The sequence below is a fragment of the Rothia sp. 88186D007BW genome (genome assembly GCF_053544215.1).
Genome location: NZ_JBPPTR010000010.1, coordinates 1 through 112,901 on the forward strand (window position 1 = coordinate 1; position 112,901 = coordinate 112,901).

Here is a 112,901-nt window from a genome sequence, read left to right on the forward strand (position 1 = left end):
GTCTAGGCCTTGTTCTTTGGCTTGGGTGATGAGGTTTTGGGCGAGTTGGTGTTCTGTTGTCATGGTGTTATTTTCTCCTGTTGGGGTTGGGAGGGTTTACACCGTTTTCCTGACAGTCCCTTCCCATGAGACTGACCCACTGTATGAATAGAAGTAGGTGTATGGAGTAACCACATATCATGAACCGCTGCCGCTGAAGAGTGGGACAAGACCGAGGTTTTGAGTCGGCTTCTGCCAAACCCAATAATCTGAGCCAGATACTGTTGACTAGGGTAAAGCTGAGAATAGAAGGTACTTTCTATGTAGCTTGCGTAGCCAAGCCGCCGGTACTGGCCACGAGCGACTGCACGGGCGAGGGCGTCTTTGTTCATGCCTCGTGCAGATAAATCCTCTGTAGTCTGCACAGCCATAGCAATTTCTTCCGGTGTTTTCATGTTCAGATTATTAGTAACATCAGATGAATACCACCAGGTAGGTGTCTCCTGTGGAGAGCGGTTTGCGCCTTGGGGTGTTGTGGATGCAGTAAAAGTGGTGAAGCTGCGGCGCAGTATGACGCAGCTGAACTGAGTGTCCACAAGAATCTTGCACCGCCCACCAGAGAGATAAGCACTCCGAGAGTCTGGTGGGCACTCAAAGACGCTAGCTGGCCCGATGCGCCGCTAAACTTGGGTGCAAGTATTACCAAGGAGAAGATGATGCCCCTCATTAACGTCTCGTACGCCTCGGCCCAGTCTGAGGAGAAAAAAGCAGAACTCATTGCTGAGCTCACCCGCACTTATGCCCGGGTGATGGGAACTAAAGAGAGTTCAGTGTGGGTGATGCTCAATGAGGTGCCGCGCACCGACTGGGGTGTGGGCGGGCAACCGTTAGCGGCCCTTGATGCGGTGACCGCTAGAGGTAACCAGGGGTAACTAGCGGTAAGGACGCCGGCCGCACCTGCCCAGGGCACAGCCCGGGGCGTGCCACAATGGTAACTATGCGTATTTTGTCTATTCAGTCTGCTGTTGCCTACGGCCACGTAGGTAATTCAGCCGCCGTTTTTCCCCTGCAGCGCCTTGGCCACGAGGTCATGCCCGTCAACACTGTTCTGTTCTCAAACCACACCGGCTACGGGGCCTGGCGTGGCCCACTCATCTCAGGCGATGACGTCCGTGAGATTGTCACCGGCATTGAAGAGCGGGGCGGCCTGACCGACACTGCCCTGGTCATTTCTGGCTACCAGGGTGGCTCATCGATTGGCGATGCCATCCTCGATGCCGTTGCCAAAGCCCGGGCGGCAAACCCCAAGGTCCTCTACTCCTGCGACCCGGTACTAGGTAACGCCACCAGCGGCTGCTTTGTCTCCCCAGAGGTGCAAGAGCTGATTCGTGACCGTGTGATTCAGCACGCCGACATCATCACCCCCAACCAGTTCGAACTAGGTTTTGTGACCGGCACCGACCCCAAGACCATGGATGAGGTACTCGACTCTGTGGCTGCCGCCCAGAAGATTGGCCCCCAGACCGTGCTGGTCACCAGCGTCAACACCCCTGAAACCCCTGAAGATTCCATTCAGATGCTAGCTGTTTCAGGTGATGAAGCCTGGCTGATTACTACACCGCGCCTGCCTATGAAAGCCAACGGCTCAGGGGACGTCACCCAGGCCCTCTTTGCCTCCCACTTCGCCTCAGGTAAGAGCCTGAAAGAGGCCCTGGAGCTGACCACCGCCAGCGTCTACGAGCTGCTGAAGAACACCCTGGCCTCAGGCCAGCGTGAACTGCAACTGGTTGAATCCCAGCAGGCCTACGTTGAACCGGCCCAGACCTTTGAGGCTGTAGCGGTTAAGCGCTAAGAGCTACTAGAGGGCTCAAGGGTTTTTACCCAGTGGACGGAGTTCTCCCGCTGACTGTAGTCAATCTGACCTGCATAAGAAATCTATCCGTGAGAGAATAGGCACCATGGCTGAAATCAACCAGGGCACAGACACGCCCGCAGAAAACACCGTAGAAATTACCGTCCCCACAAAGCCCGGCCTTGAAGGCCTCGAAAAGAAGTTCACCGAGAACTGGGCCGCCAACAAGACCTACGCTTTCGATACGAACACCACCCGCGAGCAGGTCTACTCCATCGATACCCCGCCGCCGACCGCGTCCGGCTCCCTGCACGTCGGTCACATGTTCTCCTACACCCAGACCGACGTCATCGCCCGCTACCAGCGCATGAAGGGTAAGAACGTCTTCTACCCCCTGGGTTGGGACGATAACGGCCTGCCCACCGAACGCCGCGTACAGAACTACTATGGGGTTCTCTGCGACCCCGCAATCCCCTACGACCCTGATTTCACAGCTCCTGAAAAGCCGGCCAAGAACCAGCGCGACTGGCCCCGCATTTCCCGCAGAAACTTCATCGAACTGTGTGAAATCCTGGCAGTAGAAGACGAAAAGGTCTTCGAAGAGCTCTTCACCACCCTGGGTCTTTCCGTTGACTGGTCGCACACCTACCGCACCATCGACGCCCACTCCCGCAAGGTCTCCCAGCTGGCCTTCCTCAACGACCTGGCAAGCGGGGATGCTTACATGGCAGAAGCACCCACCATGTGGGATGTCACCTTCCGCACCGCAGTTGCCCAGGCAGAACTTGAAGATAAGGAACGCCCCGGCGCCTACCACCGCATCTCCTTCCACCGAGAGAACGGCGAAAAGGTCTGGATCGAAACCACCCGCCCCGAACTTCTGCCCTCCTGTGTAGCCCTGGTTGCCCACCCCGATGATGAGCGCTACAAGCCCCTCTTTGGCACCAAGGTCACCTCGCCCCTCTTCGGTGTAGAAGTTGAGATCAAGGCCCACCCTCTGGCCCAGCCCGATAAGGGCGCCGGTATCGCCATGATTTGTACCTTCGGTGACACCACCGACGTCACCTGGTGGCGTGAACTGCAGCTACCCACTCGCGCCCTCATCGGCCGTGACGGTCGCTTCTCCGCCGACACCCCCGAGTGGATTACCTCTGCTGAGGGCCGCGAACGCTACGAGCGTATGGCTGGTACCACCGTCTTCACCGCCCAGAAGACCGTTATTGAAATGCTGGTTGAAGCCGGCGAAATGGACGGCGACCCCAAGCCCATCACCCACCCGGTCAAGTTCTACGAAAAGGGCGATAAGCCCCTGGAAATCGTGGCCTCCCGCCAGTGGTACATCCGTAACGGTGGCCGTGACGCCGAACGCCGTGAGGCCCTGATTGAACGCGGCCGCAACATCACCTGGCACCCGGCCTTCATGCGCTCTCGCTACGAGAACTGGGTTGAGGGCCTGAACGGCGACTGGCTCATTTCTCGTCAGCGCTTCTTCGGCGTGCCCTTCCCCATCTGGTACAAACTCGATGCCGATGGTGAACCCAACTACGATGAGCCCATCATCCCCAGCGAAGAGATGCTCCCTGTTGACCCTGCCGCAGAGCCTGCCCCCGGCTACACCGAAGAGCAGCGCGGCCTACCCGGTGGCTTCATCGCTGACCCCGACGTCCTGGATACCTGGGCCACCTCATCGCTGACCCCGCAGATTGCTACCGGTTGGGCCGTGGACGAGAACCTGCACAAGGTCACCTTCCCCATGGACCTGCGCCCCCAGGGTCATGACATTATCCGCACCTGGCTCTTCTCCACCGTGGTACGCTCCAACTCCCTGGAAAAGTCCGTGCCCTGGACCGACACCGCCCTTTCCGGCTGGATCCTGGACCCAGACCGCAAGAAGATGTCCAAGTCCAAGGGTAACGTCGTGGTACCCAACGAGGTTCTAGAAAAGTACGGTTCGGACGCCGTGCGCTACTGGGCTGCCAGCGCCAAGCTGGGTGCCGATACCGCCTACGATGAGGCCCAGATGAAGATTGGTCGCCGCCTGGCTATCAAGCTGCTCAACGCCTCTAAATTCGTACTCGGTTTAGGTGCTACCGCCAACTCGGTCATCACCGACCCGGCTGCCGCGGGCGTCCTCACCAATGAGCTGGACCGCTCCCTGCTAGCCCGTCTAGCTGCCCTAGTTGAAGAGGCCAGCGCCGCTTTTGAGAACTACGAGTACGCCCGTGCCCTGCAGATCTCTGAGACCTTCTTCTGGCACTTCACCGACGACTTTGTTGAACTCATCAAGGACCGTGCCTACGGTAACGTCGGCGAAGCAGAACAGGCCTCTGTTCTTGCGGCTCTGGCCACCACCTTGGACGCCATGCTGCGCCTTTTCGCCCCCTTCCTACCCTTCGTCACCGACGAGATTTGGTCCTGGTGGCGAGCAGGCTCGGTCCACCGCGCGCCCTGGCCCACCACCGATGGTTTTGCTACCGCCGTAGCGGACGCCGACCCGGCCGTCCTGCCCACCGTTGCCGCTGCTCTGGGTGGTCTGCGTAAGGCCAAGTCAGAGGCCCAGGTCAAGCAGCGCACAGAGGTTGAAACTGCAACCATCACCGGTTCAGCGGACGACCTTACCCGCATCCGCGGCGGTCTGGGTGACCTCAAGGCCGCAGGTAACGCCCGCGACCTCACCCTCACCGAAGCAGAGGGCGAGCTGGCTGTCACCGACGTTGTGCTCATTACTGAGGACTAAAACTAATGTTATGGGGCCTGCATACCCCCTAGGCTGCTAACCTTCTTGAGCTCGCGCTGGGGCGCTCGCTCAATTCATGCCAGCCCCAGCCAGCCGCCTGCGGGGGGTATACAGGCCCTGACGTAGTTGCGTCTCAAAAGATTAGGCCCGGTTCCAGCGCTTCTGGAACCGGGCCTTTCGTGTATTCAGTAACAGGGGTATAAAGCGCCGCCCGCTACTACTTTTCGGTGTTGAAAATCGGGCCAACAGTGCGGGGTCGCTTGAGCTCAAAGAAACCTGGGTAAGAGGCTAAAGCTACAGCACCGTCAAAAACTTTCCCAGCCTCTTCACCGGTAGGGGCCGGGGACATCACCGGCCCAAAGAAAGTAACACCATTGACGCTCATGAGGGGAACCCCAATGTCATCTCCCCCAGCGGCCTCAAGACCTGCCCGAGTAGAGGCCCGCATCTGCTCATCGTATTCCTCACTGAAAGCAAGCTGGGCAAGCTCTCCAGGCAGGCCAACCTCAGCCAGGGCAGCCTCAATGGCCTTCTCAAAGTAAGTGCCTTCCTTATTTCCCCCAGGGTGAATCTGCTCCCCGATGGCAGTATAGAATTCATCAACTTTTTCCTGACCGTACTTCTCAGCTACCGCAGTAGCCACCCGGGCCGGGCCCCAAGTATTCTCAATGTGCTTGCGGTAGTCAGGGTCAAGGTCGCGGCCCTCATTGAGGACGGCCAGGGAGAAGGGGTGCCAGGTGACCTTCACCTCGCGCTGGGTTTCAACCTCTTTAATCCAGCGGGAGGTCATCCAGCACCAGGGGCAGGTAGGGTCAAACCAAAAATCGATAGTATGTTCAGCCACGGGGTGTCCTTTCATTCAGGGTTCCATCATAAGAGCCCGCTGCCGGTCATCAGTCTACCGACAGCGGGGAATCTTTAAGCAGATTTTTTCTCAGAGGCTTCTAGCACCAGAATAGGGTCCTTCTCCCCTGCCACAACTGCCTCATCAATAATGACTGAGGTGACATCAGAGCGGCTAGGCACATCGAACATGACCGGCTGCAAGATTGACTCCATAATGGAACGCAAACCGCGGGCCCCGGTGTCCCGTTCAACAGCCTGGCGGGCGATAGCTGCCACGGCGGCGTCCTCAAAAATCAGTTCTACCCCATCAAGGGCAAACATGCGCTTATACTGCTTGACCAGGGCATTCTTAGGCTCAGTCAGAATCCGCTTGAGATCAGACTCAGTGAGCTTGCCCAAGGTAGCCAGCACTGGTAGACGGCCGATAAATTCAGGAATCAGACCAAACTTCAGTAGGTCTTCAGGCATGAGCTTAGTAAGAATATCGCTCTCTTGAGCAGCCCGGTCGATAGAAGCACCAAAGCCGATGCCCTTACGGCCCACACGGCCGCCCACAATCTCTTCAATACCGGCAAAAGCCCCGGCAACGATGAAAAGAATGTTGGCCGTATTGATCTTGATGAAATCCTGTTGAGGGTGCTTACGGCCACCCTGCGGGGGTACAGCAGCCTCAGTACCTTCAAGGATTTTCAGTAGGGCCTGCTGCACGCCCTCGCCCGATACATCTCGAGTGATAGAGGGGTTATCTGCCTTGCGGGAAATCTTGTCGATTTCATCAATGTAGATAATGCCGCGCTCAGCTTTTTCAATATCGCCATCTGCAGCTTGGATGAGCTTGAGCAGAATGTTTTCTACGTCCTCACCCACATAACCGGCCTCAGTTAGGCTGGTTGCATCGGCAACGGCGAAAGGCACGTTAAGTTTTTTGGCTAGAGTCTGAGCCAGGTAGGTTTTACCGGAGCCTGTGGGGCCCACCAAGAGGATGTTGGACTTAGCTATCTCTACGTCTTCACCCTCAGTAGCTAGTAGTTCCTTGGCTTCAAAGGCAGAGCTTTGCTGGGCCCGGATCCGCTTGTAGTGGTTGTAGACGGCAACAGCAAGTGCACGTTTGGCGGCCTCCTGGCCGATGACGTACTCCTGCATGTGGTCAAAGATTTCACGCGGGGTGGGTAGCTCTTCAACGGCACCCAAATCTTTTACATCTGCGAGTTCTTCTTCAAGAATCTCGTTGCACAGTTCGATGCACTCATCACAGATGTAAATATTGGGGCCGGCGATCAGTTTTCGAACCTGTCGCTGGTTCTTCCCGCAAAATGAGCATTTGGGAAGAGTGGTGCTATCGCCTAGCCGAGCCATAGACCTTACCTTTCCTTGGGTTCTTCTTCCTAATCTACCGTGAAAACCTGTCTATCCCAAGATATGACGATTTGGGCAAGGTTACGTCTTGATGACTTAACAGAAAAGCGAGGCGGGGTTATTCCCCTACCGGCCAATGAATAAGGGGATACGACGGACGCCGCCCCTGCCCTAACCTGCTACGGGGCAGGGGCGGCGGGGCGGCGTCCGCACCGATGAGGAGCCTAAGAGAACTTAGTCGTGCTTCTGGGCGGTGTTGAAGGAGGGCTTAACAGCCTTGCGTGATTCTAGTACCTGGTCAACGATGCCGTAGTCCAGGGCGTCCTTGGCAGTTAGGATGTTGTCACGCTCGATGGACTTATCGACCTCTTCAAAGGTTTTGCCGGAGTGCAGGGCCAGGGTCTGGGCGGTCCACTCGCGCATGCGCATCACCTCATTAGCGTGAATCTCAATGTCGGAGGCCTGGCCACCCTGCTGACCGGAAAGGGCCGGCTGGTGGATCAACACACGGGCGTTGGGCAGGGCAAGACGCTTACCGGGGGTACCGGCTGCCAGCAGGACGGCGGCAGCTGAGGCGGCCTGGCCCAGGCAGACGGTCTGAATCTCAGGGCGAATGTACTGCATGGTGTCGTAGATAGCGGTCATTGCGGTGAAAGAACCACCGGGTGAGTTGATGTAGAGGGTGATGTCACGGTCAGGGTCCTGCGATTCGAGCACTAGCAGCTGGGCCATGATGTCGTCTGCGGAGGCGTCATCGACCTGCACCCCCAAGAAGATGATGCGGTCTTCAAAGAGCTTGGCGTAAGGGTCCTGGCGCTTGTAACCGTAGGGGGTGCGTTCTTCGAAGTTGGGCAGCACGTAGCGGCTGGTGGGCATACCGGCAGGTGCGGTTGATGAAGGAAGGTGAATCATTCGTTTCTCCTGTTAAAAGTTCTGTGCCGGTTTACTTGTCGGTGGCGCTGGTGGCCGGGCCGATCTTATCGAGAATCTTGTCGAAGAAGCCGTAGGCTAGGCCTTCTTCGGCGGTGAACCAGTTATCGCGGTCATTATCTCGCAGAATGGTTTCAACAGTCTGGCCGGTGCGTTCTGCGGTGATTTCGCTCAGGCGCTTCTTCATATCAAGAATGAGCTGGGCCTGGGTGCGGATGTCGGAGGCAGTGCCGCCGATACCGCCGGAGGGCTGGTGCATGAGGATGCGGGCGTTAGGGGTGGCGTAGCGCTTGCCGGGGGCACCTGCGGTAAGCAGGAACTGGCCCATGGAGGCTGCCATGCCGGTCACTACAGTCACAACGTCGTTAGGGATGAGCTGCATGGTGTCGTAGATGGCCATGCCTGCGGTCACTGAGCCGCCGGGTGAGTTGATGTAGAGGTAGATATCTGCCTCGGGGTCTTCGGCTGAGAGCAGCAGCAGCTGGGAGCAGATACGGTTGGCGTTCGAGTCACGCACCTCAGAACCCAGCCAGATGATACGTTCTTTAAGCAGGCGGTTGTAGACGTAGTCGTCCTGGCTACCCATGGGGGTTTCCATGGCGGGGGCCTGGTGTGCTTCAGGGGTGAAGGACATGTGTTCCGCTCCTTGTGTCGGTTGCGGCACCCGCGCGGACGCCGGTGCTAAAGATTTGCTTGACACTTAGGTTATCGCTTTTGGGGTAGCAAAACGGGCCTTTTGCCCCTCAGTTCGCTGTTGGCATGTGCCCTATGACAGTGAAGAAGAGCCAACAGGTAGAGAGGTATTAGTGGTAGCAGGCAATAGGGCCGTTAGGGCCCTGGATGACCTGAACGGGGGTATTGAAAATATCAGTGAGCAGATCATCTTGCATAATCTCTTCAACGGTTCCAAAGCTGGCCAGTGTGCCATCTTTGATGGCGCAAATGTAGTCAGCGTAGCGGGCTGCAAAGTTAATATCGTGCAGTACAACAATAATGGTGCGCCCCAGGGTACGAGCAGCGTTGTGCAGGTGCTGCATCATCTGCACTGAATGGGAGATATCCAGGTTATTGAGAGGCTCATCTAGAAGCACGTAATCAGTTTCTTGGCAGAGCACCATAGCCACGTAGGCCCGCTGACGCTGGCCGCCAGAGAGTTCATCCAGGTAGCGGTTTTCCAAGGTGGTGAGGTTGAGGAAGTCGATGTAGCGGGTGATGATTTCTTCGTCCTCTGCGGTGAGCCGTCCACCGGTGTAGGGGAAGCGCCCAAAGCCTACCAGCTGGCGTACGGTGAGCTTAGTGACGAAGTGGTTTTCCTGCCGCAGGATGGAAACTACTTTGGCAAGGTCTTTAGATTTGGTGGTGGCTACGTTGAGGCCGCCAACTTCGATAGTTCCTGAGTCAATATCAAGTAGCCGCCCCATCATGGTCAGCAGGGTTGATTTACCTGCACCGTTGGGGCCTACCAGGGCAGTGATGCCGCCTGCTGGTAGGTGCACATCAACTGGGCCGATATTGGTTTGCCCGGAGTAGCTTTTAGCGACCTGGTGGAGGCTAATCATAGTTTGCCCTTTCGAAGAATCACAATCAGGAAGGTGAGGCCACCAATGAGTTCGATGATGATGCCTACCACTCCCTGGGCTGAGAAAATGTGGTTCATGATGAAGTAGGAGATTGCCAAAATAGCAAAGGAGAGCACCGTGGCCATGGGAAAGAGGTAGCGGTGGTCGTAGGTATCAGCGAACTGGTAGGTGAGGGTTGCTACCAAAAAACCCAGGAAGGTTAGGGGGCCAACCAGGGCAGTTGAAACAGCCATCATCACCGCAACAAGGATGAGCACGATAATAGATTCCCGGCGGTAGTTGACCCCCAAGTTAGTAGCTGCCGGTGCCCCCAGGGTGAGAGCATTGAGGGTGCGGGATTTTGCGTAGAGAACTAGGACGCTCAGAATCACCAGGGGCAGGGCTACCGGGTAGTAGGCAGGGTCAGCATTATTGACTGAGGCGAAGAGACGGGCGGTGAGAATATCGAACTCACTGGGTGTAAGCATGCGTTGCATGAAGGTGGAGACTGAGCCCAGTCCCCCACCCAGCACCACACCCACCAGGAGCATCACGTGCATGTTGGCCCGCTTGCCGGTCAGCAGCCAGGAGTAGAGCAAGAGGCTCAGGGCCACCATCATCAGTAGCTGGAAAACAAAGGTTTCAAGGGTGCGAGCTGCAATCAGCCCGGCAGCGCCTGCAAGATAGATAGAGGCGGTGTGGATAGCAGCATAGAGAGCCTGAAAGCCCATAATGCCGGGGGTGATAATACGGTTATTAGTCACTGTTTGGAAGGCCACCGTGGCAACAGCCTGGCAAACAGCAGCCACCGCCATAGCAATAAGGGCATTAGAGCGACGCTCAGCAATAAGCCACCACTTGGGGGTGCCCGTCTCGAAGGGGTTGGCGTAGGCCAAAAGCCCAAAGGCTGCCAGGGCGGCAGTAACCGTCAGCGCAGCCAGTAAGACCCAATAGGTGCGGGCAGCAGCAGAGGTTTTGAAAGCCCCAGCGCTGCGCGCCGTACCTGCCCTACGGGAGGCGGGGCGGACGTCTGCACCGGTAACCTGTTCAGCCAGTGCGGACGCAGCCCCGCGGCTTTTCTTATTGACCTGCTGCTGCACGGGGGCGCCCCTTCACAATCAAACCGATGAAAACAATGGCACCGACAATACCCAAAATCACCGATACTGGGATTTCAAAGGGGGCGATAATGGTGCGCCCTATCAGGTCGCAGACAGTCACTACCCCGATGCCCGTCAGTGCCACCCAGGGTAGGTTTGACCGTAAATCATCACCACGGAACATGCTCACAATATTAGGAACAATCAGCCCCAAGAAAGGCAGGGCCCCTACCACCACGGTCACCACACCGGTAGCAATAGCAATCAGGGCGGTGCCCACCAGCATAATCTGGGCGTAGTTAAGACCCACGTTGGTGGCAAATTCCTGGCCCAGACCGGCAACTGTTAGACGATCGGCGTACCAAAAAATTGCTGCTACCACTAACAGCACCACCCACAGCACCTCGTACTGCCCCCTAATGACAGAGGTGAAGCTGCCGGCAAACCACACACCAAGATTCTGAAGCAGGTTAGTTTGTAGGGCGAAAAAGGTAGTGAAGGCTGAGACAACAGCACCGAGCATCATGCCCACAATCGGGACGATCAGGGAAGAGCGAAGCGAAACCCGCCGCAAGAAAAGGAAAAAGACCATGGACCCGATAAAGGCAAAGACGACTGCCGCTGTCATCTGCTGTAATAGGTTGGCGGCAGGGAAAAAGTAGAGCATAAAAAGCAGACCCAGACTGGCCCATTCGGTGGTACCTGTCGTTGTTGGTTCCACAAACTTATTTTGGGTCAGCATCTGCATCACCAGCCCACACATGGCCATAGCGGCGCCAGCCAGCACTAGGGCTATGGTCCGAGGGATGCGGGTAATGGCAAACATAACCGCCCCATCTGCCTGGTTAAAAATATCGTATTCCCCGGTCAGAAGAGAGAGCACAAGCAGGGCAATAATTGCCAAGCTAGCTAGCAGAAACTTGCCACTGACCAGAGAGTTTCTGGTGCGTCCTGCTCGGGTTGTTTCAACGGTCGTCATAAAAGCCCTTAAGGAGTCACCCCGCCGCATGCAGCAGGGTGACTCCTCTATTCGTGGTTATAGCCTCGTAGCAGGTGCCTTACTTGGCAGCTTCGAGCTGATCGGCAAAATCGTTAAGAATCTCGGTATAGGTGATGATGGATTCATTGGTATAAGTATCAGCCGGAGCGTAAACAATCTGATTCTTAGAGATTGCGGTGACCTTGGTCAAGGCGGCACTATCGTTAATGACATCTTGTGCCGCAGGTGAGCCCTCATCAGCAGTTGTACCAGCATCACGGTCTAGCACCAGCAGCCAGTCGGGGTTAGCTTCTGCGATGGCCTCCACAGAGATATCGTCGCCCTTGTGGTTATTTGAGGCGTTCTCAATCTCAAGGGCGGGCTTAAGCTCTAGAAGGTCAAAGACAGGCCCGTAGGTGCGCCCCAGAGAGGGCGCGATATAACCGATGTTACCGCCTGAGACGTTCACAGCCATGACAGTAGATTCACCATCGTAGGCTGCCTTGGCACGTGCGAGTGCAGCATCAAAATCTGCGATAAGCTGATCAGCTTCAGCCTGCTTACCAAAGATTTCACCCAGTGCTGTGACCTGGCGTTTTAGTTCAGCATCCAGGGGCTCGCCCTTGCGCGGCTCAAAATCTACGATAGCTGCCTGGGGGTTCAGCTCCTTGATAGCTTCGTAGTGCTGCGAGAAACGCTGACCAACGATAATCAGTTCTGGTTCTTCAGCAGCAAGTAGCTCAAGTTTGGGTTCACGGTGGGTACCAATATCGGTAATTCCTGAATCGTTCTTGTAGGTCTCAATAGTCACAGGAATCAGTGTAAGAGGGGCTGCCACCAGGTCAACGCCCCAAGACTCCAGTACCTCGAAAGTGCGGTTATCGGTTGCTGCTACTTTCTGGGGAGGCACAGCAACAGTCACATCACCGTAGTTATCGGTGACAGTAACAGTACCGGTTGACTGACTGACAGAAGCTGAGGATGACGCGGCAGATTCCTTAGATGCGTCGGTGCTACCTGCGCCACAAGCAGTAAGCGCCAGTGCTAGAAGGGAAGTGGCTGCAAGCAGGGAGATAGGGTTGGCCTTCACGGGTTTTCCTATATCTATAAATGGGATGATACGGGGTAGGCCTTAACAAGATGTAAGGCTCAACTTACCTAAGAATAGTTAGCCTCACCTTACTTTTTCAACCCAAAAACCCCTATTACGCAATATTTTTTTAACTTATTTACCGGTCACCTCTGGTTTCCCCCCCTAAAGAGCGGACGCAAGGAAGAGCCACCGGCCTTACCCCACAAAGAATTTACCCCTAGACAGCACAAAACCCCCACAAGAGCCCTCACGGGGCCCCTGCGGGGGTTTACATAAAGAAAGTTTAGCGCCTTAGAGGCAGAACTTACTCAGCGTCTGCGGTCTCACCCAGGAAGGAGGAGAGGTCAACAGCCTTGCCGTCTGCGTCCTTAACCTCAGCCTGTGCCAGGACAGCTGCCAGAGCCTTTGAACGGCGAACCTCGCCAACGATCATGCCGGACTGGCCTGAACCATCAAGCATCTGAGCGAACTGGTTGGGGTCCATGCCGTACTGCTGGCTCATGGTGATGATGTAATCAATGAGCTCTGACTGCTCGACAGAAACTTCTTCCTTCTCAGCAATGGCGTCAAGAATCATCTCGTTCTTGAAGGCACGCTCAGTGTTCTCACGAACCTCTGCACGATGCTCGTCGCTCTCGTGCTCCTCACCCTGACCGGAAGCCTTGAAGTGCTGCTCCAGCTGGTCTTCAATAACCTTCTCGGGAACGGGGATTTCAACCATTTCAACCAGAGCATCAAGCACCTTATCGCGTGCCTCTACACCCTGCTCGGCAGCCTTTGAATCAGCAGCCTGTTTCTTCAGGTCTTCCTTCAGTTCAGCAATGGTGTCGAACTCTGATGCCAGCTGAGCGAAGTCGTCATCAGCCTCAGGAAGCTCGCGCTCCTTCACAGCGGTAACCGCAACCTTAACGGTTGCTTCTTCACCAGCATGCTCGCCGCCAGCTAGTTTGGTGACGAAAGTTGCATCTTCACCAGCGGAGAGGCCAAGAACAGCCTCATCCAGACCGTCTAGCATGGTGCCGGAGCCAACCTGGTAGGACAGGTCGTTAGCAGCGTCAACCTCTTCGCCGTCAATCTCAGCGGCAATGTTGATGGTCAGGAAGTCTTCGTTAGCGGCGGGGCGCTCAACAGCCTTCAGAGTGCCAAAGCGGCCACGCAGGGCATCAAGAGCCTTCTGCTCATCTTCTTCGGTGACCTCTACGTTGGCGACCTCAACCTTGATACCTGAGTAGTCAGGCAGTTCAACCTCGGGGCGGACGGTAACCTCGATGGTCAGCTTAAGGTCTGCTTCACGGTTGCCCTCTTCAGGCTTAGAAACAATGTCAAGCTCGGGCTGCGCCAGGGGGGTCAGCTCGTTCTCAACCAGTGCCTGCTGGTAGAAGTTGTTCAGAGCATCGTTCAGGGCGTTCTCAACAACAAAGTCAAAGCCTGCACGCTGATCGATGAGAGCCTTGGGGGTCTTACCCTTACGGAAACCGGGAACCGAAATCTGGTTAGCCAGTGACTTGTAGGTGCGGTCAAGGTAGGTCTTGAACTCAGCGAAGGGAACCTCGACCTCGATCTTTGCGAGGGTCGGGTTGATCTTCTCGACGGCAGTCTTCACGTCCGTTGATCTCCTGATAACTTGATTGGAACCACCACCCGGAAAAGAGTGGGGTTAGATATAACGTTCTATAGAAAAACCCGCCGTTTCCGGCGGGTCGTTCTATTTCACGTCGGGGTGACAGGATTCGAACCTGCGATCTCCTGCTCCCAAAGCAGGCGCGTTAGCCAAGCTACGCCACACCCCGTTTGCACGGAAGGCACCACCCAGTTTAGCGCCTCCACCGTCTAAAACCTAACTCCCACCCCAATTACGCCCAGGGCGTGTTGAGAAACGCCCACACCACCCTAATTTGACAAGGCCCCACTCGACCAGGTTTACTGGAACACGTCCACAACGCTGGGCACCCTACGCGGGGATGTAGCTTAATGGTAAAGCCTCAGTCTTCCAAACTGATTACGCGGGTTCGATTCCCGTCATCCCCTCTCTTGCGGCTGTAGCTCAATGGTAGAGCGCACGCTTCCCAAGCCTGATACGCGGGTTCGATTCCCGTCAGCCGCTCGCCTACAACGGCCACTGTTACCAGTGGCCGTTACTGCTTTAACTCCATCCTGTGATTTAACCAGCCCTATAGAACCAAAAGACCGGATTCAGGCCATAAACCTAGGCCGCTACCGGAAACGAATCGGCACCTCAGGTTCCCCCAAAGACAGCATCAGACGATTAGCCCAGTTAAAGAAGGCCGAAGAATTAATCACATCAATAATGTCTGCGCAGTCCAAACCAACAGCACGAAGATTCTGAACATGCTGCTGACCAAAAGCAAGAGGCGTTTGAGTCAGCGCACGCGCAGCCTCCCCTATCGCATTCCACAAGGCGCTACCCAAATCAGCTTCAGCCCCTTGGTCAAGTAGACGCTCAACATCACCCAGCCTGCCTGTGGACTCTTCCAGAGTGCGACCGGCATGAACAGAAGCACAAAAAATGCAACCATTCATGCGAGAAACAACAGTGGCAGCAAGCTCACGCTCAGCCCGCCCAAGACCCCCAGAAACATTGTAAAAAATGTCTAAATCAGTCAAAGTACGGGCCTCTAAGGCAGCCGGGTTCAAGGACAGTAAACGAAAATAGGCAGACCCCACCCGCTCCGGGCGAATCATAGCTTGAACCTGCTCAGGGCTCAGCTGATCCTTACTAGGGGCAGGCACCCAGGGCTTCCAGCCCAAAGAATGGTGCACAAAACGTGTGGGAGGCACAATATCGGGGTAAGTCATCAGGTCGAACACTCCCCCAGTTAAACCAGAAGCCTGCCGCTTAGCAGAAGAAGCTACAGCTTTATTGGCCGCAGCATCGCTAGCCCCAGAAGGAACTGGCTCATACCGCTGTGCTTGGCTCCCGGCGTCCTGAGAATAGTGAGCCCCTACAACTGAGAGCCCCTGCACAACCCTCAACTGAAAAGTAAGAAAAGCCACCAATTGAGCTAGAGTAACCACCTCAGAGGCAGAAAAAACCTGAGCCAAAGGAGCAAGCCCCTCAGCGGTCGCATCCACCGGGTGAAACACCATATCGTGGGCATAATCAAAAGCAGCAACCAGCCGGGCAGACAAACCAGCAAGACCCTGAGTTGAAACCCAAGCCGATACCCCCGCAGGAGCAGGGCCCTGACCCATCACCGCTAAGGCAACCTCAACAGCATGGGCAACAACTGGTACCAGCTCTGGGTTCTCATCAGCTAAAAGATCGCTATAAAACTCAAAGGCGCTTGAGCGATGCAAACCAGCAACAAAAGCTGCCACCGCATACCGCTCAGGTAAATCGCCCTCCAGCAAAGCCTCAAACGACTTCTGTGCATTTTCTACAGCCTGAGGGCGCAAACTGCGTTCAGGTAGATCAGTAGCAGAAAGAAAATTAATAATATCGATTGTCATCAGACGTCCTTACCATCGATAACCAGCTAGAGGCCAAGGTTGAGGTGACCCTGACGGTAGCTCGCGCCAGGAATAGCATCAATTAGTGTCCGAGTAAATTCATGGGAAGGGTTATTAAAGACCTCAACAGTAGGCCCATACTCCACCTGGCGGCCGCGACTGAGCACCGATACCGTATCAGCAATCTGACGGACAACCGCCAAATCGTGGGAAATGAAAATATAGGTCAAACCCAGCTCCTTTTGGACCTCATCCAAAAGCCGCAGAATCTGGGCCTGAACAGTAACATCTAGAGCCGAAACCGCCTCATCAAAAACTACCAGCTCAGGTTCCACAATCATGGCACGGGCAATAGCCACCCGCTGACGCTGCCCACCAGAAAGCTCCCGAGGGCGGCGGTCAAGAAGAGTAGGGCTCAGAGCCACCAAATCTAAATAATGGGCCACCTTCTTACGAATCTCTCCCCTACTGAGCTGTGTAAGGTTGCGTAAACCTTCCCCGATCGCATCCCCAATAGTTTGACGGGGGTTAAGCGAAGAATAAGGGTTCTGGTAGACCATTTGCACTTTTTGCCGAAGCTCTTTACCCGGCCCAAGGGGCAGGCCATCAAGCAGCAAGGTCCCCTCAGTGGGGGTGCATAACCCGGCTATAGCTCGGCCAGCAGTGGTTTTACCTGAGCCAGATTCACCCACAATGGCGTGAGTAGCCCCCCGGCGGACGTCAAAAGTGAGGTCTTGTAGGGCTGTAAAGTCACCAAAGTGTTGAGTGAGATGCTCCACAGTTAAGAGGGGCTGTGAGTCCTCACCCCAGGGAATATGTGCTGTGTGCTCTTGGCGTTCTGTGCCTAAGTCTATATCGGTCACCAGCGAGGGGGCGTCTTGAAGTAACCGTTGGGTATAGCCTTCTTGGGGCTGAATCAACACGCTCGCCGCAGGGCCCTGTTCAACAATTTTGCCCTGGTTCATCACCACAATATGGTCGGCCCTATCACCGGCTACAGCAAGGTCATGGGTAATAAAGAGCACCCCAATACCCAGTTCTTCTTGCATGGTGTCAAGCAAGTCGAGAATCACCTTTTGGACGGTCACATCAAGGGCGCTAGTGGGCTCATCAGCTAGCAGCAAATCTGGTTCTAGAGCCAGGGCCGCTGCAATGAGTACACGCTGGTTCATACCGCCTGAAAGCTCATGAGGGTACTGGTGGTAGCGGCGCTGGGGGTCATCAATTCCAACCTTCGCCAAAAGGTCTAAAACCTTTTCTTTGACCTGATCTTGACGGTGAATTCTGAGCCCCTCCCCCACAGAAGCACCAATAGTTTTGGTGGGGTTGAGGGAATTGGTGGGATCTTGAGGAATGAGCCCGATGCGGGTACCCCGCATCTTTGAGGTAACGGGCTGGCCTGCTAGTTCCAGGCTGCTGAAAGTAACGCTGGCATTGCTGGCTAAAAGCCCCATGATAGCTAGAGCTGTGGTGGATTTACCGGACCCTGATTCACCCACAATTGCGGTGGTTTTTCCGGCCTCAACGGTAAGGTTCACGCCCTGGACGGCTTGGACGGGGCCCTGCTTGGTCTGGTAGCTAACATTGAGGTCTTTGATAGTGAGTAGGCTCATCGTGCAGCCTCCTTGGTGATGATGTGGCTCAGGTGGTTAGCAGCTAGGACCACTGCGACAATAATGGCACCCGGTAGCAGGGTCAGCCACCAGCTTATTGCCAAATAGGCCCGTGAATCAGCGATCAGTAGCCCCCACTCTGGGGTGGGCGGGGGTGTGCCGTAGCCAAGGAAGCCCAAGGTTGCCAGTTGCAGGAGGGCTGAGCCGAATTGAAGGGCAGCTAGGGCTAGGACGGGTGTGAGGGAGTTAGGCAGAATATGGTTGGTAAGCACCCGGAAAGTGCTGCTACCTAGCCCGTAGGCTGCCTCTACATAGCCGCTGTTGGCAACGGAAAGTACCTGGGAGCGGACCAGGCGGGCAAAGAGCGCGATGGAGGTGACACCTACGGCGATGGCAGCGTTAGTGGTGCCAAAGCCCATGATGATGAGGATTGAGAGACTTAGCAGTAGGGAGGGAATGGAAAGGAGCACATCTACCAGTCGCATCAGGACGGTGTCAGTGGCCCCCTTCAGGGTTCCAGCTAGAACTCCAAGGATAGTTCCGACCACCAACCCCACAGCAACAGCGATTAAAGCACCCAGTAGAGAGTGCCTTGCACCATAGACGACGCGGGTGTAGAGATCTCGGCCCACCGAGTCTGTGCCAAACCAGTGCTGTGAGCTGGGGGCAAGTAAGGCTGCATCGGTGCCCAGGGTGGGGTCTGCTGAGGTAAAGAGTGATGGGAAGAGAGCCCAAAAGGTAGCAATGATGAGCACAGCGTAGGCTAAGAAAGCTGTGGGTTTTGTGAAATAGTTGGTCATGATTGTTATGCCTTGTGTCGCAGCCGCGGGTCGAGCAGGGGGTAGAGAAGATCAACGATGAGGTTGATGAGCACGTAGGCGGCGGCAGCAACCACCACAATAGCCAGTAGCACCGGGGTGTCTCGGTTGGCTACGGCCTGAACCGTTAGGTTGCCTAGACCGGCTCGCCCGAAGACAGCTTCGGTCACAACGGCCCCACCCACAAGCTCACCGAAGAGCACACCGGCAAGCGTGATAGCTGGTAGTAAGGCATTGCGCAGAACATTGCGCCAAAAAATCCAGTTTTCTGTGGCTCCGCGGGCGGTTACTACCGTGATGAAAGGCTGGGTGTACACCTCATCGATACTGCGTATCAGCACCTGAGCCAGAGGGGCAGAAATCGGGACGGCTAGGGTCAACACAGGCAAGATGAGGTCTTGTAAATCTGTTGCCCCGTAGACCGGCACCCACCCTAACTGGAATGAAATGAATTGAATGAGAAGAATACCGATGAGGAAGCTAGGTATGGAGCTCATCGCTGGAGGAAGGGCACGGACGGCGCGGTTGAGCCAGGCCATCTGGGGCTGAGTGGCTAGGTAGGTGATAGCAAAAGCTAGGAGCAAAGCTGCCCCAAAGGCCAGCGTTGCCAGGGTGAGGGTGCTCGGTAGTGCTGCCTTCATAAGGTCAGTAATGGCTGTACCTGAGTTGACGGAGTAGCCAAAGTTACCCGTCAGGAAGTTCCCCAGAGTTGTGAAATATTGGAGGATAATCGGCCGGTCTGCCCCGTAGGAGGCTCTGATTTCGCTGATTTCAGCTTCAGATAAACCTAGTTCGGGGTTGGCGTAACGGGTGGTGATGGCGTCCCCCGGCAGGGCGGTTAAAAGGACGAAAGCTAAGGTGAAGGCTGCAAGCAGGACGAGGGCAGCCTGGCCTGTGCGCTGGATTAGGTAACGAGTTCTCATGGAGGGCCTTAGGCGGTGAAGGTTACGGCGTAGAAGCTGGGGCGGCCAATAGGGTCGGTGGTAAACCCCTGTACGAAGGGTTGTAGCCCAAAGACCTGAGGCTCTTCAAAGATGGGGATGGAGTAGGCTTTTTCAATCAGGATTTCCTGAATGCGGGCAGAAGCAGCCGCACGTTCTTCGGTTGTGGGTGCTTGGGCGACCTGGAAGGTGAGCTCTTCAAGCTCTGGGTCCCCTAGCTGGCCGGTCTTGGGGTCAAGGTTGAGCAAGGAGTTGCGGTTTTCACTGCAGTACTGGCTTTTGATGACGTCGTAGTCGGCTCGTCCAACCATGGAGGAATTGATGTGGATCAGGTTGGGGTCTTTCGTTGCTGCCCCTTGTGCTGAACGGTCACCAGGGAAAATGCTGATGTGGATTCCGATGCGTTTGAGTTGGGCCTGTATGACGGTAGATTGCTCACGGTTACGCGGCTGAACGGCGCTCCAGTTAACTGTGAGTTCTAGTCTTTGGCCGTCCTTACTTCTGATACCGTCTGCCCCTGGGACCCAGCCTGCCTCATCAAGTAAGGCGGCTGCCTGGGTAGGGTCGTAGGGGTAGGCTCCCTCATGGTTGACGTACCCGAAGGCTCCGCGGGCTAGGGGCCCGGTGGCCAGGGTGTAGCGCGGGGAGAAAAGGGTGGTAAGAATTTGCTGCCGGTCAATACCCAGGGCGATAGCTTTACGTACCCGGATGTCGGTCAGTAGGGGGTGCTGGAAGCGTAGGTCCCAGCAGTTGTTGACTCCGTTGGTGGCAGCGGCGACTATTTTTAGGCCTTTGTTAATGATGTGATCTTCAACAGGGGCCTCAATCTGGCGGGCTATCTGTGCCTGTTGAGCGATGAGGGCCCCTACCCGCACGCTGTCTTCACTTGCTAGTGCGATGGTGATGGTGTTGAGCCAGGGTCGGCCTTGGTGGGTGAGGTGGGGTGGGGCCCAGTTGTAGTCTTCTCGGGCGGTGAGGGTGAGTTCTGTTCCAAGTTTTTCGGAGGTGATGGTGAAGGGACCAGAGGCGATGATGTTAGGGGCGTTGCCGGGCCCAAACCCTGTGTTATCCAGCTCTAGGGTTGCGTTAGAGAGGATTGCTGCGTTCATGGAGCTGGTTGCTTGGGGGAAGCCTAGGGCTGGTTTTTCAAAGGAGAACCGTACCGTGTAGTCGTCGAGAACTTCACTGCCCAGGTAGCCGGTGATTTGTTCGGAGGCGGTGAGCTTGCGGGAGGTGTCCCCTTGCCCGTAGAGGTCAAAGTTTTTTGCTACGTTGTGGGCATCGACGGGGGTTCCGTCTGAGTGTGTGGCGCCTTGACGCAGGGTGAAAGTGAATTGGGTTGCGTCTTGGCTGATGTCAGGTAGGGAGGTTGCCAGCCAGGGGTGTAGTTCTCTGGTGGTGGGGTCTTGGTAGAGCAGGCGGTCTGCAATGTTGTTCATAATGCCGCTGTTGGGGTAGAAGCCCACCGATGGCGGGTAGAGGGTGGTCCAGGTGGATGAATCCAGGTAGGTGAGGTGTCGGCTCTGGGTAAGGTTTGAGGTGCTTGGGGTGGTGCAGGCGGTCAGTAGCCCCACGCTCCCGGTGCTTAAAAGTGTTAGGTATTGACGCCTTGTCAGTGCCACAGGCTTATTCCTTTGGGTGTGAGTGATGATTGGGGTATGTGCTGGTGCGGGTTGCGAATTATTACACCAGGTGATTCTTGCTGCGTGTGCTGGTGATAGGTTTGAAAAAAGTAAAAGTCAGATTTTGTGTGCACAACACTATTTCAGTTCAAGCAGAAAGTTTCAAAGTGGCCGTAGCAAACGTAACAATTGTAGGGGTTGGCCCTCGCGGCATTTCCGTTCTGGAGCGTTTAGGGGCAGCTAGCCCTGAGCAACCTATAGTTCTGCATCTTGTCGATTCTTCTGAGCTTGGTTCCGGTGCTATTTGGGAGACCCAGCAGACACGTACCTTGTGCATGAACACCTTAGCTGGTGCGGTGACTTTGTTTACTGAGCCTGGTTCTTCGGTGGGCCTACCGGTTTTCCCTGGCCCTACCATGTTTGAGTGGATTCAGGCCATTCGGGGTGATGATGATGCTCCTGAGTACCAGATGTATCAGACCTACCCGGCTAATGCCCAGGCTGAGGTTTTCTCAGAGGGTTTAGCGGAGCTGATTTCTTCATTTGCTGATGAGATTGCGGTAACTCGCACGGAGTCTAACCCTTCTCGTGCCCTCTATGGGGCTTACCTGCGGTGGTGCTTTGAGGTTGCTTTACACCGCCTACCCCAGAATGTGACTGTTGAGAAGCATCAGGCTCGGGCTGTGTCTCTGACGGAGATTGAGGCTGATGGTCTCAAGCTAGATAAAATCACCCTTTCTGATGGTTCAACCATTTTCTCTCACGCAACGGTTTTGGCTCTTGGCTGGGTGACTCCTTCTGATACGTCCCACGAGGCGCTGTTGGCCCAGTCGTCCTTGCCTTGGGTGCGTCCGGCTAACCCTGTTGAGCAGGATCTTTCGGCTATTCCTAGCGCTCAGAGCCAGAAGCTTACCTTGGTGCGCGGTTTAGGTATGGGCTTTTTTGATGTGATGGCCCTGGTGACCATAGGACGCGGCGGCTCCTTTATCGAGGACGCTTCAGCTCGCTCTGGCTTGCGATATGAGCCTAGCGGCCAGGAGCCCTTGATGGTGATTGGCTCAGGCCGAGGCTACCCCTTTTTGCCCAAGAGTGAGTACGGTGATTTGCCGCCGGTTGCCCCGACTCCTGCCTTTGACCGTGTCTTTGATGAGCTGTCACAGCACTCTGAGCCGATTTCTTTCCAGGATCAGGTCTACCCGGCTATCCTTGCTGATGCTCAGGCTGAGGACCCAACCTTTGATGTTGACTACTGGTTTAACCCGCTCGCCAATTTCTCTGGTGACATCAGCGAATTGACGGATTATCTGGGCCAGCGGCTCACTGAGGATATCCAGCAGGCCAAGCTTGCTCAGGCTAGCCCTTTGAAGAATGCCCTGTGGGTCATTTCCTCAGTTCGTAAGCGCGTATCGATTCTAGGTGCTGGTGGGCGTTACACCGACACCGCTGACGTCTCACAGTTTATGAGAATGGGGCAGATGGTCGGATCAGGCCCTCCCCTCTTTAGGTCCCGCCAGCTCCTAGCTCTCCTTGATGCGGGTCTGATCCGTTTCATTGGTGCAGCCCCGAGCGTAGAGGCAACCGATGCGGGCTGGAAGATGGTCAGCCCCACTACCGGTGAGCCTGTTGTAGGTGAGGTTCTGGTGGATGCCTGGATGCATAACCCCAATACCTTTAGCACCCTGGACCCCTTGTTAGTTTCTCTGCGTGAGCGTATGCGCCCCTTTGCTGGTACTGGTTCCCCTGAAACTGATCCTGTGAGCCGGGCCCTGGTACACCCTGATGGTAGCCAGGATCCACGCCTGCTCTTGATTGGTATCCCCACTGCTGGGCAGCACCCTGACACCACCATTTCTCCCATGCCGGGCACCGACCCGCTCTTTTTGCAGGAGACCGATAAGGCCGCTCAGAGCCTGCTCAAGATGGTCGCTAGCGTCTAGAATGGAAAAAGTACCCACACTTTTGACCACAAGGTTGACCTTTTCATGGCTATAGCACCCTCTCGTTTCGCCCCGGCTTGCGCTCTACTTGCTACCAGCGTCCTGATACTTACAGGTTGCGGTAAGGAGAGTTCCAGCACCTCTGCGAGCGCTGAAGCTAGCATCTCTACACCTAGTGCCGCTGCCACCCCATCGCCTAGCGATAGCCCTACCATCGAAGCGACGGCTGAGACGAGCAGTGCTGAGCCTGCCCCGGTTGAAAGAGCTGAGGAACCGGCACCGGCTACTAGTGTGCTCACGCCCCCGGTCAATGATGGTTTCACTATTGACCCAGCTTCTTTGGCTACCGCTGATTTAGTGACCGGGGCCCCGGTCGCTGATGTGAACGCCTATAGTTTTGCTGCGGCCGATCAGCCCTCTGTGGTCTTTCAGACCCCAGATTCTCAGGTTGCCTGTCTCATGCAGCCTTACGGTGTGTTTTGTATGACCGATGACTCTAAGAACTGGGTGTTGCAGTCGGTGTCTATGGGCCCTGATGATACGGAGCCTCGTACGGTACAGGCTCGTGGGCGGGCTGCTACGCATGATTGGTTTAAGACCAATACGGTGTTGCCTGAAGGGCAGTCTATTAGCTGGATGGGTATGACCTGTACGGCTACCGGGCCGGCGAGTGTGCAGTGTCATGATGGTGCCCACGGTTTTAATCTTTCTGATCTTCCTGACCGTTAAAGCCTGAGAAGAGTAAGGGCCCCCGTCATTATGTCGGGGGCCCTTTTCTTGTGTGCCTGGTTGTCTAGCCCTAAGGTGCTGGGGGTAGAGAATCTTCTAGTGTTGGCAGCCTGGGCACCAGTAGAGTTTTCTGCCGGAGAGCTCTTCCATGGCGATGGTAGAGCCGCAGCGGGTGCAGGTTTGGCCCTGGCGGTGGTAGACGTAGTTGGCGTGCTCAGGCCAGGCCTCAGTTTCTGGGATGCCTGGGCGGTCTTCTGGCTCGGTCGTGATAATTCGGCCTAGGCGCACACCGATTTCAAGCAGGTGCTTGTTATCGGCCCAGAGAGCTTCAAGCTGTTGGGCGCTACATTCTTTGCCCGGTGTGAAGGGGTCAATCTGGGTGCGGTAGAGGGATTCTGCGCGGAAGATGTTCCCGACTCCCGAGATGGCCTTTTGGTCCATGAGGACTACACCGATGGGGCGGCTTGTTTTTGCTGCTGCGGTGTAGAAGGCTTTCGGGTCTGCGTCTGGGTTTAGTGGGTCAGGGCCCAGTTTAGCTCGTGTGGCTGCTAGGTCTTCAGGAGTAAGTGTGCGGCAAATGGTAGGGCCTACCAGGTCGGCCCAGCCGTGGTCTGAGACCAGGCGGACGCGGGTGGTCGGCCGAGGCTCAGGAGGGGTAGCTGAATGCTCGGTGTGGTGGTCTTCTTTCTCGCCAATCTTACGGGGTGCCCCGATGGATGAGGCCCCGGTAAAGTGCTTGTCCCCGCCGAAGGTGAAGGCCCCGTAGATTCCTAGGTGTACGTTGAGGTACAGGTCGTTGGAGAACCTGGCAAAGAGGTGTTTGCCGTGGGCAAAGGCAGAGTCGAAGACTTGGCCATCGAGTAGGGCGGCGCCGTCAGAGAATCTTCCTTGGGGGCTGGTGACCGTCAGTTGCTCACCGGCAAAAACGTCGGTGAGCTGACGGGCCAGGCGGTGGATGGAGTGCCCTTCTGGCATTAGCTCTCGTAGCTGTCGATCTGTTTGCCGGCGATTTTTCCGGTCTGCTCGTATTCAGCCATCTGGCCGATGCGGCGGGTGTGGCGTTCTTCGCCGGTCCATTCGGTGGTGAGGAAGGTTTTGATAATCTCTAGGGCTTCTTCCTTGGTGTGTTGGCGTCCGCCGACTGCAACGACCTGGGCGTTGTTGTGTTCGCGGGCTAGGGCGGCGGTGTCGTGGTTCCAGGCTAGGGCGGCGCGGATTCCTTCAACCTTGTTAGCAGCCATCTGTTCGCCGTTACCTGAGCCGCCTAGGACGATGCCTAGAGAATCTAGGCCAGCTGCTCGGTCTGCGCGCACGGCCAGGGCGGCGTTGATGCAGAAGCTGGGGTAGTCATCGAGGGCGTCGTATTCTGCCGGGCCGTGGTCGACCATTTCGTAGCCGGCTTCGGTGAGGGCTTCGATGAGGTAGTGGCTAAGTTCTAGGCCTGCGTGGTCGGTTGCGATGTGTACGCGCACGGTGTCTCCTTTGGTTGTGGTGGGTGGGGCTGGTGGACCGCACTGTAATTTAGTTATGTGAATCACTGGTGTGCACTTAGAATGGGGAATATATGTGCTGTGTATTGCCCTATATACGATTGTAGGTCACCTACAGTTGCCCTGCGGCTTGTTGACTGTGTTATTTGCACGGTGCAGGCCTCTGTTCAGATGTGATTGATGAAGGATTCCTGATGCCTGGAATGAATTTGACCCGTGCCGAAGCTGAGAAGAGAGCGTCTGTGATTCAGCGTGTGCATTCCTACACTGTTGAGCTTGACCTAACACGCGGTGAGCGTGTCTTTGGCTCTCGGACGGTAGTACGGTTTGATGCGATCCCCGGCAGTGAAACCTTTATCGATGCTATTACTGATACGGTGCACAGTATTGTGCTCAATGGTGAGCCTGTGCCGACGTCCGCCGCTGACGGGGCGCGTATAGCTTTGCCTTCCCTCGCTGAGCACAATGAGCTGGTCATTGAGGCAGATATGCTCTACACCAATACGGGTGAGGGGCTGCACCGCTTTGTGGACCCGGTAGATGGTGAGGTGTATCTTTACTCGCAGTTTGAGGTGCCTGATTCTCGCCGGGTCTACCCGGTCTTTGAGCAGCCTGATCTGAAGGCTGAGTTCCAGTTCCTGGTGACGGCCCCGGCCCACTGGGTTGTGGTGTCTAATCAACCAGAGACCTCGGTTGAGGAGGTTCCCGGTGGTAAAAAGTGGACCTTTGCCCCTACCCCACGGATGTCCTCCTACATTACTGCTATCATTGCCGGGCCCTATGCTAGTGTGCACTCGTCTTTGACCAATAGTGAGGGGCGTGAGGTGAAGCTGGGTTGCTACGCCCGCCAGTCTTTGATGGGGCACCTGGATGCTGATGAAATCTTCCACATTACCCGCCAGGGTTTTGAGTTCTTTGAAGAGCAGTTTTCAACCCCCTACCCCTTTGAGAAGTATGACCAGCTCTTTGTGCCCGAGTTTAACGCCGGAGCTATGGAGAACGCTGGTGCAGTGACCTTTTTGGAGAACTATATTTTCCGTTCTAAGGTAACTGAGGCCATGGTGGAGCGTCGTGCTATTACCATCTTGCACGAGCTTGCCCACATGTGGTTTGGTGACCTGGTCACCATGAAGTGGTGGAACGATCTATGGTTGAATGAGTCTTTTGCTGAGTTCATGTCAACCTTGGCTGCTGCTGAGAACACCCGCTTTGCCCCTGAAGCCTGGGCTACCTTTTCGGCCTCAGAAAAGACCTGGGCCTACAATCAGGATCAGCTCTCTTCCACCCACCCCATTGTTGCCCCGATTAGTGACTTGCAGGATGTTCAGGTCAATTTCGATGGCATTACCTATGCCAAGGGCGCCTCTGTGCTACGCCAGCTAGTGGCCTGGGTGGGGCAGGATAACTTCATGGCCGCCCTCACAGTCTATTTTGAGAAGCACGCCTACGGTAACACTGTGCTCGATGACCTCTTAGATGAGCTGGAGGCAACCAGCGGACGCGATGTGCGCACCTGGTCCCAGCTCTGGCTAGAGACTGCCGGGGTCAATACCCTCACCACCGAGGTGGAAGAAGCAGAAGATGGCACCATTTCCCGCCTGGCCCTGCGCCAAAGCTACGCTGAGGGCTTTGAAACCCTGCGCCCCCACCGCCTGGTCATTGGTTTCTATAACCTGGACGGTGAAGTGCTCACCCGCACTGAGCGCCTAGAAATAGATGTGGAAGGCCAGGTAACTGAGGTGCCCATGGCCGTAGGAGCCCAGCGCCCCGATTTGATTCTGGTCAACGATGAGGATCTAGCCTACGCCAAGATTCGCCTGGATGAGCGCTCCCGCGCCACCGCCATAGCCCACCTGGGCGCTATTGATTCGTCTCTTGCCCGCGGTGTGGTCTGGGGTTCTCTCTGGGATACTGTCCGAGACGCCCAGATGCCCGCCCATCAGTTTGTTGAACTGGTACTGGGTAATATCGGGGCAGAAACGAATTCTACGGCCGTCCGTACCCAACTGCTGAATCTTGAGACCACCCTGCGCGCTTACTTGAACCCCGCCCACGCTGATGCTCTTCGGGCTGAGGCAGCTGACCGTATCTGGCAGCTAGCCCAGGGGGCAGAAGCTGGCTCAGACAACCAGTTCCAGCTGGTGGGCACCTTCGCCCGGCTAGCTCACACTTCCAGCCAACTTGATAGGGTGGCGGCCCTGCTCGATGGCACCACCACTCTCGATGGCCTGGATATTGATACCGACCTACGCTGGAACCTGCTGGTATCCCTGGCAGCAGGCGGGCGCGTGACCGCCACCGAGATTGATGCCGCCTTAGCAGAAGATAACACCTCGAACGGCCAGCAGGCAGCAGCCACCGCTAAGGCCGCTATCCCCACGGCTAAGGCCAAGGCAGAAACCTGGCGCGCAGTAGTTGAAACAGGCGAACTGTCTAACATTGTGCAGCGCTCAGCTATTCTCGGCTTCTACCGGGGCGCCCCTGAAGTCTCAGAACCCTACATTGACCGCTACTTTGAGGCTATTGAAGGAGTCTGGCGCGAACGCTCCCACGAGATTTCAAGCCAGATTATCGGCGGGCTCTTCCCCCGCTTCTACACCCAAGAAGTTCTCGACAAAGTCGAAACCTACCTCGCCTCCCTACCTGAGGACGCAGCCGCTCTCAAGCGTCAGGTAGCAGAAGGACGCGACGCCCTAGCTCGTGCGCTGAAAGTACAGGCTGCAGACCGAACGGTCGATGAGCGTTCTTTCTACTACCAGGTCGGTGGCCGACCGGTTTTTGAAAAGCTCTGCCGAGAGTTCTACGCCCGTGTAGAAGCTGACCCAGAGTTTCGGGCCATGTACCCCGATGAGGATTTGGGCCCAGCAGAGCGCCGCCTTCTCATGTTTCTTGAGCAGTACTGGGGCGGGCCCAAGACCTACCAGATAGAGCGTGGCCACCCGCGCCTGCGTATGCGCCACAACCCTTTCTATGTGGGCCCCAAGGAGCGTGATATGTGGTTGAGATACATGCGTGAGGCCATGGACACCCTGAAGCTTTCTCCCCTGCACGATGCTGAAATGTGGGCCTACTTTGACCGGGCGGCTCACGCCATGCAAAACCGCGCCCAGTAAAGGTTATGAGGCTACTAAGGTTATGAGGCTACTGTGGGAGCTGCCGAATACACCAGCACATGCCCGGCCCGCGCTGAGATGCGCGCCCAGCGTCCGCTAGAAAAAACAGGCATCGGCTCAGTAGCCCTTGGCGGCAAGAAACCCAGCACCTCCAAGGCAAAAGCTGCCCCAGTCGGTAGATTCACAGGAGTATCAGCTGCTTCTAAAGGGGAAGACCAGATACGTGAGCGGACGGTTGCCACCACCGCATGCCCCGGATTGGCGGGAAGCGCCCCGTCTACAGCGGATATTCCCTCCTGGGCAGCAGCGCGGGCATGGTCGGAGAGGTAAAACCCTTTCTTCTCCCACCCACTACGCGGAACGGTTCGCCCAACCCAAGGAGCGGTGACGGTCACCGGGGGCAGGGCCAGGGCAAGCCCTGCCTCTTCGATACGGGCTAGCCGGTCGAGAAGAGCTGCCGCCTCAACCGTAAGATCAACCTCGGCAGGCTGGGTCAACTTAATAGCCCGCAAACCGATAACCGTAGGGGTCACATCAAGCAACGTCTCTGGTGCAAGCAGGCACGCCGAGACCCCCAGTACTTGGCCGCTGGCCTCTAGCCGAACAGCAGCCTGCGGGTCCACAGAACGGGCCCGGGTAAGAAAGGTCGCCAGATCACGGGCCGTTGCGGCATCGGGCAGGTAAAGGTAGTCGGTGTAATCAGAGAGCTTCTGCTCGGTCATATCACGGGCTTTCAGACAAGAGAGGGCGGTCTATTCACACACCACCCTATCGCAGAAACTAGGCTGCACTTCCCATGGCATAAGAAAAATGGGGCTGCCTGTGAGAGAGTTTAACTATGAGTCATCAAACCCTAGAAAGTCTCTCCCCTACCCAAAAATTATTGGCCATGCTCGATCTCACTCCCGGCGGGGCGTCCGCCCACGAGCAGGTCTTTAGTGCCCTCACGCTCACCAAAGAATCTCCCCGCATCTTCGGCGGGCAGGTACTAGCCCAGGCCATTATGGCCGCAGCCCAGACCGTTGAAGATAAAAGGCTTCACTCCTTGCACGGCTATTTTCTGCGGCCCGGTGATGTGGAGACTGACCTCTCCTACGGGGCTGAGACCCTGAACGATGCCAGGTCATTTTCTACCCGCAGGGTACAGGCCTACCAGGGCGGGCAACCTATTTTCTCCTGCATTGCTTCCTTCCAGACCCCTGCCCAGGGGCCCGACCACAGCAGCCCCATGCCGCAGAATCTACCAGCCCCAGAAAGCCTACCCACCACAGCCAATCTGCTGGGGCACCTGCAGGTACCCATCGCCCAGAAGGTCTCCTACACTCGCCCCTTCGATGTTCGGCACGTCACCACCCCGCTGTATCTAAGCCCCGATGAAAACCCTCAACCGGTCAACATGGTCTGGTTTAAAACCTTTGAGGCTCTACCAGATAACCCTGCTCTGCATCAGGCTGCTCTCGCCTACGCCTCGGACTACACCCAGCTTGAACCGGTCCTACGCCAGCACGGCAAGGTGTGGTTAGAGCCCGGTATGAAGGTGGCCTCTCTTGATCACGCCCTATGGTTTCACCGCCCTGCCCGGGCCGATGAGTGGCTGCTTCTCGTGCAAGAATCGCCCAGCTCCCAGGAGGCCCGCGGGCTATCTGTGGGTAAGATTTTCAGCCAGGACGGTGTACATGTAGCCACCGTAGCCCAAGAAGCGATGATTCGTCTCCCCGAGTACCGCGACCAGTAACGAAAGAAAAGAAAAATCCCTCCTGCCTTTATCGGCAGGAGGGATTTTTCGTGGGCGCAGAGTTTGCTTGCGTTAGCTAACGACTTCACTCGGCTCAGAGCCTCACAGTCGGTTGGCTCTTATGCGATCGCGTACTCGCACCCGGTGAACTCACCTTATCGGGTGAGCTTACGGTGAACTACGCGGTGGGGCTTTGCAGCCTCAGGGCCCAAACGCTCAACCTTGTTCTTCTCGTAGGACTCGAAGTTACCCTCGAACCAGTACCACTTATCGGGCTGCTCGTCGGTGCCTTCCCAGGCCAGAATGTGGGTGGCTACTCTGTCGAGGAACCAACGGTCGTGAGAGACCACAACAGCACAGCCGGGGAATTCCAGCAGGGCGTTCTCCAAGGAAGTGAGGGTTTCAACATCCAGGTCGTTGGTCGGTTCGTCCAGCAGCAAGAGGTTACCGCCCTGTTTGAGGGTCAGCGCTAGGTTCAGACGGTTACGCTCACCACCGGAAAGCACACCTGCCTTCTTCTGCTGATCCGGGCCCTTAAAACCAAAAGCTGAGACGTAGGCGCGTGAGGGCATTTCTACCTGCCCTACCTGGATGTAGTCCAAGCCGTCTGAAACAACTTCCCACAGTGACTTTTCAGGGTCGATGTTGGCACGGTTCTGATCAACGTAGGAAATCTTGACGGTTTCACCGATTTTGAGGCTACCGCCATCAAGAGGCTCAAGGCCAACAATGGTCTTGAACAGGGTTGACTTACCTACACCGTTGGGGCCGATAACACCAACGATGCCGTTACGGGGCAGGGAGAAGGAGAGGCCGTTGATGAGGGAACGCCCATCAAAACCCTTCTGCAGGTTCTCTGCTTCAATAACGACGTTACCCAGGCGGGGCCCTGGGGGAATCTGGATTTCTTCAAAGTCCAGCTTACGGGTCTTCTCAGCCTCAGCTGCCATCTCCTCATAACGGGCCAGACGGGCCTTTGACTTAGCCTGACGCCCCTTAGTGTTAGAGCGGACCCACTCCAGCTCTTCTTCCAAGCGCTTAGCGAGCTTAGCGTCCTTCTTGCCCTGAACTTCAAGGCGAGCGCGCTTCTTATCCAAGTAAGTAGAGTAGTTACCCTCGTAGGGGTAGAGGTTACCGCGATCTACTTCAGCAATCCATTCTGCAACGTGGTCAAGGAAGTAGCGGTCGTGGGTAATGGCAATGACGGCACCCTCATAGGACTGTAGGTGCTGTTCTAGCCAAAGGACGGATTCTGCGTCCAGGTGGTTGGTAGGCTCATCGAGCAGCAGCAGGTCGGGCTTCTGCAGTAGGAGCTTACATAGTGCTACGCGGCGGCGTTCACCACCGGAGAGGTGGGTGACGGGTGAGTCCCCGGGAGGGCAGCGCAAAGCGTCCATAGCCTGCTCTAGCTGGGAGTCGATGTCCCAGGCGTTAGCGGCGTCAATGGCTTCTTGCAGTTTGCCCATTTCTTCCATGAGCGCATCGAAGTCAGCGTCCGGGTTGGCCATCTCTTCTGAGATTTCGTTGTAGCGAACAATCTTTTCGTAGATTTCGCCGACGCCTTCTTGGACGTTGCCCAGCACGGTCTTCTCTTCATTTAGAGGGGGCTCCTGCATGAGGATGCCTACGGTGTAACCCTCTGATAGTCGTGCTTCACCGTTGGAGGGGGTATCAAGACCCGCCATGATTTTTAGGATGGTTGATTTACCGGCACCGTTGGGGCCGACCATACCGATTTTTGCACCGGGGAAGAACGACATGGATACGTCGTTAAGGATGACTTTGTCGCCCACAGTTTTGCGGGCTTTAGTCATGGTGTAGATAAATTCTGCCATGCGTTTAAGCCTACCGGTTGATGTCAAGCTCTTGGGGGGTTAGGGCAGGGCATCTCTAAGAATCTTAGTGTGAGTTTGCCCTGCCCCCAGTTTTTCTTATGCCCTTCAGTGGGTAAGGGCTACAGCAGCTTCATCTAATTCAGCATCGGCGGTCAGACCTGAATCAGTCTCTTGTGCCCCCGCTCCTGATGAGTGGTTCTCTAGGGGTGTTTTATCGGCCGGTGGTAGAGAATCATAGCCCTGGTGTACCGCCGGCTCCCCTGATACTTGTTCGTTGAGCGTGCGGTCAGTCTCATCAACATCTGGTTTGCGATCTGTCACGCGGGCAAAATTTGCTAGCCCATAGGTGAGGTCGTGGCCGATACTGGTGGCATCTACTTCGATGCTGGTGCCCGGTGAACCATCTGACCTTTCAAACTGTTTGACGCGGAGCCGGCCGGTAACTAGCACAGGCTGGCCTACTTTCAGGCTTCTGGCGCTGTTGTAAGCCAGGGCTCTGAAAGAGTTGACGGTGTACCAGTTGGTTGAGCCTTCTTTCCAGGTGCCGCTGGCAGCATCAAACCAGCGGGGCGTGGAGGCGATGCGGAAGTTGGTGACCGGGGTATTGCCCTTGGGTAAGAATTTTTGGGTGGGTGCGGTTGCGATGAAGCCTCGGATGGTGACGGTATCGGTCATGGCTCCTCCTTGAGGTATGGGTCAATCAGGTATCTCAAGGGTTACACCGGTAAGTGTGGTGGAGCCAGAAGAATCCTTGCTGTGGATAACTTTTTCCGTGAGATGGTGCGCTAGCGCACCCAAAATTGGTGAAGTTATGACGCGCCCCACCGCTTATATAACGGTTTTTGTTCACACCTCTAGCAGGCAACATCTCTTAGTCGCCCATGCGGCAAGCTACAGCAGATCAGGTGCCAGGGGTTTCTAGCCCGCATGGTCAAAATAGGCTTGCACAGCCTGACTGGCCACCTCATAACCTACCTGCTGGTCAGCAAAGCCTTTACCCAACAGAGCAATTGAATAGGTTGAGCTTTCAGTTCTGACCACACCCACTGAGTTAATATGCCAGGCCCCGGTATCTTCTTGTATCCAACCATTTTTGACGGACACATCAGTAACAGGCTCCCCCGCTACAAGCTGACCGTGTTGGGAGCCCACACCCCAGGCTTGTGACCAGTCCAAGGGCACCATCTTTTCGAGCAGGAATTGCGCGTCAGCGGCGTTAACCCACTCAACAGTATCCACAATGGCCCGCATGATACACACCTGGTCTTCAGCCCAGGTTTGGTTATCGCCCCAGTTCCCTGCTGTTCGGGTTTCTGTTAGGCCCAGAAGTTCATAGGTTTTATTGAGGGATTCTGCGCTCGCGGTAGATTCTCCTTTATTCGACCCGAATCTGCTGTAAATCTCGATGGTTGCATTGTTATCGGAGTAGGTGATGGAGGCCTCGATGAGAGCTTTCTCTTCGTCGGTCAGTAGGCGCTTTTCAAAGGCTGCGAGTCTGAGCAAGGTGAGGGAGATAGGAACCTTAACGATAGAGGCCTCATAGGTCCATTGGTCGCCTCGGTGCAGAAAGAGGTTATCTGCGCTGTGGTTATAGACCGCCAAGCTGAGGGTGATACCGTGTTCTGCTTCTAGCTGGCTCAGTACTTGGTTGATGTCTACATCCTGGGCTTCATTGGTATGTTTCCCGCCGTTTGCTGTGGGTTGGATGCGCTCTTGGGCAGGGCCGCAGGCTACGAGTAGGGAGCTGAGGGCTAGGGTGAGCCCGGTTCCTGCAAGCATTGTTCGGCGAGATAGGGAGGGCGCGGACGCTGGTGCGCCGCTGAGCGTTTCAGGCAGGTGAGCTGTAGACATGCACTCTAGTTTATTCCCAATGTGTCCAGTTTTCCTCTGTCTATGCTGAGCTGTGCGACTACCCCGTGGAGCTCACTTCGAGAGGAAGTGTTCATCAGCCGGGGGTGATTGTTAGATAACTTACCTCATTTTTTACTTGATCATAAAAATATCCCTCACTTGTTGTACCAAGTGAGGGATATATTGTGCGCCCCAGGAGGGAGTCGAACCCCCGACCAAGAGATTAGAAGGCTCCTGCTCTATCCACTGAGCTACTGAGGCTAGCGCTGTTCAATATTAGCCTGTAGCCGGGCAAAAGTCACTTTTACCGGTATTGGCCGAGGCCAACGTCCGCCCGGGGGCGTTTTAGATGGTGACCTCGTAGAGGGCTGAACGCTGGCCGCGGCGAAGGACACGGCGGGTTGCTGGGTCGAAGAAGACTAGCCAGAAGGCGTAGGCTACGCTGAGCACTGCTGCGATGAGGCGGCCGATATTCTGGTCGAAGTTTTCGAGGTAGGGCGAGACGGCGAGCTGGTCTGATACCCCGTACATGACGAAGAAGAGGGTGGTGAGGAAGTAGAAATCTAGCTGCCAGTCGGTGCGCACACCGGCTACTACCAGGAGGGGGATGAACCAGAGTAAGTACCAGGACTGGAGCATAGGTGAGAAGATGACGACCATGGCTAGGGCTAGGCCGGTGCGGCGGATGAGGTTTTCGTCTTTTCCGATGAACATCACCACCACAGCTAGCACCATACCGATGAGTTTCCCTAGGGAGAAGAAGGTGTCGCGTACCGAGTTCGCTAGGGCGTTATCGCCGGTAATGGATACTAGGATTTGGTTGATTTGTAGCCCGAGGAAGCCGATGGGGGTGAACCAGATGTATTGGCCCCCGGTGGTGGCTAGGGCGCCGATCCACCCGAAGCCTAGGTCGGTGATACTCCCGAGTACCCATAGCTCTGCCATGGAGATAGCTAGAGTCATGGCCCAGAAGGTAAAGCGGCGGTGCCAGCTTGCTCCCCTACCGGCCCAGAAGAGCCCAATGAAGGGGAGGGTTACCAGGGCGATAGGCTTAATTGCCACAGCAGCGGTAACTAGGGTAATCCCCAAAAGCCCGCCTACTGTATCTCGGCGAGCTGCCGCATGGTAGACCCCGGCTAGCACTAGCCCTGTCATGAGGGCGTCATTGTGAGAGGAGGTGATGAAGGCGGCGATAAAGAGGGGGTTAGCTAGGACCAGCCAGTTAGCGCGGACGCCGTTGATGCCGTGGAGTTTTGCCAGCTTGGGCACGTAGATGGCGATGAGGCCCACGCCGATGAGGGCAACGATCCTAAAGAGGTAGAGGGCAGTGTCTACAGAGTCACCGGCGAGTTGGGCGACCCATTGTTCAATCAGCAAGAAGATGGGCCCATAGGGTGGGGCAGATTCTGCCCACATCTGATCAGCACCGTATTGGAAGAAGTTGTTGACTGAAGATACCCCGTATTCGTAGGGGTTGAGCCCTGATGCCATGACGCGCCCCTGTGCGAAGTAGGAGAAGACGTCACGGCTGTAGAGGGGTAGGGCAAAGAGTTGTGGGAGCATCCAGCAGATGGTTGCTGCGGTTGCCCAGCGGCGTGCCCGCCGATCCCAGACGAGTAGTTTTTGTACCATGCGCAGCCATTCGCGGCAGAGCATCATGGACCCTACCACGAGCAGGGCGATGCAGGTGATGAGCCCGGGAGTGGTGTAGCGTAGCGGGATAATCCAGTCCACTCGGCGGAATGGGGAAGTATCTGCTAGCCATCCCACGCCAAAGGATGCGAACATCACCAGCAGGGAGCCGATGATTCCGAAGATGAGGGTACGCAGGGGGCTACCCGAGACATAGTAGGCTGTTTTGGGGTTATATCGATGCACTGGGATGCTATCGGTGTGGATGTGCGCTGTTCTGGGGCTCATGGTCCTCCTGGCCGGGCGGAAGAGTACACCTGATTTTACCCGGCCGTTTCCCCCTGTTAGACACCGGCAGGGCTCTGCTGACTAAAAATCTGCTGTGGGTTAGAGCTAAGAGGGGGTAGATTGGTGCTGTGTCTATTTCTAATGAACGTATCGTATGGATTGATTGTGAGATGACGGGCCTTTCCCTTGAGCGGGATGCCCTGATTGAGGTTGCTGCCCTGGTTACTGACGGGGATCTCAATATTTTGGGTGATGGTGTGGATGTCGTCATTAAGCCTGAGCCTGAGGCTCTTGAGCAGATGGATGATTTTGTGCGTAATATGCACACGGTCTCTGGCCTGTTAGATGATTTGGATCAGGGTATCACTATGGCTGAGGCTCAGCAGCTTGTGCTTGATTATGTGAAGCAGTGGGTCCCTGAGCCGCGTAAGGCTGTGCTGGGTGGTAACTCGGTGGGCACTGATAAGACTTTTTTGGTGCGTGATATGCCGGAGTTGGTTGATTATCTGCACTACCGGGTGATTGATGTTTCTACAATCAAGGAGCTTTCCCGCCGCTGGTTTGAGAAGGCTACCTATAATGCCCCGGCTAAGACTGGTAATCACCGGGCTTTGGGTGATATTCAGGATTCTATTGACGAGTTGCGTTATTACCGTGGCACGGTTTTTGTTCCTTCTCCTGGCCCTGATAGTGCCACTGCGCAGAAGGTTGCCCAGGAGGTTGCGGCGACCCGTCAGCAGATTAGCCCAGCTTAGTGGGTGTAGGTGGGCGGACGGTGTCAGCAGCTTGCCAGCGTCCGCCTGATTCTCTTACCTGCGGGGCTCGTGAGCGTACTCACCCTCGTATCTGCCTTTTTGATTTGCGGGGAATAAAAACTGGGTGTAAGCTAGTATCCGTTGCCAAAACAAGCCGGTCGCTGAGTCGGTAGTTTTTGTGAACATGGTGGTCGTAGCTCAGTTGGCAGAGCGCCTGGTTGTGGTCCAGGAGGTCGCGGGTTCAACCCCCGTCGATCACCCCATGTAAAAGGGCTGCTACGATTTTTATCGTAGCAGCCCTTTTTGTTTTTCTTGAAAGGTTTTCTCATGACTGTTTTGCCTATCGTTATCCACGGTAACCCGGTGTTGCACCGCCCGGCCGCTCCGGTGACCTCTTTCGATGATGAGTTGCGCAAGCTTATTGACGATATGTATGAGACTCAGGATGTCTCTAACGGTGTGGGCTTGGCTGCCCCCCAGGTGGGTGTGGGCCTGCGCCTTTTTACCTATACATTTGAAAATGAGGACGGCGTTCCCCCGGTTGGTGTGGTGGTGAACCCGGTTTTGACCTTGGGCAAAATTTCAACGGCTGACCCTGACCCTTACGATGAGGTTGAGGGTTGCCTGTCTTTCCCTGGTTATTCTTTCCCCCTCAAGCGTGCCGAGTGGGTGACCGTTAACGGGTTCGATGGTGAGGGTAACCCTTTGAAGTTTGAGGCAACTGGCTGGTTTGCCCGTGTGATGCAGCATGAGACTGACCACCTTGATGGCAAGCTCTATGTGAACCGTTTGAACGCTAAGTACAGCAAGAAGTACAAGAAGGTTGTGAAGGCTGAGGGCTGGACTACTGAGGGTAATACCTGGACTCCGGGTGTGGACCCTGACCCTTTCGGCCACTAGAGCATAAAGAACGGGACGCCCGATAAGCCGGGTTCTGTACCTGCCCTGAGGCAGGTGGCAATCATCCATCTAGACCCGTCGTTGCCAGCGGGTTCAAGCAGCCTACCCGGGCGCTTCACCGCACTGGTTACTGGCGCGCCCTGTTTGGCCTTGCTCCGGGTGGGGTTTACCGAGCTACCGCAGTCACCTGCGGTACTGGTGAGCTTTTACCTCACCTTTTCACCCTTACCCCCTTGGTGGGGCGGTTTATTTTCTGTGGCACTGGCCTGCAGGTTACCCTGAGTCGACGTTATCGACCACCCTGTGCTGTGGAGCCCGGACTTTCCTCGAAGCTGTTTCTGCCTCGCGATTGCCTGGGCGTCCCGTTCTGGGGTTCTACTTTACTACACTGGTGGGTATGTTGATTTTGTTTCCGCCGTCTGAGGGTAAGACTCCTGCCACATCTGGTCCGGGGGTTGAGTTGGGTGAGCTGGTGGCTCCTGCGCTAACGGAGGCTCGTGAGGCTGTGGCAGATGAGTTGGTGCGGGTCAGTGGTTTACCTGATGCGGCTAAGCTTTTGAAGGTGGGCCCGTCTTTGGTGGTTGAGGTTGAGCGAAATACCCGCTTGTGGGAGGAGCCTGCGGCGGCAGCGTCTGAGATATATTCGGGGGTTTTGTTTGAGGCTTTTGGGTATAGTTCTTTGGGGGCGCAGGCGTGTGAGCGGGCGGATAGGGCGGTGCTGGTTTTCTCTGCTGTGTGGGGTCTTGTGAGGCTGACCGATCGTATTCCGGCTTATCGTTTGTCGATGGGTACTCGTTTGGGTGAGATTGGTGATCTAGCGAAGTTTTGGCGGGGTGAGCTGGGCAGGCCGCTGGCTGAGTTGACCGGGGATCAGCTGGTGGTTGATGGGCGTTCTGCTGCCTATGCGAAGGCGTGGGCTCCTGCCCCGCAACGTCATGTTTTGGTGAGGGTTGAGAGGGTTGCTGCTGATGGTAGCCGCAAGGTTGTCTCTCATATGGCTAAGCATTATCGGGGCTTGCTGGGCCGCTACTTGGTGGAGCAGGGTTTGACTGATATTGAGGACGCCGGTGAGCTGGCTGAAGTCTTGCAGGAGGGGTTTGAGGTGGAGCTGCTCTCCCCCACCGAGAAGAAGCCAGGTGTTATGACTCTTCTGGTGAGGGACTAGTTCTTTAGCGGGTTGAGGCGGAGCCTGATACGTCCCCGGTGGAAACGGTGAAATCCCAGGGGTCGGTGTTGAGGGTTGAGACGTAGGTGTCGATAGTGAAGCCTCGCTCCTCCAGTTTTTCGGTGAGGTGGCGGGCTACCCCGTCCATCCAGAGCCATTCACTGGCGAAGTGGGAGCAGTCGATAAGGGCTGGGGTGCCGCCACTGATGAGGGCTTGTTCGCGAGCTTCTGAGGCTGGGTGGTGGCGTAGATCAGCGGTGATGTAAACATCTGCTTTTGCGGTGCGCACCTGGTCAAAGAGGGAGTCCCCAGCACCGGTGCAGAGGGCTATTTTTTGCACCTTTTGATTAGGACGCCCTGCAATGCGTAGCCCTCCTGCTGTTGCTGGAATAAAGTCTGCTATTTTTTCGGCTAGTTCCTTGAGGCTGATAGGGGCAGGTAAGCTGCCGATACGGCCGATGCCCACGCGGGCGTCCGCCCCTTCTATTTCTCGTGTCTCTTCACCGGATAGGATCTCGGTATCTGTGATTCCCAGCTTGTCCATGAAGGCATCATTAGTGCCGTGCGGGGCAGAGTCTACGTTGGTGTGGGCCCCTAACAAACCGCAACTGGCCTCGATGAGGGTGTGCACGATTTCGCCCTTGTAGTCGGTATCGGGCAAGAAGGAGGCCCCACGCAGGAGTAGGGGGTGGTGGGTGATGAGTAGCCCGGCACCTTTCTGGGCTGCTTCTTGGGCTGTTGCTACGGTGGCGTCCACCGCGAATCCCACAGTGGTAACAGGAGCGTCGGAGCGGCCCAGAACTAGGCCAACAGCGTCCCATTTTTCGGCGATAGCGGGTGGGAAGAGGTCGTGGAAGGCCTGGGTTACATGGTTGAGTGTGGGGGTTGAGAGTTCAGTCATGCCCCCTATTCTGTCATGAGTGAGCAGCCGGGAATAAGACCGTCAAGCCCCTGGTTACTCCTAGCATGCAAAGTTTTGTTTTAGGCGGCGGCTGCTTTTGGTGCATAGATGCTGTCTACCGCCAGTTTGAAGGAATTACCGCCAGCATCGCTGGTTACACCGGCGGGCACACCGCTAACCCTACCTACCAGGAGGTCTGTTCGGGAACGACAGGCCACGTTGAGGTGGTCAAGGTGGAGTTCGATGAGACTATCATCCCGGCTGAAACCGTGCTCGATATTTTCTTCACTTCTCATGACCCTACGAGTTGGGATAGGCAGGGGGCGGACGCCGGCACCCAGTACCGTTCAGCCCTCTACTACCAGGGGGAGGAGCAAAAAGCCCTCTTTCAGGCAGCACTTGAGAGGGCCTCACAGTGGTGGGAGCAGCCCATCGTGACAGTGCTAGAACCTCTAGGTACTTTCTATGAGGCTGAGGACTACCACCAGAACTACTATGCCCGTAACCCCTACCAGGGCTACTGTATGGCTGTCATTAACCCCAAGCTGGCTAAGACTAGGGAACATTACGCCAGGTTTCTTAGAAGTTAAGCCCTCCCCCTTTGTTTCGTAGACTAGAGGGCGAACCATCTATCGCTTCCACCTGAAAGGTGTAACCATGTCAAAGATGTACAAGAACATCACCGAAGTTGTCGGCAGCACTCCCCTCATCCGCCTCAACCGCCTGGATGCAGACCTGCCCGGCAACATCGCGGTGAAGCTGGAATTTTACAACCCCGCTAACTCTGTTAAAGACCGCATCGGTGTCGCTATTATCAACGCCGCCGAGAAGTCAGGTGCTCTCAAGCCTGGCGGAACTATCGTTGAAGGAACCTCAGGCAACACCGGTATCGCCCTAGCAATGGTAGGTGCCGCTCGTGGCTACAAGGTCATCCTGACCATGCCCGAAACCATGAGCAACGAGCGTCGCGTCATGCTACGCGCCTACGGCGCTGAAATCGTGCTGACCCCCGGTTCTGAGGGTATGCGCGGTGCCGTTGAGAAGGCCAAGGAAATCGTAGCCTCCACCGAGAACGCTATTTTGGCCTCACAGTTCTCCAACGACGCTAACCCCGAGATCCACTACAAGACCACCGGCCCCGAGATTTGGGAAGCTACCGAGGGTAAGGTTGATATCTTCGTTGCTGGTGTGGGCACCGGTGGCACCGTCTCAGGTGCCGGTAAGTACCTCAAGGAGCAGAACCCCGAGGTAAAAATCGTTGCTGTTGAGCCCAAGGATTCTCCCCTACTCACCGAGGGCAAGGCTGGCCCCCACAAGATTCAGGGCCTGGGCGCTAACTTCGTGCCTGACACTCTCAACCGCGACATCTACGACGCTGTCGCAGACGTAGCTATTGACGATGCTGTAGCCACCGCCCGCAAGCTAGGCATAGAAGAAGGCATCCTCGGCGGTATCTCTTCCGGTGCTGCTGTCTGGGCAGCTCTTGAAGAGGCTAAGAAGAGCGAGAACGCCGAGAAGCTGATTGTCGCTATCGTCCCTGACTTTGGCGAACGCTACATCTCCACTCTGCTCTACGAAGACATCCGCGGCTAAAAACACCACCGCAGACGTCGGGCACCTCGCTGATTAGCAGCGGGGTGCCCGCTCCTATGAAGGGCGTATAATTCCATTCGGGCCCTGCCCGGGTGTGACCTACATATTTCGGGTGAGACGGAATTTCGTTCTGCCGGTGACTGTTGTAGAGTTCAGCAGGAGCGCTATCAGGGCTCCCCTGCCCATAATGTTGAGGAGAAGCATGAGTTTCCGAGCGCGCCTGCGTGAAGACTTAGACACCGTCAAAGCACATGACCCCGCAGCCCGCGGTGATATGGAAATCATCATCAACTATTCGGGTATGCACGCGATTTGGGCCCACCGGGTAGCCCATAAACTCTGGCAGACAGAATCTACCCGAACCTTAGCCCGCACCCTGAGCCAGTTTGCCCGGTTCATGACGGGCATTGAAATTCACCCCGGTGCAACCATCGGCCGGCGCTTCTTCATTGACCACGGCATGGGGGTAGTTATCGGTGAGACCGCTGAAATCGGCAATGACGTCATGCTGTATCACGGGGTGACCTTGGGTGGGCGTTCACTTGAGAAGGGTAAACGCCACCCCACCATTGGCGACCGGGTAACTATCGGTGCTGGCGCCAAGATTTTGGGCCCTGTTCTTATCGGTGCTGGCTCCGCAATTGGTGGTAATTCTGTGGTCGTGCATGACCACCCGGAGGACTCCATTATTACCGGTATCCCGGCTCGCTCGCGTCCGCGCACCCCAGAGAATAAGAAGCCGCTGGTGGATGCTGTGGAGTATGTGGACCCCACCATGTGGATCTAGCTCTACCCCTAAGTGCAACAATGCCCTATCACATGCAGGTGTGATAGGGCATTGTTTCATACTGTTTTGTGCCCCGCCTGCACGAGCACGGCGGGGCGCAGATTGATGAGCCTCAGGGGTGGCTAGTGGGTGTGGGAGTCCTCAGCGTTAATTTCGCTGCGGTCGCCGCTCCATTCGGTGTGCCACATGCCCTCAGAGTCGATACGACCGTAGGTGTGAGCGCCAAAGAAGTCACGCTGGCCCTGGATGAGGGCAGCAGGCAGACGCTTGCGGCGCAGGCCGTCGTAGTAGCTCAAGGATGAGGCAAAGACAGGAACGGGAACGCCCTCAGCAGTTGCCTTGGCAACCACACGGCGCCATGAGGGAACGAGTTCTTCCATGAGCTTCTTGAAGCCAGGAGCCAGGAGCATGTTGGCGGGGGCATCGTCCTTATAGGCGTTCATGATTTCGCCTAGCAGTTCTGCGCGAATGATGCAGCCGGCACGCCAGAGGCCAGCAATAACATCGAGCTTAAGGTCCCAACCGTATTCGTCACCGGCCTTGGCCAGCATATCTAGACCCTGAGCGTATGAAACTAGCTTAGAAGCGAAAAGGGCCTTGCGGACGTCCTCAATGAACTCTTCATCACCGTTAGCAACAGCGGTTGTTGCGATTAGACCAGCAGGCAGTTCTTCTTGGGCCTGCTTTCGGGCCTCAACGGCACTTGATGAGAGTGCGCGTGCAAAAACGGATTCGGCGATAGCAGAGACGGGAACACCGAGGTCAAGGGCTGCCTGTACGGTCCAGCGGCCGGTACCCTTCTGGCCTGCTTGGTCAACGATGATATCGACCAGGGGCTTGCCGGTTTTAGCATCCACCTGGGCTAGGACCTCAGCGGTAATTTCGATGAGGTAAGAGTTGAGCTCAGTGGCGTTCCACTGGGTGAAGATTTCTGCTTGGGTAGCAGGTTCGAGCCCTGCAACGGTGCGGAGCAAGTCGTAGGCTTCGCCGATGACCTGCATGTCAGCGTATTCGATACCGTTGTGCACCATCTTGACGAAGTGGCCGGCACCGCCGGTTGAGATCCAGGCGCAGCAGGGGTCACCGTTGGGTGCTTTGGCTGAAATTTTTTCGAGCAGGGGGCCTAGGGATTCGTAGGACTTAGCTGAGCCACCGGGCATGATGGAGGGGCCGTTCAGGGCGCCTTCTTCACCGCCAGAGACACCGATACCAACAAAGTGCAGACCCTTTTCAGCAAGGGCACGCTCACGGCGGATGGTGTCAGGGAAGTGAGAGTTACCGCCATCAATGATGACATCCCCTTCATCGAGCAGAGGTTCGAGTTGAGCGATCACAGCATCAACGGGGGCACCTGCCTTGACCATAATCAGGATGCGGCGGGGAGCTTCAAGGGAGTCGACCAGTTCCTGCAGGGTTTCGGTGCGCACGAAGTCGCCTTCATTGCCATGAGCTTCAAGCAGGGCGTCAGTTTTTTCAACGGAGCGGTTGTGCAGGGCAACAGTGTAGCCATTGCGGGCCAGGTTGCGGGCCAGGTTCGCACCCATGACGGCCAGGCCGGTTACACCAATTTGTGCCTTACGAGCAGTATTGTTTTCAGTCATACCTTTAAGACTACGCTGACCGGCTCAATTTGTGCTTCAGCAGCGGGTGAGATGAAGCAAACTCTCACATTCTGGGAGCCTGTTGCCGTTCCCTCACGGTCTTTGTCAAAAGGCGCAGGTGGCTCCCCCATAGGGGCGGGCCCGCTAGGGCGGATCAGAAAGTGCGAGAGGAGCGCGGCCTGATGCCGCGCTCCTTCCCAGGTGAGGGTATACCGCTTATCCTCGTGCGGTGTGAGTAATTGTTGAGACGGTAGCAGAAGAACCCTCATAAGTGTAGGTGGCAAGGTAGCCTGAGTAGAGGCCGCTTATTCCATCTACGCCCATGGAGCCATCTTCCGCAGTAAAACGGCCGGCGATATTGGTGGAGATATCTGTCTGCTTAACGGCCTGTGAGACAGCGGGAGAACTAGCTATAAAGTAAGTAGGCCCTGTGTTATAGGTTGCGGTGTAGATCAGGAAGTCGGCGGATGATGCTGTGGTTCCATCAGCTAGAAGTACAGTGGCCTGGTCAGAGGGTTTCATGGGGGCCCATACGGTCGCACCTACCCCGTAGTGAATATTCACTTCATCAATCGTGTAGGCCTTATTGCGGGGAATAAGCAGATAGTAGGTGAGTTCGGTAAGAAGGGCAGTAGTATCGGTGCCATCTATCTGATAGAGACGGAAGCCGGTTGAGCCACCCTCCATAAGGGTCTGGATGGTTTGGCCGGTGAAGTTCACCAGGTCTGTTGATCCAGCACTCTCGAAACTATAGAAGTCGTTTGATCCTTGGGCTACAAGGGTAGTGGAGGGCGATGCGGCGTAGGCAGGAATCGCAGCAGTTGCAAGGACGGCAGGTGCAGCCCAAGTAGCGCCCTGAAGCAGAGTACGACGTGAAGTAGTCACAGTAGGTTTCCCCTCTAATGTGTTTGGGTGTGCAGAGTAAAACTGAGCTATCAGTTTATCTAGAATGTACGCGTTGACAGGGGAAAACTGCGCCTAGATAGTACCCACATATGCGCCCACACTCCTCCATATATGTGCCCACATCTAGGGATAAAGTCGAGAAATAAAAAAGTCCCGCACCGAAGTGCGGGACTTATCTGTGGGTCCTACCGGGATCGAACCGATGACATCCACGGTGTAAACGTGGCGCTCTACCAGCTGAGCTAAAGACCCTTATGTCTCTTCCGCGTTATCTCTCGCGGCGACATGTAATACTCTACGCAAGCTAAAACCCTCGCGCAAATCGAAAACCGCCCATAAGGCACAAAAAGAGTCAATTTTCTGCCTATTTTTCACAGACAGGGTTCAGAAAATACCTATTTGACATGGGGTTATATTTTTCTTAAAAAATTATTAAATTTTTTTCTACCACCAACCTTTCATCAGCAGAGCCTACGAAAAAGGGCCCCCGTCCACCACGACGAAAGACCCTCATCTTCATTTCCCCTGCTTCATAACCAAGCGTGAAGCAGCCCAGTCTTGAGCTAGAGACTCAGTTGTAGTCACATGTAAACCAGCAAGTGGAGCAGCTTCTTGAATTTCGGCCGGAGGAACATAACCCTCTCGACCAGACTTGGGGGTCATCAGCCAAACCACACCGCCCTCATCTAGAGTTGCCAGAACGTCCATAAGCCCGTCAACCAAATCACCATCTTCGGCACGCCACCACAGCAAGATACCATCGACGACTTCTTGATCATCTTCATCTAGCAGCTCTGTGCCCAGAAAATCCTCCAGGTCATCACGCAAATCGAAGTCAACGTCCTCATCGTAGCCAAACTCCTGCAATAGGCTGCCAGCAGGCAGGCCCAGCTTCAGGCCAACAGTCTCTTTAGTAGCACCGGTGGCGCTCACGTATGTCCTCCAAGAATCAACAGCAAAAGTAACAGGCCGTCATAATTCAGACCCAGCCCGCCTCCATTCATTAGACACAGCCAAGTGCACAGAGGCGTTCTTAGTTCCTACTGAACACGCTTCAAGGCCCCAAATCAACAGAACACGGCCAAAATAGGTCAGCTATTTTCACCTTTATAAAAAGAAGAGACAAGTGACGGCTAACTCACACTACTTAATTCTTCAAACCACATCCATAAAACGGGTAATTTGTGACAACATAGAAGGGAAGTTGTCTTAGCGGCTACCTCCGGTAGCGTAAGGCATACATCCAAGGTTCGCCGGGCGCATCCGCTGCCGCAGGTGAACATAACCCCCTACAACAAAGAGAGGTTGACTAGTGGGACCCTCAGAAACGAACGACTTCGTTTTAAGTGCACTAACCAACAGCTTCACCGACAACGATCCTGAAGAAACCAATGAGTGGATTGAGTCTTTCGACGACCTAGTTGAGGCTCACGGCACCGAACGCGCACAGTTCATCGTACGATCACTCATGCAGCGTGCAGGTCAGAAGTCAATCACCGTACCCATGGTGACCACCACTGACTACATCAACACCATTCCTGTCGACCAGGAACCCGAATACCCCGGTGATGAGCAGCTTGAACGCCGCTACCGCGCAATGCTGCGCTGGAATGCAGCCGTCATGGTTCACCGTGCACAGAAAGCTACCCTAGGCGTTGGTGGCCACATTTCCTCCTACGCTGGTGTAGCGACCCTCTACGAAGTAGGTTTCAACCACTTCTTCCGTGGCCGCAACCACCCCGGTGGTGGAGACCAGGTCTTCTTCCAGGGCCACTCCTCACCCGGTAACTACGCACGTGCCTTCCTCGAAGGTCGCATTACCGAAGAGCAGCTCGACGGCTTCCGTCAGGAAAAGACCAAGCAGGGTAACCACCTGCCCTCTTACCCCCACCCCCGCAACCTGCCTGACTTCTGGCAGTTCCCCACCGTTTCTATGGGTCTTGGCCCCTTGAACGCAATCCACCAGGCACAGTTCAACAAGTACCTGCACAACCGCGGCATCAAGGACACCTCCGACCAGAACGTCTGGGCCTTCCTGGGCGACGGTGAAATGGACGAGCCCGAGTCACGCGGTGCTCTGCAGCTAGCTGCCAACGACAAGCTCGACAACCTGACCTTCGTCGTCAACTGTAACCTACAGCGTCTGGACGGCCCCGTTCGTGGTAACGGCAAGATCGTTCAGGAACTTGAAGCCTTCTTCCGCGGCGCAGGCTGGAACGTCATCAAGGTCCTCTGGGGCCGCGAATGGGACTCCCTGCTCGAAAAGGACAAGTCAGGCGAACTCGTCCGCATCATGAACGAGACCCTCGACGGTGACTACCAGACCTACAAGGCTGAGTCCGGCGGCTTCGTCCGCGAGCACTTCTTTGGCCAGACCCCTGAGACCAAGGAACTCGTTGCAGACATGAGCGACGACGAGATCTGGGCTCTGAAGCGCGGTGCACATGACTACCAGAAGGTCTACTCAGCTTTCAAGGCAGCTGTAGAGCACAAGGGTCAGCCCACCGTTATTCTTGCTCAGTCTGTTAAGGGCTACGGCTTGGGCCCCTCCTTCGAGGCTCGTAACGCTACCCACCAGATGAAGAAGATGACGATGGAAGACTTGAAGAACTTCCGCGACCACCTTCGCATCCCCATCTCTGACGAAGAGCTGGAGAAGGACCTCTACAACCCGCCTTACTACCACCCCGGTAAGGACTCAGAAGAGTACAAGTACCTCATGGCTCGCCGTGAGGAACTGGGCGGTTTCGTCCCCTCACGCAAGAACGCTCAGCCCAAGATCACCCTGCCTTCTGACAAGGCATACAAGGGTGCACTCAAGGGCACCGGCAAGCAGATGGCTGCTACCACCATGGCCTTCGTACGTCTGCTCAAGGACCTCATGCGTGAGAAGGACTTCGGCCACCGTATCGTGCCCATCATCCCCGATGAGGCTCGTACCTTCGGTATGGACTCCTACTTCCCCACCGCAAAGATTTACAACCCCAACGGCCAGAACTACCTGCCCGTTGACCGTGAACTGATGCTGGCCTACAAGGAATCACCTGAGGGCAAGATTATCCACGTAGGTATTAACGAAGCCGGTGCTACATCTGCCTTCACCGCTGTCGGTTCCTCCTACGACACCCACGGCGAGCCGATGATTCCGGTTTACGTCTTCTACTCAATGTTTGGTTTCCAGCGCACCGGCGATGCCTTCTGGGCAGCAGCTGACCAGCTGTGCCGCGGTTTCATCATGGGTGCAACTGCTGGCCGTACCACCCTTACCGGTGAAGGTCTGCAGCACGCCGATGGCCACTCACCTGTTCTGGCCGGTACTAACCCCGCAGTAATCCACTACGACCCTGCCTACGGTTACGAAATCGGTCACATCGTCAAGCGCGGTATCGAGCACATGTACGGTGATAAGGACGAAGACCACAACGTCATGTACTACATCACCGTTTACAACGAGCCTATTCAGCACCCCGCTGAACCCGAGAATCTCGATGTTGACGGCCTGCTTGGTGGTATCTACCGCCTGCAGGAGGCAAAGAACGATGGCCCCCGCGCCCAGCTTCTTGCCTCAGGTGTTGCCGTTCCCTGGGCAGTCAAGGCACAGCAGCTCCTTGCCGAGGACTGGGGCGTCTCAGCAGACGTCTGGTCAGTTACCTCATGGACCAGCCTGCGCCGCGATGGTCTTGCCGCCGAGCGTGAACTGCTGAAGAGCCCTTCAGCTACCCCCCGCACCCCCTTCGTTGCCCAGCAGCTTGAGGGTGCAACCGGCCCCATTGTTGCCGTGTCTGACTACCAGACCGACCTGATGGACGGTATCCGCCAGTTCGTTCCCAACGAATTTGCATCCCTGGGTACTGACGGCTTCGGCTTCTCAGACACCCGCGCCGGTGCTCGCCGCTTCTTCAAGATCGACGCCGAGTCCATCGTCGTCCGCACCCTGCAGATGCTAGCTAAGCGTGGCGAAGTCCCCGCTGACGCACCTGCTAAGGCCTTCGAGAAGTACGACCTGGACAACCTCAACGCAGGTTCTTCAGGCACCTCCGGTGGCGACGCCTAAGCCTCTGTGCTAATCGTTCACTCCTGTGAGTGAGCTACGGTGGCCCCCACGGTATATACCGTGGGGGCCACCGCCACAATATCCCCATTTCTAGGTGTGAGATTTCTTGGCTTTTGATATTGAGAGCTGTACTGGCACGGCTAACGCCCTGACAGGAGTAGGATAGTTATTTAAACAAAGTACTAAGAACTTTCAAGTTCTAGATTTCAAACTCTACTTTCAAGGCGGTTACGCGTGATAGCACTGGTGTGCCCCGGCCAGGGGTCGCAGAAGCCCGGGTTCCTCTCCAACTGGTTAGACGTAAACGGGGTACGCCCCCACCTCGAACAGCTCTCAGAAGCTGTGGAGCTTGACCTGATTCATTACGGCACCGAAGCCGATGAAGAAACCATCAAAGACACCGCTATTGCCCAACCCCTCATCGTGGCCGCTGGGCTAGTAACCGGCCGCCTGGCCCAACAAGCCCTCACAGGGCACAACCTCATCTTTGCCGGCCACTCAGTAGGCGAAATTACCGCCTCAGCCCTAGCCGGCGTCCTGAGCGAAGAAGAGGCCATGCGCTTTATCAAGGTGCGTGCAACTGGCATGGCTCAGGCTGCTGCTTCTTCCCCCACCGGCATGGCTGCTGTACTCGGCGGAGTTGAAGATGAGGTCCGCACCGCCATTGCCGAGGCGCACCTGACTGCTGCAAACTCCAACGGTGGCGGGCAGATTGTTGCTGCTGGCTCCCTAGAGGCGCTAGCAGCCTTCGCTGAGAACCCGCCCGCCAAGACCCGCGTCATTCCGCTGAAGGTAGCAGGTGCCTTCCACACAGACTACATGGCAGCAGCCCAAAAACCCCTGGCAGATTTTGCTGCTGGCCTCTCCCCCGCAGAACCCACTGCAGAACTGCTCTCTAACTACGACGGTCAGCCCATTATCTCAGGTGCAGCAGCCCTTGAATCATTGGTAGCTCAAGTGACCCGCCCCGTCCGCTGGGATCTGTGCATGGCAACCCTCTCCGAGCGTGAAGTAACCCGTCTAGTTGAGGTTGCCCCCGCGGGCACCCTAGTTGGCCTGGCAAAGCGCGCAATGCGTGGCACTCCCACCTCAGCTATCAACACCCCCGAAGACCTAACCGCCCTAGCCCAAGCCCTGCAGGCCTAAAATTCTCCCGAAAGGAACCTCTCTATGCCTACCCTCAAACAGGTTGAGATGAACCGTTACTCCCGTATCTTGGGCTACGGCGCCTGCCGCCCCGACCTTATCGTCACTAACAACGATGTGGCCGGCCCCATCGACTCCTCAGATGAGTGGATCGTTCAGCGCACCGGCATTAAGACCCGCCACCGTGCATCAGAAAAGATTTCTGTGACAGATTTGGCCGTTGGCGCAGCCAAGGACGCCCTCGCCGCTGCAGGTGTACAGGGTGAAGAGCTGGACGCCATTATTGTTGCCACCATCTCCCACCCTTACGCCACCCCCTCCCTGGCAACCCTAGTAGCTGAAGCAGTCGGTTCTAAGGCTCCCGCCTACGATATTTCAGCAGCCTGCGCTGGCTTCTGCTATGGCATCGCCCAGGCCGACGCCCTAGTACGCTCAGGCACCGCCCAGAAAGTACTGGTCATGGGTGTTGAAAAGCTCTCAGACCTCATCGATAGCACCGAACGCACCATCTCCTTCCTGCTCGGCGACGGCGCTGGCGCAGCGGTAGTAGGTGTCTCCGATCAGCCCGGTATCGGCCCCACCATCTGGGGTTCAGACGGCGAACGCTGGAACGCAGTTGGCATGACCCACTCCATGCTCGATATTCGTAACCGTGACTTTGTGGCAAACCCGGTCCAAGAGGGCGAGAAAATCTGGCCGACCCTGCGCCAGGACGGCCAGACCGTCTTCCGCTGGGCTGTATGGGAGATGGCTAAGGTAGCACAGCAGGCTCTCGACGCTGCCGGTATCACCGCAGATGACCTGGGCGCCCTAGTGACCCACCAGGCGAATATGCGCATCATTGACCAGATGGTCAAGACCCTCAAACTCCCTGAGAGCGTTATGGTAGCCCGCGATATTGAATGCTCCGGTAACACCTCTGCAGCCTCCGTTCCCTTGGCTGCCCACCAGCTACTCCAGGACAACCCCGAACTATCTGGTAAGTTTGCCCTGCAGATTGGGTTCGGTGCGGGCCTAGCCTACGCGGCCCAGGTTGTAGCCCTTCCCTAATGTGCCTTAGGGAAGATACATGGGGCGGGCATCCGCACCATAGTTTGGTTAATTGTTAGATTTATTTCAAAAATTAGGTGACGTCACAGTTTAGCTTTGTGCGGGCTAGGGGCTACACTCAATTTTGGAAGCTAAAGTGGGTACTGCCCACTTAACCCTTAACTGCTGCGCACACCTGCGCGGTGAGTTACTCCAGTGGCCACAGGCCACTCATACTAAGACGAAGGAGCCATCATGGCAGATCAGAACGAAATCCTCGCAGGTCTTGCAGAAATCGTGAACGAAGAGACCGGTGTAGAGGTTGAGGACGTCCAGCTCGAGAAGTCCTTCACCGAAGACCTGGACATCGACTCCATCTCAATGATGACCATTGTTGTAAACGCTGAGGAAAAGTTCGGCGTAACCATCCCCGACGAAGAGGTCAAGAACCTGAAGACCGTCGGCGACGCTGTTACCTTCATCGCTAACGCCTAAGACGCGTTTAACCAGGTTGGGCACGCTCGAATCGTGCCCAACCTGCTTTTTATTCTTACCCCCACCAACCCAAGACTGTATTCGAAGGAATCAAGCATGACGCGTAAAGTTGTGGTTACCGGCCTCGGCGCCACCACCCCCATCGGCGGGGATGTTCCGACGACCTGGAAAAATGCGCTTGCAGGTGTCTCAGGCATTACCACTATTGAAGAGCCCTGGATTGAGGAATTCGACCTGCCAGTTTCTATCGCTGGCCGTGCAGCTGTAGAGGCTGTTGAGTCAGGCCGACTCACCAAGGTCGAGGCCAAGCGCCTAGACCCCTCAGGGCAGTTGGCTCTAGTTGCCGCCCGTGAAGCCTGGGAAGATGCCGGGTTCAGTGGCCCCGATGCTGAGTCCGCCGAAGAATGCGACCCCATGCGAACCGCAGTTGCTTTTGGTACCGGTATCGGTGGCGTGTGGACCCTGCTCGATGCCTGGGACACCCTGCGCGAAAAAGGCCCACGCCGTATGCTACCTATGACGGTGCCCATGCTCATGCCCAACTCCAACGCAGCCGCTGTATCGATGAACCTAAAGGCCCGTGGCTCTGCTCAGACCGTCGTCTCAGCCTGCGCCTCATCTACCGAAGCTCTTGAGCTAGGTTTGATGCTGATTCGTTCAGGTAAGGCTGATGTGGTCATTGTCGGTGGCTCTGAGGCTGCCATTCACCCCATGACGATTGGTGCTTTTGCAAAGATGCAGGCCCTGTCAACCCGCAACGACGACCCTGCCGGGGCTTCTCGCCCCTACGACACGGGCCGCGATGGTTTCGTCATGGGTGAAGGCGGTGCTGCCCTGATTCTTGAATCTGAGGAGCACGCTCTGGCACGTGGCGCACGTATCTACGCTGAGCTGGCCGGTACCGGTGTCTCAGCGGACGCCTACCACATCACCGCTCCTGACCCTGCGGCCCTGGGCGCTACCCGAGCACTACAGGAAGCACTAGTCGATGGCGGTATTTCCCCTGAGCAGGTTGTGCACGTGAACGCGCATGCAACCTCTACCCCCGTAGGTGATATTCCTGAGTCCTTGGCTTTGCGTGAGGTCTTTGGCGAACACACCGATAAAGTAGCTGTTTCTGCGACCAAGTCCATGACCGGCCACCTGCTTGGTGGCGCCGGTGCCCTTGAGGCTGTTCTGACTGTTCTTGCGGTTTACCACCGTAAGGCTCCTTGCACTATCAACCTTGAGGAAAAAGACCCTCAGATTGATTTGGACGTTGTCACTGAGGCACGCGACCTCCCTGCTGGTGAGATTGTTGCTGTCTCCAACTCCTTTGGCTTTGGTGGTCACAACGCTGTAGCGGCCTTCCGTAGCGTCAACAACTAAAAGAGGGGCGGCCTAGTGCCCGCTCTTAGCTGGTCAGGGGCCCTCCTGTATGAACTTCGGTTCAGACAGGAGGGCCCCTTTTCTATGCCCTGGTGCCCAGATTTTATGCCCGGCGTTCAGAAGGAAATGCTCCTCAGAAGGTAGCAGGCTCTCAGCCTTAGGCCCGGAGCCTGACGGTAGCGCTGGCAGAGCTAGCCTTGGGGCGCAAGACCTCAAGTTCTTCGTCCCAAGGCTGGCCCACAGCCACAGAGAACTGCCGGTAAAGCTCGTCAAAGTTACCGGCTGCCTGCTCAAAGGCGTAGCGTATGCGGTCTTCGGTCACAGTAAAATTGCCCTGTAAATCTACCGGTAGAGTGCAGATGCCCAGCTGGGGGGTGTGCATAATACGCAGGGCATCTGAGGTGGCGGTGCGGCGCTCGGTAACTTCAAAGTAGCTGGCTGAAAACTGCCGGAGGGTCGAAGCGATCAGGGCTGCCCCGCCGCTACTACCCTGCCAGCTGATATCTGCACGATGGTAGCCCGGTTTGTGGGGCTGATTCTGCCAGGTGGGGGTAAGCCGGTGAGCTGTGAGGTTTTCAAGAGCCCAGGTGACGTGGCTGGTGAGGGCCGATGGTACAGCTAGCAGAAAGATTGAACCGCCGGTAGGTGTGCCGGTGGTTTCTGGGGGCAGTGGAAGGGGCTGGCCGGTCTTTTCTGCTGGTGAAAACATGGTCTTCCCATCCTATACCTTTAGCCTTACCTTTAGGCCCGCGGGTGGGCCCTACGATAGGCCTGAGCAAGACGGTCTACCGACACATGGGTGTAAACCTGGGTGGTCGCTAAGGAGCTATGCCCAAGAAACTCTTGCACGGCTCTAATATCTGCCCCTCCATCGACCATGTGGGTTGCTGCCGTATGGCGAAAGACGTGGGCGCCGGTAGCTTCGGTGTCGTCAAGAGTCCCTAGCAAGGTAGTGAGGTCCTGGCGGATTTGTCGAGGGTTGGCGCGTTTACCTTGGGGGCCGATGAAGAGAGCATTTTGGCCAGAATCCCCGGCCCCGATAGCTGGGTTTGCTTCGGGAAGCCACTGGGGGCGTCCTGCCACAACCCAGCGGTTGAGGGCTTGCATAGCTTGAGCCCCAAACGGCACAACCCGCTCCTTATTTCCTTTACCCAGCACGCGCAGGGTCCGTTGGTTCCGGTCGATGCTGGTAAGGTCAAGCCCGGTGAGCTCTGAAATACGCAACCCGCTAGCATACAAGAGCTCCACGACCGCCTGTAACCGTAAAAGCCGGGCGTCTCGTGGGGCCTGGCCCAGTGCGGCGCTAAGAGTAGCTGTTAGCCCCTGCATCTGGGCTTGGCTCAGGACGGCAGGCAGGTGCTTGCTTTTCTTGGGCGTAGTCAGTTTGAGGGCGGGGTTAGCCTCTATGAGTTCTTCTTCCTCTGCCCAGGTGAAGAAGGTACGCAAGGACGAGGTGCGCCGGGCCATGGAGCTGCGGGCTGCTTGTTTGCGGTGATGGTGCGCTAGCCAGTCTCTAATGATATCTAGAGTGATATGAGAGAGATGGGTGATGCCGTACCTACGGGCGTAGGCGAAAAAATCCGATAGGTCAGAACGGTAGGCCCGAATAGTTTGAGGGGAACGATGAAGCTCGTAGGTGAGGTACCGTTCAAAAGCTTCAAGGGCACGCACAAATTCTCGATCTTCATCAACCGTTGAAGCCCCAATTTTGAGGGTGGTGGGTAACTGGTCGGCAGGTTGCACCGTTCTGCTCCTTCCTGCGATGGCAGAGATCAGGTTTTCATTCTATCCTTGCTTCTCTGCCATAGGTGTTTTAGCTTTTCGCCAGCCCGCCCCGCTCTGCTCTGCTAGGCTCAGTCGGTCAAGCTGAGATAAAGTGACCATGACTATTCGGGCAGGTAGCGCAAGGTCGGCGCTGAGGTGTTCAAGGGCAGCCGGGTTGCCTAAGGGGAGTATGTCCCAGACCCGCCGCTGGGTTTCGGTCAGGGAGTCTAAGAGTTCTTGCTGGGCAGAGGGGGCTGAGAAGAGACTGGTTTGTTCTGGTATAAGTTTCGATGTTCTATCTGCAAGTATCTGACGTGTGTCGGTGACCAGCTGGGCGAGGCCGTCACGGATGAGCCGGTGGCACCCTTCTGAGGTGGGTGAAAAGATGGGGCCAGGAACAGCATAAACTGGGCGGCCCAGTTCCAAGGCATGGTGGGCTGTGTTGAGAGCACCACTGCGCCAGCGAGCTTCAACCACCACACTAGCTCCGGTTAAGGCGGCGATTAGTCGATTGCGTTGAAGAAACCTATAACGGGTAGGGTTCTGCCCCAAAGGAACCTCGCTGAGCAAGAGGCCCCGTTCAATGATCTGGTGCAGTAGCCGTTCATTCGGTTTAGGGTAAAGACGGTCCAGGCCTCCGGCCATGAGTGCTACCGTGGGCAAGGGGCCGCTTGCTGTTGCCAGGGCTGCCCGGTGGGCGGTGGCGTCCACCCCAAAGGCTCCGCCAGAAACTACTGTGTAGCCTTGGTTTGCCAGTTCACCGGCCAGGTGGCTGGTTGCTGAGTTGCCGTAGGAGCTGACGTCTCGTGACCCTACTACCGCGTAGCTCCTTTCGGTGCTCAGGTGACTCAGCAGGTGGCGTTCTCCCCTGCCCCACAGGCCCACCGGTGTTTTTTCTGCCAGGTCGTTCAGGGCCTGCGGCCAGTCTGGGTCTTCAGGGATGCAGAGCCAACTGTTGCTGGCTCTAGCTAGGGCCATATCTTGTTCGGCGCTGATACCTGACCGTCTGTTCTTCCAGCGTTGAGTGCGTTCACTAATGGCAGCGGTGAGGGCCGGGGCCGCAGAGAGATCGTGCGCCCCAGCTTGGTCAAGGTGCTCTGCTAAGAGGTCGGGGGTGAGGGCCTGGCGGCCGGTCAGGTAATCTGCGGCAAGCACCGGGCCTACTAGCTGAATGAGGGTATAGGTTGCGGTGTCTTCTGGGTCGGTGATGCGCAGAATCTCTGTGCGCGCTCTACGAACCTGCTGGTAGGGGTCTTGGGTTATCATGGCTGGTTACTTTCACTGGCGTGGTTGCGGAAGTAAAGGGCAAGGTCAAGGTGGTCTTGGCTGGGGCTGGTTGCCCCATCCAGGTCGGCTAAGGTCCAGGCTGTGCGGAGTACCCTGTCGTAGCCGCGTGCGGTTAGGGTGCCGTGGTCAAGGGCCGTCGAAAGAGATGAGGTGAGTTGGGGTGCGAGTCTCAGAGGCCCCCGCAGAATTGTGCCGTTAGTCTCTGCGTTGGTGCTCGCCCCTAAGGGTTTCAATCGTTCTGCTTGGGCTTGCCTGGCCTGGCTGACCCGCTGGCGAATCTCATCTGAGCATTCGTTATTTCCGCTGTTTGCAAGGTCAACGGCAGTTACTTTAGGTACGCTGATATGAAGGTCAATACGGTCAAGGAGTGGGCCTGATAACCGGCTGAAATAGGTTCGTCGTTCCCGGCTGGTGCAGGTGCACTCTAACCCCCGGCCTACGTTATAGCCGCAGGGGCAAGGGTTGGCAGCTAAAACGAGCTGAAACCTGGCCGGGTAGCGGGCTGATGCAGCTGAGCGGCTAATGGTCACTTCGCCGTTTTCTAGGGGCTGACGCAGGGAGTCAAGTACACTGCGTTTGAACTCTGGTGCTTCATCAAGGAAAAGCACTCCCCTATGTGCTTTAGAGATACACCCCGGCTTAGGCATGCCCACGCCCCCACCCATAATGGCTGGGGCGCTTGCGGTATGGTGGGGTGCTTCGAAAGGTGGCCTAGTGATGAGCTCAGTTAGAGGTTCACCCATCTGGCAGAGCGAATGCACGGCGGTGACATCTAAAGCATCGTGGGGCGAAAGATGAGGAAGAATGCCGGGTAGACGTTCAGCGAGCATGGTCTTGCCAGAACCGGGCGGGCCTGTGAGGAGCAGATGGTGGCCCCCAGCGGCCGCGATTTCAAGGGCTAGTCGCCCCTCAGCTTGCCCGGCGACATCCGCCATATCTGCGCTGTGCCCTGGGGTTCTCTGCACTGGGTCAGCCATCTGGGCGCCGGTGAGGGCAGGTCTTTTAAGTTGTGTGGGATCTGCACACCCTAAGGCTTCAAACACCTCAGCTAGGCACCTTACCCCGGTAATTTCTACCCCGTCGATCAGGGCAGCTTCTTGGGCGTTACCAGCAGGGACAACGACTCGTTGGTGCCCAGCATCCCGGGCTGCCTTGACGGCAGGCAGTACACCAGAGACCGGTCGTACACTCCCATCGAGGCCCACCTCACCCAGAAAAACAGTGCGCCCTGAAGGCCCTAACTGGCCAGCAGCCTGCTGGGCTGCAACAAGCATAGCCACATCAAATACCGAGCCGCGTTTAGGCAAGGTTGGCGGGGTGAGATTAATGGTGAGCTTTTGGGGAGGTAAGGGCAGGCCAGAGTTCTTAGCCGCAGACCGCACCCGGTCTTTAGCCTCATTCAAAGAGCTATCAGGCAAACCAAGCAAAACAAAACCAGGTAGGGCCGCTGAAATATCAGCTTCTACCTCTACCAGATAACCAGTCACACCTACCAGGGCAACAGAATAGGTTCGGGCAAAAGCCACAGTTACACCACCGCCTGACGGTGCTCATACACAAACCTCGTGGGGCTGCCACACAGGGCAATGGCATCTACCCTCATGCTAGAATAAGGAACCTGGTGTTCTGCCAGCCAAGCATAGGCAAGCTGCCGTAACTTCTGACTTTTGCGGGCAGTAATCGCCTCAAACGGGTGCCCATAACCTGTGCCGGCGCGAGTTTTAACCTCAATAAAGACGATGGCCTGGTGGTTATCACGCATCACCAGGTCAAGTTCACCTCTAAGCGGTGGCTGGCCTGCTAAGGGGGAAGGGCGCCAGTTACGGGCCAGCAAACTATAGCCCTGTTGTTCTAACAGGGCCAGAGCAGTATCTTCACCCCATCTGCCAAGGTCTTTCGGTGGCATAGAAGCACGCGATGGGCTGGGTGGGAGCTGAGAGTACATGGCTTCCTCCTGGTAGTCCTGGGTCTAGCTCCATCATGGTGCTCTCTTCCCGCCAACCCCAGCTCCTGCCCCCTTGTGGAAAGTACTAATCCCAGCACTTCACCAGGTCAGAGGCCCTTTTTATACCAGCACGGTCGGCCTACTGGTGCACCTATGACGCAAGATAACGCCCGGTCAGGCCTTTATCCTCAGCTAGCTGCACCGGGCGTCCGCTCATATCATCATCCCTCTACACAAAAAGCCCGCCTGCTTCCCCGTGTAGGAAGTAGGCGGGCTGACAGACCATTTTTTAGGCAGAACCAGGGTCAAAGTCGCTCATAGTCGGCACCACAAAGTCCTCTGCAGCAGTACGTTCTTCAACATTCACATCACGCACAGAATAAACCTTCACGTTCTTCACGAAACGAGACTGCCGGAAAATATCCCACACCCACACATCCTGCATCTCAACCTCAAAATATAAGGAACCATCAGCAGTTCGCGGGACCACCTGCACCTGGTTAGCCAGATAGAAACGACGATCGGTCTCAACGATATAGGTAAAAAGCTCAGCTACATTCTTATACTCCTCATACAAAGCAAGCTGGGCACCTGATTCATAGCTCTCAAGATCTTCTTGGCTCATCCTTCTTCTTTCTCTCGTTCGACCATAGCCTGCTGGATCTGCTCGCCGGTAGCAGGCAGCGACCAGCTCAACCGGTGCACAGGGGTAGGGCCTTTAGCGTCAATAGCTGTGCGATGGGCTGGTGAACCATACCCCTTATTCTTAGCCCACCCGTAGCCCGGGTAGCGAGAATCCAGCTCATCCATCAAAGTATCGCGCTCAACCTTAGCTACCACTGAAGCAGCAGCAATCGACGCACACCGATAATCCCCCTTAATTTCCATCTGAACAGGCCCAAACCAGCCGCCTGGCTCCCCTGCCTGGCCGGCCCACGCTTCAGCAACCAAGCCCTGGTAGAGGGAAGTTGCCGCATCCCCATCACTGAAAAGGTCGGGTTCAGGGGCAGAAAGCCAGTTATGCTTACCATCCAAAAGGACGGCATCAGGGTAGGCCCCCGCCGCAGCAACCTGGGCAAGAGCCCGCTGCCCTGCTAAACGCAAAGCGGTTGTAATGCCCAAAGCATCAATCACAGCAGGGCTAGCATGGCCCACCGCAGTTACAGCCCACTGCCTCACCTGAGGGGCCATCGCCACCCGTTTTTTCTCGGAAAGAGCCTTAGAATCAATAAGACCCTCGATAGTGAGCTGAGCGCTGGAATCTATGACGGCAACACCCACGGTCACTGGCCCGGCAAGTGGCCCGCGGCCCACCTCGTCCATGCCAGCAACTAGGGTTTTACCCGCCGCAAACATTCTTGCTTCAACGCTTAGGTCAGCAGAAACCGGTTCTTTAACGGGCACGGTCTTACTCGGTGGCAGGGACGGAGGCAAAGACGTCATTATCTCCGCCAACGAAAGTAAAGTTAGAGATCGGCCAGGCGACCACAAAGACCTCACCCACAACGTCAGCGTCGTTAATGAACTCAGTGTTGGTCTGAATGTGATAGCGCGAATCAGCAGAATTAGAGCGGTTATCGCCCATCACAAAGTAGGAGTTTTGAGGAACAATCACATCAAAAGGTAGCTCAGTGGGGCGCACACCCGGTTTGAGGTAGGCCTCATCAATTTCTACACCGTTCACAGAGATACGGCCATCGACGGTGCCCACAAGGTGGTCACCGCCCACACCAATAACTCGCTTGACCAGATAGTTTGATGAGCCATCAGGCATGATCCCTACAAAGGCTAGGGCATCACGCACCGGGTTGGAGCTGCTGGAGACAGGCATCCAGCCCTGGGTGTCTTTAAAGACGACGATGTCGCCGCGCTCAGCTTCGGTAAAGAGGCCACCGGCTACGTTCACGAACACGCGGTCGTTAATCTGTAGGGTGTCTTCCATGGAGCTTGAGGGGATGTAGAAGCCTCGCACCACAAAAGTTTTGAGCAGAAAAGCGATAAGAATCGCGTAAAGGATAATGAGGGCGTACTCTTTGACCGCGCTGTTTTCGCGGCGGCGCTTGCCCCCACGGGGTTTGTCGGTAGCGGCAATGGCGGACCCCTGGGTTGAGGCCTCGATACTGTCTGAGTTCTGTTGCTCCATGAGCACGCACCCTTCTGCTGTGAACGTGTTTAGGGAATAGTCTAATAGTTTTACCTAGGAGCTTGGCCAAAGCGTTGGGCTGGCCAGGCAATAAAGACTGGGCTGCCGATAATTTTATCGGTGCGAATCATACCGCCACCGGGTGCCCCCAGCAGGGCCCTTGAATCAGCGGACGCCGAACGGTGGTCCCCCATCACCCAAATGCGCCCCTCGGGCACCTGCACACTAAAGCGCACATCACTGGCGGTATCGCCAGGGTAAAGGTAGGGCTCGGCGATTGGTTGCCCATTTACCAGTAGGGAGCCGGTGGTATCGCAGCATTCAACGGTATCACCTGCTACCCCGATGACGCGTTTGATGTAGACCGTATCTGAGCCGATGATTCCCAGCCACTGCCCGGTTCTTGTGAGTGGGTCACGCACCCAGGGGTTTCCCGGCGTGTAGGGGGCGAAGGAACCAGTACCGTCAAAGACCACCACATCACCAGCTTGGGGGTAGGTGGCCAGTTTTGAGACGAGAATACGGTCCCCCGACTCGTAGGTTGGTTCCATGGAACTTGACGGTATGTAGAACACATCAATCAGGAAGGAGCGAACCAGCAGGAGCAGGGTGAAGGCTAGGGCTGCGGCAACAGCAACAAGGCGCCAGCCCTGTAGAAAGGGTTGGCGCCTTGGCTCAGAAGAGTCGGCGTTGAGGCCAGTCTCCATAAACCTGGTGAAACCTAAATGGCTTAGGCTTCGCGCTTCTCGCGGATACGAGCAGCCTTACCGTGACGGTCGCGCATGTAGTAGAGCTTTGCACGGCGGACGTCACCGCGGGTGACAACCTCGATCTTTTCGATGACGGGAGAGTGTACGGGGAAGGTACGCTCTACGCCGATACCGAAGGAAACCTTGCGGACGGTAAAGGTTTCGCGGACGCCAGCGCCCTGACGGCCAACAACGAAGCCCTTGAAGACCTGGACACGGCTGCGGTTACCTTCAACAATGTTGACGTGTACGTTCAGGGTGTCACCGGGGCCGAACTCGGGCACGTCGGTGCGAAGTGACTTGTTGTCAATGAAGTCAAGAGTCTGCATTGAGTTTCTCCGTGAATATCTCTGCCGCAGGTCAAACATATTCGGTGTATTTCGCAGGCAGTGTCTAAGGGTCACCAGGTGGTGCCAGACTGATGCTGTCTGCGATGAATTCTTATTTCACCGTGCTCTGAACGGTCAGAGCCGGTGGCTCATACTGTTACCGGTCGCTCTTCCCCCTGCGGCAGGGGCGCACCCAGCATGAACACAAAGAAAAATTATCCCACAGAAAACCCGCCTGCACCAGGGGCGCTGCGGCGGGCGTCCTGAACTTAAATGTGAGCTTACCTACTTTAGGTGCGCTATTGTGCCGGTTCGCCCTGAGCTGCCGCCTGGCGGGCAGCTTTCTGCTCGGTGTGCAGTTCCTGTAGGAGCTTGCGGTCTTTCTTATCCCAGTTTTCAGCAGGGTAGGCCTTGACCATATCGGGGCGGCGGGCAAAGGTGCGTTTAATTTGCTCATCACGCCGCCAGCGGGCAATGGCCCCGTGGTTACCTGAGAGCAGGACGGGCGGCACCTCCTGGTTTCGCCATGTGGCAGGCTTAGTGTAGACCGGGTATTCCAGTAGCCCACCGGTGTGGGACTCCTCAGCCAGGGACTCTGGGTTGCCCATCGCGCCGGGTATCAGGCGGGTAATGGCCTCAATCATGACCATCACAGCCACCTCACCCCCATAAAGCACATAGTCGCCGATGGATACCGGCAGCACCCTAAATTCGGTTTCGGCCCAGTCCAGCACGCGCTCATCGATGCCTTCGTAGCGGGCCGGGGCGAAGACGATGTGTTCTTCTTCGGCCAGGTCGTAGGCCATCTGCTGGTTAAAGACGGCGCCGGCGGGTGAGGGCACAATCAGCAGGGGCTTGCCCCCGTCCGCCCGTGCGGACGCCGGTGAGTTAGCCAGTGCCTGGTCTAGAGCCAAGCCCCAGGGTTCGGGTTTCATGACCATGCCCGCTCCCCCGCCGTAGGGGGTATCGTCTACTGTTTTGTGGCGGTCAAAGGCGAAGTCACGCAGGTTGGTCAGGTGTAGGTCGACCTTGCCTGATGCGCGGGCTTTGCCCATGAGGGAGAGTTCTAGCGGGGTCAGGTATTCGGGGAAGATGGTGATGACATCAAAGCGCATGGGGTTTAGCCCTGCTCGCTCTCGGTCTCGGCTTCATCGTCTTCATCGCTGTTGAGTTCGAGCAGGCCGGCGGGCGGGTTGATGATAATGTAGCCCTCCTCGGTATCGATGGCGGGGATGATTTCTTCAACGAAGGGCACCATGATTTCTTCACCGTCTGCTGTTTTTTCTAGGATAAGCAGGTCCTGGGTGGGCATGGTCTGTAGGCCGGTGACGGTTGCGATGGGCTCTTCAGGCAGGTAGCCGTCTTTGATGTCGGCAGCCAGGTAGACGGGTAGGTCAAGCAGTTCGTGCTCGTAGTAGCCTTCATCGTCACCGTCGGTTTCTGCTTCGCTAGCAGAGTCAAAGGTGAGGCGGGTGTCTCGCAGGTCTTCGGCCTGGTTGCGGTTGGTGACTTCTTGGAAGGCTACGACCAGGATTTTTTTGTTCCAGCGGGCTTTTTTGACGGTGAGAGTGCCGGCGGGGGCGATGGCCCCTGCGGGGCTTGCGGGGTTGAAGTTTTCAATGTCGAGCACAGCCCCGGGGGCGAAGCGGTCTTCGGGGGCGTCGGTGAAGAGCTGGACGGTGACTTCGCCGCGGATGCCGTGGGGTTTGCCAATGCGGGCGACCTGTACCTGCACGCGTATCTCCTTGAGGGTGAGGTGTTGTGGGGTTTGGGTCTAACTTTACCGGGTTTTACGGACGGCCGGTGGCTAGGTGCGAGAAAGCCCCTACAGCTCTTAAGCGGTAGGGGCTTCTTGATAAGTATTCAGTTAGCGTCGTCGGTCGGTGTCGATGACGTCTACGCGTACATGGTCGCCGTCGTTGATGGCGTTGACCACGGTGCGGATGGACTTGGCGGTGCGGCCGGAGCGGCCAATCACCCGTCCAAGGTCATCAGGGTTCACGCGAACCTCCAGGGTTTCGCCCCGGCGGCCGGTTTTGGCGCGCACCTGGACGTCATCTGGGTTGTCGACGATACCCCGAACGAGGTGTTCGAGAGCGTCAGCCAACATGATTACTCAGCTGCTTCCTCAGAAGCTGCTTCTTCAGCAGCCTCTTCTGCGGGAGCTTCTTCAGCCTTGTCCTCACCCTTGGGGGTGATTGCCTCGGGGAGGATGACCGAACCCTTTTCGGGAACAACGAACTCGGGCTTGGCGTCAACGGGCTTAACGGTTGACTCAGCCTTTTCGCCCTTGGCAGCAGCCAGGTCGCCGGTCAGCTTCAGCAGAGCAGCTACCTGCTCGGTGGGCTGGGCGCCAACTGACAGCCAGTACTGGGCACGCTCTGAGTTGATCTCGATACGTGAGGGGTTCTCGGTCGGGTGGTAAATGCCGATTTCCTCGATAGCCTTACCGTCACGCTTGGTACGTGAGTCAGCTACTACAACACGGTAGCGGGGATCGCGGATTTTACCGAAACGCTTCAGACGAATTTTAACAGCCACTGTAGTGGTTTCTCCTGTTTTCTATAACTGTTCGAGGTCAGGTGTCAGCTCGTGGGGCGGGCTTCGTCATGACCTCTGCGGACACAATTTCTCCCGGATGAGAGGGGCCGGGAAAAATCGAGTACCCGTCAAGTATGCCAGCTTGCCCCCGCTTAATCTAGGGTTACGCCTGGGGTGTCTATGTGTTGTTGAAAACGAACTCAAAAGAAGCACGATGCGAAGGCGGGCGGAGACAGGATTACCCCGCAAGCGAGTTTTGCGAGCGCCAGCGAGCAACTGTCTGAGCTCTAGGGGTAATCCTGCGTAGCCCGCCGTCCCTCCCACTTCAGATTTATTTTTTGAGCGCTTGCTTCCAGCTAACTGAGGTGCCGCCGCGCATAATGTTGGCCCGGTAGATGCGGGCTCCTAGTCGGGTGAGGAGGGCTGCTATTACCAGGGTGAGGGCAAGAGCGAGCAGGGGTTCCCAGAGGGCTACGTCCTCGGTGAGTAGGCGGCGGGGCATGGCGATGGAGGACATGATGGGAATAAAGGAGATGACCTTGAGCCAGGCCCCTGAGGCGTAGATGCCAGCGAAGAGGGCGGCGATGAGCACCATGGTGATGGGGTTGGCGAGGTTAGCGATGTCTTCGGTGCGGGCTGCCATGGCACCTACAGCGGCCCAGATAGTGGCGATGGCTGCGAAGCCGGCGATGTAGAAGAGGGCGAACCAGCTAGCTGAGGGGAGAATCCAACCGAAGTCTGCGGCAGCTCCGGTGATTTGCATGCCGATGAGGCCGGTAACTGCATAAACGGCTACCTGAAGGGTGGCGAGCACGATATTGCCCACGATTTTTCCGGTGAGTAGCTGCCCCAGGGGTATGGCGGTGGCAATAATTTCGACGATGCGGTTTTGTTTTTCTTCGACAACTGAGTTGGCGATGGCTACGCCGAAGAACACGGTGGTCATGTAGAAGATCATGGCGAAGACCATGGCAATGAGGAAGGCCAGGCCGGCGTTTTGGTTGCCCGTTAGGACGCTGGTGCTCACCTGGGTGCCTGCGGTGAGGGCTTGCAGGTCAACGCCTGCTTGGGCGGCGTTTTCGGCGGTGATGGTGGAGGTGATGACGGCGCTCAGTTCAGTGACCAGGCTGTTGTCAGGAGATGAGTCGAAAATGAGTTCCCAGCCTTCTTCGGTGGGGGTTAGGTAGGCGTCCGCGTCCCCGTCGGCTACCAGGGTGCGGGCGGCGTCCGCGCTGTCAACCTGGGTGGCGGTGTAGTTGGTGTCGTCGTCGCTCGTTGAATCGGCTGCGGCGACTAGGGAGCTTGCCCGGTCGTCGTTGGTGGCTATGGTGTAGTCGGTGTTCCCTGTGTTGAGGAAGTAGGGGATGAGGGTTGCGGCCAGGATGATGACCAGGGAGAAGATGGTGCCCCCGATAAAGGTTTTATCGCGCAGTTTGACCATGATTTCGCGGGTGGCAACGATTTGCCAGGCGTTCTTGGGTCTTGAAGTGCGCTGTGCTGGTGTGGTGCTCATTGGCCGGTAGCCTTTCGGTAGATGTCGCCGAGGGTGGGAAGCTGGCGGGAGAACTCCTGTATATCGTGTTCCAGACCGCTGCTGAAAATCTGGTGGCGGACGCTGGCTAGATCTGCGCCGGGGGCTAGTTCCAGGACGGCTTCGGTGCCTGAGACATCCAGGACGTTCGCCCCGGGTATTTCACGGAGCCAGGCGGCGTCGGCCCCGCCCCGGTAGAGGTAGCGAGGGGTGCCTGCTTCGCGTAGTTCGGTGGCGCTGCCTGCGGCTCGCACGGTGCCGCCGTGCAGAATGACGACGCGGTCGCAGAGGCGGTCGACTAGGTCGAGTTGGTGGGATGAGAAGAGGATGGGGACGCCGGTGCGCATGAGCTCTCGCATCATGGAAACCATGGTATCTACGGCTCTGGGGTCCAGGCCGGAGAAGGGCTCATCGAGAATCAGGGCTGTGGGCTGGTGCAGGATTGAGGCTACAATCTGTACCCGCTGCTGGTTGCCCAGGGAGAGAGATTCAAGTTTGTCGTTGAGGCGCTCTCCTAGCCCTAGTTCGGTCAGGTGCTTGGTGGCGATGGTGCGGGCGGTGCTGGCGCTCATGCCGCGCAGCTGCCCCAGGTAAACCAGCTGGGCCAAGATAGCTTGTTTGGGGTAAAGGCCGCGTTCTTCGGGCATGTAGCCAAAGCCTGCGCGGTCGGCAGCGGTGATGGCACGCCCGCCATAAAGTACCTGCCCGGCAGTCGGTTCGAGCAGACCCATGATCATGCGCATGGTGGTGGTCTTGCCAGCACCGTTTGCGCCAAGAAAACCGGTCATGGAGCCGGGTTCAACGGTAAAGCTCACTTTTTCTACGGCGGCTGTGGCGGTGGGGCCACTGCCGTAGACCTTGGTGAGGTCATGGACTTCTATCGTACGGTCGTTCATAAGGGCACTTCCTGTGGGTTGCTTGTACTCCCAAGTCTAGAAAGTCCACGCATAGAAGAACTCCCCCGTGGGGCGGAGCTTCATGGGGGAGTTCTTTTGGGCTGCCAACAGACGGAGTTAGCCAGCTAGACCTACCCGGTGGGCAAAAATCACGGCGCCAACCCGGTCACGGCTGTGGGTCTTGGCCAGTATGTTCGATACGTGAGTTTTGACGGTTGCAGCTCCCAGAAAAAGTTTTTCTGCAATTTCCGCGTTAGTCAGCCCCTGGGCGAGCAGTTCCAGGGTCTCTTTCTCGCGCGGTGTCAAGGCTGCAAGAGCAAAGGCATCGTCGGGGCTCAGGTCATTGGTGGTCTGTGCTCCCCCAGCCTGTCCCTGCCCGATGCTTCCTGCCGGGGTGGTGACGTCCTGCCCCTTAGTTTGCTCCACAAAACGGGCGATGAGCGGCAGGGTCATTTCGGGTGAGAGCAGGGCCAAACCGCCTGCGACCTTTCGGATAGCATCCACTAGCTCATCAGCATCTGAAGTTTTGAGCAGGAAACCGCTGGCGCCAGCTTGAAGTGCTGAGAAGAGGTAGTCTTCGCGGTCGAAGGTCGTGAGAATCAGGACGGCCGTGCCCGGCAGCTGCTCGGTCAAAGCGGCGGTGGCGGTGATTCCGTCCATCACGGGCATTTGAACGTCCATGAGCACCACATCGGGGCGGACGCTTGCGGCAAGGTCCAGGGCCTCTTTGCCGTTGCGGGCCTGGCCGACTACCTCGATGTCCTCCTCCATGGAGAGGATCAGGGCGAACCCTGATCGCACCATGTCTTGGTCATCTGCTAGCAGGACTTTGATGGTCATGGGGTCTTCCTTAGCGGGTAGGTGTCGTGGGTTTCGTCAAAATCTGCGGGGAAGCGCACCTGCACTTTCCAGCCGGGGGCACCTTGCCTCCGGCCTGCCCAGCACGTGCCGCCTAGGGCGGCGGCTCGTTCTCTGATGCCTTGGAGCCCGTACCCTTGGCGTTTCTCATCGGCCCCGTGTTCTTGGCTGTTTGTTGCACCTGCCTCGTGTGCAGGCCCGTCATCGGTAACTTCCAGTTCCACCCAGTTGTCTCCTGTCTCTCCGCCGGTGCGCAGGGCCAGCACCGCGTTTTGGGCCACTGAATGTTTGCGCACATTGGTCAGGGCTTCTTGGGCCATGCGGTAGATAGAGAGCTGGGTTCCCTGCTGCAAGCCGGTCAGCCGGGTCAGGTCCTGTTCGCTGACCTGCACTCGGGTTGTCACACCTACCGCCGTCATATGCTCCACCAGGTCAAAGATTTCGGTCACCTGGGGCTCTTTGGCAGCCCCGCTTCCCTGCTCCGCTTCCCCGGCAGCCCGCATCACGCGAATCAGGTTCTTCATCTCAGCAACCGAGGATCGGGCCAACTTTTCAATATTAGCCAGGGGCTCAGCCGCCAGTTCCGGCTTCTTTTCTAGAGCCCGACGGGCAGCAGCCGCCTGAATCCCCATAGAAGAAACATGGTGCCCCACCGAGTCGTGAAGCTCTCTGGCTATACGCAGGCGGTCGCGGGTGACAGCGTCCTGAGCCATCTGTTGGGATTGCTGTTCCAGCTGCTGTGCCTGGGCAGCAAGCACGGTTCGCTGGTAGGCCTGGTTCCAGGAGGTACGCCCCATCACCGCAGCACACCCAAAGTAGAAGGTGTTAGTTACCGCGGCCATAATGTACCCGGCGGTTGCCTGGCTAAAGATACCGCCAGAGAAATCTTCGACCCCCGCTATGCTGTAGGCCGAGTCAGTCATCACCCAGGTAAGAATCACCCAGAGAAACGCTATAAGGCAGATCAGGGCATAGACGAACCAGGTGAGGGTGCGATTTTTGCCCCAGGCAATCCCCGCAAAAAGTGTCACAAAGTAGCACAGCTGAAAGCTGAGGGTAAATGACCCCACAGGGGAAAGATAGTACAGGGCGTAAAAGAGCGCAGTGGCTAGCAGCATCATGGTCAGGGGGTAGCGCCTGCGGCCAACTAGTGGCACCGTCATGCCCGCAACAGTGATGTAGGAGAGAAGAATCTGGTGCTGGTCCTCCCCCAGTAAGCCAGCCGAATGGTAGGCAGCGTTCAAGAGCAAGGTGACGGCAAGTACCACGAGCCAGATGAGCACGTCCTTACGCAAGGACGCTGCCGGTGGGGTGGATCGCTCCCAGTCAGGGTCTATGTGTGAGAAAGAGAAGGGAGTGGATGTGTTCACCCACCCACTGTATCAAGGCACAAGAAGGAGCAACTCCCCCGCCCGGCGGAGAAAACGGCGGAGAGAAGAGCGGAGAAAACGGCGGAGAGAAGAGCGGAGAAAACGGCGGAGAGAACGAGACTAGCTACCAGTGCCGAAAAAACGCCCCAGCTGCTGACGGGCCAGTTTCCCAGCCTGCCGGCCCAGCCTTTGAGCGGTGGTCGCGGCCTGGAGTCCTAGCCTTTGGGCTGTGTTCTCTGCCCGGCGGCCCAGCCTTTGGGCGGTGTGCCTCAGTGCAGGTGCCTTAGCCTCAGAGTCCTTCTGGGCTTGCTCTTGCTGGGCTTGCTCTTGCTGAGCCTGGGCCCGCAGCTCCTCAGTCAGCGACAGCGGCCGCGTTTGGTGGTGCTCAGTTACCGGCAGCTTCTGGGAAGACAGTAGACGGTGATAAACCCGTGCAATGACCATTTCAGCGGTGCCAGTAGCCCCTAAAGTAGCTGCTGCAACAAGAGCGGCACGAGGCGAGCGCCCCTGCCTCATTCTGCGCGCAGCCCAGAGAGCTAGGGCCCCTGAGGCCCCGAGCTGGGCGGCGGCGTCCGCAGTCAACAGCCAGGGGTGTTCACGAATTTCTCGGTTGACGGTGCTGAGGGTATCGGTGCCGTTAGGGTAGGCGGTTACGCTCTCTTTGAGGCGCTCTAGCCCGCTCATATCGGGGGTGAAACGGCGGTAGCCTACGAAAGCATCGAGGCTGACAGAACCGGTGAGTACCTTATGCAGTTCTTCAGGTAGCTCTAGGGCGTGGATGGTGGACTCTAACCCATCTACGCTGTGGAAATCTAGCACGTAGTTGGTGAGTCGGTTAGCGGTCTGGTCATCGAGCCCGTAGAGCCAGATGAGCTGGTCAAGCTGGTCGCGGGCACCTTGTTCCCGGTAGGGGGCAGGCAGTAGCCCTGGCAGGCTCCAGACCAGGTTGCCTACCTCGCTTGAGGTGCGTTCTAGGGCAGTACCAATTTTGGTCAGGGGTGACCAGCTAAAGGTCAGTACGGTACCTACCAGCCCAGAATCAGGGGTGCCCATCACCTGGTTCACCCAATCAGTGACACTGCCAGTCTCGGGGCCTGTAGAGTCAGCCGGGAGCACGAAAGATAGGTTCTGCCCGAAGAGGGTCTGCTCAGCCACGATGGAGGGCACGTTCATCGCTTCTAGCAGGAGCGCCAGAGTCTGCGGGTCAGCGGTAATGAGCGACCAGCCTTTATCAGCTGGGGCTGCGTGCACCTCCCCCACCATCAGCTCAGGTTGCATGTAGCTTGCTATATCTGCCATGGGTAGTTCTACCAGGGCGGCGCTCACCCCGTAGGGGTCAAGGCTCAAAGAGTCGGTACCTTGTGAGAAAGAGGCCAGGTGGTAGTCCTCCCCCGGCTGCTGCGGTAGGAGGTCAGCGGCACCCGGTAGGCGGGTATCCAACTGGGTCAGAAACTCATCGAGGGATGCACCAGGTAGGAGCACCCCGGTGCTATCGGTTTCTACGGTACGCAAGGACGCCTGCCCCGGTATACGCTCGCAGAGCACGAAGAGCTGGGCGCGGGGCCCGTCTATTTCTAGGGCGGTTACTGTTGCAAGGGACTCTATATAGCCTGCCAAATCTGGGATGATTTCCCAGTTCAGCTCATCAATAGCTGCCTGAGCTTCAGGGGATAGTTCGCCTGCGAAAGTCTCTAGCTCTTCATCAGGTATCTCACCGGTCTCACGCGGTGATTCTTCTGCCTGATTTCCACTCCCCTGCTCAGCTTGCATGATTTGTTGGATTAAATCATCAAATTTATTGGGGTCAGCAGCGAGTTCTTCAACGCTTTTGATGTCTTCGTCCGTGTATTCAGCGCCGTGGGGTGCCTCTTGGGTTTGCTCGCGAATCAGGCCGATGATGCTCTCTAGCTGGTTGCGTACCTCTTGTTCGAGACCAGCGGGCAGGGCAGGTTGCTCGCTGGCGTCCGCCTCTTGCTGCTTATCGCCCTGGGTAGGCCCGTCACCGTAGATGCCGGGTATCAGGTCAGGCCAGTTAGCCTGGGCCGGGTCACGGTCGATGCGCAGACGCACCCATATCACATCAGAACCTACAGCCTGCTGGGTCTCCTGGTGAGAGGGGCCCTGGGGGGCTGGGTCACGGTGTGATTCAGTCATATGTTTGTCATCCTTATCAACGCTTCATCGAAAGGGCAAAGATTTGCCCCGGTGCTACACGACGAATATAAAATCTAGCTGGCTGGCTTATCGCTAGAGAACTCATAGACAGCCCCGGTTTGCAGGGCACGGAAGGCCTGACGCAGACGGTGGGCGTGACGGGGCCCAAAATAATCATCTAAATCTTCAGGGGCGACCCACTCATAAGCGGTGAGTTCTTCTTCTTGAAGGGTGATTGTCGCATCGGCAGGTAGCACACCGGCATCGTAAATGTAGTAGGTGGAGTCGCCCCAGATGCCCATCTGCAGGCCGTGGAAAATCACCAGGAGCCGGCCCGGTTCCAAATCTAGACCCACTTCTTCAGCCACTTCGCGGAAGCAACCGGGTTGGGGGGCTTCGCCTGCCTCAACGGTGCCGCCGGGGATAGTCCAGCCGTCCTTATAGTTAGGTTTGACCACTAGCATCTGCCCGGCCTCGTTCCGAATCAGAGCGCCAGCAGCTAGACGGCGGGTTGGCAGGCTTGCGATAAAAGCCTTGAGTTCTTCTTCGGGTAGGTAGGAATCAACCACGGTACTGCTTTCTTCTTAAGGGGCGGGCTACTACACCCAATGTACCGCGCCCAGCCAGCAGGTAAAAGGCAGGGCGGGTCTTGCACTCTCACAGCAGAACTACCGCCGGTGCAATACACCTTTAAATGAAGGAGAGGGCGGGTGCGAGTCTCTTGCTCGCTCCCGCCCTAGCTCACAAGGTTTTGCTAGCTCACCAGGTTTTATTTGAGGAACTTCTCAAAGCCCTTGGGCAGGTTCAGATCCTCAGGTTTCACGTCCTGGGTCTGCTGGCCAAAGGCTGAGCCTGCAGCAGCCTGCTGCTTAGCTGCTGCAGCCTGTTCCTGCTGAGCGCGCTTGGCCGGGTTACCGGAACGGGCCTTCTGCTTGCCCTTACCCTTGCCCTTGTTCTTGCGGGCAGAACCACCGGCTGCTGCCATACCGGGCATCTGCATGCCACCGGGCATACCAGCCATGTTGCCGCTAGCAAGCTTCTTCATCATCTTCTGGGCCTGAGCAAAACGCTCCATGAGCATATTGACCTCAGAAACAGTCACACCGGCACCCTTGGCGATACGGGCACGGCGGGAGCCATTGATAATCTTGGGGGCAACTCGCTCATGCGGGGTCATAGAGCGAACGATTGCCTCGACGCGGTCAATTTCCTTCTCGTCAAAGTTCTCCAACTGCTGACGGATCTGGGCGGCACCGGGCATCATCATGAGCAGCTTCTTCATGGAGCCCATCTTGCGAATCTGCTGCATCTGGGCCAGGAAGTCCTCAAAAGTGAAGTCTTCCTGATCCACAAACTTCTTGGCCATGCGGTCAGCTTCGGCCTTATCCCAGGTCTGCTCGGCCTGCTCGATCAGGGTGAGCACATCACCCATGTCGAGAATTCGGCTGGCCATACGGTCTGGGTGGAACTGCTCAAAGTCGGTGACGTTTTCACCGGTGGAGGTAAACATGATGGGCTTACCGGTGACGGATGCAACGGAGAGAGCGGCACCACCGCGGGCGTCACCGTCCAGCTTGGAGAGCACGACACCGGTGAAGTCTACGCCCTCGTTGAAGGCGTTAGCGGTGTTAACAGCGTCCTGACCGATCATGGCGTCGATAACGAAGAGGACTTCGTTGGGTTCAATGGCGTCGCGGATATTGCGGGCCTGCTGCATGAGCTCAGCGTCTACACCCAGGCGGCCTGCGGTATCGACAATGACCACATCGTGCAGCTTGGCGCGGGCCTCAGCCACACCATCACGGGCCACCTGTACGGGGTCACCGCTGGGTGCATCGAACTCACTGGTGACACCGGGGTGAGGGGCGTAAACGGGTACACCGGCGCGCTCACCAACCACCTTGAGCTGGTTAACAGCATTGGGGCGCTGCAGGTCAGAGGCCACCAGCAGGGGGGTGTGCCCCTGCTTCTTGAGCCAATGGGAGAGCTTACCGGCCAGGGTGGTCTTACCTGCACCTTGTAGACCTGCCAGCATGATGATGGTGGGGCCGGTCTTGGCCATGTTGATGCGGCGGGTCTGGCCACCCAGAATATTGACCAGCTCTTCATTAACGATCTTGACGATCTGCTGGGAGGGGTTGAGGGCTTCGGAGACCTCGGCACCCAGGGCGCGTTCTTTGATGTGGGCGGTAAATTCGCGCACGACGGGGACGGCGACGTCAGCATCCAGGAGGGCACGGCGGATTTCGCGTACTGTTGCGTCAATGTCTGCTTCAGTTAGCTTGCCTTTGCCGCGCAGGTTTTTGAAGGTTGCTGTCAACCGGTCTGAGAGTGAATTAAACACGGGCTGTGCACTACTTTCGTGGCTGGATGGGCGTCGCGGGCTGAAGGGGCCCGCCACCATAAATTTTTGAGTCAGCTATTAAGAATAACGTATGTGGGCAAGGGTGCACCGGGTTTGCAGGGTCAAGAGTGCAAGATTCCCCAGCACACCCTGTTCACAGGTTGATTCTTAAAAACCTTGCCCCACCACCTTGTGGAAGGTGATGGGGCAAGAGAGGGGTGAGCTTGAGAAAATCTCTCAGTTAGAGAAACTTAGTTCTTCATCCAGCCAACGCGAGCCCACTGCTGGGGGTTGTCTGAGGGGCTACCGAACATGGCTGCACCGTAGTTAGCCAGCTTGTTCTTGCAGTAGACGATATCGGGGCCGTTGAAGACGGTACCGAGAGTAGCGAACTCTGCCATGAACTTACTCTCGATTTCGTTGCACTTTGCGTTACGCTCAGCGTCATCCTCAATCTTTTCCATCTCAGAAATCATGGCATCGATTTCTGCTGAGCCGGCAGCACCGTCCAGGTTGGATGAGTGGTAGTACTGGCGGGTTACCGAGGTTGCATCAGAACCTACGGTGTAACCCGAGAAGGTCATGTCGTACTCCTTGTTACCCATGACTGAGGCGAAGTTAGCGTCGGGCTGCTGGTCGATGGAGCATTCGATGCCAATGGCCTTCATCTGCTCAATCATGGTCTGAGTCAGGGCTGCGCCGCTGGGGTCATCACCGAAGTTGGTGATACGGAAGCTGGCATTTGCGCCGTCCTTAGCGTAGTAATCACCGCTCTTGGTGTAACCGGCATCTTCTAGAATCTTCTGAGCAACCTCAACACCGCGCTCTTCGGGGTAGTTGTCCCGGTAGTACTCAGAAACCGGTAGCAGCATCATGGAGCCGGGGGTCTCTTCAGTCCAATTCAGGCCCTGGAAGCGGACGTCGGAGAGAGCCTTACGGTCGGTACCTGCGAAGATAGCACGGCGCAGGGCAACATCTTTAATACGAGCCGGGTTGAGGTTCAGGCCACCAGCGAAGAGGCGCAGGGAGCGGCGGGGTTCTGCATCAGCAGTTCCCTCAACGTCCTTGTAGGCTGCCAGGGTACGGGCACCTACAGCATCGATTTCGCCATTACGGAAGGCGGCACGAGCTGCGGCTGCCTCCATCTGACGGAAGGTAATCCGATCCAGCAGGGGCTTGGTGCCCCACCAGTTTTCGTTGGGAACAACAGACAAACGCTTCTCCGCTGAGTTCCATTCTTCTAGCTTGAAGGGGCCTACACCGTAGTCGGGGTTGGGGTTATCGGTCCAGCCATTGTTGAAGACCTCAGGGTCTACCATGGCAGGGTGCAACAAGGCGCCAAAGAGGTTATCTGCCGGGTAGTAGGGTTCCTTCATAGTCACAAGAGCTGAGAAGGCGTCGCCATCTTCTTCAATGGACTCAATGAACTCGTACATACCCGAGGTAACAATGTTGTACTCACCCTCAGATGACTTAAAGACATTCCATGAGGTGCGCAGAGACTCAATGTCAATGGGGGTACCGTCATTGAACTTGGCCTTGGGGTTCAGCTTCACGCGGATGGTCTGAACGCCATCGACGGTCTCAGCCTCATAGGATTCACAGAAGTCAGGGTTAACGCTAACGTTACCCTCAAAATCTGACTGCCAAAGACCGCTGGTCATTGAGGTGTGGAAGGTGGAGAGAACGAAGCTGTTATCTAATGAGTTACCGTTCTGCGAGGTACGGTTGAAATCGGGGCCCAGTGAGGCAACAGGCAGAGTCAGCACACCGCCGGTTTGCAGATTAGCGATGTCCTGCTCATTGATTTCTACCCTAATTTCATCACCTGCTGCTGCCATGCTGGCGCTTGCTGCGCTGGTGGTGTTGGAACCTGAACCGCCACATGCAGTCAGCAGGCCGGTGGTTCCTAGGATGCCGGTACCCCAAAGCAGGGTACGGCGGTTCAGAACAAGATTCTTATTCATTCTTTTCTCCTCATGTGATAAAGATGGACAAAAGCGGAAGTGAAGTGATTTCAATTACATACTATACTTGTAATTTAGCTTACAGCAACTTCATGTTCAGGATAATAGCAGGCATACTGATGATCTCCGTCTGCCTTGCTCAGTGCAGGCACATTCTCAGTACATTTCTTCTGCTTATCCTCAGGCAGCAACTTAAAGATGGGGCACCGCGTTGCAAAAGCACAGCCCTCCGGCGCATTCACAGGAGTAGGCAAATCGCCTTCCAACACAATACGCTGCCGACTAGCCTCAACATCAGGGTCAGGCACCGGAATAGCAGAAAGCAGAGCCCGCGTATAGGGGTGCACGGGGTTATCAAAGACCTGATCCACATCACCTATCTCAACGACGCGACCCAAATACATCACAGCTACCCGGTCAGAGGCATGGCGCACCACAGCCAAGTCATGAGCCACCATCAAATAGCTCAGCCCCAACTCAACACGCAACGTTTCCAGCAGATTAATAACACCTGCCTGAACCGACACATCCAGAGCAGAAACAGGCTCATCCAAAGCCACCAACTTAGGGTTAACAGCCAGCGCACGGGCAATACCGATACGCTGACGCTGACCGCCAGAGAACTGGTTAGAGAAACGATTAACGTGGTCAGGTTGCAGACCTACCGTCTTCATCAGTTCAAGCACGCGCTTCTTAATGTCCTTGACCGCCCAGCCCTGATTTTGCAAAGGCTCAGCCAAAATCTCATAGACAGTGAAGCGAGGGTCAAGGGCACCGGTTGGATCCTGGAAAACCATCTGCTGGTTTTTACGCAGCTCATTCAGCTCAGAACCATGCAAGCCCTGCTTGTTCGAGACACCCGCAATCACAATCTCGCCGTCAGTATCTGGTGAGAACTCCATAATTTCAAGCAGAGTAGTGGTTTTACCACAGCCTGACTCACCCACAATAGAGAAGCACTCCCCCTCACGGATATCAAAGCTCACCCCGTTAACTGCCTTAACGGTACCCACCCGACGCTTAATCAGGGCCCCCTTAGTGAGGGGGAAGAACTTTTTAACATCCCTCACCTCAAGCACGCTAGCGCGCTCTTCACGGGGCACACCCGTAAGCGGCGAGGTAGGGATCTGAGGTACAGGGAACATCTGCTCAGGGCGCTCATTAACGAACTGATCTGCATAAAGACAGGCTGCACGGTGATTCTCACTAGTACCAGCAACAAGCTTTAGCGGCGGCTCTTCCACCAGGCAGACGTCCGTAGCGACAGGGCAACGAGGGGCGAAGGAACAACCCACCACAGGCTTCAACAGATTAGGAGGAGTACCTTCAATAGGAACCAAAGACGCCTTCTCCTTGCGGTCTACACGAGGCACAGCACCCAGCAGGCCAATGGTATAAGGCATAGAGGGCTTCTTATAAAGGTCACTAGCCTGAGCATGTTCCACGGCCTTACCGGCGTACATCACCATGATCTCATCAGCCATGCCAGCGACGATACCCAAATCGTGGGTGATCATGATAGTTGCTGCCCCGGTCTCTTCCTGGGCCTTCTGCATCACTTCAAGCACCTGAGCCTGAATCGTCACGTCCAAGGCGGTAGTGGGCTCATCAGCAATCAGGACGCGTGGCTCATTTGCGATAGCCATAGCAATCATGACGCGCTGACGCATACCACCAGAGAACTCGTGGGGGAAAGACTTGAGTCGGCTCTCAGGTGAAGGGATACCCACCAGGCGTAGCAGCTCAACAGAGCGATCATGGATAGCTTTCTCGCTCATCCCCTTGTTGTGGGTCTTAAGCACCTCAGCTAGCTGGTTACCGATGGTAAAAACCGGTGTCAGTGATGAGAGCGGATCTTGGAAGACCATGGAAATTTCTTTACCACGGTAGTCACACATCTGCTTATCGCTCAGGCCCAAGAGCTCAGTGCCCTTGTATTTGATAGAGCCGGTGATATCAGCGGTCGTGGGGTGCAGACCCATAATCGCCATAGAGGCAACCGACTTACCTGACCCGGACTCACCCACGATGCCCAGTGTTTTACCCGTGTACAGGTCGAAGTCAATGCCGCGCACCGCGTGCACAATACCATTTTCAGTATTGAACTTTACGTTGAGGTCTCGGACGCTCAGTACTGGTGTAGTGCTCATTTACTTCTTCTTTTTCTTAACTTTGCCAACGGACAGGGAGGTAGGATCGAAGGCGTCACGCAAGCCGTCATTCATCAGGGCTAGAGGGCCAACCAGCAGGAAGAAGAACAGCAGCGGAATCCAGAACATCCAGGGCAGGGTGTTGATTTGGCTTGAAGCCTGGGCGATCAAAGAACCCAGTGAGAAGTTCGGGTATTTCACGCCGATACCAATAAAGGTAAAAGACACCTCAGCCAGAATCGCTGCGGTAATACCGCGAGTAAATTCAAGCACCATCAAGGAGCCAATATTGGGGACTAGGTGACGCCAGACAATTTTGAAAGGGTGCACGCCCATGTAGCGGGCCGCTTTGACATAGTCACGGGAAATAAGCGACATAGCCATAGCTCGAATCACGCGGGCAGTGTACATCCAGCTAAAAATTAGAAGCACAACGGTCAAAATCAGCCAGCCAGGAATATTATCGCGTATAGCCTGACCACCAGAACCGTTAATAACAATTGCTACCACCAGCAGGCTGGGTGCCATGATGAGGGTCTCCAGCACAAAAAGCATGGTCTTATCAACCTTGCCGCCAAAGTAGGCCATGACACAACCGTAGATAGCTGCAAAGATTACCGATACGCCACCCACAATCAGACCGATAAAGACCGAGGTGCGAACCGCCTCAACCATCTGAGCGTAGAGGTCAGTACCTGCACTGGTCGTACCAAACCAGTGTTCTGAGCTAGGGCCAGTGGAAATATGGAAAGGGTCAATGGTGGTGGTGCCCCACTTGGAGAGGAAGCCACCGAATAGACCGAAGGCAATAACCAGAAGAAGAACAACCAAACCGAAAACCGCAGTCTTATTACGCATAAAACGACGGAAGATAATCTTCTTCTTACTGATAATTTCAAAATCAGCTTTTTTATGGTCAACCCGGGTAATGATACCGGTAAGGTTGTCGTGGTTGATAGCTGGTGAGTTACTCATGAGATCCTCACTCGGGGATCGACGATAGTGGTTGCAATATCAGCAATAATTGCGCCAACTGCAAAGATAAAGGAGCCGTAGGCCAAGGTTGCTACCGCAGCGTTGACGTCCTGGGCCCCAATTGCCTGAATCGACCAGAGGCCAATACCAGGCCAGGCGAAGATTGCTTCAGCGAAGAAGCCGCCGGTAAAGATAGCGGGAACGGTGAAAGCAATAGATTGAGCTACCGGGATGAAGGAAACTCGCAGAGCATGGCGGCGAATAGCCTGGTTGCGGGTCAGGCCCTTAGCACGAGCGGTACGGACGAAGTCAGCATTGACACTATCGAGAAGGTACTGGCGCTGGGAAATCTGGTAGCCACCCCAACTCATAATGGTGATACAGAAAGTAGGCACAATATAGTGGGCCGCCAAATCTACCCAGTATTCCACACTGCCCGGTGTGAGACCTGGCGAGGAAATACCGGTGACGAAGAAGATGCGCTCCCCTGCGGCATTGTTAATAGCAACAGCTCCAAGCTGCACCAGGAAGTAGGCGATAGGAGCGGGCAAAATGTAGACCAGGTAGGAGTAGCCGGTAATCACACGGTCTGAGAACTTATACTGGCGGGCTGCAGAATAGACACCCAGAGCGACACCAATGATGAGGGAGAGAATCACAGCCACCATGTAAAGACGGGTAGAGACCCACACACGCTGACCGAATTCAGCGTTAATGTAAGCGCCATTGGGGCTACGGCCCCAATCCCAGTGCAGTACAACGTTGGTGAGCCACTGAACGTAGCGGTCCCAGGCACTCATGGTGGGGTCAAGGTTCAAGGAGGAGAAGTTACGCTGAATCTGCTCGGGGGTGGGGCGAGGAACGCGTTCCTGTTCAATCAGGGCGGGATTCAGCGAGGTGACAGCGAGGAAGTAGCCACCGGTCGTCGTTAAGAAAATCATGACGGCGTAGGTAGCTACTCGCCTCAAAAGATACTTGATCATGAGGCGAACTCTTTCTGGAGGACGAACATTGTGCGTGAGCCTTTACAGATACTATGGGGTTTGTGATGCCCAACATATGCTGACGTATTGAGTTGAGTATATTGAGTCACACCCGGCACATCAAGTTAGACAACCCATCCTTGAAACCCCGCCTCACAGCAATGAAATACACCAGAAATAATTTCCGCCTTGAAAAGCCCGATAATACCTGGGAAAACTCCCCGCACCCCACCCACACACGGCTCATTCGCCTCTCAGAAAGGCCCCAAACGTTAAAAAAGATTAAACAATTACCCCATATTAATCTCCAAAAGAATCGGGGTGTGATCCTGGCGGGGGCCAGAGTCAATCATTTCTGAAGCCTGCACCTTCTCAGCAAGACGATCAGAAACCAGCCAGTAATCAATACGCCAGCCGGTGTTGTTAATCTTCGAGGTCCGCGAGCGCTGAGCCCACCAGGTATAGGCCCCTAGAACATCACCGTGCAGGTGGCGGAATGTATCGGTAAAGCCGCGAGAAAGGATGTGGGTGAAGCCCTCGCGTTCTTCGTCTGTGAAGCCCGGTGAGCGGCGGTTGGCTTTAGGGGTGGCTAGATCAATTTCGGTGTGGGCTACGTTGAAGTCACCGGTGGCAAGTACCGGTTTGGTGGCGTCTAGGCTAGCGAGGTAGTCAGCGTAGAGGCGGTCCCAGATTTGGCGGTCAGGTAGGCGGCGCAGACCATCGGAGGCGTTGGGGGTGTAGACCTGAGTGACGTAGAAATCCTCAAATTCTAGGGTGATGATGCGCCCTTCGGCGTCCATGGTGGTGGGGGCGGCCAGCTGGGGGTAGGTGACGGTGGGTTCTAGTTCCTGTTTGTAGAGGAACATGGTTCCGGCATAGCCTTTGCGGGCAGGCTCGTCAGATGATACCCAGGCGATTTTGTAGTCGGGGAAGTAAGCGTGCAGCGCTTCAAGGTGCTTCTTGGTGGGCCCCTTGGCAGATAGCTTGGTTTCTTGCAGGGCAAGGACGTCGGGCTTTAGCAGGGCGATAGAGGCAAAGACATCGCGTGAGAGCAGGGCACGAGCCGACTCACTGGTGAGTGCGGCGTTGAGTGAATCAACGTTCCAGGAGACAAGTTTCATGCCCTCCAGTCTACCCGGCAGGGCCCTGCCACCTCCTCGGTACTGCCTCGCTCCCCTCTGCCGTGGGACTCCCCTGTATCTCAAGCAGAAGGGCAGGCCTGAACGATGGTGGGCCTGCCCTAGTGTCTTGATGTTTTTAGATGGCTGAGATGCCGCGTTCGCCGGTGCGCACTCGCACCACCTCATCGACGGTGCTCACCCAAATTTTGCCGTCCCCGGCGCTGCCAGTGTTGGCGGTAGAGATGATGAGGTCGATGATGTCCTCAGCCCGGCCGGTATCGGCCAAGATTTCCAGTCGAACCTTAGGGATCAGGCGAATGTCGTATTCCTTGCCGCGGTAAACCTCTACGTGCCCGTGCTGGCGTCCGTACCCTTGGGCCTCTGAGACTGTCATACCATCGACCCCAAAGTTTTCCAGGGCCTGGCGTATTTCATCAAATTTTTCAGGTTGGATCAAAGCGGTAATGAGTTTCATAACTGTTTCTTCCTCTAGTTCTTTGCAAAGGCCCCGGAAGTACCGGAAGACATGGCGTAGGCAGTTTCAGCGTGCTGGGCCAGGTCAATACCCTGAACTTCCTGCTTCTCACTCACACGGAAACCCATGGTGCGGTGAATCGGAATGACAATCAGCAAGGTCACCACCGCGCAGTAAACAATGGAGATAATGGTTGCCACCGACTGGGTCACCAGTAGCCCCAGTCCGCCCCCGTAGAAGAGGCCCGCTGTACCGGTCGACGGGGTTGCAATAAAGCCCAGAGCCAAAGTGCCGATGAGACCAGAGACCAGGTGTACGCCTACCACGTCCAGGGAGTCGTCATAGCCCAAGCGGAACTTAAGGCCAACAGCCCAACCTGAGGCGATACCAGACACAAAGCCCAAGGCCAGAGCGCCGATAGGGTCGACGTTAGCGCAGGCCGGGGTGATAGCAACAAGACCAGCTACCAGGCCAGAGGCTGCACCCAGAGAGGTGACGTGACCATCACGGACGCGCTCTAGCAGGCACCAGCCCAGCATGGCCGCTGCCGGGGCAGCAAGAGTATTGACCCAAATCAGACCAGCCTGGGTGCCATTTGAGGCTGCACCTACGTTGAAACCAAACCAGCCGAACCACAAGATAGCTGCACCGAGCATGACCAGAGGCAGGGAGTGGGGGCGCTGGTTGGGGTCCTGGCCAAAGCCCTTACGGGCACCCAGCACCAGGGCCAGAATCAGGCCAGCAACACCGGCGTTGATGTGAATTACCAGGCCACCAGCAAAGTCAATGGCTTCACCGAACATGGAGCCAATGAAACCTTCTTCACCGAAGAGGCCCCCACCCCAGACCATGAAAGCTAGAGGGCAGTAGACCAGGGTAAGCCAGAGGGGGACGAAGAGGCACCATGCACCAAAGCGGGTGCGGTCGGCAATAGAGCCGGAGATAATAGCTACCGCGATGATAGCGAAGGTGGAGCTAAAAGCGACCGCTAACATGTTAGTGCCGCCATCAGCCAAAGTGGCAGAAAGACCAAAGTCCTTGAAGGGTGAGCCGACGATATCGTGGATGAGGGCGTTTCCTCCGCTCATGCTATAGCCCCAGAGCACCCAGCAGACGCCAACGATGCCCATAGAAATCACGGACATCATCATCATATTAAGTGCTGACTTAGCCCGCGTCATACCGCTGTAGAAGAGAGCGAGACCCGGTGTCATGAACAGAACAAGTGCCGCGGCCACCACGGTCCAAACATCACTGGCGGTGAGTTCCATGCCTGTTACCCCTTTCAAAATCTGTACAGAAAACCTGTGTGCCGGTCTGAGCCGGCCCTGGTGTGTTTGACAGTTTCCATTGTTCTTTTGGCATGTTTCGGCCTCAGGCGAGCAGAGTTTCACCAGAGTTACAGGTGGCCTAGACCTGTTGCCAGCAAGAAAACGCCGGTTACAGGCGTGTTACTAGCAGTAACAGGGAAGTTACTCCCCCTCAGCAAAGGGAAAGCACAGCAAAAAACCGGGGGTAACTAGCCCTTAGGCAGTTACCCCCGGTTCATAACCAAGGTCAGCAGGTGGTTTTATGTATCAAGCAGAGCATCAACAAAAGCAGCAGGCTCGAAAGGAGCCAAATCGTCAGGGCCCTCACCTAAACCGATCAGCTTAACGGGCACGCCCAGTTCTTCCTGGATAGCAACCACAATGCCGCCCTTAGCTGATCCATCCAGCTTAGTCAGCACAATACCGGTAATCTGGACGACCTCAGAAAAGACCTTAGCCTGAATCATGCCATTCTGGCCGGTGGTAGCATCAATCACCAGAAGCACCTCGGTAACAGGTGCCTCCTTCTCAACAACACGCTTGATCTTACCTAGCTGGTCCATAAGACCCGCCTTATTCTGCAGGCGCCCGGCAGTATCAATCATGACGGTATCTACCCCGCGCCCCTTACCCTGACGGATAGCTTCAAAAGCAACGGAGGCCGGGTCGGCCCCGTCCTTATCTGAGCGGACGGTCTGAACACCCACCCGGTCACCCCAGGTCTGCAACTGGTCAGCTGCCGCCGCACGGAAGGTATCTGCTGCCCCCAACAGGAGGGTCTTGTTCTCAGCGACCATCACACGGGCCAGCTTACCCACGGTCGTGGTCTTACCGACACCATTGACACCAACAACCAGCACCACACCCGGGTTACCATCGGCACCATCTAGCGCCAGCGAACGGTCAGTATCTTCACCAACAATAGACAAAAGCTCCTCGCGGAGCATCTGCTTCACCTGGGCCGGATTCTCCGTGCCCTCCACACGCACACGCTGCTGCAAAGCAGCTACCAGGCGCGCTGAGGGCTCAGCGCCCAGATCAGCTAGAAGCAGGGTTTCTTCTACCTGATCCCAGACATCCTGGTCAATTTTGTCGCGAGAGAGCAGGGCCAACAGCCCCTTACCCAGCAGGTTATTTGAACGAGAGAGACGGGCGCGCAACCGCACCAGGCGGCCCTGGGCAGAAGCAGGGCGCTCAATAGTGGTCACCGGCCCATCAGCAGCACCATCTGCTGGGAGGTCATCGGCATCACGAGTGCCCTGATAGCCTTCCTTAGGGGCTTTGGGGCCGCGCAGCAAAACAGCGAGCACGCCACCTAGAATCAGCACACCAAGAAGTATGTACACAATGAGAGTTAGAGAATCATTCACCCCTCTAGCTTGCCATATTCTCCCGGCACCAAACAGCCTGGGCATGAGAGTAAGACGCACATCTACCCAGCACCCCCTACCACAAACTAGTATTGTGAGCTAAGATACCTAAACCGTTAGTAGAGCCTGACAACACCAGACCCCCACAGCATGAGCAAGCACATACCCACCCCCTCCATGGACACCGGGGCAATCCCCATCATCCCCGAAACCGTACGCCAAGAAAACCGCACCCAGCACCCCCACACCGCAGAAACCATCAAAGTACCCACCCAAATCAAAGTACTCATCTGCGCCTCCTTCCTCATTGCCCTCGGCTACGGCCTAGTAGCGCCCGTGCTCCCAGGTTTCGCACGCAGCTTCGACGTAGGGGCTATGGCGGCAACCTTCGTTGTCTCAGCCTTCGCCCTTTCCCGCCTAGCCTTCGCACCAGCGTCCGGACGCCTCATCTCCCGCTTCGGCGAACGCCGCATCTACTCAGCAGGGCTCATCATCGTAGGTATAGGCTCCATCGGGGCAGGGCTCTCCATCAACTACCCCATGCTAATTATCTCCCGCATCATCAGCGGCACCGGGTCAGTCATGTTCACAGTAGCGGCCATGGGAATCCTCGTGCGCAACGCACCACCAGCCATTCGAGGTAAAGTCTCAGGCTACTTCGCCACCTCCTTCCTACTGGGCAACATCTTAGGCCCCGTCTTAGGAGCTGCAACATCATCACTGGGCATGCGAGTACCCTTCTTCGTCTACTGCGCCATGCTCCTATGCGCGGCCCTAGTAGTTCTCACCCGGCTCAAAGAGCGACCCCAGGAGGTCCACCTCAATACCCAGGGCATCGCCGTCCCCAAGCCCCAGCTCAAACTAGCTGACGCCCTCAAATTCACCAACTACAAGGCAGCCCTCATGGCCAACCTGGCAGTAGGGTGGAGCATCTTCGGCCTACAAACCACCGTCGTACCCCTTGCCGCCGTGGCCCTCCTCGCTAGCCTTCACACCGATCAAGCAGGCTACGATGCGGCAGCAGCCGGAGCTAAACTAGCAGGGTTCACCCTAGCCACCTATGCAGCCGGCAACGCCCTGGTACAGATTTACTCAGGCAAGATGGGCGATAAAATAGGCCGCCGGCCCATGGTTTTCTCTGGGCTTCTTCTAGCAGGTTCGGTCACCATCATCTTTGGTCTAATTACCAGCCCCATAGTTTTTGTGGCCGCCGCCGTGCTTCTGGGGGTTGGCTCCGCCCTTCTGGGCCCCTCCTTGCAAGCCGCAATCTCCGATATTGTCGGCAGCAAACGCTCAGGTGGCCAACCCCTGGCCTACTACCAGATGGTCTCAGACATGGGCCTAATTATCGGCCCCCTGGTTGCCGGTTTCATCATCGACACCTGGGGCTTCTTCCCGGCCTTTATCGTAGCCGGTGCCCTGCTCTTTCTGGCCGCTATCGGCTGGTTCCCCGGCTACCGCCCCGAGTTCCCACCAGAGATAGCCGATCAAGGCTACACCGGCAGGTAACCCCGCCCTCTTAGTCTCCCCCGGCTAGTCTTCCAGAAGGTCTTATCGTGGGTCTTCTAGGCGGTGGGACAGAACACTAGAGACACCCTGGCGCATAGTAATACCGTACAGAGTATCTGCCTGGGCCATGGTGCGCTGATGGTGGGTAATCATCAGCAACTGCGACTTCTCTCGAAGCTGGCCCAAGACCTCAAGCAGGCGCCCCAGGTTACGGTCATCTAAGGCCGCCTCTACCTCATCAAGCACATAGAAAGGTGCAGGGCGGGCCATGAAAACTGCCAGCAGCAGGGCCAGCGAAGCTAGGGTGCGCTCGCCACCAGAAAGTAGGGAGAGGCGAGTGACCTTCTTCCCAGCCGGTGTCACCCGAATATCCAGCCCACTATGCTCCAGGTCCTTGGGGTCTGCAAGGATGAGCTCTGCCTGGCCGCCGGGAAAGAGCAGGGCAAAGATACGGCTAAATTCCACCTGTACATCGGCAAGAGCCTGGGTGAAGGATGTTTCAATAGTCTGGGTCAGGTCTTTCATGACCGTACGCAGGTCAGCCCGTGAGGCCTTGATGTCCTTAATTTGCTGACGCAGGTAGTGATGGCGCTGTTCTAGGGCCTCATATTCTTCTAGCGCCAGAGGGTTAATGACGCCCAGGCGGGCAAGCTCCGCTTGGGCTGCCGCCAGGTTCTTCTGAAGACTCTGACGGGGCACATCGGGGGTTTCTCGCTCAAGGAGGGTTTCAAGGCTCAGCCCCAGTTCGCTCTTCACCCGCTCAGTCAGGGCCTCCCAGCGGGCATCGACACGGGCCCCTTGGGCCGCTGATTCAGCCTGTAAGGTCAGGGCAGCAGCGAGGGAGGCTTGGGCCCCTGCTAGTTCTTCGCCGGTGATGGTTAGGGCCTTCTGCGCTTCTTGGGCTTTGAGCTGGGCCTGAGAGTAGGCCGCTTCTTCCTGGTGGCTCACCTGCTCTAGGGCGTAGCTGAGGGCGCGGGCACGGGCTGCTATTTTTTGTACTCGATGGCGGTTTGCCTCCGCCTGGTCTTGGCGTTGCTGGCGGGTTTTATCAGCCTCTTCCAGGGCTGTGAGGGCTTCTTGGGCTTGGGTCAGACGAGCCTGGGCTGTTTCTTCTATCTGGTGGGCGTATGTGCGGGCTGCTTCTGCGCGGGTCTTTGCTTCAGTTGCTTGAGCAAGAGTATCTTCTGCGGTGAGTAGCTTCTGGCGCAGGGTATCAAGATCAGTGTGGGTGCGCTTCTTCCGCGCGTGAGACAGGACTTCTTGGGCTGCACTGACGGTTTCTTGTGCCTTGTGCTGTGCCTCTTCGGCGCGCTGGGCGGCTTCGCGCAGGCGGGCAAGGGTGAGTTGGGAGCTTTCTGCCCGGCCGGTGAGGGTGGCTAGTTCAGCGCGGGCGGTGGCTAGTTGGGCGGTGAGTGTGCCGGTGGTGCGGGCCCGGTCTTTTTCAGCTTTTTGGGCTTGGGCCAGAGCTTCTTCTGCCTGCTGGTAGGCCTGCTCTGTTTGTTCTTGCAGGTTAGTTAGGTGCTGGTAGGCCTCTTTAGCCTGGGTTAGTTCTGTGTAGCTTTCGGTCAGGGGCCGCTGTTCTGAGGGGTAGAGGGTTGAGCCTGCGGTGAGTACAGTACCGTTTGGGGTCACAGCGCGGACGCCCGGGTGGGCTGTTACCAGGGCGCGGGCGGTTTTTTTATCAGGTACCAGGTAGGTGCTGGCGGTCAGTAGGGCCAGGGTTGGGGTGAGCGGCTCTGGTGCTGTGAGGGCCTGAATCAGTGGCCGAGATTGGCAACCTTCAGCTTGAGATGCAGAGAGTTGGTAGAGGTCAGATAGGTCAAGAGAGCTCTTGGGGGAATGAAGGTGAGAGACTTCCTCAGATAGGTAGGCGCCATCGGTACGGGCTAAAGCCCGCAGGTAGGGCGTCAGTACAAGCGCCACGGCCTTCTGCCATTCATCTTCAATCTCAAGTAAAGAAATAAGCTCCTGGGCGCCCTCTTCTAGAGCCTGCCGACGATGCTCTGGGTTATCGCCTACTTCTGAAGAATCATGATTCCAGGCAGCTTCAAGGGCCTCATACCGTGCCTGAGCAGCATGAAGTTTCACTTGAGCTTGATGAGACTCTAGGCGGCTAGCATCTACCAGCTCCCCTGCCCTCTGACGCAGCTGCCGACATTTCTTCTCCTCTTCTTCAGCAACCCGCACCTGCTCCTGGAAGGTAGCGACCGCAGCCTGAGCCCGCTCAGTATCAGCCGCAGAAGAAGCCCCCTGAGCCTGCGCCTCAGCGTATTCATCGGCCCGGCGCTTAGCCTCTTCGCAACTACGCTCAAAAGCCACCCGGGCTGTAGCAAGCTGACCAATTGCCTCAGAGATACCCTCCTTAGCGGCCTTAGCCTGCTCCTGGGCAGTTGCAAGAGCCTGCCGGGCTAGGTGCTGCTCTTTCTGAGCAGTGTCCAACCCTGCCTGAGCAGCCGCTAGCTCCTGCTCCGCTCTATTTCGTGCCTGCCGGGCCTGCTGGAAGGCTTTCTCCTCCCCATCGCGAACCTGCCGGGCCTGCGATAGGCGGGCGGTGGCGTCCTGCTCTTCTTGCTCACGGTCAGAACCTTTCAAACGCTCAGCAGCCACCAGCTGAACCGTCTCCACCAGGTGCCCAACCTCTTTCAGGGCAGCACGGCCTTGAAGAGCCTCATCAAGAGCCTGCTGGGCAACCTGCCGAGCAAGTGTCACAACCCCTAGCTGCTCCTGCAAGGTTCCCGCCCGCTCCTCAGCCCTTACACGGGCAGCCTCAGCCTGCTCACCGGCCACCCGCTCAGACTCCCGCTCCTGCACCATGGCCCGGGCATCACAGGCCAACAAATCAGCGCTCAGACTCCGCACCCGGCCAGCCACCTCGCTAGCTGCCCGGGCAGTCTCAGCCTGCTCCCGGCGTCCTTCTAACTGCTCCGCCAACTCGGCAACCACATCTTCTAACCGGTCAAGATTGGTCTTTAAATCCTCAAGCTTGGTGGCAGTCTTAGCCTGACGCTTACGATGCTTAAGCAAACCAGCAGCCTGCTCAACCAGCTCACGGCGGTCATCTGCGGTGCCGTGCAAAATCCTATCGACCTGCCCCTGCCCCACCAGGGTATACAGTTCCCGGCCCACACCAGCCTGCGCCAACAAATCCTGCACATCAGCCAAACGGGCAGGCTCACCATTAATCTCATACTCAGAACCACCAGCAGAAAACATGGTGCGCGACAGACGAATCTCAGAGTGCGGAAGCGACAAGGCACCACTCTGGTTATCAATAACCAGCTCAACCTTGGCACGGCCCAACGCGCCCCGGGAGCCACCACCAGCGAAAATGACGTCCTTCATAGCCCCACCGCGTAGCTGCTTAGCGCCCTGGGCACCCATCACCCAGGCAAGAGCATCCACCACGTTAGACTTACCCGACCCATTAGGCCCCACTAGCACATTCAGCCCCGGCTCAAACTCAAAAACTGTAGCCGATGCAAAAGACTTAAAGCCACGCACGGTCAAAGATTTCAGATACATAGTGGTAAGCCCCATCGGTTGGGTAAAAACGGGTTTAGGTCGGCATACCACTTTACCGCAGGCCCCTACACCTGTTCGGTGTGAGATGAACCCGCGTCATCAATCACCGCCCCAGCCCCCAGGGAGCCTATTATTGAAAAGTGCCCTTTTCTTCATCGAAGGGTTTGCCCAAGTCCGAAACTAAGGCTAGAAGAGTAGATTGACCGCTAATTCAGATATTCGCCACAAGAACGCCTCCCTACTATCGGTAACCAGAGTGCTACCACCGGAGGTCGTCACCAGCTCCTACTTTGATGAGCAACTAGCGGCTACCTACCAGCGGCTCAGCATGCCCAAGGGCCTCCTAGAACGACTGGCCGGCATTAGAGAACGCCGCGCATGGGGCCCCACTATGCACTTTGAAGACGGCGCCGTACAAGCAGCCGAAGAAGCCATCGCCCAGGCCGGTATCAGCAAGGAACAGATCGGGCTCATCATTAACACCTCTGTTACCCGCGATAACTTTGAACCGGCTGTAGCAGTAGGCATCCACGACCGTTTGGGCCTTCCCCGCCACGCCCTCAACTTTGACATCACCAACGCCTGCCTTGGCTTCGTTAACGGTGTGACGGTGGCCGCCAGCATGATCGATGCCGGTGCCATCGACTACGCCCTGATTGTCGATAGCGAAGACCCCTCCCCCTGGCACGCCACCGCCCTACGCCAGCTGGGCCGCCCCGATTCCACACGCGATGACGTCCTCACCCAATTCGCCACCCTCACCCTGGGCTCAGGGGCTGCCGCTGCCATCATCGGCCGCTCTGATGTGCACCCCGAGGGGCACATCATTGTCGGTTCAGTCTCCCGCGCAGGCACAGAACACCGCAAGCTCTGCATCGGCGGTGACGCCGATCAGGGCATGAGCACGGACGCCGAAGGGCTGCTCAAGCACGGCCTGCAACTAGTAGCTGAGGCCTGGGAAGAAGCCCACCAGCAGGGCTGGGACTGGAAGGAGATGGACTCCTACGTCACCCACCAAATTTCTAACGCCCACACCAACGCCATCATTGAGGCTGTAGGTATTGACCGTCAGCGCATCCCCCTCACCTTCCCGGTCTGGGGTAACGTGGCAGCGGCCGCCTTGCCCATGACCTTGGCTGAAGAAAGCCCCCGTTTCACCCCCGGCGACCGGATTCTCTGCATGGGTGTGGGCTCTGGCCTGAACACTGCCCTGATGGAAATCACCTGGTAGGAGCCGCCATGACTATTTCTCAGCTGACCGCAGACCCCTCTCTCTGGCCCGGTGTTGACCCTGCCTGGTCCCACCAGATGCAGGTGCCAGCCTCCGCCCCGGTAGAAGAACCCGGCACCAGCCGCCGCTGGCACTACCTCGATAACGGCCCCGCTCTCCAAGCAGCCGGACGCACCCCGGTAGGTACGGTACTAGCCGTGCACGGTAACCCCACCTGGTCTTACCTCTGGCGGTCAGTCATCGCTGCCGCAACCAAGGCCCAGCAGCCCTGGCGGGTTATCGCCGTCGATCAGCTCGATATGGGCTATTCAGAACGCACTGGCAAGACCCGTTCCCTCGCTGACCGTATTGCTGACCTGGGTGACTTCACCGCAGCTTTAGGGCTTGATGATACTGACCTACCCCTAGTGACCCTAGCTCACGACTGGGGCGGGCTGATTTCTCTGGGCTGGGCTCTACGACACCGCGAGATTGTCTCAGGGCTCATGCTGACCAACACCGCTGTTTTTCATGATGCCGGGCAGAAACTTCCTGTTGCCCTACAGGCTGCCCTGAACCCGGCTTTGCATGGGTGGGCTACTGAAAAATCAACCGCCTTCATAGACGTAACCCTGGGCCTAGCCCAGGGCAGCGGTCTTGATGCCGCAGTCAAAAAGGCCTATAAACTGCCCTACAGAACCGCTGAACACCGGGCAGGTGTGCGTAATTTCGTTGCCGATATTCCCGCCACCGAAGCGGCCTCTAGTTACCGCCCCATGGTCTCTGTGGCTGAAGGTATCACCGATTTAGAGGTCCCTGCCCTCATGCTCTGGGGCACTAAAGACCCGGTTTTCCAGCGCCGCTACTTAGCTGACCTAGCTACCCGCCTACCGCAGGCTGACATTCACCGTTTTGAGAACGCCAGCCACCTGGTGGCCGAAGATGAAGACATCGCCAGCCCTATTCTAGAGTGGCTAACCGAGCACTTCGTCACCGGTAGCACCCAGCGGGAACGCCACCAAGAAGCACGCGCCACACAGGTGCAAGAAGACTACCGCCCCATAGGCGCCGAACTAGCAGACCGGGCATCAGACACCACCCTAGCTGTGGTCGATATGAGCAAGAAGGGGGACGGCACCCAGGTCGCTGCCCAACTTTCCTGGGCCGAACTGGCCGCTGAAGTGGACCGGGTAGCTTCTGGGTTGCACAAGCTCGGAATCAAACCCGGTGACAGGGTTAACCTGCTAGTCCCTCCCGGTATCAAGCTCACCACCCTCATCTATGCCTGCCTCAAAATTGGGGCTGTGATTGTTGTAGCCGACACCGGCCTGGGTGCTGCGGGGCTGACGCGCGCACTCAAGGGGGCCCGCCCCTCCTGGCTCATTGGTGTTCCAGCAGCGCTCACCCTCGCTCAAGCCCTGGGCTGGCCGGGCAAGCGCATTGTGGCCGGTTCCCTGCCCTCGCTTGCTGCCCGTGCCCTGGGTGTAGTAGGTGCGGTCGATGATTTTGTGGCCCCTGAAATTTTTGCGGTAGCTGACCCTGACCCCGACATCGACGCCGCTATTCTCTACACCTCTGGCTCCACCGGCCCGGCCAAGGGCGTGGTTTACACCCACCGCCAGCTAGCAGCCATGCGAGATACTATCGCAAGAACCTACCAGCTAGCTGCAGGCAGTGGCCTGGTGGCAGGCTTTGCCCCCTTCGCATTACTGGGCCCGGCCCTGGGCGCTACTTCGGTGACTCCAGCTATGGACGTCACCAAACCTAAGACCCTGACCGCTGCCGCTTTGGCCTCTGCTGCCCAGGCCATCGGGGCAAGCACCATCTTTGCCTCCCCTGCCGCGCTCATGAACGTGCTCGATACGGCAGCTGATCTGACCGACCAGCAGCGCACTGCCCTGGGGCAGGTCACTACCTTGCTCTCAGCCGGTGCACCTATCACCTCTCCCCTGCTGGCGCGTTTGCAGAACCTGCTACCGGCAGCCTCCTTGCACACCCCTTACGGTATGACCGAGTCCTTGCCCGCCACCGATGTTTCTTACGCTGACATCAAGCAGGCTGAGAAGGACGCTACCGCAGGCCTGCCCGGTGCTGGTGGCGGCGTCTGTGTGGGCACCCCGGTGGACGGGGCCACCCTCCAGCTTGCGCCTCTGCTGCCCGATGGTACCTCTTCACACGAGGTCACCACCGAGCCCGGTATCACCGGTGAGATCCTGATTTCTGCCCCGCATATCAAGGACCGCTATGACGGGTTGTGGGTCACCGAACAAACCTCTACGTCCAACCCTGGCTGGCACCGCACCGGCGATGTGGGCCACTTCGATGCTAGCGGACGCCTCTGGGTCGAAGGGCGCCTAGCCCATGTCTTAGTCACCGCCCAGGGTGTGCTAACCCCCGTGGCCTTAGAACAGGCCGCCGAACTTGATTCTGAGGTGCGCCGGGCTGCTGCCGTTGCTACTGGCCCCGCCGGAGCGGCGTCCGTACTAGTGGTGGCTGAAGTTGGCCCCCGTTTCCGGGGGAAGAAGACCCGCAACGGTCTAGCCCCAGCAGATTTGGCTCAGCGGGTACGCCAGCGGGTTCTGGATGAAACCGGGGTAGAAGTTTCTGCTGTGCTGGTGGTAGCTGAGCACCCCACCGATGTGCGGCATAACTCTAAGATTGACCGCCCGGTTCTTGCTACCTGGGCCCAGCAGCTCTTGGAGGGGAAGAAGACCCGCCTGGGCAAGGGGGTTATTGCATGGTAGTCTCGCTGCGTTCACTTGCCCCAGATGCCTGCCAGCCTGCCCGGGCTGAGCGGGTGCTGGTCACCGGCGCATCAGGGCTGTTGGGCCGGGAGATTGTCTTTGCCCTGCTGCGGGCTGGCTATGCTGTGCGAGCCTTTCAACGCGGGGACTGCCAGATAAGCCAGATGCTCCCGCCCCACCTGGTAGATCGCTTTGACCAGGTGCAAGGTTCCCTCACTGACCCGGCTGCGGTTCGTGAGGCTGTGACCGGTGTGCAGGGGGTCATCCATCTTGCCGCTAAAGTTTCTGTGGTCGGTGACTGGGAAGACTACCGGCAGGTTAACGTCGAGGGCACTCGCACCCTCTTAGAGGCTGCCCGCGCAGCCGGTATCGGCAAGTTCCTGCATGCTTCTTCCCCCTCGGTAGCCCATTCCGGGGCCTCTATTGTGGGTGAGGGTAACCCGCCGGCCAGCCCTGAGCAGGCCCGCGGTAACTATGCCCGCTCTAAGGCTGAGTCGGAGCTGCTGGCGCTGAGTTTTGATGCAGATAATTTTTGGGTTGGGGTGCTCCGCCCCCATATTGTCTGGGGCCCCGGTGACACTCAGCTGGTGGAGCGCGTCTTAGAACGTGCTGCTGCGGGCCGCCTGCCCCTGCTCAATCAGGGTACGGCCATGATTGATACCCTCTATATTGATAACGGGGCGGACGCCTTCGTGCGCGGCTACCAGCGTCTTGAGACGATTCGTGGGGTGCCTTTGGTGGTCACTAATGGTCAGCCCCGCCCGGTCGGTGAGATTATTGCCGGCATGTGTACCGCCTGCGGCGTTCAGCCCCCCACCTATTCGCTCCCGGCCTCCGTGGCTTACGGGCTGGGTGTGGTCATGGAAAAGGCCTGGGCCCGTTTTGCCCCCGGGCAGATCCCTCCGTTGACGTCTTTCTTAGCTGAGCAGCTTTCTACAGCCCACTGGTTCGATCAGCGCACCACCCGGAAACTACTAGATTGGACTCCGGCTGTTGCCCTTGAGGAAGGCTATGAGCGGTTGGGTGACTTCTACGGGGACAGGTTCACTGGCTCTTAGTCTCTGGCGCACCTATAGGCCCTGCACCTATAGGGCCCTTTGGCTATAAGGGCTATACGCCTCGTGGTTTTCTCTGGCAGTGGGGACAACGGTAGGAGCTTCTTCCCGCAAAAGGCTCACGCACTATGAGGGAGGTTCGCCCGCCCGCTAGGCAGCGGGGGCAGGGCTGCCCGGCTTGCCCATAAGCCCTAAGGGACCGGTCAAAATAGCCTGATTGCCCGTTGACGTTTACATAGAGGGCATCAAAACTGGTGCCACCTTGGGCCAGGGCCTCACGCATGACCGTGCGTGCAGCCTCCACCAGTTCCCGGGCCGTTGCAGCCGGGATGCTTTTCGCTGGTTTAGCGTAGTGGAGTCTCGCCCGCCACAGGGCCTCATCGGCGTAGATGTTCCCCACCCCAGAGATAGCGCTCTGGTCTAGGAGGAGCTTCTTAATGCCGGTAGAGGTAGCCAGCATGGTGCGCCGGAACTGCCCAAAATCAAAGTGAGGGTCAAGCGGGTCGCGGGCAATATGAGCTACAGCCTGAGGGATTAGGGCCAAGCCCAGGGCGGACGCTGACGCCGCAGGTAGCGGCTGCCCGTCCGCGCTCTGGGTGGGTAGTAGGGGGCTGGTGAACATGCCGCCAAAGATGCGCTGATCCACAAAACGCAGGGTCAGCGGGGCTGGGTACCCGCTCTCATCGGTGGCACCTGCCAGGTTTATGAGCACTTTGAGGTGTTTTTCTGCCGGCATTCCAGGGTCTTTGAGGAGTACTTGGCCGCTCATGCCCAGGTGAATGACCAGGGCGAACTCTTCATTGTTCTCAAAGAGTAGCCAGAGGTATTTGCCGCGCCGGGCCACGTCAATCACGCGTAGGCCCGTCAGTAGTTGCTCAAAGTTCTCTGGCCCGGCCTGGTGGCGGCGCACGGAGCGTCCGTCCACTACCTGCACGCGCTCAAGCACGGCACCGAGCAGGTGCCGTGCTAGGCCGCGGCGAACCACTTCAACTTCGGGTAACTCCGGCATAGTCCTTGGGCCTTTCCACCGTAGGGGGACGCGCCCCTCTGTGCGTAGCAGGTGCTAGTTAGTTGAGCTATGGACCTTATGGTAGGCCTGTTCGGCAGCCATACGCTCAGCTTCTTTCTTGCTGGTGCCCTTGCCCTGGCCCATCACCTTTCCAGCCAGAAGAACCTTGGCTGTGTAGCGGCGGGCATGGTCAGGGCCAGTACCTTCCACCTCGTAGATAGGTTCGCCCTTGCCCTGGGCGGCAGCATATTCCTGGATTTCAGTTTTCCAGTCGCGGCCAACATCTAGGGTCTTATTGTCATCGAGCATGGGTGAGGTGTGGGTCAGTACGAGCTGGTGGGCTGCTTCAGGCCCGTAGGCCATATAGACGGCACCAAAGACAGCTTCCATGGTGTCAGCCAGGATTGAGTCCTTATCGTCGCCACCGCTTTTCTTCTCCCCCTTACCTAGTCGGATGCAGGGCCCCAGTTTGAGGCTGCGGGCCAGGTTGGCTAAGGTTCGGGTGGAAACAATCACGTGGTGGCGTTTAACCAGTTCGCCTTCAGGCAGGTCGGGAAACTTTTTGTAGAGCTCTGAAGCAACGGCCAGGGACAGTACGGAGTCGCCGAGAAATTCTAGGCGTTCGTTGTGGGGCAGGCCGCCGTTTTCAAAGGAGTAGGAGCGGTGAGTCATTGCAAGCTGAAACGTCTCGGTATCGAGGTCGATACCGAGACGTTTCAGAAACTCTTGTGATGCAGAGTTAGTCATAAGGTGTGATTAAGCGTCAGCTACCTTGCGGCCCTTGTACTCGTAGAAGAGTTCGTTGCCAGCTGAGTCAGTCACGAGCTTTGCCTGGTGGGGCAGGGAGTAGGTGACGCGACCGTTTTCTACGGTCTTGACCAGCTGAGGAACGGAAGCCTTCCACTGGGAACGGCGGGCGCGGGTGTTAGCACGGGACATTTTCCGCTTGGGAACAGCCACAGCTATCTCTTTTCTCTTGTTGCTTTATAAGTTTTATTTGTCGTTCGCATCGAGCAACGCTGATAGCGCGTTCCACCGGGGGTCGATGACCTCATGGTGGTGCTCAGGGTCGTCCTCTAGGTGTGCGCCGCATTCGGTGCACAGGCCCTGACAGGAGTCACTGCAAACAGGTTGGAACGGCAGTTGAAGAATCACTGCGTCCCGCAGCGCCGGTTCGAGATCAATTTCATCGTTCTCTACGGCGTACTGCTCATCTACTTCATCTTCGGGGCCACCTTCAGGGGCCTTCTCGAAAACAAAAAGCTCTTGAACATCGGCTGTAACATCAAAGTCAACCGGGTCGAGGCAGAGGCTGCATTCACCGGAAACGGTGACAGTTGCAGTACCAGATACCAAGATACCATCTGAAACGGATTCTAGGCGAACATTGAGGTCAATGTCGCTACCTTCTTCCGCTTCAATCAGAGCATTGCCAAATTCGCTTGGCGCAGGCAGAACTTCATCAAGGGTCTCCATTGCGCCCGGGCGATGAGCTAGATCTCGAACCGAGATCAAAAGGGGCGATGAATCTTTTCGTGAAATGACGAACTCCCTATCGAATGTTTTAAACCAAGTACCCATTTTAGGGTCTTAAGGCCCAGCGAATCAAGCACTATTATTTTTCAACCCTGTCTAGCTGACCACAAGCGCCCCAGCCCGCCCCATGGAGCAGACCCACCCTTACTCGGGGTAAAGGGCCCGCTGCACCGCCCGCGGCACAAAATCACGGACGTCCCCACCAAAACTAGCGACCTCTTTCACAATGGTAGAAGAGATGTGATTGTACTTAGGGTCCCCCGCAATAAAACTGGTCTCCACCCCGGCAATATGGCGGTTCATAGAAGCCATCGGCGCCTCATACTCATAATCGGCAGTATTCCGCAAACCCTTAACGATAAGAACCGAACCCTCTTCACGCACAAAATGAGCCAGCAACTCCCCCTCCGGGAGCACCTTGGCGCAGACCCCATCAAAGAGCGAAAAAGTTTCTTCCACCATAGCCACACGCTCTTCTAGGCTAAAGCGATAGGTCTTCTTAGAGTTATGAGAAACCGCGACAATCACACTGCCATAAATTTTGGCAGCACGAGTAATAATTTCAACGTGACCGTTATGGATAGGGTCAAAAGAACCGGGGCAGACAACCAATTGCATGACTCTAGGTTACAGTAGGTGCTTAGGCCTAAGATACTGCATGACACCCAGGTGATGAGGTCCTTCTCTTCACACTCTACTCCCCCCTGCCGCCACCCGGTTGCGCGCCTTCTCCCACTAAAACCTTAGGCTGTGCCCCAGCGGCCCGGTGAACTTGTAGGGTTCAGTGCCCCCTAGTTGCGGGCGTCCTTTGCCCGAATCAGGTCAAGAGCAACCAGACCACCCACAATAGCCAGACGCACCGGCTCAGGGGCACCGGGATCAAAGGTTACTCCGTAACGGCTCTTACCGCGCAGCCCAGCCATCAGGCCACCCCACTGGCGGGCAACATGAGCCGCAACGTGGCCATTGACCGTGATGTTGAAATCGTACTCGAAGAGACTACCCTCTAATTGCAGGGTGAGGCCGGGCAGCTCAATGGCCAGGCGTTTACGCATGAAGGAGAACTGCTTTTGTACGTGAGCGAAAAGAGAGCCGTCAGGGTTGTGCAGTTCGTAGCGGTCTAGGCCAAGATCAAAAGGGTCAATAATTTTAAGCAGAAGGTTTCCGTTGCCGTCCACCAGGTCAAAGGTGCGATTACCCTTCAACAGCCTGCCCGCCGTTGAACCAGTGGTGAGCACCCGGCCCAGCACCTGCCCACCCTGGCTTTGAAGCTCAAAGTCGTTGCTCATAAAGCTACGGGTCTGCTGCACCACCAGGGTGTTTTCGGTTAGCAGAGGTAAGGGCGACTGCTGGCTGATTTCAGGGGTTGGCTGGGGCTGATAACCAGATTCGTTGATATTCTCACTCATCATTCCGCCCTAACACCGACAGGCTCCACGTAGTAGAGCACAGTTTCCCCGTACTTTTTCTCAGCAAACTTTTCCAGCCCCTGCGGCCAGGCAGGCTCATCGGTACGAGAGGCCCGTTCCACAACCACCACAGCCCCCTCCGTCAGGCGAGGGGCCAGCAAGGTCAGCAGCTCTTCAAGCTCACTGTTAGTCACCGCGTAGGGTGGGTCAATAAAGACCAGATCCCAGGCGGACGCCCCCGCGCCCAGGTAGGTGCGGGCCGTCATCTTATGCACCCGGGCAGTGCCGCTGGTGCTCTTACCCACAGCAGCAATATTCTTCTCGATGACGGCAGCCGCCTTGGGGTAGTGATCCACAAAATCTACGTGGGCTGCCCCGCGTGAAAGAGTCTCACACCCTAAGGCACCTGAGCCACCAAAAAGGTCAAGGGCACGCACGCCCTCTAGCATGTTGTAGGTGTCTAAGCGGGAGAAGAGGGTTTCTTTCACCCGGTCTGTGGTGGGGCGGGTGTTATCACCAGGCACGTTGGCTAGGCGCAGGCCACCTGCGGCTCCTGCAATAATGCGACTCATAGGGCTGCGCTCCGCTCCTAGGGGTAAGGGTATGAACTGTTTTAAGGGTACCGGTAGGGTCAAGAGGAAGAAAGGTAGGGCTGGGTGCAGGCTGACCAGTGACGAGTGCTCAAGGTAGTCAAAGGGGCACCTTTATTTACCGCATTTATTCTGTTTTATCCGCAACTAGTTGCGGATAAAACAGAATAAATGCGGGGGTTTCGACCGGCCGCTGTCCTGACTAGCCGCGCCCCAGCGTCCTGATCAGCCCCGCCCCAGGAAGGCTTCGCGGTCAGCGTCCAGGGCCCGGTCTATCGTGCGAGCCAAATCGGGGTGCTTAGCCAGGGTGGGGTCAGCCTCAATGATGCTAAAAGCATCGTGCCTGGCTCGTTCGATGAGCTTGGCATCAGTTAGGGCCCGCAGAAGTTTCAGCGTGGACTTCTTTCCCGACTGGGCAGCCCCTAGAATATCGCCTTCACGGCGCTGCTCTAGATCAAACCGTGATAGTTCAAAACCGTCGGTGGTGGCCGCTACCGCAGCTAGCCGTTGCCGGCTGACGCCGTCCGCCGCTTGCTGGGTGACCAACAGGCAGGTGCCCGGTAAGGAGCCTCGGCCAATGCGTCCGCGCAACTGGTGCAGACCAGAGATACCGAAACGGTCGGCATCCATGATAATCATGAGGGTCGCGTTGGGCACGTTCACGCCCACCTCAATCACGGTGGTAGAAACGAGCAGGTCAATATGCCCGGCAGAAAACTCGGTCATAACCCGGTTCTTCTCTGCGGTGTCCATACGCCCGTGTAGTCCTGCAATGCGCACCCCGGCCAGGGCTGGTAGTCCCTCTAACTCTTCGAGGGTGTTCTCTACTGAGGCTAGTGAGCCGCGGGCGCTCTGCCCCGCTGCCACCTGGGACCCCAAGCCGGGCACTTTCCCCTGCCCAGCAGCTGAGCCGGTAGCTGCCCCCAGGCCGAAGAGGGTTTGACCGGCCTCAGCGTCCGTGGGGGTGTCTGACCCACCAATTTTAGGTACGACCACATAGACCTGGTGCCCTGCATCAATTTCTTCGCGGGCCCTAGCCCAGATACGCTCAGCCCAGCGGGGGTGCTCTGCCAGGGGCACCACATGGGTAGTAATTTTTTGGCGGCCAGCCGGTAGCTGGTCAAGCACTGAGGTGTCCAAGTCACCAAAGACGGTCATGGCCACGGTACGGGGTATGGGGGTAGCGGTCATGACCAGCCGGTGAGGTAACTCCCCGCCGGGCCCACGCAGGGCATCGCGCTGTTCAACGCCAAAGCGATGCTGTTCATCGACAACAACTAGCCCCAAATCGGCGAAAGTAACAGAATCCCCCAGCAAGGCGTGGGTGCCAATAACAATATCTGCTTCACCCGATGCGATAGCCAGCAGAGCCTCCCGCTTAGCCTTGGTTTTGAGGGAAGCAGTAAGTAACACAACGCGGACGCCCGCACCCGGCTCTGCCTGCGGGGCCAGCATCTGCCCAAGAATCTCGCACACTGACCGGTAGTGTTGTTCCGCCAGCACCTCAGTGGGCGCCAGCATCGCCGACTGGGCGCCATTATCGGCCACCTGCAGCATAGCGCGTAGAGCCACCACGGTTTTACCCGAACCCACATCCCCCTGCAACAGACGGTTCATGGGGGAAGAACTGGCTAAATCGGAGCGAATTTCAGCACCAACAGCCTCCTGCCCTTCAGTGAGCTGATAGGGCAGGGCCGCAAGCAGGGCATCAGCAAACCCACCGCTCATATAGGGGCGGGCTAGGGTCTGGTGGGCAGCGCGGGCAGCACGGATACGCGCTAAGGCAGCCTGCAGCACGAAGGCCTCCCGGTAGCGCAAAGAATGGTGGGCTGCCCGCCAGGTTTCTTCAGTATCGGGGGTGTGTACGGCCCGGTAGGTCCACTCCAAAGAAGGGATTTTGCGGCTCTTGCGCACGGTAAAAGGTACGGGGTCTTCAAGCTCTTTGAGGTTGATGCGCTCAATGAGGGTCTCAATGGCGGTGGCCACCTTATCGGTGGGGAATTTGGGGTTGGCCTTATAGACCGGGATAGGTGCGGACGCCCGCGCAGCAGCCCGCTCAATAGCTTCAGCACTAGCACCAGTGGCGGCGGTTAGTTCCTTCCCCGCAATGACAGCGTAGTGGGGGTTAGTTAGGGTGAGCTCACCCCGGTAGGAGCCGACCTTGCCGGAGAACATGACCTGATCGCCTTCGTGAATCTCACGCGCTGCTGTCCAGGCGTTGAAGAAGCTAAGAGTCATGGTGCCCTGGGCAGTCAGGGAGTAAGGCTCAGGGGCGTAACCACCAAAGATATCCCCCATCTGATAATGAGGCGCACCCGGTGCGGCGCCCGGCATCTGAGACTCTGTGTACCCCCCTGCGCTACCGTGCAGGCGGGGGTTGGTGTAGCCCCGCGTGTAGGAGGCTGGTGGGGCAGCTCCCCGGTAGGCGTTAGGGTTGGTGGGCTGGCCGGTGGGAGCTAGAGGGTCTGGCTGGCTTACCTGGTTTGGCTGATTTAGCTGATCTAGCTGGTCGGTGATAGTAATTTCTGTAATGGACCCGCGCCGCGATGCCATCTGCCGGGTGCTCATACGCACCACCTGAGCAACGATAGTGGCCTCAGTGCCCTCCACCAGGGATGAGAAGGGGGTGAGTTCGCCACGGGGCAAATACTTGCGGGGGTAGTGGTCTAGGGCCTGCCCTACCGTTTCGATACCCAGATGGGTTTTGAAGGACTTAGCCAGGCTGGCCCCCAGGTAGTCGGCCAGGGGGGCGTTATCTAGGCGGTCTTCTGCGGCGTAGCGGGCTAGGGCATCCTTAGCTTCCTCGCTGAGCTTGGGGGTCTTGCGTGCGCGGGCTGCCATTAGCGCTCATCGCCCCGGTCATTGCTGGCATCTTCTGCGGCGGTGAGGGAACTGGTACGCACGTTGATGGGTTCTCCAGCTGCGCGCAGGAGGGTTAGGGCGTCCTCGGCATGGGGTACGTGCACATGGATAGCCCACAGGGCTTGGTTGCCAGCCTCAACCTGGGCGATAGAGACAGAATCCCCCACTGTTTCCAGGGCACTACGGAGTTTAGTGACTTCAAGCACGGGCAGGTGAATCTGGCACATGACTTCAACCTGGGGGCCCGCAGCAGAGCGCCGGTGCGGGGCACGAACTTGTAGGGGTGCTGCTTCTATCTGGAGCAGGTCACGGTAGGTAGCAGGTGGTGCAGCCCCCAGCAGTTCGGTAGCCAGAGCCACCAGTACCAGGTGTAGACCCAGGGCACCGGAATCTACCCAACCGTTCCGGGCATGGGCGGCCTGGGCGGTGCCGCGCAGGGCAGCTTCTGAGGTGGCAAGCAGGTCGGTGAGGTAGGTCTGCCAGGGGCTAGGCTCACTGGTGGCAGGTAGCGGGCAGGTCGCCAGGGCCTGCATGAGGGTGAGCATGGTGCCTTCTGCTGGCTGGCTTAGAGCGGCGGACGCCTGTCGGGCACCTTCTGCCCAGGCAGCAGCGAGCGCAGCGGGGGTAAGTTCCTGCGGGTTCTCCCCCTCTAGGTGGGCTTGGCCTACTTGCTCAGTCTGGCCCGGTTGCTCAGTCTGGCCTACTTGCCCGGCCTGGCCCAGTTGCCCGGCCTGGCCTAGTTTTTGGGCAAGGCCCAGCAACCAGACAGCTAGTAGAGTGCCAGAGTTTCCTCTTGCCTCCCGCAGGGCCGCACGGGCGGCAAGAGCTAGGGTGGGTTCGTCCGCCATTCCAGCGGTGTCAGCTGCCCGCCCCAGGGTGGCGACCATGTTCGCCCCGGTGTCGGCATCAGCTACGGGAAAGACGTTGATGCGGTTGAGAAGGGAACGGTGTTCCATGAGCTGGGTGCGCGCGCGCAGTAGCCAGTTCAGCCACCAGTCAGCGGGAACCTGCCTCAAAGTGATCCCATCCTTTCGCGGTGTAGGTGCGGCCATCAAGGGTGATACCGTCACCTGTCTGTACCGTACCAATTCTAGTAAATCCCGGCGGTATCTGCTCTGGGGGGCAGGTGCCTAGCAGGCCGTGGTCTTCCCCGCCGGTCAGCACCCAGCGCAGGGATTGGGCCTCTGCGCGCTCTGGTTGGCCGCCAGTTAGCAGAGCAGCGGCCGGGTGCACTTTCTGCGCCCAGGGGGCCAGGGCTGCTGAGTTAAGGTCAAGGGCTACCCCTGAGGCGGCAGCAATTCGTCCGCTGTCGCGCACCAGGCCGTCAGAGACGTCCATGAGGGAGGTCAGGTAGGGTGCCGCACTGGCTCCCAGGGCTAGGGGTGAGCGGGGGCGCTGCTGGGCCAGGACGCAGGTACTTAGCTCCTGAGTGGCAGTAAAGGGCTGTGAGTCTAGTAGGGCCAGGCCGGCTGCGGCTGTGCCCAGGGCACCGGCAAAGACGATGGCCTCCCCTGGCTGGGCGCCGCTTCGAGTGATGGGCCGGTCAGTCAGGCCCACGGCGGTCACTGTCACCGAGATTTCGCTGCCTGAGCCCATGTCTCCCCCGGCGATGGTGCAGGTGCTAGCCCCCTGGGCTGTGCAGGATTCGGTGATTCCGCGGGCAAAGTCCTGCACCCAGCTTGTAGGGGTATCAGGGGTGAGGGTCAGCGAAACCAGTAGGGTGATGGGGGTGGCGCCCATGGCTGCGATGTCGGCGAGGTTTTGGGTGGCGGCTTTCCAGCCCACCTCGTACCCGCCGGTGCTGTACCCTGAGGGCCAGTGCTGGCGGAAGTCCTGGTTTTCTGTTTGGGTGTCGGTGCTCATGACGGTCAGCCCACCTCGCAAGTCTAGGGCTGCTGAGTCGTCCCCTGGCCCCAGCACGAGGGCACCAGATACATCTTTTTTGGCGCGGACGTCTGCCGCCTGCTGGTTGTGGGCAGCAAGAATGGGTAAAAAGAGGGCAAGAAGTTGCCCTTCGCTCATCTGGGCTACCGTCGTCATCGGGGGCTCCTAGTTCTTGGGCGCACGGTTACGCCACACAAAGTTAAAGACCACCAGCATGAGGCCCGCTGTGGCAATGCCGGTAAAAATGAGCAGGGGGCGGGCGCCGTTCACAATGGTGCCTCCGCGTTGGAAGATACTGCCCCCGGTACCGGCCCCCATGTGGTGCCCCTGGGCTTGTGCCCCGGCCACGCCCACGGCTTGATTGGGGTCCGCGGATGATGAGCTACCTGCGGGGGCAGCCGAAATGTTCAAGAACCCTTCCATCCATTCAGGTGCCCCCTCATAGGCTAGGTTTTGCTGGCTACTAGAGAAAATACCCAGGACTGTTGCCTCCGCTGGTAGGGTCTCTGCCAGGTTATTCTCGGTTTCTCTAAGGTTCGGGGCTTGGGCGCCGGTAACACCGTTAGCTATGATGTCTGGCCCGCGTGGCGCTGGGGCAGGTGCCAGCTCTGGGGTGTTGCCTGTTAGTCCTCTTGCCTCAGGCCCCTGGGGCCACGAGCCTTCTGCTGGTGGGGCAGGTGGGTAGGCCGCTGCTGGGTTCGAGGGGGTAGCTAGAGGTGCTGACTGGATAGCAGCTGGGGTAGCTGAGGAAGGGGCAGACGAATCACCAGGGGCATCTGTGGTGGGGTTGGCTGTGGGAGGTTGATCTGGCAGGGAGGTTGTTGTACCTGCATCCGGCAGGCTGGCAACCCCACCTGTCACAATGAGGTTAGCTGTCTGATTAGGTGAAGGAGACACCACCGCCTCTGCCGATTCACTGGGCGCCGGGGTTGGGGCAGGATCCGCCGAGGGAAGAGGGCCGGGGCTGGTGTTGGGGGCTACCGTCCCCTGTGCACCAGGGCTTTGAGAGGGCAGAACCGGCGCAGTCGGTGAAGAATCAGTGGCCGACTCAGCGGCAAAAGCGCTCTGAGGGCCAGTAAGAACCTGCCCCACCAGCAAAGAGAAAGGGGTCAGAGTAAGGGCAAGAGCCGAACCCACCGCACAGCAAGCCTTCTTCTTCACAGCCCCTCCTTCCACCACTCATATAGGGTCATTCCCCTGGCGGGCAACGCTACCCCCTACCCTACCGAATCTCTTCCCCACCTGCTAGCGTCTCTTCTTCCTCTCAGCAAGCAGACCGCCCCATCGGCACACCGGTGCAAGGAAAAACCCGGTCAAAGGAAAGATATACAATAGCCAGGTGAGAATACCGCGCAAACCCTTCGTCCTCTTCCTAACCGTCTTAGGTCTAACCGCCTGCGGGGCTGGGGCTGTCCAGCTAGAACCCGCCCCTGATGCCGCTAACCCCACCTGTGCCTATGCCCTGGTCGCGATGCCCAAAACCGTCAGTGGCCTAGCCCAACGCGAGACCACCGCCCAGGCCACTACAGCCTGGGGTGAGCCCAGCGCCATTATCCTCAAATGCGGAGTTCAGCAGAGCACCGCCCCCGTCTCAGACCCCTGCGTCTCAGTCAACGGCATTGACTGGATTATTAAACCCACCGATGATGAGCTAGCTGCGGCCACCGAGCACACAGCCACCGGCACCTGGGTTGCCGAAACCTTCGGACGAGACCCCGCCCTGCAGGTCACTTTCGACGCGGATCACGTCTCATCATCTACCGTCCTTGCAGAACTATCATCGGCAGTAGCCCAGATACCCCAGCAGAAGCAGTGTACCAACGTCGATGACACCATCACCGACCCCCATAAAGGCAAGGGCTACTAGCGCAGGCCCAAGGGGCGTTCCAAGGCCAAAGAAATCAGCTCATCGATGAGCTGCTCGTAGGCCAGGCCAGTGTTCTCCCACATGGTCTTGTACATAGAAATCGGGGTGAAACCAGGCATAGTATTCACCTCGTTAATGACCAGGCGGCCGTCCTCCGTATAGAAGAAGTCAGCCCGGCACAGGCCCTCACCATCAACTGCCAAGAAAGCCTCCACAGCAAGCTGGCGCATACGCTCAGACACCTCAGCCGGAAGATCAGCAGGGCAGCGAGTCTCAGCAGAGGTCTTAGAAACGTACTTAGCCTCAAAATCGTAGAAATCATGCTGCTCATCTAACACCACGATCTCACCGGGGTAGGAGGCACGCGGCAGCTGAGCATGGGGCGCATCAAGCACCGCACACTCAATCTCACGGCCCACGATACCGGCCTCAATCACCAGCTTAGGGTCATGAGCCTGCGCCTCAGCAATAGCAGCATCAAGCTGGTCAGCAGAATCAACCTTAGTAATACCGAAGGAAGACCCCGCACGAGCAGGCTTAACAAAGAGCGGGTAGCCCAGCTTCTCAATACGCTGGCGGGCACCGGCCTGGTCAAGTGCCCACTGGCGGCGGGTCACAACCTCGTAGGGGCCGACCTCTAGGCCAGCAGCCTCAAAGGCCACCTTCATAAAGTGCTTATCCATGCCGATAGCAGATGAGGCTACACCGCAGCCCACATACTTCAAATCTGCCATTTCTAGCAGGCCCTGCACGGTGCCGTCCTCACCAAAGGGGCCATGTAGTAGGGGGAAGACAACATCGATAGCCGGGCCGATCTCAACAGTGGTGGAATCGGCAGTATCAATCAGGCGCAGGCGGTTATCTCCACCGCCTAGAGGCAAGAAAACCTGCTGACCTTGGGCAGGGAACTCTGCCAGGGCGGTAGCCTCGGTGAGGATGCTCAGGCTTGCTTCATCGGTCAGGTACCAGCGGCCATCCTTGGTGATGCCGATGGTAACCACATCGTACTTCTCATGGTCGATGGCCCCGAGAACACCGCAGGCGGTAATCAGTGAGATGGAGTGCTCCGATGAGCGCCCACCGCACAGCAGAGCAAGGGTAGGTTTAGTGCTGGTTTCGGTCATAACGTCCTTTAGGTATCGTGCGGGGCTGAGGCGGCCCCAACTGCCCTAGCTAGGTGCCCGGGGTGCTTTCCTCAGATTTGAGGGAGCGGCCCAGCAGGGCCGGGGCTAATTCTTCAACTGATATTTTACGGTCGAGCACAGCAGTAACCGCCTCAGTGATGGGCATTTCTACCCCCACTTTTCGCGCGAGTTCTGCCACAACAGGGGCTGACTTGATGGACTCAGCGGTCTGGGTCATCACGGTATGCAACTGGTCAGGGGCGACCCCCTCAGCCAGCAGACGGCCAGCGGTGTGATTGCGTGAAAGCGGTGAAGAGCAGGTGGCAATCAGGTCACCCATACCTGCTAGGCCGCTCATGGTCTCGCTCTTACCGCCTAAGGCGAGGGCTAGCCGGGTGGTTTCTGCCAGCCCTCGGGTCATCACTGAGGCCTTGGAGTTATCGCCGTAGCGTTTGCCTTCGCACATGCCCACGCACAGGGCGATGACGTTCTTGACCAGCCCACCAATTTCTACGCCCACGATATCGGTGTTGGTGTAGGGGCGGAAGTAGTCGGCGGCGCAGATAGCGGCAACCTGCTGGGCGATGTCTTGGCTGTGAGCGGCAACCACGCTGGTGGTGGGTTGCTCGGCAATAATTTCTTTAGCCAGGTTGGGGCCAGAGAGCACAGTTACCCGTTCTGGCACAGCCTCAACCGTTTCAGACCCGGCACCGTTAGCGATCAGATGTGCCTGTAACACCTGGATTATGACCTGGCTCATGCGCAGACCCGTGCCCATTTCAAGGCCCTTGGCTAGAGAAACTAGCAGGGCGTCTTCTTCAATCAGGGGCGCAAAAACTTCTAGCTGGGAGCGTAGCGCCTGGGCAGGAATGGCTAGCACCACGATGCTTGCCCCGGTGAGGGCCTGGGCTGCGTCAGAGGTCATGACCATGCTCTCAGGTAGCTTCACACCCGGGAAGTAGCCCTCGTTGGTACGGCTTTCTTGCATGGCGGCCATGGTCTGAGGGTTACGCCCCCACAGCACCACCTGCCGGTCTGCCCCGGCGCTGGTGGCGGCGTCCGCAACAACCTTGGCAAAAGCGGTACCCCAGCTGCCTGCCCCAAGGACAGCGATTTTCTGGTGCTTGACATCGGTCATGGGTGCGTGCCTTCCCCTTGTGCGGTTATTGGTCAGGTGACTGGCGGACGTTCAAGACAGCGTTCCAGCGCCCGTTGGGGGCTTTCTCACCGCGCAGGCCCTCAAGGAGGGTGGTCACGCCGTCAAGCATACGGTTAGTTATGGCTGTCAATTCTTGCTGGCTGTAGCGGGTATCAGTCTCACGGCGCTGGGCCAGGTCGCTAAAATCAACGGGGTCACCCACCACAATCGTGACCTTCTTACGCGGCAGACTAAAGCGGGGCTTGCCGCGGCGGGGCCAAAAATCCTGGTCGCCCCAGTGGGCAATAGGATAGACCGGGGCGCCGGTAGCCAGAGCCAGGCGGGCAGCGCCAGTTTTACCAGACATGGGCCACATGTCGGGGTCCTTGGTCAGGGTGCCTTCGGGGAAGATAATGACCGCTCCCCCACCCTGAAGCACGTTCTGGGCTACTTCAAGGGACTGGCCTGCCTGGGCTGAGCCGCGGGCTACCGGTATGTGGGCACACTGGCGCATCAGCCACCCCAGGACCGGCGCCCTAAAGAGAGCTTCTTTGGCCAAAAAGCGGGGCAAGATACCTTCGATGAAGAGGGGGTAGGCTACGGTCACAGGGTCAATCACGGTGAGGTGGTTTGAGACTACGATAAAACCGCCAGTCTTAGGTAGCTTCTCTCGCCCCTGAATCTGCACCTTCAGGGGCAGGTTGAAGAGGGGGCGTAAGAGCGTACCGGCTACGGTGTAGACTGCATCCCCCAGTGTGGTGGGTTTGATGTCCCTCAAAGAATCGCTCTTTGTGCTCATCTTAGGCAGTGACCTCGAAGTTAGCGCCCAGGGCGGTGAGCTTATCAACAAAGTGCTCATAGCCGCGGGAAATGACAGAAACACCGGTGACGTTTGAGGTGCCTTCAGCGGTGAGCGCCGCAATCACGTGTGAGAAGCCACCGCGCAAATCGGGCACGTTAATGTCGGCACCGTGCAGCGGGGTCTTGCCGGTGATGATGGCAGAGTGCTTGAAGTTCTGGTGGCCAAAACGGCAGGGGGTGGGGCCCAGGCAGTCCTTGTGCAACTGGACGGTAGCACCCATGCGTACCAGGGCATCGGTGAAGCCGAAGCGGTTTTCGTAGACAGTCTCGTGAACTACAGAGACGCCCTTAGCCTGGGTCATAGCGACAACTAGGGGCTGCTGCCAGTCGGTCATGAAGCCCGGGTGCACGTTAGTTTCAACGAAGAGGGGATTCAGATCGCCGCCCTGGTGGAAGAAGCGGATACCCTCATCGGTGATGTCCATGCCGCCACCTAGTTTGCGGTAGACGTTGATGAAGGTGGACAGGTCCTTCTGGTTTGCGTTGCGTACAAAGATGTCGCCACCGGTTGCTAAAGCCGCAGAAGCCCAGGAGGCTGATTCGTTGCGGTCGGGCATGGCCACGTGGTTATAACCGGTGAGTTCGTCAACACCTTCAATGATGATTTGGCGGTCAGTTTCGACGGTGATGATGGCGCCCATTTTCTGCAGAACCGCGATGAGGTCCATAATCTCAGGTTCAATGGCAGCGCCGGTCAGTTCAGTCTTACCCTTGGCGCGGGAGGCAGCCAGAAGAACCTGCTCGGTTGCGCCAACGGAGGGGTATACCAGGTTAATCTGGGCACCCTGGAGCCCACCTTCGGGGGCCTTCATGGAGATACCGGTAGGTAGCTTCTCAATTCTGGCACCGAATTTTTCAAGGACGCGCAGGTGCCAGTTGATGGGGCGGTCACCGATCTTGCAGCCACCTAGGTCAGGGATGAAGGCCTCACCAATAGTATGCAGCAGGGGGCCGCAGAGCAGAATGGGGATACGTGAGTCACCTGCGTGCACCTCAATGTCGGTGTGGTTGGCGACAGAGACCTTGGAGGGGTCCATGCGCAGTTCGCCAGCTTGCATGTTGTACTCCACTGAGACACCGTGCAGTTCTACCAGGTCGGTGACGACCTGAACGTCCTTGATTTCAGGAACATTGCGGAGCACCGAAGGAGTGGAGCCCAGCAGGGCTGCAACCATGGCCTTAGGAACCAGGTTCTTAGCACCGCGGACGTTTACCTCGCCCTTCAGAGGGGTGCCACCTTCAATACGCAGTGCGCTGACCATGTATGTCCAATCGTCAAAAAAACTAGTCGGGTGTTACAACACGTTACTTCCGCGTCAATTCTCGCTTACCAACTTTACCCCACTTGGGGGTGCTGGTTGGTGTGGCGGCGGTGTTCTTAGCCATACCACAGGCATTGCTTATCTAGACCTCTTAATCTGAATAGCCAAAGGACGCCGGCACCCGGGGCACAGCATCCTTCTTCAGTGTGATGAGCTCAGGATAGCCTTTCCAATAAATGAACTCGCATATCACAATATGAGAGTCATGATAGATTATACGGACACAATCTTTTAGTCCTAGATTCGCACACCCACAAGGCACTGAACGAATCATTCACCTAGGCCCCCAGCGCGGCCCTTAACCACAGGCGAAAGTTACCACCATGCAAGAAAACCGCAGCTCCGGCGTCGGGGTCCTCGACAAAGCCTCCTACATTCTTGACTGTCTCGAAGCAGGCCCCGCCACCTTGTCCCAGCTTGTCGAAGCCACCGGACTCGCCCGACCTACAGCCCACCGGCTGGCTGTTGCCCTCACCCACCACCGCCTGGTGGCCCGCGACGTCCAAGGCCGCTTCATGCTCGGCCCCCGCCTGGGCGAGCTCTCCAGCGCAGCCGGTGAAGACCGTCTCATTGCTGCAGCCGGGCCGGTACTCAACAACCTCCGTAACGTCACCGGCGAATCCTCCCAGATCTTCCGCCGCCAGGGTGACTGGCGAGTCTGCGTAGCCTCTGCAGAACGCCCCATCGGTTTACGCGACACTATCCCTGTAGGAACCCAGCTCTCTATGAAAGCAGGCTCCGCCGCCCAGATTCTTACCGCCTGGGAAGACCACTCCCGCCTGGTTGAAGGCCTACAGAACGCTCGGTTCTCAGCTACCATGTTGGCAGCTGTGCGCCGCCGTGGCTGGGCGCAATCTGTGGGCGAGCGCGAGCGCGGCACTGCTTCTGTTTCTGCTCCTGTGCGCTCACCTTCAGGGAAGGTGATTGCGGCGGTGTCTATCTCTGGGCCTATTGAACGTCTGACCCGTCAGCCTGGGCGTTTGCATGCTGAGGTGGTGTGTGAGGCTGCTGCGGCGCTGACGGAGGCCCTGCGTAGCTAGAGCCTGCCGGTAGTTGTGCAGGCGGGCTAGTTCTTCTTGCACGGGGGCGGTGACGCAACGGGCCGCTACATCTGCCAGGTTGGTTTCTAACTGGCGGCGAATGTTTTTGGCGTAGATTCGGTGCCCTACTGCTGCTGCCCCTCGGCCGAGGGCTGCGGTGAGTATTCCCAGCAAAATGCCGGTGGCAACGAGCAGGGTTGGTAGGGGTAGGGGGAAGCCGTCGATGGTGGGCGGGTCAGGTAGCACAATCTGGAAGTACCCGGCTAGTGCTAGGCCGGTGAGCCAGAGCAGGCCTACCAGGGCGGTGGCCAGGCCTGCCCATTGTAGGGCGTTGAGCAGGTGCCACCACCAGCGTTTTTTCTGGGCGCTGTAGTGGACGGTGGCGGCGGCACGCTCAATTTCTGCTGGGAGGTGGCTCTCAAAGGTGCGGGCTGCTGCTCTGATGGAGTGACTCCAGGGTTCTTCTACTCCCTGGGAGACGCTGGTGGCGTAGGTGCGCAGTGAGGTGGAGAGGGCCGCTTTTTGGGGTGCGCCGAGTGGGGGTAGGGAGGATTTAGAGATGGGTGCCCCGTCGTGTTCTTTGTGGAGGCCTAGGCGTTTGAGGGGGTCGCGTTTCAGTTTTAGGAGCCAGCGGGTTGCGATCCAGCCGGTGGATGAGGCTGCGTGTAGTTTATAGGAGTCTGCTGCGGCCTTGACCAGGGATTCTGCCCCGGAGGCGGTGTAGAAGTCGTCTTCTAGTCGGGTGGTTGCGGCGGCGGTGATACCGGCTGGCTCTGGCCCGCCGTCTTGGGCTGCTAGGTCTGAGCGGACGCCTGCCAGGTCAGCATCCAGGCGGGATAGGGCTGCGCTCTTGGCGACGGCGACTTGCCCAAGGATTTCGCGTAGGCGGGGTATCTGGTAGCCGGTGCGGGCTGAGACGCCGAGGGGGTCAGCTAGCAGGGTGGAGCTGAGCCCGTCCTTTGCTAGGAGGAGTTTGAGGGAGTCTAGGACTGCGGGTACTTCCTGCTCATCGAGCCTGTCGACTTGGTTGAGTACCGCTAGGGTGACTGCCCCGTGGGCTGCTAGTGGCTGGATGAAGTCTTGGTGGATGACGGCGTCCGCGTATTTTTGGGGGTCCATGACCCAGACCAGCACGTCGACGCATTGGGCCATTTTTTCGACGATTTCTCGGTTGGAGGCTTCTACGGAGTCAAAGTCGGGTAGGTCAAGAAGAATTAGGCCGCCGCTGGCTTGTTCGGTTTTCCCGGCTCCTACAGTGCGGCGGATTTTGTTCCACATGCCCACGGTTACTGGCACGTCGGCGCGATTGAGGGCTTCTGTGGCTTGAGTGGGGTCTTCGTCCATGTAGGTGCGTTTGCTGACCTCTAGCCAGTCGAGGAGGGCTTCTGCTCCTTCTGTGCCCCAGATGGCTGCTTGGGCGGTGGAGGTGGTGGGGCGGCGGGTAGCGCTCTTGGCTATTTCTTTGCCGACGACCGCGTTGAAGAGGGTTGATTTGCCTGACCCGGTGGCCCCGAAGAAGCCGATGACGGTGTGCTCGGCGGAGAGTTCTCGGCGGCTTGCGGCTCGTTCTAAGGTGGTGCGGGCTTTGTGGAGGGTTTCGGGATCTACTCGCCCCTCCCCTAGTTCTAGGGCCTGATTGAGGGCGTCGAGGCGGCTTGCTAGGGCGGTGGTGGCGAAAGTTGTGTCTGTGGTGGTCACGGTTTCTGCTCTCGCTTACTGGCTCTCGGTGGCGGTGTTTTTAGGGGCGGTGTTTGTGGTGGCGGTGCTTGTGGTGGCGGTTTCAGTGCTGGCAGGTTTGACTCTTGCCCCCGCCGGTGCGGACGCCAGCTGCTCCCCTGCCTGCGCCAATGCTTGGGCTGCCTCTGCCAATGCCTGGGCTGCCCGGGTCAGGTCAGCAGCTGAGGGGACGTGGGGGTCGGTGACGCCGCTGGCGGCGTCCAGGCGCTTGCTGAAGCGCTCCTGCTGATTGAGTAGTAGCTCGCGCATGCGCTCTTCTAGGCGGGTGCGGGCCTCGGTGGCCATGCGGCGTACCGCGTCCTCACCAAAAATTGCTTCTAGGAGTTTCTGCCCTACCACCCCGGAGCCGCCTGCTATACCGACTTCTAGGCCGGTGAGCCCGCCGGTCATGGAGAAAACTGCGATCATCAAAATGACGGCGGTGACGTTTACACCCAGTGACATGAAACGGGCCCGTTGGCGTTTACCGGCACCTTCTGCGGCGATGATGTCCATGACGTCTTGCTGCCAGGCGCGGATTGCTTCAGCAACCTCTTCAGAGAAACCTTCACTCAGTGCGGCTAAATCGTCCCCGGCTAGCAGGGCGCGGCCTGCCCGGTCTTCAAGCCAGCGGCGCTGGGCGGTTTCAGCAGCAGTGGCAGCTTCTTCCATAATGACCGAGTGCAGGCCTACTTCAAGGGCTTCTTCTACTTCGACGGCCTGGGTGGGTGGGGTGCCTTTGAAGAAGCCGGCGATACGGTCGCGCACCTTGCCGATAGTGGTTTCTACCTGGCGGAAGAATTCGCCGGTGCCCACAAAGTCCTGCCAGCGGGTCAGTACTTCTCCGCGGAGCATCTGCCCGTCTTGGGTGGCCTCATTCAGGTTGCTCAGGGCGCGTTCGAAGGCGGTAGTGACGTCTGCTCGGAGGCGGGCCTGGGTTTCTTGCTGTTCGCTGGCAGCCTGGGCAAGGCTTGTCGCTTGTTGTGCCACTGCACGCACGGCACCTTCTAGGGTGCGGCGGGCAATATCAGAGCGGGCATCAGTATTGGCCCCTAGACCGCGCAACCAGAGGACGACGGGGGTTAAGGCAGCTAGGGGCAGCAGGCCGTTCTCGTCACGTTCTTGTTCTGTGACTGAGTGGATGAGGGCCGGGGTGATGCCTGCTTCAGTGAGCATGCGGGTTAGGTCGGTTTCGATTTCGTCTTCTGCGCCCTCTGGTACACGGTTGAGGAGCACCGCGATGGTGATGTCGCGGGCTGCGGCTTGGCGCAGGATTTCCCAGGGGACAGCATCAGCGTAGCGGTTGGCGGTGGTGACGAAGAGCCAGAGGTCAGCGGCGCGCAAGAGCTGCTGGGCTAGGCGGCGGTTCTCATCTGATACTGAGTCGAAGTCGGGGGCATCAATCAGGGCGATACCGGCAGGTAGGGAGTCCACCGGCACGGTCACTAGCTCGTCTTGGCCGCTGTGGGGGTTGGCCCCGGGCAGGGCTTGACCTGCGGTTGCTGGCACCCGCACCAGGTGGGGCAAGATACGTTCTGGGGTGAAGGCTTCGGCGTCTTCTGGCCGGTGCAGTAGGACAGGCTGGCGGGTGGTTGGGCGGATGGCACCGGAGCGGGTGACGGGCTGCCCAATAAGAGTGTTAACCAGAGTGGATTTACCGGCGCCTGTGGAGCCACCAACTACTACGGTGAGTGGGGCATCCAGGGTGGCCAGCTTGGGCAGAATGTAGTCATCGAGCTGGGTGACGGCGGTTCGCGCTTCTTTGCGCGCTGCCTCGGCTGAACCTGTGACCAGGGGGAAGGACGCCGCAGCTAGAGTTGCGCGGGCTTCTTGGACGGTTGCCAGGGTGGGAGTGATTGATTCGTTGTGCACGTACCCTATTCTTGCATGCTTGGCAGGTTCGCGGAATGAAGCTGGGGGTAAAGAAAAAGCTCCACTTCCTTGGGTGGAAGTGGAGCTTTTAGCCTGTGACCCCAACCGGATTTGAACCGGTGTTGCCGCCGTGAGAGGGCGGAGTACTAGGCCGCTATACGAT

The 112,901-nt window shown here is 57.3% G+C and carries 95 protein-coding genes, 6 tRNA genes, 1 other RNA gene and 2 pseudogenes; 28 read left to right on the plus strand and 76 right to left on the minus strand.

Annotated elements, in window-relative coordinates:
- Positions 1-665 precede the first annotated feature (665 nt).
- The 3 genes from ACEE09_RS06790 (at position 666) to valS (ending at position 4,568) form a co-directional block, all read left to right on the plus strand.
- A complete protein-coding gene (locus ACEE09_RS06790) occupies positions 666-911 on the plus strand; it encodes a tautomerase family protein (RefSeq protein WP_449083254.1) in 246 nt (81 codons plus the stop codon).
- Positions 912-976: 65 nt separating this feature from the next.
- Entirely contained in the window at positions 977-1,831 is an 855-nt protein-coding gene (gene pdxY, locus ACEE09_RS06795) for a pyridoxal kinase PdxY (RefSeq protein WP_449083256.1), read from the plus strand.
- A gap of 106 nt (positions 1,832-1,937) precedes the next feature.
- Positions 1,938-4,568, plus strand: a complete 2,631-nt coding sequence (gene valS, locus ACEE09_RS06800) for a valine--tRNA ligase (protein WP_449083258.1) — start codon at positions 1,938-1,940, stop codon at positions 4,566-4,568.
- Positions 4,569-4,785: 217 nt separating this feature from the next.
- Here the strand turns inward: valS and ACEE09_RS06805 are convergent, their stop codons facing one another.
- The 10 genes from ACEE09_RS06805 to ACEE09_RS06850 form a co-directional block, all read right to left on the minus strand.
- Positions 4,786-5,427 carry a mycothiol-dependent nitroreductase Rv2466c family protein gene (locus ACEE09_RS06805; RefSeq protein WP_449083260.1) on the minus strand — a complete coding sequence of 214 codons (642 nt, stop codon included), beginning with the start codon at positions 5,425-5,427 and terminating at the stop codon, positions 4,786-4,788.
- Between the two features lie 59 nt (positions 5,428-5,486).
- A complete protein-coding gene (gene clpX / locus ACEE09_RS06810; RefSeq protein ID WP_449083262.1) occupies positions 5,487-6,770 on the minus strand; it encodes an ATP-dependent Clp protease ATP-binding subunit ClpX in 1,284 nt (427 codons plus the stop codon).
- Between the two features lie 234 nt (positions 6,771-7,004).
- Positions 7,005-7,682, minus strand: coding sequence for an ATP-dependent Clp protease proteolytic subunit (locus ACEE09_RS06815; RefSeq protein ID WP_449083264.1), 678 nt, complete (start codon positions 7,680-7,682; stop codon positions 7,005-7,007).
- 31 nt (positions 7,683-7,713) lie between these two features.
- Positions 7,714-8,334, minus strand: coding sequence for an ATP-dependent Clp protease proteolytic subunit (locus tag ACEE09_RS06820; RefSeq protein ID WP_421083035.1), 621 nt, complete (start codon positions 8,332-8,334; stop codon positions 7,714-7,716).
- Between the two features lie 169 nt (positions 8,335-8,503).
- A complete protein-coding gene (locus tag ACEE09_RS06825; protein WP_449083266.1) occupies positions 8,504-9,259 on the minus strand; it encodes an iron ABC transporter ATP-binding protein in 756 nt (251 codons plus the stop codon).
- Positions 9,256-10,359, minus strand: coding sequence for an iron chelate uptake ABC transporter family permease subunit (locus tag ACEE09_RS06830; protein WP_449083268.1), 1,104 nt, complete (start codon positions 10,357-10,359; stop codon positions 9,256-9,258). The genes ACEE09_RS06825 and ACEE09_RS06830 overlap by 4 nt, the downstream gene beginning before the upstream one ends.
- Entirely contained in the window at positions 10,340-11,338 is a 999-nt protein-coding gene (locus ACEE09_RS06835; RefSeq protein ID WP_449083270.1) for an ABC transporter permease, read from the minus strand. The genes ACEE09_RS06830 and ACEE09_RS06835 overlap by 20 nt, the downstream gene beginning before the upstream one ends.
- A gap of 79 nt (positions 11,339-11,417) precedes the next feature.
- Positions 11,418-12,428 carry a siderophore ABC transporter substrate-binding protein gene (locus ACEE09_RS06840; RefSeq protein ID WP_449083272.1) on the minus strand — a complete coding sequence of 337 codons (1,011 nt, stop codon included), beginning with the start codon at positions 12,426-12,428 and terminating at the stop codon, positions 11,418-11,420.
- A 307-nt stretch (positions 12,429-12,735) separates the two neighbouring features.
- On the minus strand, positions 12,736-14,034 hold the full coding sequence (tig, locus tag ACEE09_RS06845; protein WP_449083274.1) for a trigger factor: 1,299 nt from the start codon (positions 14,032-14,034) through the stop codon (positions 12,736-12,738).
- A gap of 112 nt (positions 14,035-14,146) precedes the next feature.
- Positions 14,147-14,221 (minus strand) — tRNA-Pro (locus ACEE09_RS06850).
- Between the two features lie 167 nt (positions 14,222-14,388).
- On the opposite strand from ACEE09_RS06850, the gene ACEE09_RS06855 reads away from it, so the two are divergent.
- Positions 14,389-14,459 (plus strand) — tRNA-Gly (locus ACEE09_RS06855).
- Positions 14,460-14,464: 5 nt separating this feature from the next.
- A tRNA-Gly gene (locus tag ACEE09_RS06860) sits at positions 14,465-14,535 on the plus strand.
- 110 nt (positions 14,536-14,645) lie between these two features.
- On the opposite strand, the gene ACEE09_RS06865 is transcribed toward ACEE09_RS06860, so the two are convergent.
- From ACEE09_RS06865 to ACEE09_RS06885, 5 genes are read right to left on the minus strand one after another with little or no spacing between them, the layout of a single operon-like run.
- A complete protein-coding gene (locus ACEE09_RS06865; protein WP_449083276.1) occupies positions 14,646-15,902 on the minus strand; it encodes an alkylhydroperoxidase domain protein in 1,257 nt (418 codons plus the stop codon).
- 26 nt (positions 15,903-15,928) lie between these two features.
- Positions 15,929-17,515, minus strand: coding sequence for a dipeptide ABC transporter ATP-binding protein (locus ACEE09_RS06870; protein ID WP_449083278.1), 1,587 nt, complete (start codon positions 17,513-17,515; stop codon positions 15,929-15,931).
- Positions 17,512-18,315, minus strand: coding sequence for an ABC transporter permease (locus ACEE09_RS06875; RefSeq protein ID WP_449083279.1), 804 nt, complete (start codon positions 18,313-18,315; stop codon positions 17,512-17,514). The genes ACEE09_RS06870 and ACEE09_RS06875 overlap by 4 nt, the downstream gene beginning before the upstream one ends.
- A 5-nt stretch (positions 18,316-18,320) precedes the next feature.
- The gene (locus ACEE09_RS06880) at positions 18,321-19,256 is read right to left on the minus strand and encodes an ABC transporter permease (protein WP_449083281.1); all 936 of its coding nucleotides are present in this window, start codon (positions 19,254-19,256) and stop codon (positions 18,321-18,323) included.
- Between the two features lie 8 nt (positions 19,257-19,264).
- Positions 19,265-20,848: a TIGR04028 family ABC transporter substrate-binding protein gene (locus ACEE09_RS06885; RefSeq protein ID WP_449083282.1), complete on the minus strand. Its 1,584-nt coding sequence runs from the start codon at positions 20,846-20,848 to the stop codon at positions 19,265-19,267.
- A 215-nt stretch (positions 20,849-21,063) separates the two neighbouring features.
- Here ACEE09_RS06885 and ACEE09_RS06890 point away from each other — a divergent pair, with 215 nt between their 5' ends.
- Together ACEE09_RS06890 and ACEE09_RS06895 are read left to right on the plus strand one after the other, a co-directional pair.
- Positions 21,064-22,833 carry an FAD/NAD(P)-binding protein gene (locus tag ACEE09_RS06890; protein WP_449083284.1) on the plus strand — a complete coding sequence of 590 codons (1,770 nt, stop codon included), beginning with the start codon at positions 21,064-21,066 and terminating at the stop codon, positions 22,831-22,833.
- Between the two features lie 45 nt (positions 22,834-22,878).
- The gene (locus ACEE09_RS06895) at positions 22,879-23,562 is read left to right on the plus strand and encodes a hypothetical protein (RefSeq protein WP_449083286.1); all 684 of its coding nucleotides are present in this window, start codon (positions 22,879-22,881) and stop codon (positions 23,560-23,562) included.
- 96 nt (positions 23,563-23,658) lie between these two features.
- Here ACEE09_RS06895 and ACEE09_RS06900 read toward each other — a convergent pair whose 3' ends face one another.
- Both ACEE09_RS06900 and ACEE09_RS06905 read right to left on the minus strand, forming a co-directional pair.
- On the minus strand, positions 23,659-24,537 hold the full coding sequence (locus tag ACEE09_RS06900) for an Fpg/Nei family DNA glycosylase (protein ID WP_449083288.1): 879 nt from the start codon (positions 24,535-24,537) through the stop codon (positions 23,659-23,661).
- Entirely contained in the window at positions 24,537-25,034 is a 498-nt protein-coding gene (locus tag ACEE09_RS06905) for a ribose-5-phosphate isomerase (protein ID WP_449083289.1), read from the minus strand. Before ACEE09_RS06905 ends, ACEE09_RS06900 begins: the two co-directional genes overlap by 1 nt.
- A gap of 212 nt (positions 25,035-25,246) precedes the next feature.
- On the opposite strand from ACEE09_RS06905, the pseudogene pepN reads away from it, so the two are divergent.
- Both pepN and ACEE09_RS06915 read left to right on the plus strand, forming a co-directional pair.
- Positions 25,247-27,781, plus strand: a pseudogene (pepN, locus tag ACEE09_RS06910) (aminopeptidase N); the annotation flags it as partial.
- On the plus strand, positions 27,758-28,165 hold the full coding sequence (locus ACEE09_RS06915) for a globin (protein WP_449083415.1): 408 nt from the start codon (positions 27,758-27,760) through the stop codon (positions 28,163-28,165). The pseudogene pepN and the gene ACEE09_RS06915, both read left to right, overlap by 24 nt.
- A gap of 20 nt (positions 28,166-28,185) precedes the next feature.
- On the opposite strand, the gene ACEE09_RS06920 is transcribed toward ACEE09_RS06915, so the two are convergent.
- On the minus strand, positions 28,186-28,887 hold the full coding sequence (locus tag ACEE09_RS06920) for a transcriptional regulator (RefSeq protein WP_449083290.1): 702 nt from the start codon (positions 28,885-28,887) through the stop codon (positions 28,186-28,188).
- A 116-nt stretch (positions 28,888-29,003) separates the two neighbouring features.
- Here ACEE09_RS06920 and ACEE09_RS06925 point away from each other — a divergent pair, with 116 nt between their 5' ends.
- Positions 29,004-29,900, plus strand: coding sequence for an acyl-CoA thioesterase (locus ACEE09_RS06925; RefSeq protein ID WP_449083292.1), 897 nt, complete (start codon positions 29,004-29,006; stop codon positions 29,898-29,900).
- A gap of 155 nt (positions 29,901-30,055) precedes the next feature.
- Here the strand turns inward: ACEE09_RS06925 and ettA are convergent, their stop codons facing one another.
- From ettA to mptB, 5 genes are all read right to left on the minus strand, one after another.
- Positions 30,056-31,735 (minus strand): energy-dependent translational throttle protein EttA, encoded by a 1,680-nt coding sequence (gene ettA, locus ACEE09_RS06930; protein WP_449083294.1) that lies wholly within the window; start codon positions 31,733-31,735, stop codon positions 30,056-30,058.
- A gap of 105 nt (positions 31,736-31,840) precedes the next feature.
- Positions 31,841-32,410, minus strand: a complete 570-nt coding sequence (locus tag ACEE09_RS06935) for a single-stranded DNA-binding protein (protein ID WP_449083296.1) — start codon at positions 32,408-32,410, stop codon at positions 31,841-31,843.
- Positions 32,411-32,653: 243 nt separating this feature from the next.
- Positions 32,654-33,586, minus strand: a complete 933-nt coding sequence (locus ACEE09_RS06940; protein WP_449083298.1) for a serine hydrolase — start codon at positions 33,584-33,586, stop codon at positions 32,654-32,656.
- Positions 33,587-33,774: 188 nt separating this feature from the next.
- Positions 33,775-33,847: transfer RNA gene (locus ACEE09_RS06945), tRNA-Arg, on the minus strand.
- 84 nt (positions 33,848-33,931) lie between these two features.
- Positions 33,932-35,506, minus strand: a complete 1,575-nt coding sequence (gene mptB, locus ACEE09_RS06950; protein WP_449083300.1) for a polyprenol phosphomannose-dependent alpha 1,6 mannosyltransferase MptB — start codon at positions 35,504-35,506, stop codon at positions 33,932-33,934.
- 128 nt (positions 35,507-35,634) lie between these two features.
- On the opposite strand from mptB, the gene orn reads away from it, so the two are divergent.
- From orn to def, 3 genes are all read left to right on the plus strand, one after another.
- Entirely contained in the window at positions 35,635-36,261 is a 627-nt protein-coding gene (orn, locus tag ACEE09_RS06955) for an oligoribonuclease (RefSeq protein WP_449083302.1), read from the plus strand.
- Positions 36,262-36,448: 187 nt separating this feature from the next.
- A tRNA-His gene (locus ACEE09_RS06960) sits at positions 36,449-36,524 on the plus strand.
- A 64-nt stretch (positions 36,525-36,588) separates the two neighbouring features.
- The gene (def, locus tag ACEE09_RS06965) at positions 36,589-37,161 is read left to right on the plus strand and encodes a peptide deformylase (protein ID WP_449083304.1); all 573 of its coding nucleotides are present in this window, start codon (positions 36,589-36,591) and stop codon (positions 37,159-37,161) included.
- A gap of 7 nt (positions 37,162-37,168) precedes the next feature.
- Here the strand turns inward: def and rnpB are convergent.
- Positions 37,169-37,526, minus strand: an RNA gene (gene rnpB, locus ACEE09_RS06970) — RNase P RNA component class A.
- 32 nt (positions 37,527-37,558) lie between these two features.
- Here rnpB and ACEE09_RS06975 point away from each other — a divergent pair.
- Positions 37,559-38,326, plus strand: a complete 768-nt coding sequence (locus ACEE09_RS06975; protein WP_449083306.1) for a YaaA family protein — start codon at positions 37,559-37,561, stop codon at positions 38,324-38,326.
- A gap of 4 nt (positions 38,327-38,330) precedes the next feature.
- Here the strand turns inward: ACEE09_RS06975 and ACEE09_RS06980 are convergent, their stop codons facing one another.
- The gene (locus tag ACEE09_RS06980) at positions 38,331-39,227 is read right to left on the minus strand and encodes a Nif3-like dinuclear metal center hexameric protein (protein ID WP_449083308.1); all 897 of its coding nucleotides are present in this window, start codon (positions 39,225-39,227) and stop codon (positions 38,331-38,333) included.
- Positions 39,228-39,292: 65 nt separating this feature from the next.
- Between ACEE09_RS06980 and msrA the strand changes: the two genes are divergently transcribed.
- The 3 genes from msrA to epsC all read left to right on the plus strand — a co-directional run bounded on the left by msrA (position 39,293) and on the right by epsC (position 41,607).
- Positions 39,293-39,817, plus strand: a complete 525-nt coding sequence (msrA, locus tag ACEE09_RS06985) for a peptide-methionine (S)-S-oxide reductase MsrA (protein ID WP_449083310.1) — start codon at positions 39,293-39,295, stop codon at positions 39,815-39,817.
- A 67-nt stretch (positions 39,818-39,884) separates the two neighbouring features.
- Positions 39,885-40,820, plus strand: a complete 936-nt coding sequence (gene cysK, locus ACEE09_RS06990) for a cysteine synthase A (protein WP_449083312.1) — start codon at positions 39,885-39,887, stop codon at positions 40,818-40,820.
- A 202-nt stretch (positions 40,821-41,022) separates the two neighbouring features.
- Positions 41,023-41,607: a serine O-acetyltransferase EpsC gene (epsC, locus tag ACEE09_RS06995; RefSeq protein ID WP_449083314.1), complete on the plus strand. Its 585-nt coding sequence runs from the start codon at positions 41,023-41,025 to the stop codon at positions 41,605-41,607.
- Between the two features lie 122 nt (positions 41,608-41,729).
- Here the strand turns inward: epsC and gndA are convergent, their stop codons facing one another.
- The 4 genes from gndA to ACEE09_RS07015 form a co-directional block, all read right to left on the minus strand.
- Entirely contained in the window at positions 41,730-43,208 is a 1,479-nt protein-coding gene (gene gndA, locus ACEE09_RS07000) for an NADP-dependent phosphogluconate dehydrogenase (RefSeq protein WP_449083316.1), read from the minus strand.
- Positions 43,209-43,424: 216 nt separating this feature from the next.
- Positions 43,425-44,093 carry a hypothetical protein gene (locus tag ACEE09_RS07005; RefSeq protein WP_449083317.1) on the minus strand — a complete coding sequence of 223 codons (669 nt, stop codon included), beginning with the start codon at positions 44,091-44,093 and terminating at the stop codon, positions 43,425-43,427.
- 200 nt (positions 44,094-44,293) lie between these two features.
- A tRNA-Val gene (locus ACEE09_RS07010) sits at positions 44,294-44,366 on the minus strand.
- A gap of 264 nt (positions 44,367-44,630) precedes the next feature.
- Positions 44,631-45,047, minus strand: coding sequence for a DUF3052 domain-containing protein (locus ACEE09_RS07015; RefSeq protein ID WP_449083319.1), 417 nt, complete (start codon positions 45,045-45,047; stop codon positions 44,631-44,633).
- A gap of 379 nt (positions 45,048-45,426) precedes the next feature.
- On the opposite strand from ACEE09_RS07015, the gene aceE reads away from it, so the two are divergent.
- The 5 genes from aceE (at position 45,427) to ACEE09_RS07040 (ending at position 52,206) form a co-directional block, all read left to right on the plus strand.
- Complete coding sequence (gene aceE, locus ACEE09_RS07020) at positions 45,427-48,168, plus strand: pyruvate dehydrogenase (acetyl-transferring), homodimeric type (protein WP_449083321.1); 2,742 nt, start codon at positions 45,427-45,429, stop codon at positions 48,166-48,168.
- A gap of 234 nt (positions 48,169-48,402) precedes the next feature.
- Complete coding sequence (locus ACEE09_RS07025) at positions 48,403-49,314, plus strand: ACP S-malonyltransferase (RefSeq protein WP_449083322.1); 912 nt, start codon at positions 48,403-48,405, stop codon at positions 49,312-49,314.
- A 24-nt stretch (positions 49,315-49,338) separates the two neighbouring features.
- Positions 49,339-50,364 (plus strand): beta-ketoacyl-ACP synthase III, encoded by a 1,026-nt coding sequence (locus tag ACEE09_RS07030; RefSeq protein WP_449083324.1) that lies wholly within the window; start codon positions 49,339-49,341, stop codon positions 50,362-50,364.
- A gap of 234 nt (positions 50,365-50,598) precedes the next feature.
- Entirely contained in the window at positions 50,599-50,838 is a 240-nt protein-coding gene (locus ACEE09_RS07035; RefSeq protein WP_449083325.1) for an acyl carrier protein, read from the plus strand.
- Positions 50,839-50,934: 96 nt separating this feature from the next.
- Entirely contained in the window at positions 50,935-52,206 is a 1,272-nt protein-coding gene (locus ACEE09_RS07040) for a beta-ketoacyl-[acyl-carrier-protein] synthase family protein (protein ID WP_449083326.1), read from the plus strand.
- Between the two features lie 157 nt (positions 52,207-52,363).
- Here ACEE09_RS07040 and ACEE09_RS07045 read toward each other — a convergent pair whose 3' ends face one another.
- From ACEE09_RS07045 to ftsY, 29 genes are all read right to left on the minus strand, one after another.
- Positions 52,364-52,915 (minus strand): DUF3145 family protein, encoded by a 552-nt coding sequence (locus ACEE09_RS07045; RefSeq protein WP_449083328.1) that lies wholly within the window; start codon positions 52,913-52,915, stop codon positions 52,364-52,366.
- Between the two features lie 32 nt (positions 52,916-52,947).
- Complete coding sequence (locus ACEE09_RS07050; RefSeq protein ID WP_449083330.1) at positions 52,948-53,949, minus strand: tyrosine recombinase XerC; 1,002 nt, start codon at positions 53,947-53,949, stop codon at positions 52,948-52,950.
- 42 nt (positions 53,950-53,991) lie between these two features.
- Positions 53,992-55,236: a DNA-processing protein DprA gene (dprA, locus tag ACEE09_RS07055; RefSeq protein ID WP_449083332.1), complete on the minus strand. Its 1,245-nt coding sequence runs from the start codon at positions 55,234-55,236 to the stop codon at positions 53,992-53,994.
- The gene (locus tag ACEE09_RS07060; RefSeq protein ID WP_449083334.1) at positions 55,233-56,783 is read right to left on the minus strand and encodes a YifB family Mg chelatase-like AAA ATPase; all 1,551 of its coding nucleotides are present in this window, start codon (positions 56,781-56,783) and stop codon (positions 55,233-55,235) included. Before ACEE09_RS07060 ends, dprA begins: the two co-directional genes overlap by 4 nt.
- Positions 56,784-56,785: 2 nt before the next feature.
- Positions 56,786-57,202: a YraN family protein gene (locus tag ACEE09_RS07065; protein WP_449083336.1), complete on the minus strand. Its 417-nt coding sequence runs from the start codon at positions 57,200-57,202 to the stop codon at positions 56,786-56,788.
- Positions 57,203-57,491: 289 nt separating this feature from the next.
- The gene (locus tag ACEE09_RS07070; protein WP_449083337.1) at positions 57,492-57,827 is read right to left on the minus strand and encodes a DUF2469 family protein; all 336 of its coding nucleotides are present in this window, start codon (positions 57,825-57,827) and stop codon (positions 57,492-57,494) included.
- Positions 57,824-58,606 carry a ribonuclease HII gene (locus ACEE09_RS07075; RefSeq protein ID WP_449083339.1) on the minus strand — a complete coding sequence of 261 codons (783 nt, stop codon included), beginning with the start codon at positions 58,604-58,606 and terminating at the stop codon, positions 57,824-57,826. Before ACEE09_RS07075 ends, ACEE09_RS07070 begins: the two co-directional genes overlap by 4 nt.
- A gap of 4 nt (positions 58,607-58,610) precedes the next feature.
- The gene (lepB, locus tag ACEE09_RS07080) at positions 58,611-59,345 is read right to left on the minus strand and encodes a signal peptidase I (RefSeq protein WP_449083341.1); all 735 of its coding nucleotides are present in this window, start codon (positions 59,343-59,345) and stop codon (positions 58,611-58,613) included.
- 50 nt (positions 59,346-59,395) lie between these two features.
- Positions 59,396-60,052 (minus strand): signal peptidase I, encoded by a 657-nt coding sequence (gene lepB, locus ACEE09_RS07085; RefSeq protein ID WP_449083343.1) that lies wholly within the window; start codon positions 60,050-60,052, stop codon positions 59,396-59,398.
- 23 nt (positions 60,053-60,075) lie between these two features.
- On the minus strand, positions 60,076-60,423 hold the full coding sequence (rplS, locus tag ACEE09_RS07090) for a 50S ribosomal protein L19 (RefSeq protein ID WP_449083345.1): 348 nt from the start codon (positions 60,421-60,423) through the stop codon (positions 60,076-60,078).
- Positions 60,424-60,722: 299 nt separating this feature from the next.
- Positions 60,723-61,538 (minus strand): tRNA (guanosine(37)-N1)-methyltransferase TrmD, encoded by an 816-nt coding sequence (gene trmD / locus ACEE09_RS07095; protein WP_449083346.1) that lies wholly within the window; start codon positions 61,536-61,538, stop codon positions 60,723-60,725.
- Between the two features lie 5 nt (positions 61,539-61,543).
- On the minus strand, positions 61,544-62,158 hold the full coding sequence (gene rimM, locus ACEE09_RS07100) for a ribosome maturation factor RimM (protein ID WP_449083348.1): 615 nt from the start codon (positions 62,156-62,158) through the stop codon (positions 61,544-61,546).
- Between the two features lie 132 nt (positions 62,159-62,290).
- Entirely contained in the window at positions 62,291-62,533 is a 243-nt protein-coding gene (locus tag ACEE09_RS07105) for an RNA-binding protein (RefSeq protein ID WP_135011094.1), read from the minus strand.
- Between the two features lie 2 nt (positions 62,534-62,535).
- Positions 62,536-62,964 (minus strand): 30S ribosomal protein S16, encoded by a 429-nt coding sequence (gene rpsP, locus ACEE09_RS07110; protein WP_185174544.1) that lies wholly within the window; start codon positions 62,962-62,964, stop codon positions 62,536-62,538.
- A gap of 331 nt (positions 62,965-63,295) precedes the next feature.
- Complete coding sequence (locus ACEE09_RS07115) at positions 63,296-64,477, minus strand: ABC transporter permease (protein ID WP_449083351.1); 1,182 nt, start codon at positions 64,475-64,477, stop codon at positions 63,296-63,298.
- Positions 64,474-65,391 carry an ABC transporter ATP-binding protein gene (locus tag ACEE09_RS07120; RefSeq protein WP_449083352.1) on the minus strand — a complete coding sequence of 306 codons (918 nt, stop codon included), beginning with the start codon at positions 65,389-65,391 and terminating at the stop codon, positions 64,474-64,476. Before ACEE09_RS07120 ends, ACEE09_RS07115 begins: the two co-directional genes overlap by 4 nt.
- Positions 65,392-65,508: 117 nt before the next feature.
- Positions 65,509-66,231, minus strand: a complete 723-nt coding sequence (locus tag ACEE09_RS07125; protein WP_449083354.1) for a response regulator — start codon at positions 66,229-66,231, stop codon at positions 65,509-65,511.
- Positions 66,228-67,619 (minus strand): sensor histidine kinase, encoded by a 1,392-nt coding sequence (locus ACEE09_RS07130; protein ID WP_449083356.1) that lies wholly within the window; start codon positions 67,617-67,619, stop codon positions 66,228-66,230. The genes ACEE09_RS07125 and ACEE09_RS07130 overlap by 4 nt, the downstream gene beginning before the upstream one ends.
- Before the next feature lie 120 nt (positions 67,620-67,739).
- Positions 67,740-69,773, minus strand: a complete 2,034-nt coding sequence (locus ACEE09_RS07135) for a hypothetical protein (protein WP_449083358.1) — start codon at positions 69,771-69,773, stop codon at positions 67,740-67,742.
- Positions 69,774-69,847: 74 nt separating this feature from the next.
- A complete protein-coding gene (locus tag ACEE09_RS07140; RefSeq protein WP_449083359.1) occupies positions 69,848-70,342 on the minus strand; it encodes an NUDIX domain-containing protein in 495 nt (164 codons plus the stop codon).
- 200 nt (positions 70,343-70,542) lie between these two features.
- Complete coding sequence (gene ffh / locus ACEE09_RS07145) at positions 70,543-72,117, minus strand: signal recognition particle protein (protein WP_449083361.1); 1,575 nt, start codon at positions 72,115-72,117, stop codon at positions 70,543-70,545.
- 251 nt (positions 72,118-72,368) lie between these two features.
- On the minus strand, positions 72,369-74,084 hold the full coding sequence (locus tag ACEE09_RS07150; RefSeq protein WP_449083363.1) for an ABC transporter family substrate-binding protein: 1,716 nt from the start codon (positions 74,082-74,084) through the stop codon (positions 72,369-72,371).
- 74 nt (positions 74,085-74,158) lie between these two features.
- On the minus strand, positions 74,159-76,234 hold the full coding sequence (locus tag ACEE09_RS07155) for a dipeptide ABC transporter ATP-binding protein (protein WP_449083365.1): 2,076 nt from the start codon (positions 76,232-76,234) through the stop codon (positions 74,159-74,161).
- Positions 76,235-77,209: an ABC transporter permease gene (locus ACEE09_RS07160; protein ID WP_449083367.1), complete on the minus strand. Its 975-nt coding sequence runs from the start codon at positions 77,207-77,209 to the stop codon at positions 76,235-76,237. It abuts the gene before it with no gap.
- The gene (locus ACEE09_RS07165) at positions 77,206-78,192 is read right to left on the minus strand and encodes an ABC transporter permease (RefSeq protein WP_449083369.1); all 987 of its coding nucleotides are present in this window, start codon (positions 78,190-78,192) and stop codon (positions 77,206-77,208) included. The genes ACEE09_RS07160 and ACEE09_RS07165 overlap by 4 nt, the downstream gene beginning before the upstream one ends.
- Positions 78,193-78,482: 290 nt before the next feature.
- Positions 78,483-79,313 (minus strand): exodeoxyribonuclease III, encoded by an 831-nt coding sequence (locus ACEE09_RS07170; protein WP_449083370.1) that lies wholly within the window; start codon positions 79,311-79,313, stop codon positions 78,483-78,485.
- Between the two features lie 136 nt (positions 79,314-79,449).
- Complete coding sequence (locus ACEE09_RS07175) at positions 79,450-79,788, minus strand: P-II family nitrogen regulator (protein ID WP_449083372.1); 339 nt, start codon at positions 79,786-79,788, stop codon at positions 79,450-79,452.
- A 14-nt stretch (positions 79,789-79,802) separates the two neighbouring features.
- Complete coding sequence (locus ACEE09_RS07180; protein WP_449083373.1) at positions 79,803-81,059, minus strand: ammonium transporter; 1,257 nt, start codon at positions 81,057-81,059, stop codon at positions 79,803-79,805.
- Between the two features lie 299 nt (positions 81,060-81,358).
- Entirely contained in the window at positions 81,359-82,468 is a 1,110-nt protein-coding gene (gene ftsY, locus ACEE09_RS07185) for a signal recognition particle-docking protein FtsY (RefSeq protein WP_449083375.1), read from the minus strand.
- Positions 82,469-82,618: 150 nt separating this feature from the next.
- Here ftsY and ACEE09_RS07190 point away from each other — a divergent pair, with 150 nt between their 5' ends.
- Positions 82,619-83,977, plus strand: a complete 1,359-nt coding sequence (locus ACEE09_RS07190; protein WP_449083376.1) for an MFS transporter — start codon at positions 82,619-82,621, stop codon at positions 83,975-83,977.
- A 42-nt stretch (positions 83,978-84,019) separates the two neighbouring features.
- Here the strand turns inward: ACEE09_RS07190 and smc are convergent, their stop codons facing one another.
- Positions 84,020-87,499, minus strand: a complete 3,480-nt coding sequence (gene smc / locus ACEE09_RS07195) for a chromosome segregation protein SMC (RefSeq protein WP_449083378.1) — start codon at positions 87,497-87,499, stop codon at positions 84,020-84,022.
- Positions 87,500-87,698: 199 nt separating this feature from the next.
- Between smc and ACEE09_RS07200 the strand changes: the two genes are divergently transcribed.
- Genes ACEE09_RS07200 through ACEE09_RS07210 form a run of 3 tightly spaced genes read left to right on the plus strand, consistent with a single transcriptional unit; the run spans position 87,699 to position 92,511 of the window.
- A complete protein-coding gene (locus ACEE09_RS07200) occupies positions 87,699-88,730 on the plus strand; it encodes a 3-oxoacyl-ACP synthase III (RefSeq protein WP_449083379.1) in 1,032 nt (343 codons plus the stop codon).
- 8 nt (positions 88,731-88,738) lie between these two features.
- Positions 88,739-91,453 (plus strand): alpha/beta fold hydrolase, encoded by a 2,715-nt coding sequence (locus tag ACEE09_RS07205; RefSeq protein ID WP_449083381.1) that lies wholly within the window; start codon positions 88,739-88,741, stop codon positions 91,451-91,453.
- Positions 91,447-92,511, plus strand: coding sequence for an NAD-dependent epimerase/dehydratase family protein (locus ACEE09_RS07210; protein WP_449083383.1), 1,065 nt, complete (start codon positions 91,447-91,449; stop codon positions 92,509-92,511). Before ACEE09_RS07205 ends, ACEE09_RS07210 begins: the two co-directional genes overlap by 7 nt.
- 52 nt (positions 92,512-92,563) lie before the next feature.
- Here ACEE09_RS07210 and mutM read toward each other — a convergent pair whose 3' ends face one another.
- The 11 genes from mutM to ACEE09_RS07265 form a co-directional block, all read right to left on the minus strand.
- On the minus strand, positions 92,564-93,517 hold the full coding sequence (mutM, locus tag ACEE09_RS07215) for a bifunctional DNA-formamidopyrimidine glycosylase/DNA-(apurinic or apyrimidinic site) lyase (protein WP_449083385.1): 954 nt from the start codon (positions 93,515-93,517) through the stop codon (positions 92,564-92,566).
- 54 nt (positions 93,518-93,571) lie between these two features.
- A complete protein-coding gene (gene rnc, locus ACEE09_RS07220) occupies positions 93,572-94,264 on the minus strand; it encodes a ribonuclease III (protein ID WP_449083387.1) in 693 nt (230 codons plus the stop codon).
- 9 nt (positions 94,265-94,273) lie between these two features.
- On the minus strand, positions 94,274-94,477 hold the full coding sequence (gene rpmF, locus ACEE09_RS07225) for a 50S ribosomal protein L32 (RefSeq protein ID WP_135011069.1): 204 nt from the start codon (positions 94,475-94,477) through the stop codon (positions 94,274-94,276).
- 33 nt (positions 94,478-94,510) lie between these two features.
- Positions 94,511-94,993 (minus strand): YceD family protein, encoded by a 483-nt coding sequence (locus tag ACEE09_RS07230; protein ID WP_449083417.1) that lies wholly within the window; start codon positions 94,991-94,993, stop codon positions 94,511-94,513.
- A gap of 204 nt (positions 94,994-95,197) precedes the next feature.
- On the minus strand, positions 95,198-95,671 hold the full coding sequence (gene coaD, locus ACEE09_RS07235) for a pantetheine-phosphate adenylyltransferase (protein ID WP_449083389.1): 474 nt from the start codon (positions 95,669-95,671) through the stop codon (positions 95,198-95,200).
- A 173-nt stretch (positions 95,672-95,844) separates the two neighbouring features.
- Complete coding sequence (locus tag ACEE09_RS07240; RefSeq protein ID WP_449083391.1) at positions 95,845-96,465, minus strand: LURP-one-related/scramblase family protein; 621 nt, start codon at positions 96,463-96,465, stop codon at positions 95,845-95,847.
- Positions 96,462-97,034: a 16S rRNA (guanine(966)-N(2))-methyltransferase RsmD gene (rsmD, locus tag ACEE09_RS07245; protein WP_449083393.1), complete on the minus strand. Its 573-nt coding sequence runs from the start codon at positions 97,032-97,034 to the stop codon at positions 96,462-96,464. The genes ACEE09_RS07240 and rsmD overlap by 4 nt, the downstream gene beginning before the upstream one ends.
- Before the next feature lie 243 nt (positions 97,035-97,277).
- Complete coding sequence (locus ACEE09_RS07250) at positions 97,278-99,893, minus strand: ATP-dependent DNA helicase RecG (RefSeq protein ID WP_449083395.1); 2,616 nt, start codon at positions 99,891-99,893, stop codon at positions 97,278-97,280.
- Entirely contained in the window at positions 99,893-100,930 is a 1,038-nt protein-coding gene (locus ACEE09_RS07255) for a DAK2 domain-containing protein (RefSeq protein ID WP_449083397.1), read from the minus strand. The genes ACEE09_RS07250 and ACEE09_RS07255 overlap by 1 nt, the downstream gene beginning before the upstream one ends.
- Positions 100,911-101,954, minus strand: a complete 1,044-nt coding sequence (gene thiL, locus ACEE09_RS07260) for a thiamine-phosphate kinase (RefSeq protein WP_449083399.1) — start codon at positions 101,952-101,954, stop codon at positions 100,911-100,913. The genes ACEE09_RS07255 and thiL overlap by 20 nt, the downstream gene beginning before the upstream one ends.
- Before the next feature lie 9 nt (positions 101,955-101,963).
- Positions 101,964-102,959 (minus strand): hypothetical protein, encoded by a 996-nt coding sequence (locus ACEE09_RS07265; protein WP_449083400.1) that lies wholly within the window; start codon positions 102,957-102,959, stop codon positions 101,964-101,966.
- Positions 102,960-103,137: 178 nt separating this feature from the next.
- Between ACEE09_RS07265 and ACEE09_RS07270 the strand changes: the two genes are divergently transcribed.
- Positions 103,138-103,665 (plus strand): DUF3515 family protein, encoded by a 528-nt coding sequence (locus ACEE09_RS07270; protein ID WP_449083401.1) that lies wholly within the window; start codon positions 103,138-103,140, stop codon positions 103,663-103,665.
- Here ACEE09_RS07270 and ACEE09_RS07275 read toward each other — a convergent pair.
- From ACEE09_RS07275 to murA, 4 genes are read right to left on the minus strand one after another with little or no spacing between them, the layout of a single operon-like run.
- Entirely contained in the window at positions 103,662-104,789 is a 1,128-nt protein-coding gene (locus ACEE09_RS07275) for a D-alanine--D-alanine ligase family protein (protein WP_449083403.1), read from the minus strand. The genes ACEE09_RS07270 and ACEE09_RS07275 overlap by 4 nt on opposite strands.
- A gap of 49 nt (positions 104,790-104,838) precedes the next feature.
- Complete coding sequence (locus ACEE09_RS07280; RefSeq protein WP_449083405.1) at positions 104,839-105,927, minus strand: NAD(P)H-dependent glycerol-3-phosphate dehydrogenase; 1,089 nt, start codon at positions 105,925-105,927, stop codon at positions 104,839-104,841.
- Between the two features lie 25 nt (positions 105,928-105,952).
- Positions 105,953-106,726, minus strand: coding sequence for a lysophospholipid acyltransferase family protein (locus ACEE09_RS07285; RefSeq protein ID WP_449083407.1), 774 nt, complete (start codon positions 106,724-106,726; stop codon positions 105,953-105,955).
- 1 nt (position 106,727) lies between these two features.
- Positions 106,728-108,050, minus strand: a complete 1,323-nt coding sequence (gene murA / locus ACEE09_RS07290) for a UDP-N-acetylglucosamine 1-carboxyvinyltransferase (protein ID WP_449083409.1) — start codon at positions 108,048-108,050, stop codon at positions 106,728-106,730.
- Positions 108,051-108,433: 383 nt separating this feature from the next.
- Here murA and ACEE09_RS07295 point away from each other — a divergent pair, with 383 nt between their 5' ends.
- Positions 108,434-109,150: an IclR family transcriptional regulator gene (locus ACEE09_RS07295; protein ID WP_449083411.1), complete on the plus strand. Its 717-nt coding sequence runs from the start codon at positions 108,434-108,436 to the stop codon at positions 109,148-109,150.
- A gap of 1,035 nt (positions 109,151-110,185) precedes the next feature.
- Here ACEE09_RS07295 and ACEE09_RS07300 read toward each other — a convergent pair.
- A pseudogene (locus ACEE09_RS07300) lies at positions 110,186-110,848 on the minus strand (dynamin family protein); the annotation flags it as partial.
- Between the two features lie 15 nt (positions 110,849-110,863).
- Positions 110,864-112,738, minus strand: coding sequence for a dynamin family protein (locus tag ACEE09_RS07305; RefSeq protein ID WP_449083413.1), 1,875 nt, complete (start codon positions 112,736-112,738; stop codon positions 110,864-110,866).
- Positions 112,739-112,901: the final 163 nt, after the last annotated feature.

Excerpts from the sequence above, each read along its gene's own strand:
- msrA (WP_449083310.1), top strand. The coding sequence starts at position 39,293 with ATGCAAAGTTTTGTTTTAGGCGGCGGCTGCTTTTGGTGCATAGATGCT.
- smc (WP_449083378.1), bottom strand. The coding sequence starts at position 87,499 with ATGTATCTGAAATCTTTGACCGTGCGTGGCTTTAAGTCTTTTGCATCG.
- ACEE09_RS07210 (WP_449083383.1), top strand. The coding sequence starts at position 91,447 with ATGGTAGTCTCGCTGCGTTCACTTGCCCCAGATGCCTGCCAGCCTGCC.
- ACEE09_RS07175 (WP_449083372.1), bottom strand. The coding sequence starts at position 79,788 with ATGAAACTCATTACCGCTTTGATCCAACCTGAAAAATTTGATGAAATA.
- rplS (WP_449083345.1), bottom strand. The coding sequence starts at position 60,423 with ATGCAGACTCTTGACTTCATTGACAACAAGTCACTTCGCACCGACGTG.
- ACEE09_RS06865 (WP_449083276.1), bottom strand. The coding sequence starts at position 15,902 with ATGACAATCGATATTATTAATTTTCTTTCTGCTACTGATCTACCTGAA.
- ACEE09_RS07240 (WP_449083391.1), bottom strand. The coding sequence starts at position 96,465 with ATGATGAGTGAGAATATCAACGAATCTGGTTATCAGCCCCAGCCAACC.
- ACEE09_RS06820 (WP_421083035.1), bottom strand. The coding sequence starts at position 8,334 with ATGTCCTTCACCCCTGAAGCACACCAGGCCCCCGCCATGGAAACCCCC.
- murA (WP_449083409.1), bottom strand. The coding sequence starts at position 108,050 with ATGGTCAGCGCACTGCGTATTGAAGGTGGCACCCCTCTGAAGGGCGAG.
- def (WP_449083304.1), top strand. The coding sequence starts at position 36,589 with ATGACTGTTTTGCCTATCGTTATCCACGGTAACCCGGTGTTGCACCGC.
- epsC (WP_449083314.1), top strand. The coding sequence starts at position 41,023 with ATGAGTTTCCGAGCGCGCCTGCGTGAAGACTTAGACACCGTCAAAGCA.
- ettA (WP_449083294.1), bottom strand. The coding sequence starts at position 31,735 with ATGGCAGAATTTATCTACACCATGACTAAAGCCCGCAAAACTGTGGGC.
- ACEE09_RS07275 (WP_449083403.1), bottom strand. The coding sequence starts at position 104,789 with ATGACCGAAACCAGCACTAAACCTACCCTTGCTCTGCTGTGCGGTGGG.
- trmD (WP_449083346.1), bottom strand. The coding sequence starts at position 61,538 with ATGCGCTTTGATGTCATCACCATCTTCCCCGAATACCTGACCCCGCTA.
- ACEE09_RS07170 (WP_449083370.1), bottom strand. The coding sequence starts at position 79,313 with ATGAAACTTGTCTCCTGGAACGTTGATTCACTCAACGCCGCACTCACC.
- ACEE09_RS07040 (WP_449083326.1), top strand. The coding sequence starts at position 50,935 with ATGACGCGTAAAGTTGTGGTTACCGGCCTCGGCGCCACCACCCCCATC.
- ACEE09_RS06900 (WP_449083288.1), bottom strand. The coding sequence starts at position 24,537 with ATGCCAGAAGGGCACTCCATCCACCGCCTGGCCCGTCAGCTCACCGAC.
- ACEE09_RS07150 (WP_449083363.1), bottom strand. The coding sequence starts at position 74,084 with ATGAATAAGAATCTTGTTCTGAACCGCCGTACCCTGCTTTGGGGTACC.
- ACEE09_RS06920 (WP_449083290.1), bottom strand. The coding sequence starts at position 28,887 with ATGACCGAGCAGAAGCTCTCTGATTACACCGACTACCTTTACCTGCCC.
- ACEE09_RS06935 (WP_449083296.1), bottom strand. The coding sequence starts at position 32,410 with ATGACCGATACCGTCACCATCCGAGGCTTCATCGCAACCGCACCCACC.
- lepB (WP_449083341.1), bottom strand. The coding sequence starts at position 59,345 with ATGGAGCAACAGAACTCAGACAGTATCGAGGCCTCAACCCAGGGGTCC.
- ACEE09_RS07035 (WP_449083325.1), top strand. The coding sequence starts at position 50,599 with ATGGCAGATCAGAACGAAATCCTCGCAGGTCTTGCAGAAATCGTGAAC.
- ACEE09_RS07280 (WP_449083405.1), bottom strand. The coding sequence starts at position 105,927 with ATGACCGATGTCAAGCACCAGAAAATCGCTGTCCTTGGGGCAGGCAGC.
- ACEE09_RS06880 (WP_449083281.1), bottom strand. The coding sequence starts at position 19,256 with ATGAGAACTCGTTACCTAATCCAGCGCACAGGCCAGGCTGCCCTCGTC.
- ACEE09_RS07165 (WP_449083369.1), bottom strand. The coding sequence starts at position 78,192 with ATGATCAAGTATCTTTTGAGGCGAGTAGCTACCTACGCCGTCATGATT.
- ACEE09_RS06815 (WP_449083264.1), bottom strand. The coding sequence starts at position 7,682 with ATGATTCACCTTCCTTCATCAACCGCACCTGCCGGTATGCCCACCAGC.
- rsmD (WP_449083393.1), bottom strand. The coding sequence starts at position 97,034 with ATGAGTCGCATTATTGCAGGAGCCGCAGGTGGCCTGCGCCTAGCCAAC.
- ACEE09_RS07155 (WP_449083365.1), bottom strand. The coding sequence starts at position 76,234 with ATGAGCACTACACCAGTACTGAGCGTCCGAGACCTCAACGTAAAGTTC.
- ACEE09_RS07205 (WP_449083381.1), top strand. The coding sequence starts at position 88,739 with ATGACTATTTCTCAGCTGACCGCAGACCCCTCTCTCTGGCCCGGTGTT.
- lepB (WP_449083343.1), bottom strand. The coding sequence starts at position 60,052 with ATGGAGACTGGCCTCAACGCCGACTCTTCTGAGCCAAGGCGCCAACCC.
- ACEE09_RS07120 (WP_449083352.1), bottom strand. The coding sequence starts at position 65,391 with ATGAACGACCGTACGATAGAAGTCCATGACCTCACCAAGGTCTACGGC.
- ACEE09_RS06940 (WP_449083298.1), bottom strand. The coding sequence starts at position 33,586 with ATGTCTACAGCTCACCTGCCTGAAACGCTCAGCGGCGCACCAGCGTCC.
- pdxY (WP_449083256.1), top strand. The coding sequence starts at position 977 with ATGCGTATTTTGTCTATTCAGTCTGCTGTTGCCTACGGCCACGTAGGT.
- ACEE09_RS06980 (WP_449083308.1), bottom strand. The coding sequence starts at position 39,227 with ATGACTGAACTCTCAACCCCCACACTCAACCATGTAACCCAGGCCTTC.
- ACEE09_RS07115 (WP_449083351.1), bottom strand. The coding sequence starts at position 64,477 with ATGAGCACCACACCAGCACAGCGCACTTCAAGACCCAAGAACGCCTGG.
- ACEE09_RS06870 (WP_449083278.1), bottom strand. The coding sequence starts at position 17,515 with ATGAGCCTACTCACTATCAAAGACCTCAATGTTAGCTACCAGACCAAG.
- ACEE09_RS07295 (WP_449083411.1), top strand. The coding sequence starts at position 108,434 with ATGCAAGAAAACCGCAGCTCCGGCGTCGGGGTCCTCGACAAAGCCTCC.
- ACEE09_RS07070 (WP_449083337.1), bottom strand. The coding sequence starts at position 57,827 with ATGAGCCAAGAAGATCTTGAGAGCTATGAATCAGGTGCCCAGCTTGCT.
- ACEE09_RS06895 (WP_449083286.1), top strand. The coding sequence starts at position 22,879 with ATGGCTATAGCACCCTCTCGTTTCGCCCCGGCTTGCGCTCTACTTGCT.
- ACEE09_RS06875 (WP_449083279.1), bottom strand. The coding sequence starts at position 18,315 with ATGACCAACTATTTCACAAAACCCACAGCTTTCTTAGCCTACGCTGTG.
- ACEE09_RS07030 (WP_449083324.1), top strand. The coding sequence starts at position 49,339 with ATGCCTACCCTCAAACAGGTTGAGATGAACCGTTACTCCCGTATCTTG.
- ACEE09_RS06825 (WP_449083266.1), bottom strand. The coding sequence starts at position 9,259 with ATGATTAGCCTCCACCAGGTCGCTAAAAGCTACTCCGGGCAAACCAAT.
- ACEE09_RS07045 (WP_449083328.1), bottom strand. The coding sequence starts at position 52,915 with ATGTTTTCACCAGCAGAAAAGACCGGCCAGCCCCTTCCACTGCCCCCA.
- ACEE09_RS07105 (WP_135011094.1), bottom strand. The coding sequence starts at position 62,533 with ATGTTGGCTGACGCTCTCGAACACCTCGTTCGGGGTATCGTCGACAAC.
- ACEE09_RS07135 (WP_449083358.1), bottom strand. The coding sequence starts at position 69,773 with ATGACTGAATCACACCGTGACCCAGCCCCCCAGGGCCCCTCTCACCAG.
- ACEE09_RS07180 (WP_449083373.1), bottom strand. The coding sequence starts at position 81,059 with ATGGAACTCACCGCCAGTGATGTTTGGACCGTGGTGGCCGCGGCACTT.
- mptB (WP_449083300.1), bottom strand. The coding sequence starts at position 35,506 with ATGAGCCCCAGAACAGCGCACATCCACACCGATAGCATCCCAGTGCAT.
- cysK (WP_449083312.1), top strand. The coding sequence starts at position 39,885 with ATGTCAAAGATGTACAAGAACATCACCGAAGTTGTCGGCAGCACTCCC.
- gndA (WP_449083316.1), bottom strand. The coding sequence starts at position 43,208 with ATGACTGAAAACAATACTGCTCGTAAGGCACAAATTGGTGTAACCGGC.
- ACEE09_RS06835 (WP_449083270.1), bottom strand. The coding sequence starts at position 11,338 with ATGACGACCGTTGAAACAACCCGAGCAGGACGCACCAGAAACTCTCTG.
- ACEE09_RS07285 (WP_449083407.1), bottom strand. The coding sequence starts at position 106,726 with ATGAGCACAAAGAGCGATTCTTTGAGGGACATCAAACCCACCACACTG.
- ACEE09_RS07125 (WP_449083354.1), bottom strand. The coding sequence starts at position 66,231 with ATGACCATCAAAGTCCTGCTAGCAGATGACCAAGACATGGTGCGATCA.
- ACEE09_RS07190 (WP_449083376.1), top strand. The coding sequence starts at position 82,619 with ATGAGCAAGCACATACCCACCCCCTCCATGGACACCGGGGCAATCCCC.
- coaD (WP_449083389.1), bottom strand. The coding sequence starts at position 95,671 with ATGCAATTGGTTGTCTGCCCCGGTTCTTTTGACCCTATCCATAACGGT.
- thiL (WP_449083399.1), bottom strand. The coding sequence starts at position 101,954 with ATGACGACGGTAGCCCAGATGAGCGAAGGGCAACTTCTTGCCCTCTTT.
- ACEE09_RS07160 (WP_449083367.1), bottom strand. The coding sequence starts at position 77,209 with ATGAGTAACTCACCAGCTATCAACCACGACAACCTTACCGGTATCATT.
- rnc (WP_449083387.1), bottom strand. The coding sequence starts at position 94,264 with ATGACTAACTCTGCATCACAAGAGTTTCTGAAACGTCTCGGTATCGAC.
- mutM (WP_449083385.1), bottom strand. The coding sequence starts at position 93,517 with ATGCCGGAGTTACCCGAAGTTGAAGTGGTTCGCCGCGGCCTAGCACGG.
- ACEE09_RS06975 (WP_449083306.1), top strand. The coding sequence starts at position 37,559 with ATGTTGATTTTGTTTCCGCCGTCTGAGGGTAAGACTCCTGCCACATCT.
- ACEE09_RS06925 (WP_449083292.1), top strand. The coding sequence starts at position 29,004 with ATGAGTCATCAAACCCTAGAAAGTCTCTCCCCTACCCAAAAATTATTG.
- dprA (WP_449083332.1), bottom strand. The coding sequence starts at position 55,236 with ATGATAACCCAAGACCCCTACCAGCAGGTTCGTAGAGCGCGCACAGAG.
- clpX (WP_449083262.1), bottom strand. The coding sequence starts at position 6,770 with ATGGCTCGGCTAGGCGATAGCACCACTCTTCCCAAATGCTCATTTTGC.
- ACEE09_RS06805 (WP_449083260.1), bottom strand. The coding sequence starts at position 5,427 with ATGAAAGGACACCCCGTGGCTGAACATACTATCGATTTTTGGTTTGAC.
- ACEE09_RS07065 (WP_449083336.1), bottom strand. The coding sequence starts at position 57,202 with ATGTACTCTCAGCTCCCACCCAGCCCATCGCGTGCTTCTATGCCACCG.
- valS (WP_449083258.1), top strand. The coding sequence starts at position 1,938 with ATGGCTGAAATCAACCAGGGCACAGACACGCCCGCAGAAAACACCGTA.
- ACEE09_RS07230 (WP_449083417.1), bottom strand. The coding sequence starts at position 94,993 with ATGGAGACCCTTGATGAAGTTCTGCCTGCGCCAAGCGAATTTGGCAAT.
- ACEE09_RS07250 (WP_449083395.1), bottom strand. The coding sequence starts at position 99,893 with ATGGCAGCCCGCGCACGCAAGACCCCCAAGCTCAGCGAGGAAGCTAAG.